The 115,343-nt window shown below is 40.3% G+C and carries 97 protein-coding genes, 2 tRNA genes, 1 rRNA gene and 2 pseudogenes (1 of these 102 running past the window's edge); 28 read left to right on the plus strand and 74 right to left on the minus strand.

The window, feature by feature from the left end:
- Both MTN96_RS21915 and MTN96_RS21920 read right to left on the minus strand, forming a co-directional pair.
- Window positions 1-349 (minus strand): 16S ribosomal RNA (locus MTN96_RS21915); the annotation flags it as partial.
- A gap of 594 nt (window positions 350-943) precedes the next feature.
- The gene (locus MTN96_RS21920) at window positions 944-1,801 is read right to left on the minus strand and encodes a tetratricopeptide repeat protein (protein ID WP_036979855.1); all 858 of its coding nucleotides are present in this window, start codon (window positions 1,799-1,801) and stop codon (window positions 944-946) included.
- 109 nt (window positions 1,802-1,910) lie between these two features.
- Here MTN96_RS21920 and MTN96_RS21925 point away from each other — a divergent pair, with 109 nt between their 5' ends.
- A complete protein-coding gene (locus MTN96_RS21925) occupies window positions 1,911-3,221 on the plus strand; it encodes a M20 family metallopeptidase (protein WP_138626145.1) in 1,311 nt (436 codons plus the stop codon).
- 33 nt (window positions 3,222-3,254) lie between these two features.
- Here MTN96_RS21925 and MTN96_RS21930 read toward each other — a convergent pair whose 3' ends face one another.
- The 4 genes from MTN96_RS21930 to pomA all read right to left on the minus strand — a co-directional run bounded on the left by MTN96_RS21930 (window position 3,255) and on the right by pomA (window position 7,587).
- Window positions 3,255-5,189 (minus strand): DNA topoisomerase III, encoded by a 1,935-nt coding sequence (locus MTN96_RS21930; RefSeq protein WP_248532754.1) that lies wholly within the window; start codon window positions 5,187-5,189, stop codon window positions 3,255-3,257.
- A gap of 71 nt (window positions 5,190-5,260) precedes the next feature.
- A complete protein-coding gene (locus MTN96_RS21935; RefSeq protein ID WP_036979862.1) occupies window positions 5,261-5,749 on the minus strand; it encodes a hypothetical protein in 489 nt (162 codons plus the stop codon).
- A 147-nt stretch (window positions 5,750-5,896) separates the two neighbouring features.
- A complete protein-coding gene (locus MTN96_RS21940; RefSeq protein WP_028834921.1) occupies window positions 5,897-6,817 on the minus strand; it encodes a flagellar motor protein MotB in 921 nt (306 codons plus the stop codon).
- Window positions 6,818-6,819: 2 nt separating this feature from the next.
- On the minus strand, window positions 6,820-7,587 hold the full coding sequence (gene pomA / locus MTN96_RS21945) for a flagellar motor protein PomA (protein ID WP_248532755.1): 768 nt from the start codon (window positions 7,585-7,587) through the stop codon (window positions 6,820-6,822).
- Window positions 7,588-7,890: 303 nt separating this feature from the next.
- Between pomA and xseB the strand changes: the two genes are divergently transcribed.
- From xseB to dxs, 3 genes are all read left to right on the plus strand, one after another.
- On the plus strand, window positions 7,891-8,133 hold the full coding sequence (gene xseB, locus MTN96_RS21950; RefSeq protein WP_010390946.1) for an exodeoxyribonuclease VII small subunit: 243 nt from the start codon (window positions 7,891-7,893) through the stop codon (window positions 8,131-8,133).
- Window positions 8,134-8,135: 2 nt separating this feature from the next.
- Complete coding sequence (gene ispA, locus MTN96_RS21955) at window positions 8,136-9,023, plus strand: (2E,6E)-farnesyl diphosphate synthase (RefSeq protein WP_248532756.1); 888 nt, start codon at window positions 8,136-8,138, stop codon at window positions 9,021-9,023.
- Between the two features lie 115 nt (window positions 9,024-9,138).
- Complete coding sequence (gene dxs, locus MTN96_RS21960; RefSeq protein WP_036979872.1) at window positions 9,139-11,001, plus strand: 1-deoxy-D-xylulose-5-phosphate synthase; 1,863 nt, start codon at window positions 9,139-9,141, stop codon at window positions 10,999-11,001.
- Window positions 11,002-11,063: 62 nt separating this feature from the next.
- On the opposite strand, the gene MTN96_RS21965 is transcribed toward dxs, so the two are convergent.
- From MTN96_RS21965 to MTN96_RS22030, 14 genes are all read right to left on the minus strand, one after another.
- Window positions 11,064-14,150: a ligand-binding sensor domain-containing diguanylate cyclase gene (locus MTN96_RS21965; protein WP_069439219.1), complete on the minus strand. Its 3,087-nt coding sequence runs from the start codon at window positions 14,148-14,150 to the stop codon at window positions 11,064-11,066.
- 31 nt (window positions 14,151-14,181) lie between these two features.
- Window positions 14,182-14,667, minus strand: coding sequence for a phosphatidylglycerophosphatase A (locus MTN96_RS21970; RefSeq protein ID WP_008110211.1), 486 nt, complete (start codon window positions 14,665-14,667; stop codon window positions 14,182-14,184).
- Window positions 14,664-15,638, minus strand: a complete 975-nt coding sequence (thiL, locus tag MTN96_RS21975) for a thiamine-phosphate kinase (protein ID WP_036979878.1) — start codon at window positions 15,636-15,638, stop codon at window positions 14,664-14,666. The genes MTN96_RS21970 and thiL overlap by 4 nt, the downstream gene beginning before the upstream one ends.
- Before the next feature lie 84 nt (window positions 15,639-15,722).
- Window positions 15,723-16,136, minus strand: coding sequence for a transcription antitermination factor NusB (gene nusB, locus MTN96_RS21980; protein WP_008110215.1), 414 nt, complete (start codon window positions 16,134-16,136; stop codon window positions 15,723-15,725).
- A gap of 15 nt (window positions 16,137-16,151) precedes the next feature.
- On the minus strand, window positions 16,152-16,616 hold the full coding sequence (gene ribE / locus MTN96_RS21985; protein ID WP_008110216.1) for a 6,7-dimethyl-8-ribityllumazine synthase: 465 nt from the start codon (window positions 16,614-16,616) through the stop codon (window positions 16,152-16,154).
- Window positions 16,617-16,709: 93 nt separating this feature from the next.
- On the minus strand, window positions 16,710-17,822 hold the full coding sequence (ribBA, locus tag MTN96_RS21990) for a bifunctional 3,4-dihydroxy-2-butanone-4-phosphate synthase/GTP cyclohydrolase II (RefSeq protein WP_013464232.1): 1,113 nt from the start codon (window positions 17,820-17,822) through the stop codon (window positions 16,710-16,712).
- Window positions 17,823-17,850: 28 nt separating this feature from the next.
- Window positions 17,851-18,504, minus strand: coding sequence for a riboflavin synthase (locus MTN96_RS21995; RefSeq protein ID WP_036979881.1), 654 nt, complete (start codon window positions 18,502-18,504; stop codon window positions 17,851-17,853).
- A gap of 24 nt (window positions 18,505-18,528) precedes the next feature.
- Complete coding sequence (gene ribD / locus MTN96_RS22000; RefSeq protein WP_036979884.1) at window positions 18,529-19,656, minus strand: bifunctional diaminohydroxyphosphoribosylaminopyrimidine deaminase/5-amino-6-(5-phosphoribosylamino)uracil reductase RibD; 1,128 nt, start codon at window positions 19,654-19,656, stop codon at window positions 18,529-18,531.
- Between the two features lie 2 nt (window positions 19,657-19,658).
- Entirely contained in the window at window positions 19,659-20,108 is a 450-nt protein-coding gene (gene nrdR, locus MTN96_RS22005; protein WP_010390928.1) for a transcriptional regulator NrdR, read from the minus strand.
- A gap of 107 nt (window positions 20,109-20,215) precedes the next feature.
- Window positions 20,216-21,472: a serine hydroxymethyltransferase gene (gene glyA, locus MTN96_RS22010; protein ID WP_013464229.1), complete on the minus strand. Its 1,257-nt coding sequence runs from the start codon at window positions 21,470-21,472 to the stop codon at window positions 20,216-20,218.
- A 268-nt stretch (window positions 21,473-21,740) separates the two neighbouring features.
- Window positions 21,741-23,024 carry a threonine synthase gene (thrC, locus tag MTN96_RS22015; RefSeq protein WP_036979887.1) on the minus strand — a complete coding sequence of 428 codons (1,284 nt, stop codon included), beginning with the start codon at window positions 23,022-23,024 and terminating at the stop codon, window positions 21,741-21,743.
- A gap of 11 nt (window positions 23,025-23,035) precedes the next feature.
- The gene (thrB, locus tag MTN96_RS22020) at window positions 23,036-23,971 is read right to left on the minus strand and encodes a homoserine kinase (protein WP_069439221.1); all 936 of its coding nucleotides are present in this window, start codon (window positions 23,969-23,971) and stop codon (window positions 23,036-23,038) included.
- A 9-nt stretch (window positions 23,972-23,980) separates the two neighbouring features.
- On the minus strand, window positions 23,981-26,398 hold the full coding sequence (thrA, locus tag MTN96_RS22025) for a bifunctional aspartate kinase/homoserine dehydrogenase I (RefSeq protein WP_248532757.1): 2,418 nt from the start codon (window positions 26,396-26,398) through the stop codon (window positions 23,981-23,983).
- Between the two features lie 230 nt (window positions 26,399-26,628).
- Window positions 26,629-26,994, minus strand: a complete 366-nt coding sequence (locus MTN96_RS22030; protein ID WP_171034663.1) for a response regulator — start codon at window positions 26,992-26,994, stop codon at window positions 26,629-26,631.
- A 379-nt stretch (window positions 26,995-27,373) separates the two neighbouring features.
- Between MTN96_RS22030 and MTN96_RS22035 the strand changes: the two genes are divergently transcribed.
- Both MTN96_RS22035 and rdgC read left to right on the plus strand, forming a co-directional pair.
- Window positions 27,374-29,140 carry an ATP-binding protein gene (locus MTN96_RS22035; protein WP_069439223.1) on the plus strand — a complete coding sequence of 589 codons (1,767 nt, stop codon included), beginning with the start codon at window positions 27,374-27,376 and terminating at the stop codon, window positions 29,138-29,140.
- Between the two features lie 73 nt (window positions 29,141-29,213).
- Window positions 29,214-30,125 (plus strand): recombination-associated protein RdgC, encoded by a 912-nt coding sequence (gene rdgC, locus MTN96_RS22040; RefSeq protein ID WP_069439224.1) that lies wholly within the window; start codon window positions 29,214-29,216, stop codon window positions 30,123-30,125.
- 66 nt (window positions 30,126-30,191) lie between these two features.
- Here rdgC and MTN96_RS22045 read toward each other — a convergent pair whose 3' ends face one another.
- The gene (locus tag MTN96_RS22045; protein WP_069439225.1) at window positions 30,192-31,031 is read right to left on the minus strand and encodes an HDOD domain-containing protein; all 840 of its coding nucleotides are present in this window, start codon (window positions 31,029-31,031) and stop codon (window positions 30,192-30,194) included.
- A gap of 281 nt (window positions 31,032-31,312) precedes the next feature.
- Between MTN96_RS22045 and MTN96_RS22050 the strand changes: the two genes are divergently transcribed.
- On the plus strand, window positions 31,313-33,013 hold the full coding sequence (locus tag MTN96_RS22050; protein ID WP_248532758.1) for a Zn-dependent hydrolase: 1,701 nt from the start codon (window positions 31,313-31,315) through the stop codon (window positions 33,011-33,013).
- A 57-nt stretch (window positions 33,014-33,070) separates the two neighbouring features.
- Here the strand turns inward: MTN96_RS22050 and MTN96_RS22055 are convergent, their stop codons facing one another.
- A complete protein-coding gene (locus tag MTN96_RS22055; RefSeq protein WP_036979911.1) occupies window positions 33,071-33,601 on the minus strand; it encodes a hypothetical protein in 531 nt (176 codons plus the stop codon).
- 31 nt (window positions 33,602-33,632) lie between these two features.
- The gene (locus tag MTN96_RS22060; protein WP_064664261.1) at window positions 33,633-34,031 is read right to left on the minus strand and encodes an HIT domain-containing protein; all 399 of its coding nucleotides are present in this window, start codon (window positions 34,029-34,031) and stop codon (window positions 33,633-33,635) included.
- 107 nt (window positions 34,032-34,138) lie between these two features.
- On the opposite strand from MTN96_RS22060, the gene MTN96_RS22065 reads away from it, so the two are divergent.
- Together MTN96_RS22065 and MTN96_RS22070 are read left to right on the plus strand one after the other, a co-directional pair.
- Complete coding sequence (locus MTN96_RS22065; RefSeq protein WP_069439227.1) at window positions 34,139-36,364, plus strand: S9 family peptidase; 2,226 nt, start codon at window positions 34,139-34,141, stop codon at window positions 36,362-36,364.
- A 273-nt stretch (window positions 36,365-36,637) separates the two neighbouring features.
- Window positions 36,638-38,275, plus strand: coding sequence for a methyl-accepting chemotaxis protein (locus MTN96_RS22070; protein ID WP_036979920.1), 1,638 nt, complete (start codon window positions 36,638-36,640; stop codon window positions 38,273-38,275).
- Between the two features lie 80 nt (window positions 38,276-38,355).
- Here MTN96_RS22070 and MTN96_RS22075 read toward each other — a convergent pair whose 3' ends face one another.
- Both MTN96_RS22075 and dinB read right to left on the minus strand, forming a co-directional pair.
- On the minus strand, window positions 38,356-39,891 hold the full coding sequence (locus tag MTN96_RS22075; protein ID WP_036979922.1) for a leucyl aminopeptidase family protein: 1,536 nt from the start codon (window positions 39,889-39,891) through the stop codon (window positions 38,356-38,358).
- A gap of 110 nt (window positions 39,892-40,001) precedes the next feature.
- On the minus strand, window positions 40,002-41,057 hold the full coding sequence (gene dinB, locus MTN96_RS22080) for a DNA polymerase IV (RefSeq protein WP_033102619.1): 1,056 nt from the start codon (window positions 41,055-41,057) through the stop codon (window positions 40,002-40,004).
- 565 nt (window positions 41,058-41,622) lie between these two features.
- Here dinB and MTN96_RS22085 point away from each other — a divergent pair.
- The 3 genes from MTN96_RS22085 (at window position 41,623) to MTN96_RS22095 (ending at window position 44,175) form a co-directional block, all read left to right on the plus strand.
- Complete coding sequence (locus MTN96_RS22085; RefSeq protein ID WP_024601547.1) at window positions 41,623-42,054, plus strand: thioesterase family protein; 432 nt, start codon at window positions 41,623-41,625, stop codon at window positions 42,052-42,054.
- Window positions 42,055-42,066: 12 nt separating this feature from the next.
- Window positions 42,067-43,119 carry an aldo/keto reductase gene (locus MTN96_RS22090; protein WP_036979928.1) on the plus strand — a complete coding sequence of 351 codons (1,053 nt, stop codon included), beginning with the start codon at window positions 42,067-42,069 and terminating at the stop codon, window positions 43,117-43,119.
- A 123-nt stretch (window positions 43,120-43,242) separates the two neighbouring features.
- Entirely contained in the window at window positions 43,243-44,175 is a 933-nt protein-coding gene (locus MTN96_RS22095; protein WP_248532759.1) for an ABC transporter substrate-binding protein, read from the plus strand.
- Here the strand turns inward: MTN96_RS22095 and MTN96_RS22100 are convergent.
- From MTN96_RS22100 to MTN96_RS22135, 8 genes and pseudogenes are all read right to left on the minus strand, one after another.
- Complete coding sequence (locus MTN96_RS22100; RefSeq protein ID WP_248532760.1) at window positions 44,108-44,728, minus strand: fumarylacetoacetate hydrolase family protein; 621 nt, start codon at window positions 44,726-44,728, stop codon at window positions 44,108-44,110. The genes MTN96_RS22095 and MTN96_RS22100 overlap by 68 nt on opposite strands.
- Window positions 44,729-44,971: 243 nt before the next feature.
- Window positions 44,972-45,946 (minus strand): putative glycoside hydrolase, encoded by a 975-nt coding sequence (locus tag MTN96_RS22105; protein WP_248532798.1) that lies wholly within the window; start codon window positions 45,944-45,946, stop codon window positions 44,972-44,974.
- Between the two features lie 3 nt (window positions 45,947-45,949).
- A pseudogene (locus tag MTN96_RS22110) lies at window positions 45,950-47,109 on the minus strand (IS66 family transposase); the annotation flags it as partial.
- A gap of 243 nt (window positions 47,110-47,352) precedes the next feature.
- Complete coding sequence (locus tag MTN96_RS22115; protein ID WP_248532761.1) at window positions 47,353-49,314, minus strand: response regulator; 1,962 nt, start codon at window positions 49,312-49,314, stop codon at window positions 47,353-47,355.
- A 25-nt stretch (window positions 49,315-49,339) separates the two neighbouring features.
- Window positions 49,340-49,801 (minus strand): response regulator, encoded by a 462-nt coding sequence (locus MTN96_RS22120; RefSeq protein ID WP_069439234.1) that lies wholly within the window; start codon window positions 49,799-49,801, stop codon window positions 49,340-49,342.
- Between the two features lies 1 nt (window position 49,802).
- The gene (locus MTN96_RS22125) at window positions 49,803-51,287 is read right to left on the minus strand and encodes a CHASE3 domain-containing protein (protein ID WP_214552076.1); all 1,485 of its coding nucleotides are present in this window, start codon (window positions 51,285-51,287) and stop codon (window positions 49,803-49,805) included.
- Window positions 51,288-51,305: 18 nt separating this feature from the next.
- Entirely contained in the window at window positions 51,306-51,515 is a 210-nt protein-coding gene (locus MTN96_RS22130; protein WP_214552077.1) for a histidine kinase, read from the minus strand.
- A gap of 17 nt (window positions 51,516-51,532) precedes the next feature.
- On the minus strand, window positions 51,533-52,873 hold the full coding sequence (locus MTN96_RS22135) for a sigma-54 dependent transcriptional regulator (protein ID WP_248532763.1): 1,341 nt from the start codon (window positions 52,871-52,873) through the stop codon (window positions 51,533-51,535).
- 226 nt (window positions 52,874-53,099) lie between these two features.
- On the opposite strand from MTN96_RS22135, the gene MTN96_RS22140 reads away from it, so the two are divergent.
- The gene (locus MTN96_RS22140; protein WP_248532764.1) at window positions 53,100-53,615 is read left to right on the plus strand and encodes an NUDIX hydrolase; all 516 of its coding nucleotides are present in this window, start codon (window positions 53,100-53,102) and stop codon (window positions 53,613-53,615) included.
- Window positions 53,616-53,654: 39 nt separating this feature from the next.
- Here MTN96_RS22140 and MTN96_RS22145 read toward each other — a convergent pair whose 3' ends face one another.
- The 3 genes from MTN96_RS22145 to MTN96_RS22155 all read right to left on the minus strand — a co-directional run bounded on the left by MTN96_RS22145 (window position 53,655) and on the right by MTN96_RS22155 (window position 55,822).
- Window positions 53,655-54,152 carry a YgjV family protein gene (locus MTN96_RS22145; protein ID WP_248532765.1) on the minus strand — a complete coding sequence of 166 codons (498 nt, stop codon included), beginning with the start codon at window positions 54,150-54,152 and terminating at the stop codon, window positions 53,655-53,657.
- A gap of 62 nt (window positions 54,153-54,214) precedes the next feature.
- Window positions 54,215-54,781 carry a Crp/Fnr family transcriptional regulator gene (locus MTN96_RS22150; RefSeq protein WP_036979957.1) on the minus strand — a complete coding sequence of 189 codons (567 nt, stop codon included), beginning with the start codon at window positions 54,779-54,781 and terminating at the stop codon, window positions 54,215-54,217.
- Window positions 54,782-54,787: 6 nt separating this feature from the next.
- Window positions 54,788-55,822, minus strand: a complete 1,035-nt coding sequence (locus MTN96_RS22155; protein ID WP_248532767.1) for a nitronate monooxygenase family protein — start codon at window positions 55,820-55,822, stop codon at window positions 54,788-54,790.
- A gap of 200 nt (window positions 55,823-56,022) precedes the next feature.
- On the opposite strand from MTN96_RS22155, the gene MTN96_RS22160 reads away from it, so the two are divergent.
- Complete coding sequence (locus MTN96_RS22160; RefSeq protein ID WP_036979962.1) at window positions 56,023-57,399, plus strand: NAD-dependent succinate-semialdehyde dehydrogenase; 1,377 nt, start codon at window positions 56,023-56,025, stop codon at window positions 57,397-57,399.
- A 70-nt stretch (window positions 57,400-57,469) separates the two neighbouring features.
- Here the strand turns inward: MTN96_RS22160 and MTN96_RS22165 are convergent, their stop codons facing one another.
- The 4 genes from MTN96_RS22165 to MTN96_RS22180 form a co-directional block, all read right to left on the minus strand.
- Entirely contained in the window at window positions 57,470-58,006 is a 537-nt protein-coding gene (locus MTN96_RS22165; protein ID WP_248532769.1) for a DUF924 family protein, read from the minus strand.
- Window positions 58,007-58,139: 133 nt separating this feature from the next.
- Window positions 58,140-59,219, minus strand: coding sequence for an endonuclease/exonuclease/phosphatase family protein (locus tag MTN96_RS22170; RefSeq protein ID WP_069439240.1), 1,080 nt, complete (start codon window positions 59,217-59,219; stop codon window positions 58,140-58,142).
- Between the two features lie 9 nt (window positions 59,220-59,228).
- Complete coding sequence (locus tag MTN96_RS22175) at window positions 59,229-59,612, minus strand: hypothetical protein (RefSeq protein ID WP_248532771.1); 384 nt, start codon at window positions 59,610-59,612, stop codon at window positions 59,229-59,231.
- Between the two features lie 72 nt (window positions 59,613-59,684).
- Complete coding sequence (locus MTN96_RS22180) at window positions 59,685-59,933, minus strand: TIGR03643 family protein (RefSeq protein WP_069439242.1); 249 nt, start codon at window positions 59,931-59,933, stop codon at window positions 59,685-59,687.
- Between the two features lie 143 nt (window positions 59,934-60,076).
- On the opposite strand from MTN96_RS22180, the gene MTN96_RS22185 reads away from it, so the two are divergent.
- Together MTN96_RS22185 and MTN96_RS22190 are read left to right on the plus strand one after the other, a co-directional pair.
- Window positions 60,077-60,733 (plus strand): YoaK family protein, encoded by a 657-nt coding sequence (locus tag MTN96_RS22185; protein ID WP_036979974.1) that lies wholly within the window; start codon window positions 60,077-60,079, stop codon window positions 60,731-60,733.
- Between the two features lie 56 nt (window positions 60,734-60,789).
- On the plus strand, window positions 60,790-62,859 hold the full coding sequence (locus MTN96_RS22190; protein ID WP_248532773.1) for a TonB-dependent receptor: 2,070 nt from the start codon (window positions 60,790-60,792) through the stop codon (window positions 62,857-62,859).
- On the opposite strand, the gene MTN96_RS22195 is transcribed toward MTN96_RS22190, so the two are convergent.
- On the minus strand, window positions 62,847-63,641 hold the full coding sequence (locus tag MTN96_RS22195) for a helix-turn-helix domain-containing protein (protein ID WP_036979979.1): 795 nt from the start codon (window positions 63,639-63,641) through the stop codon (window positions 62,847-62,849). The two genes, MTN96_RS22190 and MTN96_RS22195, sit on opposite strands and share 13 nt — an antisense overlap.
- Window positions 63,642-63,755: 114 nt before the next feature.
- Between MTN96_RS22195 and MTN96_RS22200 the strand changes: the two genes are divergently transcribed.
- Entirely contained in the window at window positions 63,756-64,949 is a 1,194-nt protein-coding gene (locus MTN96_RS22200; RefSeq protein ID WP_214552084.1) for an MFS transporter, read from the plus strand.
- Window positions 64,950-64,997: 48 nt separating this feature from the next.
- Here MTN96_RS22200 and tyrS read toward each other — a convergent pair whose 3' ends face one another.
- From tyrS to MTN96_RS22220, 4 genes are all read right to left on the minus strand, one after another.
- On the minus strand, window positions 64,998-66,260 hold the full coding sequence (gene tyrS, locus MTN96_RS22205; RefSeq protein WP_248532774.1) for a tyrosine--tRNA ligase: 1,263 nt from the start codon (window positions 66,258-66,260) through the stop codon (window positions 64,998-65,000).
- 84 nt (window positions 66,261-66,344) lie between these two features.
- Window positions 66,345-67,151, minus strand: a complete 807-nt coding sequence (locus MTN96_RS22210) for a LuxR C-terminal-related transcriptional regulator (protein ID WP_248532776.1) — start codon at window positions 67,149-67,151, stop codon at window positions 66,345-66,347.
- 24 nt (window positions 67,152-67,175) lie between these two features.
- Window positions 67,176-68,165: a fatty acid desaturase gene (locus MTN96_RS22215; RefSeq protein ID WP_214552087.1), complete on the minus strand. Its 990-nt coding sequence runs from the start codon at window positions 68,163-68,165 to the stop codon at window positions 67,176-67,178.
- 319 nt (window positions 68,166-68,484) lie between these two features.
- Window positions 68,485-68,569 (minus strand) — tRNA-Leu (locus tag MTN96_RS22220).
- 271 nt (window positions 68,570-68,840) lie between these two features.
- On the opposite strand from MTN96_RS22220, the gene MTN96_RS22225 reads away from it, so the two are divergent.
- Window positions 68,841-69,338 (plus strand): RDD family protein, encoded by a 498-nt coding sequence (locus MTN96_RS22225; RefSeq protein ID WP_036979992.1) that lies wholly within the window; start codon window positions 68,841-68,843, stop codon window positions 69,336-69,338.
- Between the two features lie 113 nt (window positions 69,339-69,451).
- On the opposite strand, the gene lptG is transcribed toward MTN96_RS22225, so the two are convergent.
- Entirely contained in the window at window positions 69,452-70,519 is a 1,068-nt protein-coding gene (gene lptG, locus MTN96_RS22230) for an LPS export ABC transporter permease LptG (RefSeq protein ID WP_036979994.1), read from the minus strand.
- Window positions 70,516-71,628: an LPS export ABC transporter permease LptF gene (lptF, locus tag MTN96_RS22235; protein ID WP_036983304.1), complete on the minus strand. Its 1,113-nt coding sequence runs from the start codon at window positions 71,626-71,628 to the stop codon at window positions 70,516-70,518. The genes lptG and lptF overlap by 4 nt, the downstream gene beginning before the upstream one ends.
- Window positions 71,629-71,935: 307 nt before the next feature.
- Between lptF and pepA the strand changes: the two genes are divergently transcribed.
- The 3 genes from pepA to MTN96_RS22250 all read left to right on the plus strand — a co-directional run bounded on the left by pepA (window position 71,936) and on the right by MTN96_RS22250 (window position 76,977).
- A complete protein-coding gene (gene pepA / locus MTN96_RS22240; protein WP_036979996.1) occupies window positions 71,936-73,447 on the plus strand; it encodes a leucyl aminopeptidase in 1,512 nt (503 codons plus the stop codon).
- 172 nt (window positions 73,448-73,619) lie between these two features.
- A complete protein-coding gene (locus MTN96_RS22245; protein WP_248532778.1) occupies window positions 73,620-74,066 on the plus strand; it encodes a DNA polymerase III subunit chi in 447 nt (148 codons plus the stop codon).
- 58 nt (window positions 74,067-74,124) lie between these two features.
- On the plus strand, window positions 74,125-76,977 hold the full coding sequence (locus MTN96_RS22250; RefSeq protein WP_248532780.1) for a valine--tRNA ligase: 2,853 nt from the start codon (window positions 74,125-74,127) through the stop codon (window positions 76,975-76,977).
- 141 nt (window positions 76,978-77,118) lie between these two features.
- Here MTN96_RS22250 and MTN96_RS22255 read toward each other — a convergent pair whose 3' ends face one another.
- Window positions 77,119-78,420 (minus strand): outer membrane protein transport protein, encoded by a 1,302-nt coding sequence (locus MTN96_RS22255; RefSeq protein WP_248532781.1) that lies wholly within the window; start codon window positions 78,418-78,420, stop codon window positions 77,119-77,121.
- 282 nt (window positions 78,421-78,702) lie between these two features.
- On the opposite strand from MTN96_RS22255, the gene MTN96_RS22260 reads away from it, so the two are divergent.
- The gene (locus MTN96_RS22260; RefSeq protein WP_036980007.1) at window positions 78,703-79,026 is read left to right on the plus strand and encodes a hypothetical protein; all 324 of its coding nucleotides are present in this window, start codon (window positions 78,703-78,705) and stop codon (window positions 79,024-79,026) included.
- 991 nt (window positions 79,027-80,017) lie between these two features.
- Here the strand turns inward: MTN96_RS22260 and MTN96_RS22265 are convergent.
- The 8 genes from MTN96_RS22265 to MTN96_RS22300 form a co-directional block, all read right to left on the minus strand.
- Entirely contained in the window at window positions 80,018-80,965 is a 948-nt protein-coding gene (locus MTN96_RS22265) for an ornithine cyclodeaminase family protein (protein ID WP_248532782.1), read from the minus strand.
- A gap of 1 nt (window position 80,966) precedes the next feature.
- Entirely contained in the window at window positions 80,967-82,052 is a 1,086-nt protein-coding gene (locus tag MTN96_RS22270; protein WP_036980015.1) for a Xaa-Pro peptidase family protein, read from the minus strand.
- Window positions 82,049-83,095, minus strand: a complete 1,047-nt coding sequence (locus tag MTN96_RS22275) for a proline racemase family protein (protein ID WP_248532783.1) — start codon at window positions 83,093-83,095, stop codon at window positions 82,049-82,051. Before MTN96_RS22275 ends, MTN96_RS22270 begins: the two co-directional genes overlap by 4 nt.
- A gap of 165 nt (window positions 83,096-83,260) precedes the next feature.
- Window positions 83,261-86,254, minus strand: coding sequence for a TonB-dependent receptor domain-containing protein (locus MTN96_RS22280; protein WP_248532784.1), 2,994 nt, complete (start codon window positions 86,252-86,254; stop codon window positions 83,261-83,263).
- 315 nt (window positions 86,255-86,569) lie between these two features.
- On the minus strand, window positions 86,570-87,241 hold the full coding sequence (locus tag MTN96_RS22285) for a GntR family transcriptional regulator (RefSeq protein ID WP_055022350.1): 672 nt from the start codon (window positions 87,239-87,241) through the stop codon (window positions 86,570-86,572).
- A gap of 120 nt (window positions 87,242-87,361) precedes the next feature.
- Complete coding sequence (locus MTN96_RS22290) at window positions 87,362-88,858, minus strand: aldehyde dehydrogenase (NADP(+)) (protein WP_235404515.1); 1,497 nt, start codon at window positions 88,856-88,858, stop codon at window positions 87,362-87,364.
- Window positions 88,859-88,871: 13 nt separating this feature from the next.
- Complete coding sequence (locus tag MTN96_RS22295; protein ID WP_010557844.1) at window positions 88,872-89,873, minus strand: 4-hydroxyproline epimerase; 1,002 nt, start codon at window positions 89,871-89,873, stop codon at window positions 88,872-88,874.
- A gap of 3 nt (window positions 89,874-89,876) precedes the next feature.
- Complete coding sequence (locus MTN96_RS22300) at window positions 89,877-90,092, minus strand: hypothetical protein (RefSeq protein ID WP_036973850.1); 216 nt, start codon at window positions 90,090-90,092, stop codon at window positions 89,877-89,879.
- A 267-nt stretch (window positions 90,093-90,359) separates the two neighbouring features.
- Here MTN96_RS22300 and MTN96_RS22305 point away from each other — a divergent pair, with 267 nt between their 5' ends.
- Together MTN96_RS22305 and MTN96_RS22310 are read left to right on the plus strand one after the other, a co-directional pair.
- Window positions 90,360-91,607, plus strand: a complete 1,248-nt coding sequence (locus MTN96_RS22305; RefSeq protein WP_248532785.1) for an FAD-binding oxidoreductase — start codon at window positions 90,360-90,362, stop codon at window positions 91,605-91,607.
- 42 nt (window positions 91,608-91,649) lie between these two features.
- Window positions 91,650-92,864, plus strand: a complete 1,215-nt coding sequence (locus MTN96_RS22310; RefSeq protein WP_248532786.1) for a Xaa-Pro peptidase family protein — start codon at window positions 91,650-91,652, stop codon at window positions 92,862-92,864.
- A gap of 75 nt (window positions 92,865-92,939) precedes the next feature.
- Here the strand turns inward: MTN96_RS22310 and MTN96_RS22315 are convergent, their stop codons facing one another.
- The 3 genes from MTN96_RS22315 to MTN96_RS22325 form a co-directional block, all read right to left on the minus strand.
- Window positions 92,940-93,908: a dihydrodipicolinate synthase family protein gene (locus MTN96_RS22315; protein ID WP_248532799.1), complete on the minus strand. Its 969-nt coding sequence runs from the start codon at window positions 93,906-93,908 to the stop codon at window positions 92,940-92,942.
- 168 nt (window positions 93,909-94,076) lie between these two features.
- A complete protein-coding gene (ygjK, locus tag MTN96_RS22320) occupies window positions 94,077-96,446 on the minus strand; it encodes an alpha-glucosidase (RefSeq protein WP_248532787.1) in 2,370 nt (789 codons plus the stop codon).
- A gap of 4 nt (window positions 96,447-96,450) precedes the next feature.
- Window positions 96,451-98,199 carry an MFS transporter gene (locus tag MTN96_RS22325; protein ID WP_248532788.1) on the minus strand — a complete coding sequence of 583 codons (1,749 nt, stop codon included), beginning with the start codon at window positions 98,197-98,199 and terminating at the stop codon, window positions 96,451-96,453.
- A 65-nt stretch (window positions 98,200-98,264) separates the two neighbouring features.
- Here MTN96_RS22325 and MTN96_RS22330 point away from each other — a divergent pair, with 65 nt between their 5' ends.
- A complete protein-coding gene (locus MTN96_RS22330) occupies window positions 98,265-100,745 on the plus strand; it encodes a hypothetical protein (protein ID WP_248532789.1) in 2,481 nt (826 codons plus the stop codon).
- Window positions 100,746-101,129: 384 nt separating this feature from the next.
- Here the strand turns inward: MTN96_RS22330 and MTN96_RS22335 are convergent, their stop codons facing one another.
- On the minus strand, window positions 101,130-103,904 hold the full coding sequence (locus tag MTN96_RS22335; RefSeq protein ID WP_248532790.1) for a collagenase: 2,775 nt from the start codon (window positions 103,902-103,904) through the stop codon (window positions 101,130-101,132).
- A 399-nt stretch (window positions 103,905-104,303) separates the two neighbouring features.
- A tRNA-Arg gene (locus MTN96_RS22340) sits at window positions 104,304-104,378 on the minus strand.
- A 236-nt stretch (window positions 104,379-104,614) separates the two neighbouring features.
- Between MTN96_RS22340 and MTN96_RS22345 the strand changes: the two genes are divergently transcribed.
- Window positions 104,615-104,797, plus strand: coding sequence for a helix-turn-helix domain-containing protein (locus MTN96_RS22345; protein ID WP_248532791.1), 183 nt, complete (start codon window positions 104,615-104,617; stop codon window positions 104,795-104,797).
- On the opposite strand, the gene MTN96_RS22350 is transcribed toward MTN96_RS22345, so the two are convergent.
- From MTN96_RS22350 to MTN96_RS22360, 3 genes are read right to left on the minus strand one after another with little or no spacing between them, the layout of a single operon-like run.
- The gene (locus tag MTN96_RS22350; RefSeq protein WP_248532792.1) at window positions 104,794-105,597 is read right to left on the minus strand and encodes a phosphotransferase family protein; all 804 of its coding nucleotides are present in this window, start codon (window positions 105,595-105,597) and stop codon (window positions 104,794-104,796) included. The genes MTN96_RS22345 and MTN96_RS22350 overlap by 4 nt on opposite strands.
- Before the next feature lie 3 nt (window positions 105,598-105,600).
- Window positions 105,601-106,224 carry a nicotinamide riboside transporter PnuC gene (pnuC, locus tag MTN96_RS22355; protein WP_248532800.1) on the minus strand — a complete coding sequence of 208 codons (624 nt, stop codon included), beginning with the start codon at window positions 106,222-106,224 and terminating at the stop codon, window positions 105,601-105,603.
- A gap of 30 nt (window positions 106,225-106,254) precedes the next feature.
- Complete coding sequence (locus tag MTN96_RS22360; RefSeq protein ID WP_008110382.1) at window positions 106,255-106,506, minus strand: hypothetical protein; 252 nt, start codon at window positions 106,504-106,506, stop codon at window positions 106,255-106,257.
- Window positions 106,507-106,606: 100 nt separating this feature from the next.
- Here MTN96_RS22360 and MTN96_RS22365 point away from each other — a divergent pair, with 100 nt between their 5' ends.
- Window positions 106,607-106,846 (plus strand): DUF2960 domain-containing protein, encoded by a 240-nt coding sequence (locus MTN96_RS22365; RefSeq protein WP_004588463.1) that lies wholly within the window; start codon window positions 106,607-106,609, stop codon window positions 106,844-106,846.
- A gap of 70 nt (window positions 106,847-106,916) precedes the next feature.
- Here the strand turns inward: MTN96_RS22365 and alr are convergent, their stop codons facing one another.
- From alr to rpsF, 9 genes are all read right to left on the minus strand, one after another.
- Window positions 106,917-107,996, minus strand: coding sequence for an alanine racemase (gene alr / locus MTN96_RS22370; protein ID WP_036980054.1), 1,080 nt, complete (start codon window positions 107,994-107,996; stop codon window positions 106,917-106,919).
- Window positions 107,996-109,375 (minus strand): replicative DNA helicase, encoded by a 1,380-nt coding sequence (gene dnaB / locus MTN96_RS22375; protein ID WP_016900130.1) that lies wholly within the window; start codon window positions 109,373-109,375, stop codon window positions 107,996-107,998. Before dnaB ends, alr begins: the two co-directional genes overlap by 1 nt.
- A 112-nt stretch (window positions 109,376-109,487) precedes the next feature.
- Window positions 109,488-110,426, minus strand: coding sequence for a DUF4097 family beta strand repeat-containing protein (locus tag MTN96_RS22380; protein ID WP_248532793.1), 939 nt, complete (start codon window positions 110,424-110,426; stop codon window positions 109,488-109,490).
- A 9-nt stretch (window positions 110,427-110,435) separates the two neighbouring features.
- Window positions 110,436-110,915, minus strand: a complete 480-nt coding sequence (locus tag MTN96_RS22385; RefSeq protein WP_036980058.1) for a hypothetical protein — start codon at window positions 110,913-110,915, stop codon at window positions 110,436-110,438.
- Window positions 110,908-111,459: an RNA polymerase sigma factor gene (locus MTN96_RS22390; protein ID WP_016900127.1), complete on the minus strand. Its 552-nt coding sequence runs from the start codon at window positions 111,457-111,459 to the stop codon at window positions 110,908-110,910. Before MTN96_RS22390 ends, MTN96_RS22385 begins: the two co-directional genes overlap by 8 nt.
- Before the next feature lie 221 nt (window positions 111,460-111,680).
- Window positions 111,681-112,133 (minus strand): 50S ribosomal protein L9, encoded by a 453-nt coding sequence (gene rplI / locus MTN96_RS22395; RefSeq protein WP_008110407.1) that lies wholly within the window; start codon window positions 112,131-112,133, stop codon window positions 111,681-111,683.
- 36 nt (window positions 112,134-112,169) lie between these two features.
- Window positions 112,170-112,397, minus strand: coding sequence for a 30S ribosomal protein S18 (rpsR, locus tag MTN96_RS22400; protein ID WP_002962753.1), 228 nt, complete (start codon window positions 112,395-112,397; stop codon window positions 112,170-112,172).
- A gap of 12 nt (window positions 112,398-112,409) precedes the next feature.
- Window positions 112,410-112,727 carry a primosomal replication protein N gene (priB, locus tag MTN96_RS22405; RefSeq protein ID WP_008466122.1) on the minus strand — a complete coding sequence of 106 codons (318 nt, stop codon included), beginning with the start codon at window positions 112,725-112,727 and terminating at the stop codon, window positions 112,410-112,412.
- Window positions 112,728-112,770: 43 nt separating this feature from the next.
- The gene (gene rpsF, locus MTN96_RS22410) at window positions 112,771-113,112 is read right to left on the minus strand and encodes a 30S ribosomal protein S6 (RefSeq protein WP_036980061.1); all 342 of its coding nucleotides are present in this window, start codon (window positions 113,110-113,112) and stop codon (window positions 112,771-112,773) included.
- Between the two features lie 416 nt (window positions 113,113-113,528).
- Between rpsF and MTN96_RS37165 the strand changes: the two are divergent.
- A pseudogene (locus MTN96_RS37165) lies at window positions 113,529-114,717 on the plus strand (alpha/beta hydrolase).
- Between the two features lie 160 nt (window positions 114,718-114,877).
- Here the strand turns inward: MTN96_RS37165 and MTN96_RS22420 are convergent.
- Window positions 114,878-115,343, minus strand: partial view of an FAD-dependent monooxygenase gene (locus MTN96_RS22420; RefSeq protein ID WP_248532794.1) — the final stretch only. Its footprint extends 701 nt past the window's final position; the window shows 466 of its 1,167 coding nt (coding positions 702-1,167); its start codon lies beyond the right edge, outside the window; its stop codon occupies window positions 114,878-114,880.

The following is a 115,343-nucleotide window of genomic DNA, read 5'->3' on the forward strand; positions in this document are numbered from 1 at the left end:
GCTGCCTCCCGTAGGAGTCTGGGCCGTGTCTCAGTCCCAGTGTGGCTGATCATCCTCTCAAACCAGCTAGGGATCGTCGCCTTGGTGAGCCATTACCTCACCAACTAGCTAATCCCACTTGGGCCAATCTAAAGGCGAGAGCCGAAGCCCCCTTTGGTCCGTAGACATTATGCGGTATTAGCAGTCGTTTCCAACTGTTGTCCCCCACCTCAAGGCATGTTCCCAAGCATTACTCACCCGTCCGCCGCTCGTCAGCAAAGTAGCAAGCTACTTTCTGTTACCGCTCGACTTGCATGTGTTAGGCCTGCCGCCAGCGTTCAATCTGAGCCATGATCAAACTCTTCAATTAAAAAGTTTTATGTCTTTCGACAGCTCAATGAATTCTGAATTTATTTAATATCTTTCGATATTGAATTGACTGTGCTGCAATAAATAAATTTATTGCTGTTGGTCACTCAGTTTCAATTGAGACTCTAAATTTGTTTGCCTCACTACCTAAGTAGCTTGGCTGTTAGAACTCAATCTGTACGAGTGCCCACACAGATGATTGCTTTATATTGTTAAAGAACGTTGCGATTAAAGCGTTAAACTTTACCTCGCTAGGGCTGCGCATATTACGCTTTCCTATTTTTTTGTCAACACTTAATTTTGTTAAACTTGAAAGTTTTCGAAACTAAGTTTTACTCGACTCACTGAGTAGCTCGTGCCTCGCTATGCGTTGGCGTTCCCCGTCTCAGTGGGGTCGCATTATAGGGAGAATCGATTTTAACGCAAGCGTTTTTAAACGCTTTTTTGCATTTAATTGTTACCCCAAAGATACCCCACCTAGACACACACGTTACCCACAAAACCCTGTGGATAACCCTGCATTTATCCTCTTTTAAATGTAGAAAACAAAAAAGCATCTTTAGTTAGATGCTTTTATAAAGGTTCTAATTAGCCGTTAATATAAAATACTATAGAGCTTGCGGCGATATTTAGCGGCTAATGCATCGCCGTCAGGTAAAGAGGCGATTATTGCTAAGAAGTTTGGTTTGGCTTCATCATAGTTAAGATCTTTTTTAAGGATAGTAAAGAGTGCTTCTAATGCTTCTTCTTTCCTTCCTGCTTCATTGAGTAGGTTACTAAGTTCCATTTGTAATTCAAGCTCATTGGGATGCTTGGCTACTCTTTCTTGCAATGCTTTTATTTCAGGTGAATCGGTTGCCTCTAATGCGGCCTCACATTTTGCCTTAATATTATTAAAGTATGCATCTTGCTCTTTTACATCTATTGTTTCTATTAACGCAGCGGCTTCATCTAGTTTGTGAATCTGTATACATATATCTGCAAGCACTAATTTAATTCTCGCATTACGACTATCTAATTCATACGCTTGCTTAGCATGATTAAACGCGGCATTTAAATCACTATTAATAAGTGCTTGCTTGGCTTGCTCTAATAAAAGGTCTTGTTGCGCAGGTAAATGTTTAGATAATGCATCACGAACTTGGCTTTCTGTTTGAGCACCCGCTAATACATCAACTGGAGCTGAGTCTTTTAATAACACTAAAGTAGGTAAGGTTTGCAATCCAACTTGTTGGGCAAGTTGAGAGGCAAGTGCCTGCTCTGCATCGCAGTCTAAGTTTGCGACTACTATATAGTTGCTGTATTCAGCAGCTAACTTATCTAAGATAGCTGCTTGGCTAATACACTCTGGGCTTTGTGGAGAAAAAAAGTTAAGTAGTACTAACTTTTGTTGTGATGTTTCACCCAATACTTGCTGAAGGTTTTGTGCGTTAAGACTAACTATATTACTCATTGAATTATTGCCATGTTCATCTATTTAGGTTTTTATATGGTGATGAAGATAATAATTACAAGTCATCTGTTTAAATCATTTAAATACAATTGAAGGTAGTGAGGGAAATATGAAATTAGCGTATGTAAGTGCATTGTGTTTATTAGTCAGCCCATTATTGAATGCGCAAGCACTTAAGTTGAATCTTGATACCAGCATGCCGGCAATAGAAAAACTTTACTTAGACCTACATCAATCACCTGAATTGTCATATAAGGAAAAGCAAACAGGTAAAAAAATCGCTGAACGACTTCAGAAATTAGGGTTTGACGTAACCGATAATGTAGGTGGTTATGGTGTAGTCGGAATTTACAAAAATGGTCAAGGCCCTACCGTCATGATCAGAACTGATACTGATGGCCTGCCTATAACAGAGCAAACAGGCAAAACTTACGCATCAACTATTACCACAATTAATGATCAAGGTAGTGAAGTTGGCGTTATGCATGGCTGTGGTCATGATATTCATATGAGCTCTTTTATTGGCACTGCAGAGCAATTAATTATGCATAAAAATCAGTGGCAAGGTACTTTAATGATGGTTGCTCAACCCGCTGAAGAAGTAGGCGGTGGTGCAAAAGCAATGCTCAAGGAAGGATTATTTAGCAAATACGCTAAACCTGATCATATTATTGCTTTGCATGTAAGCGCTAATGTTGCTGCGGGTAAGGTGGCAATGAAAAATGAATACACCATGGCCAGTGTTGATTCTGTCGATATTAGTATAAAAGGAAAAGGTGGCCACGGTGCTTACCCGCATACAACTATTGACCCTGTGATCATCGCAGCTCGAACAATACTTGCACTACAAACAATTACTAGTCGAGAGCTTTCTCCACTTGAACCTTCAGTGATAACGGTGGGTTCCATTCATGGTGGCTCTAAACACAATGTTATTTCTGATGAAGTTAAGTTGCAACTTACGCTACGCAGCTACAATCCAGATATACGTAACGCACAAATAGCGGCAATTAAACGTATTACTGCAGGTATAGCACAAAGTGCAGGCCTTGAGGAATCTCTTTACCCTGTAGTGAAAGTTCATGAAGATGAATCAATTCCATCAACTTACAATAACCCAGTACAAACTAATCTTGTTCGAAACGCTATAAAAAGTGCGATAGGTGATGCAAACGTGCTCGAAACAGAAGCGGTAATGGCCGGTGAAGACTTTGGATTATACGGGCGCACCGACGAAAATATTCCTATCACCTTATTTTGGCTAGGTGGCGTTAACCAACAGCAGTACGCCAAGGCAATAAAAAATAACGAAACACTGCCCTCGTTACATTCAAGTAAATTTGCGCCTGATTATAAAGTAGCACTGCCTACAGGAATAAAGGCTATGAGTAACGCCGCTGTGGCACTATTCAATCAGTAACCTTCAACGCTATATGTAAGCCCTGCGATTAATTTACCGTAGGGCTTTTTTATAACTCGACTTTTTATACGGCGCTTTTTTTGTACGTTTGGCAAAGCGCTTTTTAGGTGACGTTTTAGGTAACAGTGCAAATGCCTGACTATTGCAGTTCGCCGCTTGGCTTACAAAATTAGTTAAATCGGCTAATAAAGGTTGTATAAACTGCTGATAACTCATTGCTTGCTGTGCAATATCACCTAAACTAGACTCCCATTTTGCAGTTAAGTCGGGGCTTGATAATCCCTCTGGTAATACACTAATTAATGCCAGACCTGTTTCAGTTGCTTTAATTGCTTTTCCCTCACGTTTTAAAAAGCGACGTTTAAATAACAGCTCAATAATGCCTGCACGCGTTGCTTCTGTACCGAGGCCATCTGTTTCTTTTAATATTTTTTTGATTTGCAGGTCTTTTACATAACGGCTAATTCCCGTCATAGCAGCAAGTAAGGTTGCATCGGTAAAATGAGCCGGAGGAGATGTATGCTTTTGCACCACTTCACCTTTAGTACAAGTAAGTGCCATGCCTTTTTCTAAATAAGGTAATGTAGCTTCTTCTTTGAGTTCCGACTTACCGATGAGCAATTTAAAACCTAAGCTTACATCTTGCTTTGCACTTGCTTTAAATAAACCACCGGCTATGGTTACCTCTACTTTGCTTTCGTTATATATGTAGTCGGGATAAAACTGAATTAAATAGTGTCGACTTATTAACTGATAAATTTTTGCTTCATCATTGGCTAAACTCACACTTTTTAACTGTTTAGCTGTCGGTACTATGGCGTGATGAGCGGCCACTTTTGAATCGTTAAAACATTTACTTCGTTGTTTTGCATTTGCCTCATTTACCAGCTCTACTGACTGCCCACCATTTACGGCTATCGCTTTTAAAATAGCAGGTGCATCTTGGTGATGCTCTCTCGGTAAGTAACGGTTATCTGAGCGTGGGTAGGTAATTAATTTATGACGTTCATATAAAACTTGGCAAATATCGAGTACTTTTTGTGCTGGCATCCCAAAAGCTTTAGCAGCATCTATTTGTAAAGCAGATAAGTTATAAGGAAGAGGCGCGGTTTGTTTTTTTTGCTTTTGCTCAAGCGCTGTTACATTTGCGGGCTGATTAGCAATGCGTGAAGTCACATTTTCGGCTAAGGCTCTATTAAGTACTCTGCCCTCTTCATCTTGATATGGTTCGCACGCTTTACTCGGTATCCACTTAGCAGTAAATGATTGCTGCTCAGGTGTAACAAGATGAGCAAGTACTTCATAAAATGGTTTGGATACAAAATTTGCGATTTCATTATCACGATTTACAACTAAACCTAAAATAGGTGTTTGTACTCGCCCAACCGACAACACATTACCAAAGCCCGCTTTTTGCCCAGCTAGCGTATAAGCTCGCGTTAAATTCATACCAAACAACCAATCAGCACGAGACCGTGCTAAAGCAGATACACTTAAAGGGATAAAATCACGGTTAGCACGCATACTATTTATTGACTTTTTAACTGCCGTTAAGTTTAAGTCACTGATCAATAAACGCTGAATATTTTGTTTTTTTGCTTGGCTGATTTTTGCTTGTTCTATAACTTCATCAACTAATAATTGGCCTTCACGGTCAGGATCGCCAGCATGTACAAGTGTTGTTGCTCTTTTGATTAGCTTTTTTAAAATAGTGAGTTGTTTACGAGTTTTAGGCTTTGCTTTAAGTTGCCAATGCTCAGGCACAATAGGTAAATGTTCAAACTGCCACTTTTTAAAACGCTCATCATAATCATCGGGTTCTGCTTGCTCGAGCAAATGACCTATGCACCAAGATACGCAATCACCATTTGCCACTTCAATATAGCCATCATGCTTTTTATGCGGTTTAGGAAGTGCGTCTGCAATAGCGCGACCCAAAGAGGGTTTTTCAGCAATATAAAGTTTCATAACATAGCTCTAACACTGTTCATATAAACAGTAGTCTAGCACATCATTTTAAACGAGGGGTATTTTTGTCGTTATAAGCTTAAAGCTTTATTTCGCTTATTAACAAAAATATATAAAAGCGGTAGATAACATATAACAACAGTAGCGATATTTATTAAGGGCATAAATGTTTGATACATAACAGTACTATACGATAAATCCCAAAGATGGCGATCTACTAAACGAAACAATTGCAGAATAGGGGCAGCAATAACCACAAGTTGGCCAAGTACACATTGCCACAAATGCACTTTATCTTTAAGACCCCAATAAGCAATAAGGGCCATCCAAGTAATATCTGTTAATGCCCATACAAGGTAACGGTATATATAAATACCATCATCAAACGCCATTAAACTTGAGTAGGTCACAGTGCCAAATAAGAAAAAAGCGGCGGTAATAACAACGAACCTAAGAGCTAAATAATCTTTGAGGATAAAGAATATAAAAATAGCCGGACTCAAAATAAGAACCCAGCTTTTACTTAATATACTTACAAAATACAAAAACCATTCAGGCAAACTAAATAACCTTACTTAACTTTTGTATCTTCATCAGTTCCATCGCCGTTACCAGGCATACTACAATACTTAGTCAACATATTCGCCCCATTACATTTGTTAATAATGTTGCACTCTACGCTAAAAAAGGTACATAGCCAAGTCATTCTATCTTACATCAATTGGCGCTGACTCTTTTGCCTTACCTTGTAAAATAGATATTTCTACACGGCGATTGCGTCTGCGATCTTCGCGGGAATCATTAGGTACTAAAGGTCGTGTTTCTGCACGCCCTACCACCATCATTCTGGTTTTATCAAAACCTGGAACTTTTTGTAATTCACTCGCTACCGCAACTGCGCGTTTAGAGGATAAATCCCAGTTATTAATGTAAAGCTCGTTGGATACCTGAAAATCATCCGTATGACCAGACACCGTAATTTCACCGGGTACATCTTTAAGTAATCGGCCAATATCTTGAATGATAGGTTTAAATTGTGGTTGTAAAAATGCACTCCCCGATGGAAACGAGCCATTTTCTCTAATACGAATTATGATTTGCTGCCCTAAAGATTCAAGCTCAATAGCCCCATCAATAATTTGTTTTTCAAGCTGTTGCGCAATTTTTTTAACTAAGTCATTTATTTGCTCTTGATCAGCAGCAGACACTGCCGTAGCTGCAGCAACTTCCTCTGAGGTACTGCTTGATTCACCACCTCGCTTTTCACCACGTTGCTCTTGACGTCCACCTGCGGAGCTTTCATCTCCCGCCTGAAACTCAAGCATTTGTTGAGTCATTTCAACCGTTTGTTGCTGAATGGTTTCTATAGGAGTTGGCTCAGGTTTACCCGGCGTAAACTCCATAGCAATAACAGATGTCCCTTTTGGAATGTCTTTTACCTCTATTTTATTTTGTACACCAAAAGCAAACTTCATTGAGCCCGCAATTTGTTTAAATTTAAGTACATCCATTTCAGAAAATGCGAGTAAAAGTACAAAAAAGCACATTAATAGCGACATTAAATCGGCAAATGTCCCCATCCATGCAGGTAACCCTGGAGGTGGGCATTTGCACTCTTCATCTGACATAATTATTCCTCAGTATTGACTGCGCGTTTTGATTCAGCTAGATAATTTTTCAAAATCCCTTCAATTACTTTAGGGTTTTGGCCATCTTGGATGCCTAATACCGCATCTAAAATTAAGCGCTGATTCATGGCCTCTTCGTCTTTACGCAGTTCAAGTTTTACCTGAATAGGAATGGCGACAACATTCGCCAAAAATGCCCCATACAACGTTGTTAACAAGGCTACCGCCATTGCAGGTCCGATTGCTTTTGGATCATCCATGTTCGAGAGCATAGCCACTAAGCCTATCAACGTACCGATCATCCCCATTGCGGGAGCAATATCACCTAGCGACTTAAATAAGCTTGCGCCCATTTCATGACGAGTCGTCGTCAGGGAAATATCTTTTTGTAATGTTGCACGCACTACATCCGCATCATGCCCATCCACGAGCATATCAACGCCTTTGCGCATGAATGGATTTGGAATTTCAGCTTCTTCTAAGGCTAAAAACCCGCCTTTTCGGGCAGAATCTGCTAGCTCAACCGCCTTTTCAATTAACGCTTCAGGAGACTCAATTTTAAACATAAACGCTTTTGCACATACTTTACCAATGCCAAGAAATTGCGACATGGTAAAATTAGATAAAACGATAAAAAGGGAACCACCAAATACGATAACCACAGAAGGGGTATTGTAAAACATAGCGACTTCACCGCTACTACTCATAAACATGGACATGACAATTAAGCCAATTGCGCCAAGGATCCCAATAATGGTTGCTAAATCCACATTCCCTCCAAAGGTTTTATATTTTTTCTTCGCAAGCGTTGTTATTAATTGTTTATCGGCAAGATACTGAAATACTTAAGTGATTTTTATGATAAACGGTAAAATTACGATTAGTCCTATTTTAGATCAACATAGGTAATCAACCTAATTAATCAAAATTAATAATTTTAAAAAATAACGTTGAAACGCAATAAAACCCAATCAACAGCATTTATCTATCAAAAAACAATATCATTCTTTGACCTAGTTTAGCATTCCCCCTAAAATTGGCGTCTAAATTTATTATGTAAGTTGAAAATAAAGATGGCGACTAAAAAACCTGAAAATTTAAGTTTCGAACAAGCACTAGAAGAGCTAACAACAATTGTCAGTGAAATGGAACAAGGTGATTTATCGCTTGAACAGTCTTTAAAGCAATTTGAGCGAGGTATTGCACTTGCGAGCGCATCTTCAGGTAAACTTCAACAAGCTGAGCAAAAGGTGTCGATATTAATGGGTAATGACGAAAAAGCACCGCTTACTCAGTTTGATAACGATTTGGAATAATTGTGAGCATAAAAGAACAAATAAAGCTCGCTCAAGATGATGTAGTCAATACACTCAACATTTATTTCGAACAACCACTTGAAAGCGACAACACCATAAAAGAAGCCACACATTACAGTCTAATGAATGGCGGGAAGAGATTACGCCCTTTTTTGGTTTATACCACAGGCAAAATGCTCGGTGCTGAAAAACGTGATTTAGATGTGCTGGCAGCAGCCATTGAATGCATTCATAGTTATTCATTAGTGCATGACGATTTACCTGCGATGGATGATGACGACTTACGCCGTGGTCGCCCTACTTGCCATATTGTATACGGTGAAGCACAAGCGATTTTAGCTGGAGATGCACTGCAAACTTTAGCATTTGAACTTATTGCCAAGCATAAATTTACATGCTCGACTGAAGCACAATTAAAAATGATCGCAGCATTAGCGCATGCTTCGGGGTTACAAGGTATGGTTGCCGGACAAGGCCGTGATATTGCAGCAACCGATAAGGTTATTACTGTTGATGAGTTAGAACGTATTCATAAACTTAAAACCGGTGCGCTAATAAATTGTGCGATTACTCTTGGTGCACTGTGTGCTCCTAATACGAGCCAACAAACTTTAGATAACTTATCAACTTTTGGATACGCTATAGGGCTTGCATTTCAGGTTCATGACGATATTTTAGATGTTGAGGGCGATACGCTTACTTTAGGCAAGCCACAAGGGTCAGATATTGCAGCGAATAAAGCGACATACCCCGCTTTATTAGGTATGCTAGGCGCTAAGCAAAAAGCACAAAATTTAATACAACAAGCCCATGAGGCATTAGCTAACATTGACGCAGACACAACAGATTTAGCGGCATTGGCAAACTATTTAATTGAACGTGACCATTAAACATGGCTAAACCGTATTAAATCTTAGAACAAAATTATTACTGAATATTAAGTCGCCTTTTAAACCTCGTTTGTTTTGAGGAGGGTTAATATTAGCGAAGGATATATAAAAAACCATGACACTTGATAGCAGCAAGTATCCATTACTTGATTTGGTGAACGAACCAGCCCACTTGCGAGAGTTAGCACAAGATAAGCTTCCTGCATTTAGCCATGAATTGCGTGACTATTTAGTCAATTCGGTATCGCAAAGTAGCGGTCATTTAGCGTCTGGTTTAGGAACCGTAGAACTTACCGTTGCATTACATTATGTATACAACACACCCGATGACCGTTTGGTCTGGGATGTGGGCCATCAAGCTTATCCGCATAAAATACTGACTGGCCGCCGTGACCAAATGCATACCATTCGCCAAAAAGACGGATTGCACCCTTTCCCTTTTAGAGATGAAAGTGAATACGATACCTTTAGTGTTGGCCATTCAAGTACCTCAATTTCTGCGGCGCTGGGTATGTCCATTGCTGCGCAAAAAGAAGGCAAAGGGCGTAAAACAGTCGCGGTAATCGGCGATGGCGCAATTACTGCGGGTATGGCCTTTGAAGCAATGAACCACCTTGGCGATGTTAAATCAGACATGCTGATCATTTTGAACGATAACGAAATGTCGATATCTGAAAACGTCGGTGCGTTAACCAATCATTTTGCGCGTATTTTATCAGGTAGCTTTTATACCAACATCCGCGAAGGCAGTAAAAAGCTGCTCTCTGGTGTACCGCCGGTAAAAGAGCTTGCCAGCCGTATGGAAGAACATATTAAAGGGATGATGATCCCGGGTACTTTTTTTGAAGAATTAGGTCTAAATTACATTGGCCCAATTGATGGACATGATGTGAATATGTTGGTTGATACGCTGCGCAATATGCGTAACTTAAAAGGCCCACAGCTTTTACATATAAAAACCCAAAAAGGCAAAGGTTATAAGCCTGCCGAAGCCGATCCGATTGGTTATCATGGCGTACCAAAATTTGATCCTGCAACATCAAGCTTACCAAAATCTAAGCCAGGTGCGGCGACTTTCTCAAATGTGTTTGGTGATTGGCTTTGTGACATGGCCGAGCAAGACAGTAAACTCATGGCAATCACGCCAGCTATGCGTGAAGGTTCAGGTATGGTACGTTTTTCTAAAGTGTATCCAGAACAATACTTTGACGTAGCGATAGCAGAACAACACGCCGTTACTCTTGCTGCAGGTTTTGCCTGTGAGGGCTTAAAGCCCGTTGTGGCTATCTATTCTAGCTTTTTACAACGCGCGTACGATCAACTAATTCACGACGTTGCACTGCAAAACCTACCGGTATTATTTGCTATAGACCGCGCCGGTATTGTTGGAGCCGATGGTGAAACCCATCAAGGCGCCTACGACTTAAGCTTTATGCGCTGTATACCTAACATGGTCATTATGGCCCCAAGTGATACTAACGAATGCCGTCATATGCTTTATACAGGCTATCAAGCTAATTGTCCTGTTGCTGTTCGTTACCCGCGTGGTAGTGCAGGCTCAGCAGACATTCAAAGTACTATGCAAAAGCTAGAAATTGGTAAAGCGAATGTAATTAAAAAAGGTACTAAAGTGGCTATATTGTCATTTGGTACCTTGCTTGAAAACGCACAACTTGCCACTAATGAGCTCAATGCTACATTAGTAAACATGCGATTTATTAAGCCACTTGATACGGCATTAATTGATGAGCTGATTAATGATAACGATATTATTGTAACCCTTGAAGATAACGCGATTGCGGGCGGTGCAGGCTCTGCAGTTAATGAATATTTAGCGAGCATTAAAGCCGATGTAAAAGTGCTTAACTTAGGTATTCCTGATGAATTCATTAAACATGGCACACAACAGCAAATGCACGATGAAATGGGGTTAGGTGAACATGGTATTTTAACTTCAATTAAAGCATTTATGAGCTAATACTTATAGTGTTTAATAAAAAAGGAGCCATTGGCTCCTTTTTTATTGCTCATCTATAATCTCTAGCGCATCCACACCTTAATGTCGGCTAGACCATTGCTTTGTAACAAACCAATTTGCTGTTCAACATTGGGGTTTTGCTCAAACTCAAATGCATCTAATTGCTCGTCAAAGGTAATATTAGCGACGCCATCGCCGCCGCGTTTTTTAACTTGATGTAATGCTATGTCAGCTAGATTAATTGATGTTTCCCAGCTAATAACTTGCCCACCTAAAAGAGGTAAAGGATAGAACGACCACCCGACTGACGCTGTTATATTGGTTGTTTCACCGTTAGGAAGCTGAAACGAATAATCAGCAATTGCTTGGCATAATTCAGATACATAGCTGTCGATTAAATTACATTTAAAATCGCGCAATAACAGTAAAAACTCATCACCACTCCAACGGGCAACATAATCAGAACCTTGGGTACGCGAGTTAAGTAATGCCGCTACTTGTTGTAAACAGCTATCTCCGGCAATAGGGCCATAGGCATCGTTAATGCGGCTAAAGTTATCTAAATTAATAATTAACAATACCAACGATTTACCTTGAGCCTGCAATGACTGCGAGTTACGCTGAAAATGCTCAATATCTTTTGGTAGTTGATCAAACAAAAAACGGCGACTTCTCAGCCCTGTTAGCTCATCAGAGTGACTAACAAGCTTAAGCTGAGAGTTTACTTGGTTTAATTTATCGTTTGCTTGGCGAAGCTCAAGGGTTCGCTCAGTAATAAGCCCCTCAAGAACTTGCTGCTTACGTCGCTCTTGAACTTTAAATACCCAAAACACCAAATAAAAGAGCAACACAAAACCACTGGTGATCAGTAATCTAAAATATATAGTTTCACCAAATCGTTCAGGCACCACAAAAGCGTATTCGGCCGATTGCGCTTTACCCCAATCTTCACCTTGACGTTTTGTCTCTAATTCAAATAAAAACATACCTGCTGGTAAGTTAGTGTAAATTGCTTCTCGGCGGGTATTTGCATAGCGCCAATCATTATCAAGCCCATTGAGTTTATACCTAAACTCTATACTTGCAGGTGCATAGTAATCGATGGCGGTATAGGTAAGCGTTACATCACGCTCGTCAGTTTTAAGTACTGGCTTTTTACCTAACGCAGCCGCAGTAAGTTTTCGTGATGGCGTGGTTAAAGTTTCTATAGTTGGTTTAAGTGAACGCAGTCCAAATAATTCTACGTCTTTAGGAATTTCTACAACACCTTGCAAGCTGGGATACCAAATTGAATTATCCATATCAACCACCGCATCATGGCCTAAACCATTACAGCATTGACTTGCTTTACCATCGAGCTGTCGATCAAATGAAGAGATCACTTCCTCCACTTTTAGGCTTTCAATGTTGGCTTTGAATTGCTCAACCGGCATGCGATAAACCCCTTTCATGGTGCTTACCCAAATACGTTTTGTAGTATCATCGTATTCAAGACTAAATATAGAACCGTATGGCAGCCCATTGGCGGCATCTAATTGCTGCCACTGCCCTTGTCCACTGCGATAAAACAAGCCATCGTTAAGCGAGCCAATTAAAATCCCCACACCTTTAATGTGTAAAATGCTAGTCACGTACGCACTTTCCAAAGTGGTTTGGTCGCCTATTTTTTCTATCCCGCGTTCAGTAAAGTAATACGCCCCTTTACTGGTACCAATCACGCCAAAATTTGGTTTATCTAAAACATAGGTTACAAACTTACTGCCTAAAAAAGCATTGTACGCAAAAGGGTTTAAGCCATTGTAATTTAAACGATATAAGCCTCGCCCAGTGCCCACCCAAAAGCCGCCTTTAGTCGACGTACTAATAGCAAATACAGGATTATCACTCAACGCACGGGCAGGAAAACTATATAAGGTATTCGACTCGTAGAAAAACAAACCTCTACCAGTGGCAACATAAAGACGATTGCCGTCAAACTGTAAGTCATGTACTGAGGCGTTACCATACTTGGTACTGTTAATGACATTGATAAACGTTTTATCGGCATCGAAATAGCCTACGCCGCTTTTGTTGGCAATCCATAACTTACCATCTGGTGATTTACTAATGGCCATAACCGCTTCGGTCATTTTAGAAATGGCTGAATGGCGCTCTATTCGCCCTTCGTGAGCAAGCCAAAGTCCCTCACTAAAACTCGCTAACCATATATTATTTTCATCATCTCTAAATATATCGGCAAACCAAATACTTTGATCTAATTGACTGGGCTCAACCCATTGCCAATCATCCGATTTCCCTCTGAACAATAAGCGCCCATAAGTCGATACCCACAGGCCACCATTGCCATCACTCATAAACTTATAAACGGCTGAGTTGTTAGCGTTAGGCAGCGGAAATGGGCGTAGCTCATCATCTAAATCTAAAAAGTAAGCGCCTAGCTCAGAAGCAAGATATAAATTGCCATTTAAAAAGGATAAGTCGTGAACAATGGTTTGCGCTAAACGATCAGGCAGAGCCACTTTAGCGGTTAGTTCTAAGCGTAATTTAGAAAAGTCAGACGAGCTTTGCGTTAAACGTAATAAATTACGGTCGTTAACCAGCCAAATTCCCTCAGGTGAAAGCGCCATTTTACTGACCGATCCCACAATTTGGGTGATAGCTGTGGCATTTACGATAGGGCTCGGATTGTTTAGCTGGTCGCGCAGCTCTATCTGGCCTCTGTCTATGTAATAAAGCCCATTAGCTGCTATCCAAATACTGCCTTTAGAGTCTTCAAGAATATCTCTAACAGGGCCTTTAATATTAAACTCTTGTGCGGTTAGCTTTTCTGGGTCTATAACAACGAGGCCGTTTTTCGTGCCTATCCATAATAGTCCTTGGCCATCAATCAGTAATTTATTGATGCCATTGCTGGGTAAAAACAGACTATTTTGAGTGTTGTAATTAGTAAAAGTGTTACCATCAAATCGGCTTAATCCGAATTGCGTACCAAGCCACATGTAGCCTTGGTTATCTTGCACCACACTTTTGAGGGATTGTGAGGGAAGTCCGTCTTTAATGTTCCATTGTTTAACTACGTAATCAGTAATTGAAGCCGTACTTGGCATGGCACACATCAAGAGTACACAAACCAATAAAAATCGCATCATAGTGCTGCCACCTAGTTAAACAAATAATAAATTAAAAGGGTAGTAAACCTACTTTTATCAATGCTTGCAAACAAATAAGCGAAAAAATACCTGCAAGTACATCATCGGCCATAATACCAAACCCACCATGGGCACGTTTATCGAGTATGCGAATAGGCCCTGGCTTTGCTATATCAAAAAAGCGAAACAGTAAAAAGCCAACCAGTAATGTTTGCCAGTTAAGTGCTGCGCCAATCATAGTAATATAGTAACCAGCAACTTCGTCCCAAACAATTGCAGGATGATCATGTACTTGAAGGTCATCGGCTGTTTTTCCACATGCCCAAATACCAAAGATACTTATGACTACTGCAAATACAATTTGTAACCATAGCGGAAAATGCATGGTAATAAAAATAAACGGTAATGCTGCCAATGTGCCAAATGTACCAGGTGCTTTTGGTGCAAGCCCAGTACCAAAACCCAAACCAAAAAATTGATGTGGGCGTTTTAAATTAAATAATCGGTTTTTATTCAAACCTGCTCCTTGGAAAAGTGCTCAAAGCCTTTGTGCTCAAAAACAAACTTTTCACCTTGGTGTAATAATTCTATATTCCCGTCACCACTTTTGATTTGGCCGATACAGGTTGCTTCTACACCGTATTGGCGCAACTTAATATCGAGCATACTCTTATTACTGTCTGGGACAGTGTAAAGTAGTTCATAGTCATCGCCATAGTTGAGTATAAAAGGAAGCTGTTGCTCAAAATCAAGACTCGCTTGCATCGCATCAGAAGTAGGTACATTTTCAATATTGATTGTTGCACTGACCTGTGACAAATCCAAAATGTGCCCTAAGTCAGCAAGTAAACCGTCTGAAATATCAATCGCTGATGACGCTAAGCCACGCAAAGCTTGTCCGGCGGCCACGCGTGGCGTTGGAAAGTTTAAACATTTATTAATATGCTTTAAATGTTCAGGTGCAACTGGCAAACCTTGTTTTTTTGACTCAATTGCCAAACCAGCATCACCTAGCGGTCCGGTTACAAAAATCCAGTCGCCCACTTTTGCGCCACTTCGACACAGTGCTTTACCTTCAGGAACCGTGCCTTTTGCACAAATAGTAATACTGAGTGGGCCTTGAGTCGTATCGCCACCAATAATTTGTACATTAAAGTACTCAGCAATTTCATGCATGCCGTCAGTCAGCTCTGCAATCCATTGTGGATCGATACTTGGCAACGTGAGTGCAACCGATACCCATGTAGGCTCTGCACCCATGGCAGCTAAATCACTTAAATTTACTGCCAGAGCTCGATGCCCTAATGCGCGAGGAGAGATATCATGAAAAAAATGCACCCCAGCAACTAAGGTATCTGTTGTTATAGCAAGCTGGCAGTTTGCTGGTACTGTGACAAGCGCACAGTCATCTCCAATCCCTAAATTAACATCGCGACGAGTGATACCGCGACCTTTAAAGTAGTGATTAATTAATTCAAATTCCTTCATACACAAAAAAGCCGACCTATGCCGGCTCTCCTTTTTAACGGTTATTTATAACAACTCACTGAAATTAATATGCAGCTTAAGTTGTTATGACTTGCGTAACTGTTTTACAGCTTTATCAAGTACACCGTTTACAAATTTATGGCTATCTTCAGCGCCAAACATTTTCGCTAATTCAATGCTTTCATTGATAGCCACTTTGTAAGGAACATCTTCACGAAATTTAAGCTCGTAGCTGCTTAAACGTAAGATTGCACGTTCAACTTCGTCTAATTCATCAAATGGACGAGTTAAATGAGGCGATACAGCTTCGTCTAGTTGCTTATGATTTACGGCAACTCCACGCGCTAAATCTTTAAAATATTCAACATCAATTTTAGTCACATCGTTTTCGATCAACATTTGTTGTTCGATATCGGCAATCGCATTGCCGCTTAATTGCCATGAATACACGGCTTGAAGTGCTAAGATACGTGCTTTACGTCTTGCTGCTGGTTTCACAAAAATTCCTTAAACTTAAATTTTATCTAACACATTAACCATTTCAAGCGCACCTAAAGCAGCTTCGCCGCCTTTGTTACCCATTTTGGTACCTGCGCGCTCAATTGCTTGCTCAATGCTTTCAGTGGTTAATACGCCAAATGCAACCGGGATATCATACTCAAGCGATACTTGTGCAAGCCCTTTATTTGACTCGCCAGCGACGAGATCAAAGTGAGGCGTGCCCCCTCTGATCACTACACCTAAGGCGATAATTGCATCATATTCTTTTTTTGCTGCAACGCGTTTCGCTGCCAAAGGTAATTCAACCGCACCGGGTACGTAAATCACGGTAATATCGTCTTCTGATACTCCACCAGTACGTTTTAGCTCATCAACAGCACCTGCAAGCAAGCTACTACCAATAAAGTCATTAAAACGAGAAATGACAATGGCAAACTTTTTGCCTGGAGCGTATTTATTACCTTCAATAATTTTCATTTGATAACCCTAAAAATAAGTTTAAGCGATTTCGGTTGCGCAAAAATTGATGCGCATTATACCACATAAATAAAATAATAACCTAGCGCGTAATTATTGTGGCTCTACGTAGTCAACCACTTCTAAATGGAACCCTGATAATGCATGGTATTTTTTAGGTAAACTCATCAAACGCATTTTTTGAATACCTAAATCAGCCAGAATTTGCGAACCCACACCTACGGTGCGCGAAGTACCTTGAAATTTACGTGGCGTCACATTTTCACCCGCATCAGCTGCGGCAAACGCTTTTACTGTGGCTTCTAACTCTTCAGTGCTTTCTTGCTTACCTAAAATAACTAAGGCGCCATTATGCTCAGCAATATAAGCCATTGCTTGCGATAAACCCCAACTACGGTCAGCATTGCGATCAGAGAGTAAAATATCGTTAAAAGTACTTTGTAAATGCACACGTACTAAGGTCGGTTCTTGTTGTTTTATTTCACCTTTAAGCAATGCATAGTGTAACTGCCCATCAATGGTGTCTTTGTAAGTCACTAAGTCAAACTCACCATGTTCAGTTGGCAATTTACATTTTGCAACTTGCTCAATTGTGGTTTCGTTTAGGTTGCGGTACTCGATTAAATCAGCAATGGTGCCAATTTTAATATCATGTTGCTTAGCAAATACTTCTAAATCAGGACGACGCGCCATGGTGCCATCTTCATTTAGGATTTCTACAATCACTGATGATGGCTCAAGCCCTGCTAAACGCGCTAAGTCACACCCCGCTTCTGTATGCCCTGCACGTGTTAACACGCCGCCTGGTTGCGCCATAATAGGAAAAATATGACCTGGTTGTACAATATCGCTTGGCACAGCGCCTTTCGCAATGGCAGCTTGAACAGTGCGAGCACGATCCGCTGCAGAAATACCTGTGGTGACCCCTTTTGATGCTTCAATTGACATGGTGAAATTAGTTGAGAATGCGGCACCATTATTTTTTACCATTAATGGTAAATCAAGCTGCGAGCAACGCTCTTGAGTCATCGTTAAACAAATTAGTCCACGGCCATGAGTCGCCATAAAGTTAATCGCTTCTGCACTAATGTGTTCAGCAGCAATAATTAAATCGCCTTCATTTTCTCTGTCTTCATCATCCATTAAAATAACCATTTTACCGGCTTTAATGTCATCAATTATTTCTTGTGCGCTGTTTAAATTCATAAGTTGCTCGTATAAGTTGTCAATATCGTTATTTTATAAAGCCCGCTTTAGCGAGTAAGCTCATCGAAATATCTGAACCCGAAGGTTGGTCAGCCCCTCTAACTAGGCGCTCTAAATAACGTGCTATTTGGTCGACCTCTAAATTAACCTGGGTGCCAACTTTAAAGTCAGCTATGGTCGTTTGCTCGCTGGTGTGGGGCACAATCGTCAGTTTAAATTTATTACCTTCAACCGCATTAACCGTCAGGCTAATACCATCAATACAAACCGACCCTTTGTAAGGAATGTATTTCATTAAATTTTCATCGGTGGCTAACCAATATTCTGTTGCTCGCGCATTGGCATTAATCGCTGTGATAGTAGCAATACCATCTACATGGCCAGATACTAAATGACCACCGAGGCGCGAAACAGGTTGCATCGCCTTTTCTAGATTAACGGTTTGCCCTAATGCGTAATGTGCAAATCCCGTTAAGCTAATCGTTTCATTTGATAAGTCAGCACTAAAGCCATCAATATGCTTATCAACAACCGTCAGGCAGACACCATTAGTTGCAATACTGTCACCTAACTTAACATCACTCATATCAAGGTTTTTACTTTGGATACGAATAGCTAAATCACCTTGTTTTTTTTGTAATAACGCAATTTTACCTGTCGCTTCAACTATTCCAGTAAACATAGTACTACTCTTTATATAAAATGATTAATGAGCTTTTTTTAGTGCTGTGATACGTAAATCATCACCAATTGACACACACTCATTAAAAGTTAAATTAATGGTATTTTGCATACTCATTAACTCTGGGAAATTCAGTAAACTTTTAGCATCGCAGCCCATTAATTTAGGGGCAATGTAAAAAACAAACTCATCAATTAAATCAAGTTCTGTCATTTTGCCAGCCAGTGTTGCTCCGGCCTCTAGCCACACATTATTAAACTGCAATTGGGCTAGCGTATTTAACACGGCCAGTAAATCTACTTTATTATTATTTTCAGGTACTTCAATCTGTTTAACAAAATGAGGCCACTGATGCGATTTATCAACCTTGGTGGTAAATATTATCACCTCACTTTGAATTGAAAATAAGGCAAGATCAGGGGTAAGCCTATTTTGTGAGTCAATAACAACGCGAACCGGTTGGCGCAGTGGTAAATCAGTTGGTAAAGAATACGGTAACTCTTCTGGGCGCACATTTAATTTTGCATCATCCATTAATACCGTATCGGCACCGGTTAAAATTGCACAGCTTTGTGCTCGGTATAGTTGCACATCTTGGCGCGCTGCGGGGCCAGTGATCCATTTACTTTGCCCGTTTTTAAGCGCCGTTTTACCATCTATACTTGCGGCCATTTTGCAAGTCACAAAGGGTAATCCCTGCTCCATGCGCTTAAAAAACCCAAGGTTTAATGCGCGAGCTTGCGCTTCAAGTAACCCGTAAGCGACTTCTATACCAGCATCCGCTAAAATTTTCAGACCTTTGCCTGCAACTTGCGGGTTGCTGTCAACCATAGCAGCGATCACTTTTTTAACACCTGCTGCTTTTAGCCCTTCAGCACATGGCGGTGTTCGACCATAATGACTGCAAGGCTCAAGTGTTACATAAGCGGTTGCGCCTTTTGCATTTTCACCAGCCATAGCCAGAGCGTTTACCTCTGCGTGACCTTGACCCGCTAACTGATGAAACCCTTCACCTATTACTTTATTATTTTTTACGAGTACGCAGCCAACATTAGGATTAGGAGTGGTGGTAAAGCGCCCTTTTTTTGCCAGTTCAATAGCGCGAGCCATGTAGCGTTTATCATCCTCTGAAAACGAACTTTGCATGCTCATTACTATTCTCCTAAGCGGGCTATTTCTTCACCAAATTCGCGTATATCTTCAAACGAGCGATATACAGAGGCAAATCTTACATAGGCCACTTTATCTAACTTTTTAAGCGCTTCCATAATGCACTCACCCACCAAATGGCTAGACACTTCGCGTTCGCCAGTGGCACGTAACTGCGACTTAATAATATTAACCACTTCGTCAACTTGCTCAGTGCTTACGGGGCGTTTTTCGAGGGCGCGAGTTAAGCCATTTAGTAACTTATCTTCATTAAACGGTTCGCGGCTGCCATCTTGCTTTATGACCCGTGGCATCACTAATTCAGCCCCTTCAAAGGTGGTAAATCGTTCGTGGCATTCATTACATTCACGACGTCTACGTACTTGGTGTCCTCCACCTACAAGGCGAGAATCAATAACTTTAGTATCTTTGGCGGTGCAAAAAGGGCAATGCATAACTGTGTGTTTCCGTTTTAAAAACAAAAAATGGCCGCTATCATAGCGGCCATTATCATAACAAAAATGTGTGCAGTTGTGATCTAAATTACTATTTTACTCTTGGATTAAGCGTAAACAGGTAATTTTGCACAAATTGCTTTCACTTTTTCTTTTACTTGCGCTTGTACTGACTCATCTTCGATGTTGTCTAGTACATCACAGATCCAGCCCGCTAACTCTTTTGATTCAGCTTCTTTAAAGCCACGACGAGTGATTGCTGGTGAACCAATACGCAGACCAGAGGTAACAAATGGTGAACGTGGATCGTTCGGTACTGAGTTTTTGTTAACCGTGATATTCGCATTACCTAGGGCAGCATCTGCATCTTTACCTGTGATATCTTTGTCGATTAAGTCAAGTAAGAATAAGTGGTTATCAGTTTTACCCGATACTACTTTGTAGCCGCGCTCTTGTAATACCGCAACCATTGCTTGTGCATTTTTAACAACTTGTGCTTGGTATGTTTTAAACTCAGGTTGAAGTGCTTCTTTAAATGCAACCGCTTTAGCAGCAATAACATGACATAAAGGACCACCTTGGCCACCTGGGAAAACAGCGCTGTTTAGCTTTTTGTAAATTTCTTCATCGCCACACGCAGAGATGATTAAACCACCGCGAGGACCCGCTAATGTTTTGTGTGTTGTGGTTGTTACAACGTGAGCAAATGGCACTGGGCTTGGGTAAACACCCGCAGCAATTAAACCTGCAACGTGCGCCATATCAACAAATAAGTAAGCACCTACTTTGTCTGCAATTTCACGGAACTTAGCCCAATCAACAATACCTGAGTATGCAGAAAAACCAGCAATGATCATTTTTGGTTTGTGCTCAAGTGCTAACGCTTCAACTTGTGCGTAATCAATTTCGCCAGTTTCTTCGTTAAGGCCATACTGAATTGCGTTGTATGTTTTACCAGAGAAGTTTACGTGTGAGCCATGTGTTAAGTGACCACCGTGCGCTAGGCTCATGCCTAATACAGTGTCAAGTGGACTTAAAAGAGCTTGGAAAACAGCAGCATTCGCTTGTGAACCGGCATGAGGCTGTACGTTTGCGTAATCTGTACCAAATAATTCATTTGCGCGGTCAATAGCAAGTTGCTCAACCACGTCTACGTGCTCACAGCCACCGTAGTAACGTTTGCCCGGGTAACCTTCAGCGTATTTGTTAGTCAGCTGAGAACCCTGCGCTTCAAGTACGCGTGGGCTACAGTAGTTTTCAGATGCAATTAACTCAATATGTTCTTCCTGACGTGATGTTTCTTTGCTCATCGCGTCAAATAACTCTGGATCAAAGTCCGAAATATTCATGCTACGTTCTAACATTGGGGTCTCCTGGGCAACGTGTATGGGTATTTTTTAGAGGCTTTATTGTACGCTTAAAACGACGTTTTGCCTACGCTCTTAAGTTGAGGATATTTAAACAGGGATTGAAACTATTTCACAGCATTTTGATGATGATATTTTTTTATAAACTAATAACAATTTTAAATGAATTTTATTTACTACATTTATATAGCTTATGCGTTATGTCTAAAGCGATGCACAAACAAACAAAAAAAGCGGCCTAAGCCGCTTTTATTATTTGCCTTTTTTAGGCTAGCTTTTTAAACAATTCTGTACGCAAAATACCATAATCGTTGTGCATATCCGTGGCTAAACACGGTTTTGCTAATGCATCAGCTAACGGCTTTGGCATATCTAATTCAACATTAAGGATATCCTCAACGCTGTCTTTAAATTTGGCCGGATGCGCAGTCGCTAAAAAAATCCCCACAGCATCTGCCGCCTTATTTTCTACAAGACCTTGGTAAGCAATTGCGGTGTGAGGCTCTGCAATATAGCCAAGCTGTTGAATTTTTTTCATCACTGTTTGTGTTTGCTGCTCATCAACACTCACCGAATAAAAGTTATCATAACTAAACCAGTTATTATCTAACATTGATTGCACACGTGGCCAGTTATTAGGTTTACTCACATCCATTGCATTTGAAAGCGATTCAATTGTCGCATTAGGCGTCCAATTTTTATCAAGCATAAAGCGCGGTACTGTGTCGTTTTGGTTTGTAGTCGCGCTTAGTTTACCTACAGGCATACCAATAACCGCGCCAATCATAGCCGCACACACATTACCAAAGTTACCACTCGGTACTGAAATATGCGCTGTAGCACGCTTTTCTTTTGGCAGCTGTGCAATGGCTTCAAAGTAATAACACACCTGCGCGACTAAACGGCTAATGTTAATTGAATTTGCTGAGTTTAAACCTAACTTCGATTTTAGCTCTTCATCTAAAAATGATTTTTTAACCAATTCTTGGCAATCATCAAAACTACCCTCAATCGCATAACAATGAATGTTGTCACCAAGCGTTGTAAATAACTTTTGCTGCGCTAATGAAATTTTACCTTTAGGGTATAAAATAACGACATCAATATTTGGTTTGTTATAAAAAGCATGCGCTACGGCAGCCCCAGTATCACCCGATGTTGCAGTTAAAATAGTGACTTTTTCACCTTGATTAAATTGCGCCAAGCACTCGGCCATAAAACGGCCACCAAAATCTTTAAATGCCAGTGTTGGGCCGTGAAATAACTCTAAGCAATAGGTATTATCTTCAACTTCCACCAGCTTAACCGGAAAGTTAAACGCATTCTTAACCATCTGAGCAACAGTATCACTTGGTAGCTCGTCACCAATAAGGTGCGATAAAATTTTGCCGCTGCGAGTAACAAAGTCCATATCTAGTAATGCATCAACATCACTTAATGGCGCTAACGACTCTGGAAAAAACACACCTTGATTACGCCCTAGTCCTGTTTTTACAGCTTCAACAAACGACACTTTTTGTGAATATTCTTTTAAATTATGTAATTGCATGACTCTTTATCCTATAAAACATTTAATTGACGCGTGCCGTCGTTATCTAATTTACAAATATGGCAAAAGCCTTGCTCGTTGATGTAATTTTCCTCTAGCCACTGCGCGCATTGCTCTGCCGCTTCAAGCGTTTTACATACACTAAACAAGGTTGGCCCTGCGCCTGAAATACTCACAACTTCAGCACCCAGTGCTGGTAAGCTTGCTTTGGCATCACTAAAGCCGCTTATAAGTGGCGCACGGTATGGCTCTGCTATTTCGTCTTTCATAATGCTTAATGCATCATCAAAACGCCCTGTTAACAGTAAGCTACTAAACGCCGATAAACGCTGTGCAAACTCAACCCCGGCATGCATACTGAGCTCTTTTGGTAAAACAGAGCGCGCTTTTGCGGTATTGAGCGAAAAGCCCGGAAATGCGGCGACGTAATACCAGTTTTCATCAACAGGTAAAGCAATAGATTTATCAGGAATTAAATCACCGGTTAGCTGTAAGCCGCCTAAATAACACGGTGTGATGTTATCGTAATGGCGCCCCCCACTTACAATGGCTTCAAAATCTGCCATAAGCTCAATGAGCTCTACTTGGCTTAAATTAGTTTTGGCAAATTTATCCAGTGCTGCAAATGTCGCCACCACAGAGCAGGCACTTGAGCCTAATCCCGAACCAATCGGCAAATTTTTCCTAAGTTCGAGCTTTACCGCAGGCATATCAGGCGCAACATGCGCTCTAAAGTGCACTAAACACTGATACGCTAAATTTTCTTGCGCATCACTAGGTAGCTTATGTGCGTAGTCGCCTGTACAAATAAATTCATCACTCGATGCGGCACTAACAATCGCCACATCACCTAATAAACCGCCATCAATGGGCGCAAGTGCGGCGCCCAGCGCATCAAAGCCAACGGCAAAATTACCAATAGACGCCGGAGCATATACTTCAATCATGACTGACTCCTAGCGAGATAATGTTTTTAAGATGTCTGCAAATACACCCGCAGCCGTTACTGCAGAGCCTGCCCCATAACCACGAATTACAAACGGACGCGGTTGGTAGTATTGGCTTAAAATAGCCAGCGCATTTTCACCATCACGAATAACATTCAATGCATGTGATGAATCCACAGCTTCGATTCCGACTTTACAGTGACCATTTTTAATTGTGCCTACGTAGCGAAGTACTTTACCTTCACTTGCTGCACTTTGAACACGGTCGTTAAAACCAGCATCTAAACTAGGTAATTTCGCCATAAACTGCTCAACATTGTCATCTTGGGCAAAACCCGGCGGTAAAACCGACTCCACTTCAATATCGCTAAGCTCCAATTTCATACCGGCTTCGCGTGCAATGATAAGTAGTTTACGTGCTACGTCAGTTCCCGATAAGTCATCGCGTGGGTCGGGCTCTGTAAACCCGCTTTCTTTGGCTTTAATTGTTGCCTCAGAAAGTGATAAACCATCTTCTAGTGCACCAAACATGTATGAAAGCGAGCCTGATAAAATACCACTAAACTCAAGTAACTCATCACCTGCACCAAACAACGATTGCAAGTTATCGATTACAGGTAAACCTGCACCTACGTTAGTTTCGTATAAAAACTTACGATTATTTTTATGTGTTGCTGCAATTAAATCTTGGTAATACGTATATGAGCTCGTGGTGGCTTTTTTATTGGCAGCCACAACATGAAAACCTGCATTTAAAAAATCTACATATTGTGCAGCTAAGGCATCTGATGAAGTACAGTCAACTAGCACTGGATTAACTAAATGATTTTGCTTAACAAACTGCTCGACCAGTTTTAAATCAAACGCTTGCTCTGACTGCGCCAGTTTTTGCTGCCAATCATCAAACGCAATCCCCTCACCATCAAGGTGTAATTGACGAGAGTTGGCAACACCATATAGGTTTAATTTAATATTACGCTTTTCAAGCCATGCTTGTTGACGCTCAAGCTGGTTAATTAGCTCTTGGCCGACTAAGCCACAGCCCAATAAAAACACATCAATTGAAGGTACATGAGTAAAGAAGTTTTCATGGCAAATTTTAACCGCGTCATTACATAATTCACCGTCAATAACAGCTGAAATAGCACTTTCTGTTGAATCTTGCGCTATGGCAACAATGTTTACTTGCGCTTGTGCAAGCGATGCAAAAAACTTAGCCGCCAACCCTTTATGGGCACGCATGTTATCACCAACTAACGTTACTATTGCTAAATTACGTTGCACATTTACCGGCTCAATGAGCCCCGCTTTTGACTCTAAGTCAAAGGCTACTTGCAACGCACTTAACGCTAGATTTAAATCGCTTTCATGCACACAAAAGCTAATGCTAAATTCACATGATGACTGGGTAATGAGTACAATTGACACGTTATCATGCGCTAATGCATTAAATACTTTCGATGCCATGCCCACTTTGCCCTTCATACCTGGGCCTGAAACGGTCAACATAGCTAAGTTTTGCAAGCTTGAGAGTGCTTTTACTGGTTCATCAGATACCGTATCGTTACTAATTAGTGAGCCCTGTGCGTCTGGATTATGCGTGTTTTTAATTTCGCATGGCACCCCTGCTTTTGCACACGGTAGGATAGTTTTAGGGTGCAATACTTTAGCGCCAAAATAAGAAAGCTCCATCGCTTCTTTATAAGACAGGAAATCAACCTTAGTGGCTTTTTTGATATAGCGCGGATCGGCGCTGTAGACACCATCAACGTCAGTCCAAATTTGACACACTTGTGCTTCTAAACACGCTGCAGCAATCGCTGCCGAGTAGTCAGACCCATTACGACCAAGCGTTGTGAGCTCCCCTTCATCATTATTTGCGGTAAAGCCCGGCATAATATAAACCGTCGCAGGGGATTCTTTTAACACGGCTTGAAAGCGTGCCTTACTGGCCACTAAATCCGCTTCTGCGTCTATGTATCCGCCGGTTGAAACAATACAATCTGTTGCTTGTAAATAATGCGCGTTATGATCGGCTAATAGGCTTTGCATTAGCGATACGCTAACACGCTCACCAAAGCTAATAATGAATGCTCTGACCTTATCAGGGCAGCACTTTATCAGTGCAATACCATCAAGCTTATTTTTAAGTTCGTTAAAGTCAGGCCAGTTTTGAACTGCTCCTTGCTTTTCCTCTACCGCCGCTTTAAGCGTATTGCATCGGCTAGTCAGTGAATGCCATTGTTCACTAAAGTCATGCCCCTGCTCTGCAGTACTAGCTAAATTAACTAACGAGTCCGTCATGCCACCTGGGGCTGACAGTACCAGTAACATTTCATCTTTTAATTGTGCCTTAGCGAGTGCAGCAACTTGCTCTAAACAGGCAAAATCAGCGAGCGATGAGCCACCAAATTTTAATACGCGCATTTTTTATGTTTCCTCATTCCATAAAACGAAAAAAGGCCTGTGTTCTAAGTGAACACAGGCCTTTAAATTTGTTGCACCGACCTATGCCACTATCCAGTAAGAATGGTGGTTGTAATAATAATGGTCGTTACAAGACTAAATGTTTTCATAAGCTTAAGACTGCCTTAACACAGGCTATTCTGTCAACCCTAAATTAGCAGATAAAACAGTCTTTTTCATCATGAATTTTATTAATAAATGCCAAACTTATGCAAAACTGCACTCAGTTGCGTTTTATTAATTGGTTTATGAATAAAATCAATTGCGCCCAGTTGTGCGACACGTGCTTGCATTTTTTGTTGGATATCAGCAGAGATCACTAATACATAAGACTCTATTTTAGAAATTTTGATTTGCTCAAGTACTTCAATACCGTCAACTTCAGGCATGGTTAAATCAAGACACAAAAGATCGAAATGCCTTTGACGCAATTGCTCCAAAGCGTCTTTACCGTTAGTTGCTTGCTGAATATCGGCATCAATACACTCTTTTAAACAGCGTATTACCTGTTTGCGAGCAACGGTGGAATCATCACAGACTAAAATAGAAAAACGCATTATAATGACTCATTAATTAAACTTATACAAAACACCTAAACCCACAGTAAAATTAGTTGGTTGCCCAATCCGCAACAGTCAAAATTATAACCAAATTAGCAACGAGCAGATTATTTATTGTAACTTCTATTAAAGTTATCAATAAAATGCTTAATTGCACAATACAAATTAGTAAATTAACTATTTCCAAGTAAAAAACAGCCTATCCAAACCAACGGTTCTCAAACAGAAACCCCATGCATATAAAACAGAATGATTGCTTATTTAACAACGCTAAATAGCAATATTATAAAATATATGTTTATTTTTAATCATTTATTAACTAATGTTTATAAGCGTACATTAACAGTTGAATAATTTAAGGAAATATAAGCCTCCCATGCCGCAAAAAAGTCTTTCAACAAAGTTACTCACTCGGGTTTTATCAGTTTATTTTATACTGACCTTTGTGGTGACCTGCGGGCAAATTTTCGCAGAGTACGTCAATACTAAAGATTACATACGCGATGAACTTGGCACATTACAAAAGACCTTTGGTAGAAGTTTAACCAGAGCAATTTGGGAGCTAAATATAAAGCAAACCATCACAACCGCCGAAGGATTACTCGATATACCTATGGTTGAGGGGGTTATTATTCGTGACGATAATGGCGCTATTATTTCTCAATTAGGCCGCGCGCTAAATATTCACAATCTTTACAGTCAGCAACTTGTGCAAGAAGATGTCATGGTAGAGGACACCAAAGCCGGTTTATTTGGCTATACATTCCCACTTATTTTTGAGTTTTCAGGACGAGCAACGCAAGTAGGCGATGTTACTTTATTTTCTAGTCGCGATGTAATTTTTAGTCGCATTATGCTCTCTATCTACTTTTTGATTGGTAATGCCATGATTAAAACAACCTTTTTAATCATCTTATTTTTAATTGCATTTAGAAAGTTACTCACCGAGCCTCTTACTCAATTAACCGAGCAAATTGAATACCTTGAGTTAGAAGAGCTTGATGGTCAACAGGTTAAAATAGTCACCGATGAAAATAACGAGCTTAAAGTAATGGAACGCTCTTTTAACAATCTGATTTCGAAGGTTGTTGAGTATAAAAAAGAGTTAAAACAAACTCAGCATGACCTAATTGAAAGCAATCAAAAACTGGATCAACAAAACTTACAACTTGAACAAGATGTTGCGCGTAAAACATCAAATTTAAGCCAAGCAATGATCGATCTGCAACAACAAAAATATGAACTAGAGCGACAAAAAGCAGTTTTAACAGAAGAAGTCGATTTACGAAAGCAAACCGAACAAGAACTGTTAAGCAAACAAACTCAGCTACAAAGCTCGCTCGATGAATTAAGCTTTGCGCAAGAGCAACTGGTTGGCTCAGAAAAAATGGCGGTATTAGGCGGCTTAGTGGCGGGGATCACTCATGAAATTAATACCCCTATTGGCATTGGCGTTACTGCCACCTCTTTTCTACAAGAGCGATTAACCGAAATAGAAACTGCGTATAAAAATAAATCATTATCGTCTGCGTCGTTAGAAGGCTTTATTAATGATGCAGCGCAAAGCGCTCAACTGCTCTCTCACAACTTAGAACGTGCCTCAGATTTAATAACCAGCTTTAAACAAATTGCGGTAGATCAGGCCAGTGAAGCCCTAAGAACAATTAACTTTAAAGACTACATCAACGAAGTTATACGCTCTTTGCACCCACAAATTAAAAAAACATCTCACAGCATTCGCCTACATTGCCCAGATGATTTAATTATTAACTTACCTGCGGGAGTCATTAGCCAAATATTTACGAACCTAATTATGAACTCATTAATGCATGGTTTTGAAAATATAAACAGCGGCCAAATCACCATAGATGTGAATACTGATGAAAACGACCTCATCATTAATTATCAAGATAACGGTTTAGGTTTAAAACCGGCTCAACTAAAGCGTTTATTTGACCCATTTTTTACCACCAAGCGTGATGAGGGTGGCAGCGGCTTAGGTGCCCATATTATTTTTAATCTAGTAAAACAAGCGCTCAATGGTAAAATTGAAGTAAGTAGTGAGCCTGGGCAAGGGTTACACTACCGTATTTCGTTCCCTAAAAACATGTCATCTCCCCTGCCACTTTTTAAACTCGATTAAGCTAAATCAGCCGTTTCTAGAGGCGGCTTTTATTGCTATGATTGCACAAATTTTTTAAATGGATCATTCCCCTATGTGGTTTAGTAACCTTATATGCTATCGCTTTAAACAAGACGTTTCATACACACAAGAAGACTTTGATAAGGCATTAGAGCAAGATCTATTTCGTCCTTGTACTGGCCAAGAGTTGGCAACATTTGGTTGGACAAAAGCATTTGGTAAACATGGTGAAACTCTTTCTCATTTCTCACAAAAAAGTATTTTAGTGTGCGCTAAGCGTGAAGAAAAAGTATTACCAGCCTCGGTAATAAATGAGCTGGTAGCAGAAAAAGTTGATCAGATTGAAGCCGAAGAAAATCGCCCAGTAAAGAAAAAAGAAAAAGATGAATTAAAAGAAAACATCTTACACACCTTATTGCCACAAGCATTTAAAAAATCGAGCTTGCAGTTTGCTTTTATAGACCAAGAAAATGGGTGGGTGGTAGTTAATAGTGCAAGCTTTAATAAAGCAGAGGAACTACTTGCTCTATTACGTAAATCATTAGGGACATTACCCGTTGTTCCTGCGTTTGCTAATTATGATTTAGACGTATTTTTAACTGACTGGCTTACTAACTTTAGTACTCCAGAGGGCTTTGCAATTGGATCAGACGCTGAACTTGAAGAAGCTGATGACAGTGGCGCCCAGGTAAAGCTTAAAGGCCATGACCTATCGTGTGACGAAGTGAAGTCGCACCTTGAAAGTGGTAAGCGCGTTACTAAGCTTGCCCTTAATTGGCAAGAGCGCGTTAAATTTATGCTACAAAACGATGGCTCAATTAAACGTTTAAGCTATTCAGAAACACTTAAAGAAGAAAATGCCGATATTCCTAAAGAAGATATGGCGGTTAAACTAGATGCTGATTTTATTCTTGCATCTGAAGAAATTAAGCAATTGCTAGAAGAGCTTACACAGGGCTTAGGTGATGCTGAAGATTTAGCGTAAAAGCTTTATAAAATAGTATTACAACTAAAAAGCACGATTAAATCGTGCTTTTTATTGCTCAAAAATTTAGCTAAACATTTTTTTTACGTCTTCAACCATATGCCAGTATTCCTCACTCTCTAACATTTCTAATGAAGGAAAAATGCCTTTATCAATATAGGTTTGTAGCGCCGCAGATTTATCTGATACTTGTAGGGTTCCCTCAAGGATTGCACCAATGCGAATAAAGTCGATATAACTCACTTCAGCAGTACGATGATTCACATCTGCCCAGTGCTGTGCAACCTCTACAAACACATCAGGGAATTCCCATGCTTTCATTATTGAGCCACCAATTTTACCGCTTAAACGTTGAATTGCATGCGCCAAAAAACTCGGATTGGCAAACACTTCTGGGTGTCGCTCAGCCTCAGTTAAAATCGGTAACACCCCAATATTATAAACCAATGAAGCTAGTGTAATGGCATCACGGTTAAGCGAAGTGTGAGTATTTCTTTTTAAGTAAAACTCCATTAATGAAATAGAGTGCGAGGCCACATGTAGCGTTTTATGCCACGCCTTTCCCATGTAACCTTTTATTAACTCGTTGTTAGATACAAATAACTGCTCCATTGCAATGGCTGTAGCAATATTTTTTATTTGCCTAAGCCCAATGCGTGTAACAGCTTGGTGCAAGTTAGACACCTTTACAGCTCGGCCCATAATTGCACTATTTGCGACTTTGATCATCCGCGCTGACAATGCAGGATCATGTGCTATCACATCTGACATTTGCATCAAATTAACATCGGGGTTATCTGCGGCTTGGCGAACCTTAATCACTACCTCAGGTAACGTAGGCAACACCAGTGTGTCGTTGTTAATTCTGTCAACTAAAATAGTGAGTAAGGCATTTTCTGTAGACATAAAATATCCCTTTGCTTAATGACCTACACTTTACAGCAAGTCTTATATTATTAATTATTTCAAAGCTTAGTAGTATTAAACATATACCTAAAATAAAAAGAATTGTAGATAATTATTGATTATTTACCAGCGCCCCCTCATGAGTGCACTCTAACGCCTAATACTTGCTATTTGCTAGTATGTTTTGCTTTAATGCAAACATGCTAAGGCACACTAATACTTATTCAGTACCTTAACTTATAGTATACAAGTTATAAAATAGACTTTTTAAAGGCAATATAATGATCTTAAATAAAATTAGCCAAGCAATACTGCTCTCTGGCATCGTTTTTCTTAGTGCCTGCTCTGAGCAAGCACCGTCTTCAAACAATACGCCGCAAAGCTCAGCGCCAACGGCTTCTCAAGCGCCTTCAGGGCCAACACTCGTTAATATTGACCGTCAACGCTTAGACATATACACAGACTTTAGCTTACAAAGCGATTTGTCACACTTATCTGATAACCAAAAAGCCATGGTTGCCAAGCTTATTGATGCTTCAAAAATTATGGACGATTTATTTTGGAAACAAGCATTTGGTGAAGATAAACAAAGCTTTTTAGCACAATTAGATGATGAAAAAGTACGTCAGTTTGCAGATATAAACTACGGCCCATGGGATCGCTTAAATGGCGATGAAGTATTTTTATCTGGCTATAAAGAAAAGCCGCTTGGGGCAGGTTTTTATCCGGCCGACATTACCAAAGAAGAGCTTAATAACGCTGATGTAAAAGATAAAACAGGGCTTTACTCACTTATTAAACGCGATGAACTAGGTAATTTATACAGCACGCCTTATTCAGAAGAATATGCCGTAGAACTTGCCCAAGCAGCTGAGTTACTTAGAGACGCTAGCAAATTAGCTGACGACAAAGAATTTGCCAACTACCTAAACTTACGAGCTGACGCAATACAAAGCGATGACTTCCAAGCCTCTGACTTTGCTTGGATGGATATGAAAAATAATCCTATCGATGTTGTTATTGGCCCAATTGAAAACTACGAAGACCAATTATTTGGTTACCGTGCTGCCTATGAATCGTATGTACTAATTAAAGATTTAAAATGGAGCGAGCGCCTGGCTAAATTTGCTGCCTTTTTACCTGAGCTGCAAAAAGGCTTACCTGTTGATAGCAAGTACAAGCAAGAAGTACCTGGCTCAGATGCTGACTTAAATGCCTACGATGTTGTTTATTATGCTGGGCACTCAAATGCCGGCAGTAAAACCATTGCAATTAACTTACCCAATGATGAGCAAGTGCAGCTAGAAAAAGGCACACGTCGCTTACAGCTTAAAAATGCAATGCGAGCGAAGTTTGATAAAATTTTAGTCCCTATCGCAGAGCAGTTAATTGTGCCAGAGCAACGTAAACACATTACCTTTGATGCATTTTTTGCTAACACTATGTTCCATGAAGTAGCTCACGGTTTAGGAATTAAAAACACCATAACGGATAAAGGTACTGTTCGCCAATCACTTCAAGAGCACGCTAGCGCCTTGGAAGAAGGTAAAGCCGATATTCTTGGTTTATACATGGTTGAACAGTTACTTAAAAAAGGTGAAATCACCGAAGGTACATTAGAAGATTACTACACCACTTTTATGGCGGGTATTTTCCGCTCAGTGCGCTTTGGTGCTTCAAGTGCACATGGTAAAGCAAATATGATCCGCTTTAACTTTTTTGCTCAAGAAGGTGCCTTCTCTAAAAATGAAGACGGCTTGTATAGCATCAACATGGATAAAATGGGCGACGCTATGGCTAAATTATCGCGCCTTATTTTAACCCTACAAGGTGACGGTGATTACGAAAAAGTTGATCAACTGATTGCAACTCATGGCGATATTAAAGCGGAACTAGCTAAAGATTTAGAAAAGTTAAGCAAAGCGAACATCCCTGTAGATGTAACCTTCAAACAAGGTAAAGAGGTACTTGGCCTTAATTAATAAAAACCAACTACATAAAAAAAGCGTTACACTGTAACGCTTTTTTTATTATTTGAATTATTTATCACTCATCACTTTACGAACAACCGGCTCAAGGCTTGCCATTCCCCACTGCTTACCGGTTTCAATCGCAGACTCTATATCAGCACCTTGTTGATGGGCTGAAATAGCCATTAGCGCACCAACACGATTACTGCTCGCACAATGAACAACCACTGACTCACCTTTAAGTTCTTCTAAAAGGCTAGCTAATCGTTTTGCATTGTCGATGTTTACATCTTGTGCACCTGCAATCTCAATTGCGTGATAGCTCATTCCTAAAGAATTGACTAATGCCCCTTCATCCCAGTCTTGCTCATCTGCTGCACGTAAATTAATAACATGCTTAACATTAGCTTGCGACAATTGCTTAAACTGTGCATCACTGGGCTGGGCTGCTGAAAAAACCAAGTTGTTATGTGCTGCAAAGTTTTTAATATTAGCGTTATTTACCACATCTATAACTACAGGTTGCTCACTGGCTATCACTGTTGATACTGCAACTGCAGCAATAAATACACTCGTACAAAGTTGTTTGATTAATTTCATACTACCCCCTCAAAGTAACTCATTTTGATTTTTAAAAATGCGCTTTTAATTGCTCTATCTGCTCATGAGTATAAGGCACACTCGGAAACTTGCCCCATACCGGCGCAGGCCATGCAATATCTGTTTTGAAGCGCGCTATATGATGAATGTGTAATTGCGGCACCATATTACCCAATGCGGCTACATTTAACTTATCAGGATTAAACACCTCCATTAACAAATGACTGAGTTTCGCTGACTCGTGTAAATAAGTAATTTGTTGCTGCTCGGTTAAATCAATAATCTCTTTTAAGCCCGCTATTCTGGGGACCAATACAAACCAAGGATATTGGCTGTCGTTTAATAGCAACACCTTACAAAGTGGCCAATCAGCCAGTTCAATACAATCTCTTTTCAGTTCAGGTGCTAAGGTAAATGATGTTTTGCTCATGTTAAAGTCCTTAGATTATTTTACCGCATACTTTATAGCATTTAGTTGCAGTTGCACACGCTTGTGCTTTACCATCGAGATAATTTTATGTAAGTAAAGGCAATCCTGTGTTAAAAAAACTAAAACATCTCTCACTGGCAATTCCCCTACTCGCGGGCGCATTAAGCGCAGAAGCTGAGCCGCTAACGCTTGAGCGTATATTTGATGATCCGAGCTTAGCAGGCAAATCTCCGGTACAACTTAAGTTTTCGCCTGATGGTAGCCGGGTTACCTACTTACAAGGTAAAACCGATGACTATAACCGCTACGATTTATGGGAATATAATTTAAAAGATAATACCAACCGGTTGTTAGTTGATTCGGCGCAGTTATTTTCAGGCCCAGAAAATCTCTCCGATGAAGAAAAAGCACGCCGCGAACGCCAACGTATTTTTGGAAAAGGTATCCTTGAATATAAATGGTCAAAAGATGGGAAAGCACTGTTATTCCCTCTTAATGGCGATCTTTATTACTATGACTTAGATGCTAAAAATAGTAAAAAGCTGACTAACACAGACGCATTTGAAACCGATGCGCGTTTCTCTCCAAAAGGAAATTTCGTATCCTTTATCCGAGAGCAAAACCTATATGCACTAGAGCTGGCTTCAGGTAAAGAAATTCAGTTAAGTAAAGATGGCGGTGGCGTAATTAAAAACGGCATGGCCGAATTTGTGGCGCAAGAAGAAATGAGCCGTATGACCGGTTATTGGTGGGCAAATGATGAATCTAAAATCGCCTTTACTCGCGTTGATGAAAGCCCTGTTCAAGAAGCGATTCGTAACGAAATTTATGCTGATGAAGTAAAACTATTTAACCAGCGTTATCCATTTACTGGCACCAATAATGTTGACATTCAACTTGGGGTGGTAAAGCTTAATGATCAAGCAGTTGACTGGATTGACTTAGGCGACGATAAAGATATTTATATTGCCCGCGCTAAGTGGCTAAACGACAGCAATACGCTCTCTTATCAATGGCAAAACCGCTCGCAACATAGCTTAGAATTACGTTTTTACAACACTAAAACAAAACAGCAAACCGTTGCTTTAACTGAAAAAAGTGATACCTGGATCAACTTGCATTTTGACCTTGAATTTTTAAAAGATAAAAAGCATTTTGTATGGGCCTCAGAGCGCGATGGATTTAAGCACCTTTATTTATATCGTAATAACGGCCAACTTATCCGCCAGATTACCGCAGGTGATTGGGTCGTAGATAGCCTAAAAGGGATAGATGAAAAAAATGGCGTTGTTTACTTTGCTGCACGTAAAGATACCCCGCTAGAGAGCCATTTATACAGTGCGCCTTTATTTAAAAAAGGGGCTATGAAGCGCATTACTGAAAAAGGCCAATACCATAATGTCGTTCTAGCGAAAGATAATAAAACTTTCATTGATAATAGCTCATCGGTTAATAAGCCAAATTCAGCTGCACTGCGCAAAATTAATGGTGAGTTTATTACGTGGCTTGAAGAGAATAAGCTTGATGACTCTCACCCACTTACCCCGTATCTAACTGATTTAGCCCAGCCCGAATACGGAACAATTACCGCTGAAGACGGCCAAATTATGCATTATCGTTTATTTAAACCAGCAAATATGGCAAAGGGTAAAAAGCATCCGGTTATTGTCAACGTTTACGGTGGTCCTCATGCTCAGCGAGTAACTAATAGCTGGCGCAGTAAAAATTTATATTTTCAATACATGGCGCAACAAGGTTATGTAATTTTTCAACTTGATAACCGAGGCTCTTACAATCGCGGTAAGAAGTTTGAAGATGCGATTTATAAGCACTTAGGCGTTGTAGAGGTGGCGGATCAAATCAAAGGCGTTGAGTTTTTACGTACTCTTGATTACGTAGACCCTGCTCGCATAGGTATATACGGCCACAGCTACGGTGGTTATATGGCGCTAATGACCATGTTTAAAGCAGGCGATTACTTCAGCGCGGGTGTATCTGGTGCTCCGGTTACCGACTGGGCTCTATACGACACCCATTATACCGAGCGCTATTTGGGTCACCCTGATACTAATGCCCAAGGCTATATCGACAGTGCGGTGTTCCCATACGCTGAAGGCTTAAAAGGCCCATTAATGATTTACCATGGTATGGCCGATGACAACGTATTATTTACCCATGCCACTAAATTGTTTAAACAGCTGCAAGATAACAATCAACAGTTTGAAATGATGACTTACCCGGGCTCAAAACATAGCCTTCGCGGTAAACAAGTTCAAACTCATTTACATCAAACTATAACAAACTTCTTTAACCGTAATTTTAATACAAAGTAACTAAAACTGGGTTAATTATTCGACTAAAGGCTGATATAAATATCAGCCTTTTTTTATGCAGATAAGCTATATTGAAACGTCAACAAACAATAATTAAATTCATTATAAGCACCCGTTAAATAAAAGTTCGGCCTATCCTTTTTATTGTATTTACGCAAACTAGTTAACAAAGAGAGTATTAAAAATACAATATAAGGAAAATAAAACCGTATTAGCCTATATTTTAACTATGCTTATTTAAGAGAAATAATGCTCTAATACGGGAACATGCATATGCCAAACCTCCGTCGTTTTACTATATTTCAACGTTTAGCCATTTTAGTAGGGATTGTAATTTTTGGTTTAATTGTATTGAGTATTTCGAGTTTAAGTAATCAATATAAATCGCTTAAAAATGAGCAATATTTAAAAACTAAAAATGTGGTGGAAACTGCTTATAGCATCATTACACACTACGCAGCGCTTGAACAAAGTCAAACACTCACTCGTGCACAAGCACAATCTCAAGCGATGGCCTCAATACGCTCATTGCGTTACGATGATACTAACTATTTTTGGATCAACAATTATCAGCCAACCATGGTAATGCACCCAATTAAACCAGCCCTTGAAGGGAAAGATTTAACGAATAATAAAGACCCTGATGGCACCCCTTTATTTGTTGAAATGGTTGATGTTGTTAAAAAATCCGGCGAAGGCTATGTGCCTTACAAGTGGCCAAAACCCGGCAGCGACAAACCCGTAGATAAAATTGCGTATGTAAAAGGCTTTAATCAATGGCAATGGATCATCGGCTCGGGCGTTTACCTCGATACTATAGACAGTGCCTTTTCGCAGCAACGTACTATTATCGTTATCAATGTAATGATTATGATCGTCGTTGTCGTACTTTTTAGCTACTTTATTGGTCACAGTATTTTAACGCCGACCCGTTTAGCAGCAGAAATGATGAAAGATATCTCTCAAGGTGAGGGGGATTTAACTCGTACTCTTAACGAAAATGGCAATGATGAAATATCTCAACTGTCGAGATCATTTAATTTATTTGTCTCTAAAATTAGGGAGTCTTTGGTGCTGGTTGCCAAAAGCGCAAACGATGTAAACGAGCATGCCCATGCTGTAGATGATTCTAGCAAAACCAGCCAGTCGTTTATTGAGCTTCAAAACGACAGTAGCACCCAAGTAGCCGCGGCAATGGAGCAAATGACTCATCAAATTCATGATGTTAGCCGTAATGCCGAAGCTGCTGAGCAAGCCGCAAATGATGCTGCTAGTAATGCATCAACGGGTAAAAATGTAGTGTCGAAAACCATTACCGCCATTGAAACCCTCTCTAGTAATATAGAAACTGTCAGCAAAGTGACCGCCGAACTTGCTCAAGAGAGTAATAATATTGGCTCGGTACTTGATGTTATTAGAAGCATTGCTGAACAAACCAATCTGTTAGCGCTAAACGCAGCTATTGAAGCTGCAAGAGCAGGTGAACATGGAAGAGGCTTTGCAGTTGTAGCCGACGAAGTAAGAACACTTGCCAGCCGGACAGGTAAAAGCACGGATGAAATTCAAGCTATGATAGCTAAGCTGCAAGAAGGGGCTAAAGCTGCAGTTGAAGCGGTAAAATCTAGCCAAGAGATTTCTATTTCTACGGTTGAACAAGCCTCTTCTGCTAATGCATCACTTGATGAAATAGACAGGCTGGTATCGGTGATCACCGATATGAACGGCCAAATTGCTCGCGCCACAGAGCAGCAAACATCAGCCGCAGACGAGGTGAATTTAAGAATTAATGATTTATCACAGTCTACAAAGCAATCATTGGGTAACACTAAAGATTTAACTCGCGCTAGCGACAAACTCAAACAAAGCAGTGTTGAGTTATCAAGCGTGGTATCGCGCTTTAAGCTTAGTTAACCTTAACTCCGGATAATAAATATCTTTGACCAATTAAAAAGCCCTGATTTTCAGGGCTTTTTAGGATTATTTATAGAAAATTATAAACAATAGCGGGCAAATAAACTGCTAACTGACGCTGCAGTTGGTTTACCATGTTGCCAGTCGCCGCCTTCAACGCCACTACCAGCAATATCCATATGTACATAAGGAAGTGGTAAAGTAGATTCATTACCATGCTTATCTAATCCACCTACCACAGCTAAAAATGCCATAGGGAATTGATGGCCGCGCGCTGTGACAGCAGAAGCCGCATTATTACTAGAAAGCACATCGTCAGCTAAAGTGCGTGGTTTTATAAAATCATAATCTTCACGGCGTGAACGCGACACTTCAGCACCGTCAGCCCATAAATCACCACAATCGGCCAATTGGCGTGAAATATTAGCACTACGCGCTGGTCCATTCTCAACATATGCGCCATATGGTCCCATCGCGCGCGCAGCATGCCCTGTTAAAGTAGCCACTGTAAACAACGTTGGATTTATTTCGTTTTTAGCTAAATCTTTCATTTCGCTAAGTAAATCACCCATAGCTAAACGCCCTTCGGCATCGGTATTACCAATACGTACTCGCACACCTTCACGGCTAGTAATTATTTCATCAGGGACAAAACAATCTGAACCAATGGAGTTGCGTACAACCGCTAAAAAGGCAATCACTTTAACGCCTTTAGGCTGATAATCTGCTACTGCTTTCATAAATCCAGCAACCGAGGCCGCACCGCCTTTATCGCGGCTCATGCCCGCCATAAAACCACCGACTTTTAAATCTGCACCGCCCGTGTCATAGACTAAACCTTTACCAACAAACATCAGTGTTCGGGTTACTTCACCCTCAGGCACGTATTCAAGTTTAACAACGCGTGGATGATGGCGCTCTACCGCATACGACGCACGAGCAACGGTACTTAGCATGGGGTAATGCTTATCAATGGCAGCTAAATCATCAATCACATCAACGCTCACCGCACTATTTTCAAATAACTCACTACAGTAATCGGCAAAACGTGGGGGGGCCATGCGCTCAGGCTCGGTGCCACATAAATCACGTGCGGCATATTGCCCGGCAGCTAACGCATTGACTGCTTTAATTGTTTGCTCATTGGCATCAATTAAGCCTATTTGAGTAATAGGCTCAATACCTTGACCATGAAATTCACGCGCTTCTAGGGGTTGCCATAATGCTTGGCATGCGCCTAAGTAAGCCACTTCAAGAGCGTGTTGATAACGGCCATCTGTATTTAAAGCGGGTAAATAAATAGCAGGGTTAACACTACCTGATGCTTTTGCCTCATTAATGGCTAATTTGGCTGCATCAAAATAACGACGAACGTCATCATAATCTCTATTTAAAGGGCCTGTTGGCGCTAACACGACACGTTTACCGGCAATCACTAACAAGGTGACTTGGTTGCCGATGCGAGAGTCTACTTGGGCTTGGTCTAAAATTGCATCACGCAGTGGCGTATTTGGTAAATGAGAAAAGTCGTTGCTGATAATAATAAGTGCATCATGCGATGTACAATCTAGGCTTGCACTTACCGGCTTTGCCAGTACTGCTTTTGGATATGCCATAAAAAAGGATCCTGTTAGAAAACGTAGTCCCTATTATTATTTATTTAGCAATTTATAACCAGTGTACTGCGATAACCTGCTTACTTACTGGCAACTTGGAGTTACGCGTTTTACACATCTAAAATACTAAGCTGTAAATTATGCTCTGGTTGGTTTTTAATACCCACGCCAATTCCTAATAAGCGCACCGGTTGTTGTAATCCACGTTGATAGGCTTTGGCGAGTAACTCTTTAAAAATAGCCGTGTTTAATTGATGCGCAGCTTGATCTGCTGAGGTCACTACAAAATTAGCAAATTTAACTTTAACACTTAATTTATTAATTTTATGTTGTAGTTGCTGTTTATTTAATCGAACCACGAGTTCATCTAACAGTTGCGGTAATTGTTCAAGGCATTCATCTAGGCTGTTTTTGTTGTATTCATAAGTATGTTCCACACTCAATGACTTACGTACCCGCTCAGTTGAAACTCGCCCTATATGTTCACCCATGCACTTTTGATATAACGACACACCAAAATTACCCACATGCTGTTGCATCCAATTAGCCCCTTTTTCGCGCACATCTTGCCCCGTGTATAACCCTTTTAAATTAAGCTTTTCTAGAGTTACTTTACCCACTCCTGGAATTTTACCTAATGGCAATTGGGCTAAAAACGAGTCAACCTGCTCAGGCAATACCACAAATTGCCCATTAGGCTTATTTTCATCACTGGCTATTTTGGCAATAAACTTTATTGGGGCAATACCTGCAGATGCAGTCAGTCCTGTGGTATTAAAAATATCGGTACGAATTTGCTCTGCAATTAACGTTGCACTGCCCTTAAAAGCAGTACTGTGGCTCACATCTAAATATGCTTCATCAAGCGAAAGAGGTTCTACTAGGTCAGTATAGCGGTTAAAAATGGCGCGGATCTGTGTTGATACTTGTTTATAAACAGCCATTCTGCCAGGCACAATAACTAAGTCAGGGCAAAGCTGTTTGGCATGATAGTTAGACATAGCAGAGCGCACCCCATACTCTCTGGCAATATAGTTAGCGGTAGAGAGCACTCCACGGCGACTATTTCCGCCAATTGCCAGTGGTACGCTGGCAAGCTTAGGATTGTCGCGCATTTCTACGGCCGCATAAAAGCAGTCCATATCTATATGAATAAACTTTTTCATCACACAATAACAACTGTTTATTTATACAGCCATTATTGTGGAATCACTTTTAATTAGCAAGCATGTTATTGCTTAAAAAGAGCGTTTACTTTTCTTTGGCTTATTAAAACAATACATCCAAAATAAAATTTCTAAAGAAAAGCCTAATAAAATCAAAACAATTGCCCCAGCCTCATTACCCATAGCGTAACAAGTAAACGACGCTATAAAAACGGTGCATGCCAATAACCAATTAATTATATCCTGCATAGTTATCTCCTTGTGTGTTAATAGTTACTATAGCCATGAATTTAAAGAGGTACAATTTTTACTCAAGGGTTTTTATTTAGCACTGTTGTTCTTTTAAGGTTAAGGTTTGTTCAATCTGAGGCAGTTTACTCACGGCGCAAGGTTTATAGCCTAATGGTTTAAATAAAAAAGGCGCAAAGCTTCCATGTCCTGCTTACGTCCCTTATTTACATCCATGAGGGCAATACAGAGTAGCTCCTCCCCTAGTTATAATTCCCTTGAGCTCATCCGACCATATTGCTAATCTAAATGCTTTAAAACTAAGAGCAATAAATACATGGAAACGTTTAAACAACAACACCCTATTCATACCGATATCACTGTGGCATGGGGCGATATGGATGCCCTACAGCATGTTAATAACTGTGTTTATCTTCGTTATTTTGAAATAGCCAGAATCGACTTTTTAAATAAATTAAATTTATTTGATACTATCAATGCTAAAGCCACAGGCCCTGTGATCAGTGAAAATAATATTCGTTATAAGCGTCCCGTTACCTTTCCCGACACATTAAGCGTAGGTATTACCATTAGTGATATTAAATCTGACCGCTTTGTAATGAACTACAGTGTGTTTAGTCATGCGCAAAACGCGATAACAACCACCGGCATGTCAAAAGTGGTGATGTTTGACTTTAAAACAGGCCAAAAAGCCACGATCACTGAGCCATTGTTATCGGCTTTAAAAGCAAACTCTCAAACCGAATAATTAGGATTAGCAATGCAATATAGTCAATTAGGCAGCAGTGGGGTTAGCGTTTCAAGAGTGTGTTTAGGTAGCATGACCTGGGGAGTACAAAACACCCAATATGATGCCGACCAACAGATAGCCTATGCGCTTGAGCAGGGTGTGAACTTTATTGACACAGCAGAAATGTATGCTGTTCCTCCCTCTCCCGATACCTACGGTAAAACAGAAGAAATTATAGGCAATTGGATAGCACGTAATTCACAAAAACGAAAAGACATTGTTATTGCAACTAAAATTGCCGGTAATGGGCTTTCATGGATCCGTGATGGCGGCAATATTACCCGCCAAGCTGTTATTGATGCGGTTGATCATTCTCTAAAACGCCTACAAACCGACTATATTGATTTATACCAGCTACACTGGCCAAATCGCCGTACCCCTCACTTTGCTAGGCAATGGCCTGGTATGCTTAAATTTACCGAGGTAGATGCAAAACAACACACCGCTGATATGCTTGATATTTTAGAGGGGTTAGATGCGTGTGTTAAAGCAGGAAAAATTAAACATTGTGGGCTTTCTGATGATACGCCTTGGGGAATTAGCCAATTTTTAAATTTATCAAAAGAGCATAACTTGCCAAAAATGGTGTCTATCCAAAACGAGTTTAGCCTAGTACATGCCAAAGATTGGCCTTATTTAATAGAACAATGTGTACATGAAGATATTGCTTATTTACCTTGGTCACCATTGGCCGCAGGGCTATTAACCGGTAAATACCTAAATGGATCGCGCCCTGAAGGCTCTCGCTGGACATTTATGCAGCGTAACGGTATTTTTCGTGATACGCCACAATCACAAAAGGCGACCAAAGAGTATGTTGAACTTGCCCATGCACACGCTATCACCCCAGCTCAATTAGCGCTGGCTTGGTGTAATCAAGTTGATGGAGTGACATCATCTATTATTGGTGCCACTACTATGGCGCAATTAAAGGAAGACATTGATGCGTTTGACCTAACACTGAGCGATGACGTGTTATCAGCGATTGATATCATATTTAGAAATAATCCAATGCCTTACTAATGAAATCAAGCAAAGGGTAAATGTTATTCAATAATGTTGATTCTTTGCTATTTTTTATGTTTATTTTTTAAACGCCAAGGTATAATTAAATACAGTCATTTAATAAAGAATTATCAGCTTTTTATGGATACAGCTCGTTATTTCTGCCTGCTATTTTTAATATTCTCGAGTAACAGTATTAGCCAATCTAAAAATCAGCTCACTGAAATTTTATGGCTACAAAGCAACACACCGCCTTTTCACTTAAACTCAGAGAATACTAAAATGGGCTTGTGTGACAATTTAACTAAGCAACTAATCAGTAGTATAAAGGATGTAAAACATACTCGATTATTTGTTCCACAAAAACGAATTAATAAATATATCAAAGAAGGCAAAAATGTCTGCTTTCCATGCGTAATCCATAAAAAGAGCACCAACGAAGTCTATACATACTCACGTCCTACCTCTATCTACCCTGAGTTTAGTATTATTACAACTAACCAAAAAGCAGAAACACTTACTAAAGCACATGGTAATCCTATAAATTTAATTAGTTTACTTAGCGATGAACGCTTTACCTATGGACAAGCCGCAGCACGACGTTTTTCACCACACATAAATATGATTATTGAAAACTCTTTGAGCCATCATAACGTGTCCTTAAGCTTAAGTAGTGATAATGAGAGTGGTGTTGTGATCGATAGGTTGAGGCATGGCTTTTTAGACTACTCGCTCGATTACCCTTTTATGGCCAGTTACTTTAACCAGCAACAACACCCTATAAAAATCGTTAGTATACCCATAGCTCAAAATACACGCTCATTAATCAAAGGAGCTGTAGGCTGTGCGACTAATGCGCCTAATGATTTTGCTAATCAGGCAATTAAGAAAATTAATGCGGCATTAGAAAGTACCATACTAGAATCGGCTGCTCATCAACTAAGCCAGCGACACTGGCTAAGTGAACATATCGATAATTTTGATAAACAATATTATCAACACATAATTAACTTTGACTCACAGACCAATGATGCTCCAATAAACACTGCTGACCAGAATAAAGAGCAACGTTAAACTCTCGTCCAGTACTAACCACCCCTACGCCAGCAGGCGTGCCAGTCATAATAATGTCGCCTTCTTCGAGGCTCATAAACTGACTAACCTCAGCCAATATTTGTGCAGGTTGGTGCAACATAAGTTGGCTATCACCATGTTGAACCGGCTTGCCATCAATATGTAATTCAAATATAAACGATGTCATCTCTGGCGTTAATTCAATAAACTCACTAAATAAAACTGAACCGTCAAATGCTTTAGCACGCTCCCACGGCAGGCCTTTTTCTTTTAAGCTGCTTTGCAAAGCGCGTTTAGTCAAATCAAGTCCAATGCCCACGCCCACAAGTTGTTTATTTTTAACCGCAAAGCATAACTCTGTTTCGTAGTGCAATGTATCGCCAAGATGAGTAGCGAGTAAGGTATCAGTGATCGCGCTATTAGGCTTATTAAAAACCACCATTTGCTCTGGGTGTTCGTTGTTTAATTCAGCAATATGCGCACTGTAATTACGCCCCACACAGACTATTTTTGAAGGTTGTATGCTCTGCGAAGCCAGCTTTATTTGATTCATTCTATCACCTGTTAATTACACAACGCGTTTAATATTTTGGCATACTCTCAAATTATTAACGCAAAAGCGAATACAGTTTTATCACGCTTTTATGACTACTACTGAGCTAAATATAATCAATGATACAGACTGAAATAAAAAGTAGACGTGTATAATTTAGTAGGTTTTTGTATACGCGGTTTTAAAGCAATAAGCAGGTACATTTAGCACCTGCTTATTGATAGATTATTAATAGGTTATTGACTACTTACAAGTAACACTACTTTGCTCGGCAGCATTTGCTGTAATAGCCAGCTTAGCAATAGATACATGCCAATCACCTTGCGTGCTTAACTGCCAAGGGGTGAACACTTGTGCTAAATCAACACCTTGCTCTGCAAAACAACTTAAGTTGATGTTTAATGTTTGCCATTGACCTGATTGCTCAAGGTTATCAGTAATATCAAACTTAAACTGACAACTCTCACCACACCCCATACCAACCCATAACGGACTAGCCGCGGCTTTATCTACTTTAATTTGCATTTGCAGTTGGCCATTACTCTCAACGTATGAGCGTAAGTCAGATGGGAATGCCGCGGCTAAATTAACCCCAGCCATTGCTTGGCCATTAAAACGAATAGCGCGCGCATCTTCTTGCACCTCTTTATCAAATGTTTGGATGCTCACCGCACCTAATGACTCGCGACTGCTCGCCACCGTTTTTTGTTGCTCACCACTTTTTAAAACCAGTGACCACGGTGCTTTAATTGCACGCTCAAACAATACTAAATCATCCAGTTTTTCAGTCTGTTGAGTTTGCTCCACCAGGTCATCTTTTAAGACATTACTATCGTTGTAAGTTAAACCAAAACCATAAGGAAGTAATGGACTGTAACCTCCGTCGTTACGGTTTTCATTATCGATTGGATTATTAGGCCAGGAAAACGATAGCTTGCTTTTAAAGTCATGATTAATTGAACCGTCTGCATTTTTAAACAAGACATCACTAATTGCATCGCCTTCACTACCTAGAAGCCAAATAGCAACGAACGCATCACTGGCGTTAAGCTCAGCATTAACCCACATAGGGCGACCGCTTATAAATAATGAAATAACAGGGGTTCCCGCATCTTTAAACTTACGCAGTAGCGCTAAGTCGCTTTTATTGCCGCGCTGGTATTCGAGGTTATCAACATCACCATTAACTTCTGCGTATGGTAAACGTCCGGTGATCATCACCTAGATATTGACATTCCAAGGCAATAATTGTTCTATGTCTGGCTCAGGCTGACAAAGCTCATCGAGGCAATGCATGATGTAATCAAATGGCGTTAAGCCGTTGGATCTTGCAGTTTCGATGATGCTGTATAGGTGAACGCTTGCTATTGCGCCGCGTGAGGTTTGGCTAAACATCCAGTTCTTACGGCCAATAACAAATTGTTTGATAGCTTGCTCGGCGCGGTTATTGTCGATATTAAGCTGACCATTTTCAAGGTAAACTATAAGCTTATGCCATTGATTAGCGAGATAGGTTGCTGCCTCTGCTAACTTGGTTTTCCCGACTAAACGTGGCTGATTTTGCTCTAGCCATTTATGCAGTTTATCGATAATAGGTTTCGCTTGCTCTTGCCTTATTTCATGCTTTTGTGCTGGTGTTTTATCGTTGAGTTTTGATTCAATGCCGTACAGTTTTTGAATGAGACTCAAGACTACGTCGGCTTTGCCTGTCTTGTTTTTACCCTGCACGTGTTTTGCTTCTATAAATTTACGACGTGCATGGGCCTAGCAACCAACGAGTGTTGATTGCGTTTGTGCATACGCTTGATAACCATCATCCTGTAAATAGCCCGAATAGCCATCCAGATAATTAACCACACAGGAAGCTGCCCAACTGGTTTGATAGTCGTAAAGCACAATGTTTGGTATTGGGTTGTGTTTATTTATAGCCAATGGCGAATCCGTGCCGGTACAATATAGCCACATGTAACTTTTTACTTTGTCGGCGTTGAGCACATTGACCGTCGTTTCATTGGCATGTATCGCAGGCTGTTTAAGTAACGCGTGTTTCAGTCGTTGTATCAGCGGTTCAAACAAGGTAGTGGATGCAGTGGCAGTGCATATTGATATTGGCTGGTGATGATTTGACTTAACAAACTGGACGTGGCCATGCCTTTGTTGATGGCCATGTTTGGCATCTTGGCTTGTTTAATACTGTTATTCGACCCTGACTTATCACATTCACGACACGCGTACTTTGGGCGAATATGCTCAATGACTTTTATCTTTGCGGGGACGAAGCCGAGCTTTTCGCTGACGTTTTCACCCATTTTATGCAACTCATTACCACAGCAGTTACACACCTTGTCTTCTTCGGCAATGTCATGAATCACTTGCTCACGGGTGAACTACCCGCACAACTTTCAATAATAGGCTACGATAACATGTTCTTTACCCGCCACGTATACCCCCCTTTAAGCACTATAAATATGAAATGGGTAAAGTAGTTGCACAGTGGGTACTGAGCCATGTGTATCAAAAAGCGTACAGCCTATTCAAACTTTATTTCAGCCCGAATTAGTCATACGCCAATCGGTCGTTAATATTACCTAGCTAATTATTATATAAATTGGCAAATAGTGGCGTTAAACAAGTTTACTTAATAGCGCCAAGTTTATTGGTTTAAGCAAAACTTGCTCTATTTCTAGCTGCCTAATGTGTACGGCATCAGGCTCCATTCCACTAATAATAACTCGTTGAATATCGGGATAGTGTTCTTTAATAAACCCAGCAAGCTCTAAACCTGAACCATCGGGTAAATGCATATCGAGTAATACTTTGTCGTAATTACTGTCTTGTTTAAGCGCTGTACAACACGCCTCTATACTAGTTGCAATAGTGGTTTCTACATCCAAGCTTTCTAATAAAAGCTGAGTTATTTGTGCGGCATCAGCATCGTCTTCCACTAATAAAAAACGCTTTATGCTAGTATTATGTTTTGGCGTTGGTTGTATCGATGAAACACGCTGTGTTTTTTTCTCCAGCGCTGACTCTAAGCATTGGTAAAGTAAGTTGGAATCCACAGGTTTAGCAATCATATCATCAAACCCTAGCGCGGTTAGTTCGTTATGAATACCTTTCATGGTGGCCGCGGTTAAAGCAATAATCGCCCCTTTAAACCCTAACTTTCTAAGTTCAATGGCAGCTTCTTTTCCACCCATCACCGGCATATGAATATCTAAAAATATAATATCGTAAGCGGCGCGCCCCTCTGCGAGTTGCTTTTTAACCTTATCAAGCGCTTGTTTGCCATTATCAGCATAATCTACATCAGCACCCGCTGAGCCAATTAAATGGCCAACCAACACGCGTAAATCGCGTAAGTCATCCACCACCAACACTTTACCACTTACTTCGCATGGCGCTACTTTTTGCTGCATGTTGGGGGTTAAATCAAGTTTTAATAAATTGCGCTCTACCTGTCTGATATCACCAGGGTATAAGGAAATGGTAAACGTTGAGCCCTCACCTACATAAGAATCTAATGAAATAGTACCCTGCATACGACTAAGTAGCTCAGAACAAATAGCTAATCCCAAGCCCGCACCACCTACTGAGCGCGACTCTACATCTGCAATTTGCTCAAAAGGCTTAAAGATGAGTGCTTGTTTTTCTGGAGCAATACCCAAGCCTGAATCTTTAATGCTAAAAAAGAGCATTTCACGATCAGCCACCATCTCTGTCCATGCGTTAACGATAATTTCGCCTTGCTCGGTAAATTTTATCGCATTATTGATCAGGTTAATGAGAATTTGTCGAACCCGAGTAGCATCTACACGAATAACTAATGGCAAAGGCTCCAGTGATTCAAATTTTAATGATAAACCTTTATCTAGGGCTGATACACGCATTAGCGTAAACACGTCGGCCATTAGGCTATCAAGATTAACATCCCCCAAGCTTAGCTCAAGCTTATCGACTGCAATTTTAGATAAATCTAAAACATCATTCAGTAAGCTCAATAAGTGCTTGCCATTACGATAAATAACACCCAACTCATTTTCAGCTTGCTTGCTAAAATCACTGAGCATAAGTAGTTCGGTATAGCCTAAAATAGACGACAAGGGAGTTCGTAGTTCGTGGCTTAAATGCGCTAAAAAGCGGTCTTTTGAACGGTTTTCAGCCTCCGCTTTTAAACGTTCAACTCGCTCATCTTCTACATCGCGGCGCGCTAAAGCATAACGAATAGAACGGGCAAACCGGCTACCACTCATTTCACTTTTAACTAAGTAATCAACCGCACCAGCATCAAGCGCAGCCGAATCTAGCGCATCGTTAGATTGCCCCGTTAACATGATAATAGGCCCACAAAAGCCATTCTTAATCGCTTGCTTTAAAACACTTAAGCCATCTGAGGTACCTAAGCGATAGTCAAGCAGGCAAATATCATGCTCATTTTTACTTAGTACATGTATTGCCTGCTCAGGAGAGCTTATCCACTCTATGTTAAACACATGGGAACTGAGCTGCTCTAAATAGTCACGAGTAAGAATATAATCATCTTCATCATCTTCAACCAATAGCAGTTTCGTTGCCTTTGCTAACATAGCGTCTCCTATTTTAATTATATGCTTAATCGTTAAACGTGCTTGGTAGCTCTACAAATTCAACCCAGTATTTACCTAACGTTTTCATCAACTCAACTAAACCATCAAAAGTTACTGGCTTGGTAATATATGACGCCGCACCTAAATCGTAACCTTTAACCATATCCTCTTCTTGCTTTGAAGTAGTTAAAATAACAACGGGAATACCTTTTAAATTAGGGTTGGCTTTAATCGCTTGAAGTGCTTCACGTCCATCCATTCTCGGCATGTTTAAGTCGAGTAAAATCAAGCCAGGTCTTGGTGACAGGGTTTTGTCTTCAAACTTGCCTGTACGCTCTAAATACTCTAAAAGCTCTACACCGTCTTCAACAAAGTGTAATTCATTTAAAACGCGACTTTCAGCGAGAGCATCTTGGGTTAATAAACGATCATCTTCATCATCGTCTGCCATTAAAATGGTAATGGGTTTTACGTTTGTTAATGGCATATTATGCCTCTCCTTGTAATGTGAATAACTCTGCATCCACAGGTAGTTTAATAATGAAGGTTGCGCCTTCGTTAGGGGTGCTTATTGCTGTAATAGTTCCTCCATGTCGCTCTACAATTCTGCGACATACAGATAATCCAACGCCGGTTCCTTTATATTGAGAACGCCCATGTAAACGCTGAAATGGCACAAATATTTTATCTGCATACTCAGCTGAAAAGCCGATACCATTATCTTTTACAGTAATAACATGCCAACTTACTTTACTATTATGGTCTTCACTAAACTCGCTAATTCGTTCAAAGCTAATATCAATAACAGGGTTTACGTTAGGCGCTCTAAACTTAACAGCATTTGAAATTAAGTTTAAAAACAGCTGATGCATTTGACTCGGATCAGCCTGAATGATTGGCATATCAACCGTTATCACTTGCGCATTAGACTCGTTAATGGCTATTTCTAAATCGCTTAAAACATCATTAAGTATGCTATTTAGATTGGTGTCGGTAAAATCTTTACCTCGAGTTGTTACTCGAGAGAACTCTAATAAATCATTAATTAAATTAGACATGCGCTGCGCAGCATTTTTCATTCGAGCAATGTAGTCAGTTCCTTTTTCACCTAACTCGTCTTTAAACATGCTTTCAAGACGATCGCTAAATGCTTGAATTTTTCTCAGCGGCTCTTGCAAGTCATGACTGGCAACAAAAGCAAACTCTTCTAACTCACGGTTACTGCGACTTAACTCATCAGAATATAACGTAAGTTCTTGGGTACGTTCGGTCACTTTACTGGCTAAGGTTTCGTTTTGCATTTCGAGCTCAGCTCGATATACCGCCGCATTTTTTAAGTTAAGCCGCGCAAGTAAAAACATACCACCAATAAGTAAAGCACTCGTGATGGCTGTAATTGCAAAAGTGATTTTTGCCTCGTTTTTTATTTGCGCTAATTTAGAAAAGTGACTGACTTTAAATAACAGCTCTCGATCTTGAATATCATTAACAAGTACACGAATCTCTCGGTATAGGTCACGCCCTTTATGAGAGTTGAGTATGAGCATTGCACGTTCTTCTTTGTCATTTAATGCTAATTGAACTGTGCTTTTAAGCTCAGCAATTTTACTATCAACTAATAAAATTAACGTTGCAATACGCTCAGCTTGCCCCTCAATTTCAGAGTTTAAAGAGCGAACATAATCGGTTTGCGATTCAATTTGTGCAACCGCATCGTAATATGGAGCTAAGTAATCATCGTCCTGCGTTAATAAATACCCGCGCTGCCCTGATTCAGCCTGCACTACAGAGAGATGCATTTGCTCAATGGCTGTACTTAGCATATTAGTGTTATCTAAACTTTGCTGAGTACGCGTTAAGCCTTGTATGGTATTAATCGCTAAAAATGCATTACCTACAATAATGCATAGTATTATGGAGATAAATAACGCCCATATAACATTTGCTTTGCCTTGCTGTTTGCGTTTAATCATTTATCGTCCTGGTTTTTATTATTTTGAGTTTGAAATAAGCTGTAAACTGTCACTACATGCTTGGCAATTAACAATTATTTTATCGAGTGCCTCGAGTGCTTTTTCGACGGGCATATCGTTTTCAAGTACTAGCTTGATAAGTTCAGCATTCATTGAAATACGATTTAACGGTGCTCGCGCATCATGTACTAGTTCGTTTAAAGGCTTTATTTGTTTAGTTAATGCCATACTATCCTCATGTTATTTTATTTATATTCGCCAATGCCACCATATGCGTTAAGGCGGTTATAAAGCGTTTTAGTACTTATACCTAACATTTGTGCAGCCAATGTTTTATTACCTTGTACTTTATCGAGTGTTGCATGAATAAGCTCTTTTTCAACTTCTTCAATGGTTTGCCCTGCAGAAACCTGATTTTCCTGAGCTTGATTATTTACTCGTGAAAAAGGTGACTCTAGGTTATTTGGCAGTGCCACATCGCTTGTTTGTGGATCGCTCATAATAAAAGCGCGGTGAATAGCGTGACGAAGTTCGCGTACATTACCTGGCCAGTCGTACGTTTGTAGCTCTTTAAGTTGTTCGTTCGTCCAGCTAAAAGCAGTGCCATTTTCGTCATTTAACTGCTCTAAAAAGACTTTTGCCAATAATGGAATATCGTCTTTTCGTTCACGTAATGGCGGTATATCAATAGGAAATACGGCAAGCCTAAAGTAAATATCTTCACGTAAAATATTATTTTGAGCTAAATCGATTAAAGAACGGTTGGTCGCAGAAATAACGCGGCAGTTAGTTGGAATTTCTCGGTTGCCACCTACCCTTGTTACTTTTTTTGTTTCTAATACGCGCAATAAATTAGGCTGCATGCCAATGGGCATTTCAGTGACTTCATCTAAAAATAAGGTGCCATTATTTGCCTGTTCAAACACGCCCTCTTTGCGGGCTATCGCCCCTGTAAAGGCACCTTTTTCATGACCAAATAATTCACTGCCAATAAGCTCTTTTGAAAGGGCGCCACAGTTGCTAGCAACTAAAGGTCCTTCGCATTGACTGGCATTATGAATCGCTTGTGCAACCACTTCTTTACCGGCACCACTTTCACCTACTAACATTACGTTAGCCTGTGTTTTAGCAACACGTTCTATCATAGTATAGAGCTTTTGCATTGCCTCAGATTCACCAATTAAGGTATCAAAATGATGGGTGATAGCGTTTTTCTTAGCTTTTTTAACAGTTTTTTTAGGACCATTTAAAACCAGTTCTAAATCTTCTCGCTGCAGCGGCTTTAATAAATGCGTTACATTGGGCTCACACATATCGGCTAAAATCCCCTTAACCGATGGGTGCCCTGAAATAAGCGTGACTTTAGGAGATTGACCAATCATTTTCAAATGATCTAATAAGTGCAAGCCGCTACCATCGGGTAACATGAAATCCAGTAATATATGATCAAAGGAATTATTCTCAAACCACTGATGCGCTTCTTCTAAACTGGTTGCAGTTTGAATATTATGCCCAAGAAACTCAACAATGTGACAAATAACATCACTAAATTCGATGTCGTCATCAACTAAAAGTATATTTAACATGATTAATCCCTATGCTTTTTTATTATTCTACTCACCCCTTTCAACAAATGAAAGATATACAGAGCATGGTCAAAACAATGACATTTTATTTTTTATAATTCGCTATTATAACTAAAGATATATGTATAAGCGCTGAAATTAACAAGCTTTGCAGCTAATTACTTTTTAACAATGAAGTAATTAATATAACCAGCTGATATAATTTACCTTTATTGCTGGAGTCGTTATGCGCTTATTAAAAACCACTATTCACCCCACTATTAATATTACTCATGGTTCTCAGTTTACTCGCCCTACTGCTCGCGCAATTGTATTTAAACAACAGCATATTTTATTAATGTACACTCAGCGCTATGACGATTTCAGTTTACCCGGTGGTGGCATAGACTCAAATGAAAGCATTAAACAAGGACTTATCAGAGAGCTTAATGAAGAAACTGGCGCGCAAAATATAAAAATTTGCAGTGAGTTTGGCCTCTATGAAGAATATCGTCCTTGGTACAAAGATGACTTTGATATTATTCATATAAAGTCATACTGTTATGTATGCGAAATTAACGAACAACTCGGCCAAGCACAGCTTGAGCACTATGAGCAACAAAATGGTATGCAAGCTAAATGGGTAAATATTTTTGAGGCGATAGCTCACAACGAACGCACATTAGCTAATAGCGATAAACAAGGATTGTCGATTATTCGAGAAACCTTTTTATTAAAAGAAATTGCCAAACAGTTCTTTTAATAAGTTTACATTACTGCATTTTACGTTCCTATTTGAGGTTCAGCAAGACTTTTTTTTACTAATATAAAATCGATATAAACCAAATAAGTTACTACTTAAAAATAGGCTTTCCATAATTATTGCCACAGGGGAGCCAGCAAAAATATTATGCGTTATCCAAAAAGAGGTTCCCACCACCATACATAACCTTAAGTGCAAGTCTCTATTTTGAAATGAAGCAATGGTTTGTATTAATGTCGCCACCAGCGCAAAGCCACTAAACCAATCGTGCCATGTTAAATAAACGGCTAAACAACTCACTGCCATAAATCCAAACATGACCCAAGTATGCTTAAAGTATATGCAGTAAAAATAACGTAACGCGGCAATAAGCATTAAGCAGGCGGCACTGTTATAACCCAAAATAAAAAAGTGGACTGAGGTTAATAACACAGAGGTAAATAAACAACATAAGATAATGCGTCGGGACTTAAACTGAAATGAAGCTAAGTCGAGTAAAGTCGCGACGGCAACCAATGATTGGGCAATTAAAAACATAACACTCCAAGGCACTTAAGGCATAAAAATGAGGAGTGTATAGTGCTTTATATAAACAGCACTTAACTTAAGTTAAGTCGCTTACGAATTCGTGATAACGAAATGGCCGAAATACCTATATACATAGCCACTTGGCTTAAGCTTAACTGCGCCAACCAATGCGGTTTATGTTTAAGCAAGTAACAGTATCGCTGCTCGGGGCTGTTGAGTAATAAAAATGCTTCTTTGGCTTCTTTAAATATTAGTTGCTGCGCAATGAGCTGCTGCTTAATGAGTTGGTACTGTGCTTGCTCAAATAGTGTTAGCGGTACTTTAATTACACTTGCCTCATTAATTACTTTTAATTGATAAAAAGCGGGGCTTGAGGTCATCCAATTGGCAAACAGCAATGCAAACTCATTTTTAAAATAAAACTCTTTGCATTTTTGCCCGCCATCAATATCATCATGAATAGCACCTAAAACCCCCTCCATAATTAAATAGCCATAACGCTGTACATCGCCTTGGGGCAATAACACGGTATTGCGCGCGACAAGCTGTTGAGGGTAAATACCTGCCAATTGTGATTTAAGCTTATTTATAAGCACTTCGTAACTATCGCCAAGCGATAAAAGTGGGTTGTCAGACATTAAACATTACCATTTTTCCATTAAAATATGCGTAATATCCGCAGCTGATACCCCCACCCGAGGCACATACTTCTGACCACACCATAAAGGCGAAAAATCACTTTGGCCTGCTTTTTCAGCGCATGTTCTTAATGCTGTTATTGCGCTACTAGCATGAGGAAACGAAGGCACGCCCTCAGGCATAGTACCTAACTCGAGCATGACGCGGTTTTGAATACCCCGCGCGGCTCGACCAGAGAACAAAGTAGTAAGCGCGGTGCTACCTTGAGCCTGCTCTAAAATAGCTTGCTGATGTAAAGCAGATGTTTTTGCCTCTTTACATAATAAATAAGCGCTACCAACTTGAACTCCACTTACCCCCAGCGCTTTCATATGCTTTACATCATCTGGCATTGCAATACCTCCTGCAGCAATAATCGGTAATGATAAATGCTCAACACAACGCTTAACTAACTGCTCAGTGGTTTGTTGCAAGCTTAAATCCATTGATAAAAAATGCCCTCGATGCCCACCAGCTTCTATACCTTGAGCAATAACAGCATCAGCGCCATTTTCACTGAGCCAAATAGCTTCATCTAAAGTGGTCGCCGTTGAAATTACTTTAGCGCCCCAGTTTTTTATTTGCGCCACAATAGCGTGCTCAGGTAAACCAAAATGAAAACTCACAACTGCAGGTTTATAGGGAGCAATAATATCTACAACGGCTTGGTTTATAGGCTGACGGGATGCCTCTGCGGTTAAACTTTGCGGGTCAATTTCATACTCTGCAAAATAAGGGGTCAGCATATTATGCCATTGCTGCTTTTGTTGGCTGGTGTAATCTGTAACCGTGTGACAAAAAAAGTTTAGATTAAATGGTTTATCTGTTTTTTGAGTAAGCAAGTCGAGCTGTTCAACTAACTGTGCTGGCGATAACATAGCGCAAGGCAACGACCCTAACCCGCCAGCTTCACAAACGCTTGCAGCCAACTCAACGCTTTGTACGCCCGCCATGGGCGCTTGAATAAGAGGTAAATCGATATTAAACAATGACTGTATCATCTAACTACTCCCTGTAACTTTTTCAACAACTTGCAGTATTTACAGAACCATAGCAAAAACAACGAACAAACAAAATCTAGATTTTTGTATGAAGTAATATAAAAACCATTATTAACAAAAAGTTATGAATTATTATAAACTATCGCCCAACTGGCTTTGGTTTTGCACCTACCCTATTACATAATTTGTTAGGAGGTAAAATGAGTAACACAGTAGATACGATCAATCCAGCAACTGAGCAAGTCATCAATAGCTATACGCTGCTTTCTCAAGCTCAAGCAGAACAAGTGATCGAAAAGTCTCATGAAACATACTTAACATGGCGATTAACCTCGTTTACTGAGCGCGCTAAATACCTGAATAAGCTAGCCTCTTTATTTGAAGAGCAAAAAGAAACGCTTGCTAAACTGATGACCGAAGAAATGGGTAAAGTGTACGAACAAGGCTTTCAAGAAGTGCAGCTTTGTGCTGACATTTGCCGTTATACCGCAGAACATGGCGCCGATATGCTGAGCGACGAAGAACGCGATATGCAAGGCGGTCGTGCAATTATAAGTTATCGCCCCACTGGCGTGTTGCTAGGTATTCAGCCATGGAACTTCCCACTTTATCAAGTTATTAGATACAGCGCCGCAAATATTATGGCGGGTAATACCACGGTATTAAAACACGCGGGCAATGTGTTTGGTATGGCTGAAAAAATAGATACCTTATTTAAACAAGCTGGGTTCCCTGAGCATTGCTTTAGTAACTTACTAATTGACGGAAAAACAGCCAGCGCACTTATCTCTCATAAACACATTAGTGGCGTTACCTTCACAGGAAGTGATGGCACAGGCAAAAAAGTAGCTGAGCAGGCCGGTAAGCACGTTAAAAAAACCGTACTAGAACTGGGTAGTAATGACGCTTATGTTGTACTTGATGATGCTGACCTCGCACTGGCAGTTAAAACCTGTTTGCAGGGCCGCATTATTAACAATGGCCAAACCTGTGTGGCTGCCAAGCGTTTTGTGGTAGTTGACTCATTATACAATGACTTTAAAGAAGCACTGAGCCAGCAATTTAAAGCAATTAAAATGGGCGACCCTATGGATAAAGATACTGAACTGGGCCCTATGGCACGAGAAGATTTACGCGACAAAATTCATCAGCAAGTGCAAGACTCGGTAAATGCAGGCGCAAAAGTAATTGTAGGCGGCGAAATTCCGAAGCAAACAGGCTATTACTACCCACCTACAGTACTAGAAAATTTATCACCAGGGATGCCTGCATATGATGACGAATTATTTGGCCCTGTGGCATCTTTGATTAAAGCCAAAGATAATGACGACGCTATGCGTATTGCCAACGACTCCCGTTATGGACTAGGCGGCGGTATCTTTTCAAAAGATGAGAAAAAAGCCATTGAGCTGGCTAAAAAGCATTTTGATACCGGTATGATCAACATAAACGGTTACGGACTGGCACAACCGAACCTACCATTTGGCGGTGTTAAAGACAGTGGCTATGGCAGAGAACATGGCGGCTTTGGTATTCGCGAGTTTGTGAATGTTAAAAGCATCATGATTAATAGCTAATATCAGGTATCTGGTTAATAAAACTAAACACCGCGCTTGTAATAAGCGCGGTGTTTTTTGCCTGATAAATCTAAAAACCTGAATTGGGCTGTTTTAAAAACTCGCGTTCTTCTTCTGTAGACACCCGCCCCAGTATTTTATTACGATGCGGGTAACGATTAAATCTATCGATAATCGCTTTATGTTGATACTCAAAGTCTAAGTTATTTTGAATACCTAACGCCTTAAATAACCGGACTGCTTCCTTATGAATTAACTGCGATTCGCTGTGCATAAAAGGCATATACAAAAATACTCGCTGCTCATCCGTCAACTTCTTATCAAACCCTTTTGTAATGGCCGATTGTGCTAACGCTAAAGCCATTGAATCACAGGCGAATGATGCTGGCTTGTCACGATAAATATTTCGCGAGAACTGATCAAGCACGATAATTTCAGCTAGGCTGCCTAATGCACTCTCACGCCATTGAAATAACTCACTCGCACTCGCTTGCTGGTGTAATTGGCCAAAACGAGCCTGAATCATCAAATCAAACGCCTCGTCTTTTTGCCACCACTGCTTTGGCTCAAGCTCTGTAAACCAAAAGTTGATAATTTTATTAAACATAATGAATCTCTTTGTTAATTAACACTCAACTAAATAGCTCGCTATATAAAATCCCGCAAATTTAAAAAGCACGACCCTAATGTATTAATTTTGCCTTTCGCCTAAAGCCTTTAACCTAACACCTGTACTTAATCTAGCCTTTTTCAAACCTAGGCACTTTACGTTTATCGGCTTTGCTCATAGCAAGCTCTTGTATGTCTTGCTGTTTAAGCTCGCTGGGCTTTGTTTCGAGTGATTGCTGATTAGCATCTTCATAAACAAGTTCGGTAAGCAGAGCAAAGTGATCGGAGCCATATTTAGCAACACGTTTGATACGCTTTACAGTAAAACCTGTAGAGTGAAATAAGTGATCGAGCGGCCAGCGCATAAAAAAGTAACCAGCATGAAAAGTGTTATAAAAGCCCCGTCCTTTACGTGGGTCTAAAAAGCCACTGATTTGCATAAATAAACGGGTGCTGCGTGACCAAGCTACATCATTTAAATCGCCGGCGACTATCGTTGGGCGACTTGGATTTTTAAGCGCTTTAGCCACCATTATTAGTTCGCTATCGCGCGGACGCGATGAATCTTTTTCTGTTGGGCTTGGTGGCGCGGGATGAATAAAATGCCCCTGCATTTTTAGCCCTTGATGGTTTTCAAATAAAATATGAATAGAGGGAATATTATCTTCTATGAGTTCACAAATTTGTGCATCGAGTATGTTAAATTTACTAAATACATGCATGCCGTAACGATTATCTTTTGGGCACTGTACTTGATAAGGGTAGTTTTTTTTAAGCACAGATAACTTATCTTGCCACCAGCTATCGCTTTCTAAGGTGATAAGTAAATCGGGCTGATATTTATCGACTAAGTTAATTAACTGCTCACTATGTCGATTCGACATCAGTACATTAGCGCATAAGATTCTGATGCTATGATCACTACTTTTTGGCGCTGTTAATACTTCTTTTTTAGCAAACCAAGTGTAGGGATAAATCCACTTAGCTTGCAAAACTAAAATAACAAAAGCGACCACCGCTACGAGTGAGTAAGCAATTAAGCCGCTTTGCCACATACCTATTAGTGCAACGATAATTACAGCGCTTGCTAGGTAGCACACCTGCAAGCGCACAAAGTCGCAACTACGTATCAAGTAATGCTGACTGTATGACAGGGGTAATAAGGTTATTAATAACAACAAGCCAGTAACTATGACCAATACAGTGAGCATTTATAAATCCTAATAGCGCTGTAAAATAGAGAGTATTTCACGAGTGTCGTGCACTAGGTGAATAATAGTGCGATCAATTTCAACTCGCACTGTGTCTCTTTCTCGGTCTATTACTCTAGCACGCTTATAAATGTCATGCCCAAGGATATCACCTTGATAATAAGATCTGTGCCACCCTGGTGGAGTCCACCCTTGACGAATTAACTGCTTGGCTTGTTTCTTAGAAAGCCATTTTTTATTATGGTATTGGTTATTTTTTTGCTTTTTCCAGTGATGCTTGTTTGCGTGTTTATTCGCATGCTTACCTGCATGTTTGTCTTTGTGTGGTACAGCAAATGCGTTTGTTGCCGTTAGCGCAAAAACCATTAATAAAATACTGATTAATGTTTTCATGGCTGTTCTCCAGTGTGGTTATTACTGAAGATTATTAACGCTTAAGCCTGAACAACACATGAAACCCTAAAGTTAGCGCTGTTTGTACTGTGTTTTACAATGACTGCGTATAATCGCGGGGTCGCGTAACTTTAGGTGTTTAGTTTTACGCCCGGCATGGCGTTTACGCCACACTTTAAATGAGCCACTAGATATGTGGTCACGCATAAAATTAACTAATTGAGAGTAATTTAGCCCATACAGATTTTCAATGGCTTCAAATGGCGTTCTGTCTTCCCATGCCATTTCTATAATGCGTGATTGCTGTTCTTGGTTAAACATATTAATTCCAAATTTGGTTAATACGCAAAAGTTAAATTTAGCGATCATCACTTGCTTGTGATGTTAAAAATATAACCTCTTTTCATTTATTAACTTTAATTAAGTGTATGATTAATCTACACACTGAAACCGGAGCTAAAAGGATGTTTACAAAACTACCTAAGTGGGTCGAATATGGTGCGTTTACCCTCGCTTTTATTGCCGGTATGGTAAACGCAGTAGGTTTATTAGGGTTTGAACAGCAAGCAATTTCTCATGTTTCGGGGTCGGTGACTTCATTAGCTATTGAACTTACTACCAACATCAATGCAGCGTTATTTTTAATTGCGATTGTACTGAGCTTTATATTTGGCTCGGCATTAACAGGCTTAATGCTCTCAGGCGGGTCACTTAAGTTAGGACGCCATTACGATACGCTCTTATTTATTGAGGGTATTTTACTACTGGTAAGCGCACAGCTACTTCAACATTCATATCCTTACGCACTTACACTCGCCTCTGCCGCCTGCGGCTTACAAAATGCTTTAGCCACTAACTACAGCGGTGCTGTAGTGCGTACCACTCATTTAACCGGTATTTTTACCGATTTGGGTTTGATGTTTGGTAAAGCCCTAAAAGGAGAAGCTTTTGACAATAGAAAATGCTTGGTCTTTACATTAATTGTTGCCGGTTTTTTAACCGGTGGAGTGGTAGGCGTATTGCTATTTAAACATTACTCAGTGCTCACTTTAGTTTTTCCGGGTATTTTTTGTATTGTTTTATCGATTACTTATCGGGTTTATAGGTTGAGTGTGCTTTAACCAATTCACAAACTCCCCTACCCTAAACTTATCAACTTGCCGATGTGCTGGAATTTATGAAATATTACTATTTACCCTCTTTATTGTTATGCAGTCAGTTAAGTTTAATTAATAGTGCGTGTGCTGAAGATACCGCGCAATCAATTGAACGTATCACCACCACAGCATCACGTAGTGAAGCGCTCTCCACCCCATTACCTTTGGTGATCAGTGTATTAAGCGAATCACAACTTGAGCTTATAGCCCCTACCCATGTAGAAGAAGCACTGCAACGCGTTGCAGGTGCCAATATACAACGTGGTAATGGTCAAGAATATTTACCCGCCCTGCGCTCCCAGGTGCTTTCTGGTACGGGGGCTTGTGGAGGGATTTTAACTGCTGAAGATGGTATTGCACTTCGTGCCGCTGGGTTTTGCAATATTAATGAGCTGTTTGAAGCACATAGCGAAATGGCACAGCGTATTGAGGTATTAAAAGGCCCAGGCTCTGCACTGTATGGCTCAAATGCAGTGCATGGCGTAATTAACGTCATTACACCAGACACGACCCAAGGTGGTGGTTTACTAGGCTTTGATTATGGCTCTTACGGTTATGCTCGCTATAAATTGCGTGCAGGCCATGCTATGGATAATTCAGGGTTCGGTATTAATGCCAGCTTTACCGATGATGGCGGTTACCGAGATGATGAAAGCGTTAAACAACAAAAAATAAATGTGCGACATCGGTACGCTAACAACAACTTAAGTTTAATATCGGGGTTGACCTATACCGACTTAGACCAACAAACCGCAGGGTATATTAGTGGCTTTCAAAGCTATAAAGATGAAGATATTGCACAGCAAAATTTTGATCCTGACGCCTTTAGAAAAGCCCGTTCGCTTAGGGCTTGGAGTAAAGCAAGCTGGCAATTAGGTGAGAACACACTGGTTGTTACTCCTTATATTCGTGACCAAAGCATGGACTTTTTCAAACACTTTTTACCCGGTACTCCGCTCGAAAAAAACAGTCAAACGGGGTTTGGCCTACAATCGCTTTATCAACATTATGTGAACGACAATACGAACTTAAAGCTTGGCTTTGATGGTGAGTTTACCCAAGCCGATTTTTTACAAGCCCAAGATAACCCCACCCAAGGCTCTGCGTTTTTAGTGGCCACTGTGCCGCAAGGTAAACATTACGATTACCAAGTCGATGCAACCTTATACGCTCCATTTGCCGCTATTGATTGGCAGCTTAATGACTGGCTTATTACCGCTGGGCTGCGTTATGAGCACATGCAATATGACTATCAAAATAATATGCTTGCAGGGCGTACAAAAGAGGATGGCAACGAATGTGGTTTTGGTGGCTGTCGTTATAGCCGCCCCAAAAGCACTAAAAACAGCTTTAGTAATCTTTCGCCAAAACTCGGGGTGAGCTATCAGCTTAATACTAACAATACATTATACGCTAATTTTTCAAGAGGCTATCGAGCCCCCCAAGCGGCTGAACTCTATCAATTACAACGCGAGCAAAGTACTGCCGACTTAGACGCAGAAATAGCAAATAATGCTGAGGTGGGTATTAAAGGGATGTACAACAATACTCGCTATGGCTTATCGATGTATGCGATGAGCAAGCACAATACCATCTACCGCGACAGTGACTTTTTTACTGTTAATGACGGCCAAACTCGGCATCGCGGTATTGAGCTTGAATTAGCGCATAGCTTTAATCAGCATTTATCTGTTAATTTTGCAGGCACCTATGCCAAGCATACGTACTCGAATGAGCAAATTATTGGCAGCATTAATATTAAAGGTAACGATATTGATACCGCACCTCGAAAGGTTGCTAATATCGATTTTAACTGGCAAGCCAACGAGAGTATTAGTCTTGCGTTGCAATGGCACTATGTGGGCCGCTACTTTACCGACCCTGAAAACTTACATGAATATCAAGGCCACGATATTTTAAGCTTGCGCGGCCAGTGGCAAATTAGCCCACATTTATTACTCAGTGCGCGAATAATAAATCTAACAGACACTGCTTACGCTGAGCGCGCCGATTACACCAGTTTTACTGGCGAGCGTTACTTCCCAGGAAAACCGCGTAATGCCATGATTTCGGCAACTTATAATTGGTAGGCAACTAGTTCGCTCATGTAACGCATGGGCGATTTTTTCATTACCTTTTTGAACATAGTAATAAACGCACTCACCGATTCATAACCTAATAACTCTGATACCTGTTGTACACTTTGCTGATTAGATAACGCCTGCAGTGCAATTATAATATGCAATTGAGTACGCCATTTACCAAAGGTCATGCCTGTTTCTTTTTTTATCAATCGCGCTAAAGTACGCTCAGTTAAAGCAAATTGCTGTGCCCATTGTGGTAATGTTTTGCGGCTATTAGGCTGACTAATAAGCTGATCACTCATATTTTTAATCACACTATTTTTTGATAGTACAAAATCTAAAGGTTGAATTGGCATATCCACTAATTGATCAAATAATACTTGTGCAAGCCGCGCGGTTTTACCTATTAAGCTATAGTTTTGCTGGTTACCTGCCAAACTAAGCATTAATTCTTTTACAAGAGGACTGATAGTTAATGTACAGGCTGTAGCTGGCATTCCTTGTAAGTTTACATCAATAAATAAATGGCATAAATGCGCATTATCAGATGCCCTATTACTGTGCTCTACATTTGCTGGGATCCAAATAGCACTGTGGGTAGGTACCATCCACATTTTTGTTGCTACTTCACAAGTAACATAGCCATATAGAGCTAAAATTAACTGCCCTTTTGGGTGTGTATGCAGTGGAATTTCACGGCTAAGCTGGGCATATTCTATTTTTGCAATAATCGGCTGCGGCATGATTTCAAAGTTTATTATTTCATTCCAATCTTGGGAAAGCTGCATTTTGTCCGTTTTTAGTTATTTAATGTCTCTTTTACTAAATTATAGTGATGATTAAGCCTTTATACTAGGCTCAATTGCCTCTTGCTAAATAACTAACCTGCTAGGACATTTACCTTGTTAATCCAACAACCTCAATCTCGTTTATCTTTCGCATTATTAATACTGGGTATTTTACTTATTGCTAGTAACTTACGTGCGCCGGTGACTGGTTTAGCGCCTGTATTAGACCAAATAATTCTTAGTTTTAATTTAAGCGCATCACAAGCCGGTATGCTTACCACCTTACCTTTAATTGCATTTGCTGTAGCAAGCCCATTAGCAACTAGTATAGCTAAAAGACAAGGTTTAGAAGTATCGCTATTCATTGCTCTTATTTTGATTGGCCTAGGCTTAGCATCACGCATGATAGATTCTGTGCCGATACTCTATTTAGGCACCGTTGTCATCGGGGTAGGCATTGCAATAGGTAATGTACTGTTACCGAGTTTAATTAAGCGCGACTTTGCACATAAAGTAGCAGTAATGACCTCGGCGTATGTACTTGCTATGGGTATTTTTGGTGGTAGTTACTCAGCGTTAATTATTCCACTTGCAGAATATAAACAAATGGGTTGGCAAATCGCTTTGGCCAGTTATGCGTTAATTACTTTACTAAGTTTATTTATTTGGTTACCGCAATTAAAGCTACGCACCAAACCAACTAAAGATCTAGTTGAAAATACCGATGAGGTTAAAGTGTGGCACCAAGCGCTTGCGTGGCAAATTACCTTGCTACTTGGCTGTAATTCGTTATTTACTTATATAATTATTGGCTGGTTACCAAGTATATTAATTGACAGTGGCTTCAATGCACAGCAAGCGGGTGCATTACAAGGCTCATTTCAGGTGGCTTCGGCATTGCCTGGTATTATCTTAATTCCTTTATTAGCAAAACTGAAAGATCAGCGTGTACTCACCTTTGCCTTAGGAGTATTGGCAAGCCTATCTTCAATAGGACTACTGTATATGCCAGTACATGCGTTTGTGTGGTCAATTACTATGGGGTTTTGCTCGGGAGCATGCTTTATATTGGGCTTGTCGTTTATAAGTTTACGTACTCACGACTCACATCAAGCTGCTGCCCTTTCAGGTATGGCGCAGTGTATTGGTTATTTACTTGCCGCTACGGGGCCTATTATTGCAGGTGCACTACATAGTTATTTTGGTAACTGGACATCTACTTTGTGGTTTTGCGCGAGTGCGAGTGCACTAAGCGCTATGTTTGGCTATTTAGGCGGACGGAATATTACTATGCGCAACAAGGCCTAAGTGTAAATTAAAGGTGGGCCGTGCAATCATAAGCCCACTGTTTATACTTTAAACTAGTTTAATAAGCCTGAATTGCTTTTTGCCACGCTGAATTATCCAAAAGCGTTCAAACAACGAAATATCAAGCTGCGCATGCTCGTCAGTAACGACCATACTGTTAATTTTAATCGCATTAGCTGTTATTAATTCACGCGCCTGTCGCTTTGAGCTGGCCAGTTTACTTTTAACTAATAACTCAGCAATACTTATTTGCGTGTCGCTAATAGTGTTCACGGTTAGCCCATCTTGCTCTAACTGTTCAAGCTCTGCCAAGGTGAGTGTTTGCACCTGACCATTAAATAACAACTCAGTGATACGCTGCGCACTTGCCAAGCCTTCTTCAGCATGAACAAAACGTGTTAATTGCTCAGCTAAAATGCGCTGTGCTTGAGGCTTTTGGCCGCTTATCTTATCGTTTGCTTCTATGGCCTCAATTTCTTTAACTGACAAAAAAGTATAAAAACGCAAAAAGTTATACACATCAGCATCTTCACAATTTAACCAAAACTGATAAAAGCGATACGGTGAGGTTTTTTTAGGCTCGAGCCAAATAGCACCGCCCTCAGTTTTTCCAAATTTTGTGCCATCTGACTTAGTAATAAGTGGCAGTGTTAAACCAAACACTGTTTGCTGGTTTAAACGGCGGGTTAAATCAATTCCACTGACAATATTACCCCACTGATCGTTACCACCTATCTGCAAAGTACAATTTAACTCACTATTGAGCTTAGCAAAGTCATACGACTGCAATAAGGAGTAACTAAATTCAGTAAACGACAACCCTTGGTCTGGACGTTGCAAACGTTGTTTTACTGACTCGCGGTTGAACATGGTGTTAATTGAAAAGTGTTTACCTACATCACGAAAAAAGTCTAATACATCAATACAGCTAAACCAGTCAGCGTTATTTTTTATTTGCAGTGGCTGGTTTAAATGCGGACCAAGTACACTTTCAACTTGGTTTGCAAGCGCTGTCACCCATTGTGACACCGTTTGCTTGGTGTTTAGATTGCGCTCAGTGGCTTTAAAACTCGGGTCACCAATCAACCCTGTAGCACCCCCAATTAATGCCACACCTTGATGCCCTGCATCCATAAAACGCTTTAGCATTATTAATGGTACTAAGTGCCCTATGTGTAAGCTACCTGCGGTAGGATCGAAGCCACAGTAAACCACCTGTGGAGTTTTAAGCTTATGGGTTAATTGCTCAATATTACTCACTTGAGAGACTAAACCACGCTGCGTAATGTCATTAAGTAAATGTGCTGTCATCGTATTTCTCAAAATTATCTATAAGAAAAATACTAATTAAACTCAGCGATGGGCACTATATCCCTAAAGGGACATAATCGCGTTTTATTTTGCGTGCATTAAATGATTTAAAAACAATCGAAAAAATTCACTCAGTGAAGCAACGTTTAACTGCGAATATATACGTTTGCGATGGTTTTTAACTGTACCTAGGGCAATCCCAAGCTGAGCAGCAATATCTGCGGAGTCGCAACCTTGCACAATTAAACAAGCCACTTGATGCTCTCGTTGAGTAAGTTGTAGGTTAGCAAATGATGTGAGGGCATTTTCTATAAGCTGCCCAGTAACTGAATTATTAAATTGATTTAATAGTAATTTTTGGCTACCCCAATGTTGGCTACACAGTGCTTTTATTAAATTAAAATGTGCTATTAATTGCTGCTTTTGCAACGCAATAAAGCGTTGGTTATTGGATAATAAACCAAGGTAAATAACAATCGAGCGACCGTTACCTATATTAGTACAAATACTGAGCTCATCAGTCCAGCCAGTGTGAGTATAAAACTGCTGTTGATATGCCTTAAAGGTCAGTTCATCTTGATAACGAGCTATATCAGCGAGCCGAAATACTCCTTCCTCAGCTTTACTAACCAGTTCAGTATAAAAAGGGTCGTTTACAAACGAGTTAGTAAGGTAGCGCTGAAATAAAAGTTCACGCTGTTTCTCGATAGAATCGAATAAATAAATGGGATGCTTATTTACTCTGCAAGCCAATACAACCGCACAATCAAACTCAACAATAAGGGCAATGTAATTAACCAGCTTTTGCGCAAAACTGGTCCCCTTTATAGCTTGTACACATTGCGCTAACGCATCTTGCTGAGTTAATTGCTGCTGCGAGTCCGACTGCATTATGATGCCATTTTACACTGAGTATTACTGATACAAGTTTGCTTGCTTAATACTGGCAAAATCATTAAAACGCACGCCGTGTTGGCGCATCACTTCAAGGATTTTTTTACTGATCATTTGTCGTAAATAAAACGGCTGATTCGGCACAAAATGATGAATAGTATGAGTATGCCCAAAGTTAAAGCAAAATAAATTAAATGGCATAAACAAACGGCTGGTGATGACGTGAGTTTGTTCAAGCATATTATTAACACCGCCGTAATAATGCATACTTGAAGTAACAAAATTAAGTGAGCTCGAACGCACAATATTAGGCACAATCAGCACCACCATTAGAAATTCAAACACATTCATTACATCAAGCAGCAATACAGGTGAATTAGCAGCCAGTGGAGTGAACAAATTAACTAAGTGAAACACAATTACGCTATATAAAATGGCGAAATACGCAGTGGTAATTGGAAAACCTGCATTAAACACTTTAAAGAAGCTAAACCCATTAATTTCTTTACTAAAACGTTTTGCATTAATTAATAAACCGAGTAATCCATCAACAATTACCAAAGCACGTAAAAACGGATTTTTAATACCATTACCTACCAAACGTTCTTCTAAGTCTTGCTCAGTACCCGACGTTTTATGATGATGTAAATGCATCTTGCGACGGTACCATGGGCTTATGGTATTAGGACGCATCAGCCACACGGTTAACATCATAAAATTATGCAAAAATGGTTGGTTGCTAAAATACTGTTTGTGGATTAAGTCATGCTCAAGCTCATGGGAAATTGAGGTAGCAATCGCCGCTAAAATAATGCATAGCCAAGCGGGAATAATAGCAAAATAATACAGCGTGCCAATTCCGATTAATGCACTCAAAGAAAGTAATAAAATAGTCATTCCTAAGGTATTTTGATGCATTAATAGCGGGTGTTTTTTACGCAGTAATGCTTCTTCAGCCTTAATCGCTTTTACAATGGCTTGAATATTCTGTTTTGCGGTTAGTTGAGTCATGGTGTTTTATTCGCAACAAGAGGTTGAGGTATATAATACCCGAGTCAAAACACATTGCATAACTTGTCATACCCGTATCAATGAAAAATACGATTAAAGTAGGCACGTGTTTACTATATAACCATAGTTCTGGATAAGAAACCTATCTCAAGCAGAGCTTAAGGTTAGGTAAACCAAAACGTTTACTGGGCAAGTTTAGATCAAAACCTACTGCTTATAAAAGTAGCAATGTTGGACACATTTTTTGTAATTAAAATCCGTAAACTCAAATCTTAGGCATAAAAAAACCCCTGCTAAATCTAGCAGGGGCTATAAAAAGTGGTACCAGCGGCCGGACTTGAACCGGCACGCCTTGCGGCAGGGGATTTTGAATCCCCCATGTATACCAATTTCATCACGCTGGCATCATTTTTCTTTAACCTTCTAAACACGAGAAGATAAAGAAAAACCACTTAAGAGTGAAAGATTATGTACCCTCTTCCATCTCATTGCCTAGCATTATACAAACAATGAGCAAAGCGGCAAGCGTTTTATGTATTAAGCGTGATCGACCGCTTAACATTTAGGCAACCATTAACATTTGAGCCAATATCGAGTTAAGCACGTAGCGTAATAGGTAGTATTTAATGGCTTATTTGCTAAACTATCGCGCACATTAACAGTGAGAGTATATTTATGTCGGCTGAGTTTCCACGAGCAGGGTTTTGGCGTCGTTTTGCATCATTGGTGTACGACACATTAGCTATTATCGCTTTTGCGATGCTAGCGGTGGTATTGTATTTATTTGCTATCCAAGGACTTATTTCCCTTGATGTTATTGCCCTCAATGGCGCTGAAGATGTATCTGCACGAATTCAGGATTCACTATTACTTTCTGGTATTCGCAGCTCGCTGCTGGTGCTTGTTGGCTTGGTCTTTTTTGGCTATTTTTGGACAAAAAGCGGGCAAACAATTGGTATGCGCGCATGGCGCTTAAAAGTGCAAACCAGCCAAGGAAGTTTAATTAGCTGGCCACAAGCTATTATCCGCAGTATCAGCGCATTACTTGGTTTAGGGAATTTAATGGTATTAGTCGACTTTAAAAATAAAAAAGCACTGCAAGATTACTTATCAAAAACCGAAGTAGTTACGCTCACCAAAGAAGAAAATAAACGCGTGTATCGCGAACTATGATATCAATCCGCAATAATACTTAATTAAGCTAATTGGTATAACCTCAAGCTAAAGCATAAAAAACGCGGCACTTTTAAAAAAGGCCGCGTTTTTTAATAAAGCTACAAATTAAATTAAACCCGCTTATTCATCAAATAAGCTGCAAACCCAGTAAATAAAATGCTCGGCAGAACGGCGCCTACAATGGCTGGAATTTGATATACCATTACCACTGGGCCAAATATCTCATTGGTTAAGTGGAACACTATCCCCGTTACCACTCCCATAATAATTCGTGCCCCCATAGTTACAGTTCGTAGCGGACCAAATATAAACGATAAGGCAACCAACAACATCACAGCAATAGACACGGGCTGCATTAACTTACGCCATAACGCTAAATCATAGGTACTGGTGTCTTGTTCATTTTGCTGTAAATAAGCTAAATATGACCACAATCCGGAAAACGACAAAGACTCTGGTTTTACTGAAACCACGCCAAGTTTTTCCCCGGTAAGCTGCGACGGATAAAACTCTTCAGTAACTTGCTCCGTGGTAATAAGCTCTTCACTGATCAATACTTTATTCACATCGCGCAGTAACCAGCCATTATCACGCCCTACCGCTTCTTTTGCTTTAGTAATTTGTGTAAGTAGTAACGACTTATCAAAGTGGTACATATTTACGCCGCGGAGCATGCCGTTTTGGTCGACGTCTTCAATATTAATAAAGTTACTGCCATCTTTAGCCCACACGCCTTTTTGCGCATTAAATACATCCCCACCATGAATAGCTTGGTTACGCATTTCCTTAGCGTGCAATTGAGCTGCGGGCGCCCCCCACTCACCTAATGCCATTACGCACAGCGCCATAAAAATTGCGGTTTTCATTACCGAGCCAATAATTTGTAAACGCGACATACCCGCTGCTTGCATCACTACCAGCTCACTATTAGAGGCCAAAGCACCTAGCCCTGTTAAGCCACCGATAAGTGCTGCCATTGGGAAAAACACCACTAAATCGCCGGGCATACTATAAATGGTATATAGCAAGGCGGTCATAATATCGTAACTACCACGGCCAACCGATTTAAGCTGCTCTATAAATTTTATTAAAGTACTGATCCCTACCAATACCATTAGTGCAAATCCAGTCGTTTGCATAATGCTACGGCCTAAATACCAATCAAGCGTTTTCATCATATGTGTTGCTCCCGTTTAGTCACGACAGCTTTTAGCCAAACACCTAATGGGCGGCCTTTAATAATTAATAAACTACCTATAAATAATGCACTTAGGTGAATCCACCATAGGCCAATAGAGGGCGGAATTTTCCCATCTTCTACCGCAAATTTAGCCGCATTGAGTAAAATGAAATACCCTAAATATAAGCTCAAAGCAGGCACTAATTTAGCAAATTTACCTTGGCGTGGATTAACAACGCTAAGGGGTACTGCTAGTAAAGTTAATAATGGAATAGATAACGGAATAGCTAAACGCCATTGCCACTGTGCAATTGCTTCGGGAGTATTAATTGACATAAGTTCACGAGTTGGCACAGCTTCTAACTTACGCCGCTGATGTTCTATTTCTTGTTCGCGAATCTGTACGCTGTAGCCATCAAACTCAGTTAAGTTAAGTGAAGGCGCTTCACCGTCAGTTTCGTAGCGTTTACCATCAGTAAGTACTAACTGCTGCTCACCATTTTGTGCTTCAATTACAACGCCTTGCTCAGCGTATACTAAACGCGCTAAATCGCCTTTTTCACTATCTGGCAACTGTGCAACAAATACTTTATTAAGTTCTTTGCCGCCATTTTCAATATTATGAATAAATACCACGGCTTTTTCATTACCGGTTTGTTGAAAACGCCCAGCTCTAAGCGCCGATAATCCAGCATCCGCCTTTGCTTGCTCTTTTAATTGATATTCTTGCTCGCTAGCCCAAGGTGCAACATACAAGGTAAGTACCGCGGCGAGTAACGCTAAGATGACACTAGAAATAAGCGTAATGCGCACCACATACCACTCACTCACGCCACAAGCTTTAAGTACTGTCATTTCACTGTCAGCGTAAATACGGCTATAAGCTAAAATAATTCCTAGAAATAAGCTCAGAGGTAAAATTAATGATGCTAACTGTGGCAACTTAAGCGCAATCATGGCAAACACAAGCTTTGCTGGGATGCTCCCCTCTGAGGCATCACCAAGAATAACAACAAACTTTTGCGACAAAAATATGGTCATTAAAGTTAAAAATACGGCGACCTGCGATTTTAAAACCTCAGTGGTCAAATAACGGAAAATTAGCAACATTCGCCCCTGTTAAACATGGAATTTCAATATAATAATAAAAAACGATGAGTGAACTAGTTAATTCACTCATTTTAAATGAGTATTAAGCACATATTATAAGCCATCAATATTAATTATCCTACCTAACATCACGATATAATGTTGCATTAGTAACCCTTAAGCATATAAAGTTCAAATACACAGTAAGAGTCGAGTAAAATCTACTAATATTAGCGCTAGACCTAAAAATTTAGGTAAAAAGACTAGAAAACACATTTTTAGTCCCAATTTAGCTTCTATAGATGACTCAAAATCAGGAGTGACAATGGAATTCAACGTAAAAAGTGGTAGCCCAGAAAAACAACGCAGTGCGTGTATTGTTGTGGGTGTATATGAACCACGCAGGTTATCCCCCATTGGTGAACAACTTGATAAAATCAGCGATGGTTATATCTCAAATTTATTACGTCGTGGCGACTTAGAAGGTAAGCCAGGGCAAGTATTACTATTACACCATGTACCTAATATTTTAAGCGAACGTATTCTACTCGTTGGCTGCGGTAAAGAACGCGAACTAGACGATAAACAATATAAACAAATTATTTCAAAAACTATCAACACCTTAAATGAAACAGGCTCGATGGAAGCAGTGTGCTTTTTAACTGAGCAACACGTTAAAGGCCGTGATACCTATTGGAAAGTGCGTCAAGCGGTAGAAACAACCCAAGACTGTTTATACACCTTCAATCAGCTAAAAAGTAAGAAAGTAGACCCTCGTCGTCCACTGCGTAAAATGGTATTTAACGTTCCTACGCGCCGCGAACTGACTATAGGTGAAAGTGCCATTGAGCATGGCCTAGCGATTGCTGCTGGCAGCAAGTTGTGCAAAGACGTTGCCAATATGCCGCCTAATATTTGTAATCCAGCGTACCTTGGCGAGCAAGCCAAAGAACTGGAAGCTAATTTTGACAACATCACTGTTGAGCTAATTGGCGAAGATAAAATGGCCGAACTAGGAATGAACTCATACCTAGCAGTTGGTCGTGGTAGTGATAACGAATCAGTTATGTCAGTAATTAACTACAAAGGCGCAGGCGATGACCAAGCGCCTATCGTATTAGTTGGTAAAGGCTTAACCTTTGACTCAGGCGGTATTTCATTAAAACCAGGCGAAAGCATGGATGAAATGAAATACGACATGGGGGGCGCAGCTGGTGTTATTGGCGCTATGCGCTCGCTTGCACAAATGCAGCTACCGATAAACGTAATTGGTGTTTTAGCCGGCTGTGAAAACATGCCAAGCTCAAACGCCTATCGCCCAGGTGATATTTTAACCACTATGTCTGGACAAACGGTTGAAGTACTTAATACTGATGCCGAAGGCCGTTTAGTGTTATGTGACGCGCTGACCTATGTTGAGCGTTTTGAACCAGAAACCGTGATTGATGTGGCTACATTAACCGGTGCGTGTATTGTTGCTTTAGGTGCCCACGCTACGGGTTTATTAGCAAACCATAATCCACTGGCGCATGATTTATTAAAAGCGTCGGAGCAAAGTGGCGATCGTGCATGGCAACTGCCATTATGGGATGATTATCAAGATCAACTAGAAAGCCCGTTTGCCGACTTTACTAACTTAGGTGGCCGAGCTGCAGGCACTATTACCGCGGCCTGTTTCTTATCTAAATTTACTAAAAAGTATAATTGGGCTCATTTAGATATTGCCGGTACGGCATGGCGCAGCGGCGCTAAAAAAGGCGCAACAGGTCGTCCTGTTCCTATGCTGACTCAGTATTTATTAAACCGAGCTGGTATTAGCGAAGCAACTCACGACTAACAAACCAACACAGGGCTTCACAGCTCAATGTAGAGTAATAAATAAGGCGCTTTTAAAGCGCCTTATTTATTGGGTATTAATTGAAGCAACCCCCGTTATATGGCAAAATCCACTTCTTAATTTGTGTGTATTTAATAACAGCACAATCAATGTCATGGGAAATCCCGATACAATGAACATGAATGCCCAGTTTTTCATTTTAAAGCAACAAGATGAGTCATTAGCTAAAGCCGATGATCACTTTACTTTAGCAGCTCAAATAGCTGGGCAACAGTATCGGCTTGGTCAACGCGTATTTATTTTTGTAGATAGCGAAGAAACCGCCAACAGCATTGACGAAATTATTTGGACATTTGATGCCGACAGTTTTGTACCTCACAATTTACAAGGCGAAGGCCCAAAAGGCGGCGCACCTGTAGAAATAGGCACAACACCACCCGTTGGTAATCGTAAAGTATTAATTAACTTGGCCAATCACTTACCGGATTTTATTCGTCGGTTTAACCAAGTTTTTGATTTTGTACCCGTAGAGTCCGTAGCCAAACAAGCCGCTCGTGAGCGCTTTAAAAAACTACGCCAACTCGGTGCCAATATCACCACGCAAGATATTAATCGCTAACGCTCACTGCGTACAAAGCTAACTAACTCATTTAAGTACTTATTTAAGGTTCTGTGTAATGGATAAAACCTACAATCCGCAAGATATTGAACAGTCTCTCTATCAAGACTGGGAACAAAAAGGCTACTTTAAGCCATCTGGCCAAGGCACCCCATATTCAATTATGATCCCGCCGCCAAATGTCACGGGTAGCTTACACATGGGCCACGCTTTCCAAGATACCATCATGGATACCTTAACGCGCTTTAAACGTATGCAAGGTAACAATACGTTGTGGCAAGTAGGTACTGACCACGCAGGTATTGCCACACAAATGCTAGTAGAGCGTAAGCTTGCGGCAGAAGAAGGTAAAACACGCCATGATTTGGGCCGTGATGCATTCATCGAAAAAATTTGGGAATGGAAAAACGAGTCTGGTGGCACAATCACTAAACAACTTCGCCGCTTAGGTGCTTCTGTTGATTGGGACCGTGAACGTTTTACTATGGACGATGGCCTATCAGAAGCTGTTAAAGAAGTATTTGTACGCCTTCATAAAGAAAACCTAATTTACCGTGGTAAACGCCTAGTAAACTGGGATCCAAAATTACACACGGCGATTTCTGATCTTGAAGTTGAAAATAAAGACAAACAAGGCCACATGTGGAACTTACGCTACCCACTGGCTGATGGTGTAAAAACACAAGACGGTAAAGACTACATTGTTGTAGCCACTACGCGCCCAGAAACAATGCTGGGTGACTCTGGTGTGGCCGTAAACCCAGATGACGAGCGCTACCAAGACCTAATCGGTAAAGAGATTTTACTACCGATTGTTAATCGTCGTATTAAAATTGTTGCCGATGAACATGCCGATAAAGACAAAGGCACGGGTTGTGTAAAAATCACGCCAGCGCACGACTTTAACGATAACGAAGTAGGTAAACGTCATCAACTGCCGATGATTAATATCTTCGATAAAGACGCGGCTATTTTAACTAAAGGTGAAACCTACACCTTTGATGGTAAAGAACTTGAATTTGACGCGCCAATTCCTGAGCGCTTACATGGCCTTGACCGTTTTGACGCACGTAAAGCGATTGTGGCTGAATTTGAAGAGCTAGGCCTACTTGAAAAAATTGAAGACCATGGCCTAACTGTTCCTTACGGTGATCGCTCTGGTGTTGTTATTGAACCACTACTTACTGACCAATGGTATGTACGTGTTGCACCACTTGCTGAACCTGCAAAAGACGCAGTTAAAAACGGCGACATTCAGTTTGTACCTAAGCAATACGAAAACATGTACTTTTCGTGGATGAACGACATACAAGATTGGTGTATTTCACGCCAGCTTTGGTGGGGTCACCGTATTCCAGCTTGGTACGATAGCGAAGGCAACGTATACGTTGGTCGTGATGAAGCGGAAGTACGCCGCGATAACAATATTGCAGATAGCGTAGCGCTTAGCCAAGATGAAGACGTTCTTGATACTTGGTTTTCATCAGCACTGTGGACCTTCTCAACCCAAGGTTGGCCAGAAAATACTGATGACTTAAAAACCTTCCACCCGTCTGACGTGTTGGTAACCGGTTTTGATATCATTTTCTTCTGGGTTGCACGTATGATCATGATGACGCTGCACTTTATAAAAGATGAAAATGGCAAACCACAAGTTCCATTTAAAACCGTGTATGTAACTGGCTTAATACGTGACGATAACGGCGATAAAATGTCGAAGTCAAAAGGTAACGTACTTGACCCACTTGATATGATTGACGGCATTGGCCTTGAAGACTTAGTACAAAAACGTACTGGTAATATGATGCAGCCTAAACTTGCCGCTAAAATTGAAAAAGATACCCGCAAAGTATTTACAAACGGTATTGAAGCACATGGTACCGACGCACTGCGCTTTACCTTAGCAGCCATGGCTTCAACTGGTCGTGATATAAACTGGGATATGAACCGCCTTGAAGGCTACCGTAACTTCTGTAACAAGTTATGGAACGCAAGCCGTTACGTATTAATGAACACAGAAGAGCAAGACTGTGGTTTTAACGAGAGCGAAAAGCAGTACTCGTTAGCTGATCGCTGGATTTTAGGCCAATATGAAGCCACGGTTAAAACCTACACTGAGCACCTTGATAACTACCGTTTTGATTTAGCGGCGAACACATTATATGAATTCACCTGGAATCAGTTCTGTGATTGGTACTTAGAACTAACTAAGCCGGTACTATTTAAAGGCAATGAAGCTCAGCAACGTGGTACACGTCATACACTTATTACCGTACTTGAAAGCTTACTGCGTTTAATGCACCCAATGATGCCTTACATTACAGAAACAATTTGGCAACGTGTAGCACCACTTGCAGGGCTTGAAACAACAGGCACTAGCATTATGGTTCAAGGGTTTCCTGTTTATAACCAAGCCAATGTTGATTCACAAGCGATGGATGACTTAGAGTGGGTTAAGCAATTCATTTTAGCGATTCGTAATATTCGTGGTGAAATGGATATCAGCCCAAGCAAGCCGTTATCAGTGCTACTAGCCAATGCATCGAGCGACGATGTGCGCCGTATTAACGAAAATGAATCGTTTTTAGCGTCACTCGCTAAGCTTGAAGCATTTACTCTGCTTGAAAACAAAGACGATGCCCCTGCGTGTGCAACCTCTTATGTTGGCAACCTTGAGATTATGATCCCAATGGCGGGCTTAATTGATGTGGAAGCTGAGCTTGCACGTATCAACAAGCAACTTGAAAAAGCAGAGAAAGGCCTAGCGCAAGTGCAAAATAAACTGGCTAACGAAAAGTTTGTTAACAATGCACCTGAAGCGGTACTTGCTAAAGAAAATGCTAAGCTAGCTGAATTTACCGATGCTAAAACTAAGCTACTAGAGCAAAAAGTTAAAATAGAAAGCTTATAATTAAACCGTTACGGATGGCTTATGCTATTCGTAAACAGTTAATTTATAAGTATAAAAAAGCCGCTTACTTCATTTGAAGTAAGCGGCTTTTTATATCTAGGCTCTAGGCTCTAGGCTCTAGGCTCTAGGCTCTAGGCAGAATTAGAACGTGTAGTTATACTGAGCACCAATAAGTACGGCGTGACCTTTTGATTCAAAAGACCATTGCTGAGGTAGCGTTTCGCTTTCTACTTTTTCAGTGAACTTTTGCGTTTTACCACGTAATACACTCACACCCAAATCAACATTTGAGTTTTGATCGATCGCGTAGTTACCACCAAACGAGAACCAAAAACGGTCTGTATCAGGAATAGAAATTGATAAATGCTGTTGTGACACTGGCGACTCATCAAACGCAAAGCCGGCACGTAGCATTAAGTTTTCGCTGTACTGGTAATCAGCACCGATTGAGTAGCGCATTGCATCAGAGAAATCTTCTGTTTTTTCGAAGGCACTGAACTTATCGCCTGTAGGCGCAGTAACTTGCGCTTCTAATGAGTCAAAGCTGCTCCAACCTGTCCATAATACGCTGTAGTGAACGCCTAGTTTCTCGTCTAACTGATGAGAGCCTGAGAACTCAGCAATTGCTGGTAATGTAATTTCAACAGAGCCCGGTAATTCAAGCTGTCCGTTTAATCCACCAGGAATAGATGAAGGTAGTTCATTCGAGTATTCACCTTCAAAAGTAATATCTGTTTCTGTGCGGTAATTAAAACCAAAGCGGCTATTTTCATCTAGCTGATACATTAAGCCAACGTTTAAGCCGTAACCCATATCATCACCTTCAAGGTTAACCGCATCAGCACTTGCAGGAATAGAAGCAATAGCAGGGTTTACAGGAGGTACGAAACCAAACTTACGGATAATCTTCGCTTCTGCATAAATTGCATTCAAACCAATACCAAAGCTAAACTGCTCTGATACTTTATAAGCAACACTTGCGTTCATGTTTACAGTAACAATTTCAGTTTCACCGGCAATTTGGCCAGCTGCGTAATCATCGTTAAACTCAGTGGCAAGGCCAAAGTTAGAAAAAGCACCAAACCCAACCGATACTTTATCGTTTACTGGCATAGTGAAATAACCTGCAGGAATAATCGCGCTTGGTGCGATGCTGTCATCATTTAATACGCTGTTATCTAAACCGTAGGCATTACCTGTGCCTGTTAGGCTCACATCAGGAATGACAGCAATTGCTGCAACGCTAAGTTGCTTCTCTTTAAACAACGTCATTAACGCTGGGTTACGTGCTACTACAGACGCATCATCTGCTACAGATGCCTCACCTGCGTATGCACGACCTAAACCAGATACATTTTGCTCAGCAAGTTGAAAAGCCGCTGCAAAGGTATCTGCTGAAACAAATGCCAGCGATGCAGCAATAAGAGTTTTAGTAAATTTCATTGTTGTGTCCTTAGCCAAACTTACTGTTTGGATAGCTATGTGTGTTGTTATTAGAGTTTCAAACCCGCGTACACTACCTTAATTTTTTATAAAAAACCCTACTAAAACGTTAAAAAAGGCCAAAAAACACGTTTTTTAACGACAATTTAACAACTATTTAAAACTCATCGGAGCAGAAGTATGGTATTAGAGTATATACTCTAATGATATTAATTCTCATTTGCATTGACTTGAAATACTTTGCAATTTACACTGCCAATAAAATCACCAAGGGAGAAAACAGTGATCATTTTACTTATTGTTACAGCGCTTACTTTTTGTGGCTTAAGTGTTTATTTCTTTTATAAAGCAAATTATTGCGCGTGTACGCAGGCAGGTAAATGTGACAACCCAGTTAATCTCTATTGGTTAGCAGCCATTAGCATGGCAATTATTTCTTTGGTTTTTTGCTGCTTAGCGCTGCATGTAGAATTAGGCACATTACTGTGGATAACGTTAATGGGTAATTGCTTTTTAGGTGGGTATATTTCTGCTAAAACAAACAGAAAAAGACGATGCAAAAATACTAAAGCAGTAAATGCTCTTTTAAAAGTCGAGGTAAGTTAATTTTATAATCAGCGGGGGATCTCTCAAGTAACATAGCGCTAAATTCTCAAAAAGGTGTTTGGCTTAGCAGCAGAGAAGCGATGAAGCACCTTAAAATATCAGGCTGTGAGCTAATGCAACTCCTTAGCTAGATGTAAAAATGTGCTAGTTAGAGTATTAGATTAACACTTTTAAAAATTAATGGTGCTTTTAAGTCAACGTTTTTAACTTGGTCACACTCAGGTCACCATTTACTTGGATGTTAGTATTTACTATCAATAAAAGATAACGGAGCAAATCGTGCTCTCGGCAGGGATCGAACCTGCAACTTAGCCTTCGTAAAAACCTATACCCTGATAATCGATTATAGGAATAAAATATGTCTAACCTTTAAATTATTAATTACAGGTATACCCTAAATATTTAATACTTATGAGTCCCTTTTATTTGCATCACCGCTTTGAGAAAAACTATAGTCAGCTAATATTTAAAAGAGAAAAAAGCTTTCCAGTTGTCGTAAGCCATTTTAACTTTTACAAAATAAGATACATTTTTTAAAAAGCTAAACTACACACTTTAAGCAAACACCTTAACCAGCTCTCTTATTTACCCAATTCAGATGTGGATTAAGAAACTTAAAGCTATAAGAGTAATGCCCGAAAAAAACCAAACTCCACAGTATTTCACCCAGTAATTACTATTAAGATAAGTGACATTAGGATTGTTAGAGTCAATTAAAATTGTACAATCAATCCCATTTTTAAACTGGGCTATAAGCTGCTGATCAAAAGCAACAAAAACACTATAAAAATTACCTTTAAATTTATAGCTGACTAATATCCTCTTGTAGTGCAAAAGCTCTAAATTGCGCACGTTATTATCAATTACATTGTTAATGTTTACAATTTTGCAAACTCGCCAATGGTGCTTATCATAACGAATCCTGAGCCATCTTATAAATGTTAGTAAGCCCAACATAACGAAACAAAGCCCTAATAATAAAAGTAATAAGCTACTCATTTTTTAATGACTTATAAATATAATGTGCAGTTATAAGATCACTTAACGCTGTGCCAACAGACTTAAATACTGTTATATCGGATTCACATTTTCTCTCATAGTTATTTTTTTTAGCTAGCTCCGCAAGCTCGCCGGATATATTAGCTTCATCAAAAACTCCCTCAGAAATAGGAATCAACAATTCACCAGCTTCAGCAAGAACATTCTCCTTGCTATCTACATATACCTTACTTTGTGCGATAGTAATACTGTCACATTCGCGCGAGTCGCAGCGATGATTACCAATCAAATCAACATGCGTACCAGGCTTTAACCAACCACCTTTAAATAATGGCGTTGGTGAACCTGTTGCGCAGCTGATCACATCGGCACTTTTAATAACTTTTTCACAACTTTGTCCGATAACAAACTCAATATCAGTAAATGCACGCTGTAAGCTATTGTGTAAAACAGCAACTTTATCTTGATTACGCCCAATTAACGTTACACATTTAAAATCGCGCACACTCAAGTGTGCTCGAACCATATACTCAGCTAAATTGCCGCTGCCAAAAAACACTAAATGCTGGCTATCTTTTCGCGATAAATAGTAGCTTGCCAAAGCAGATACTACAGCTGTGCGCCAAAGTGTTACACTTGTACCATCAACCAGAGCAAGAGGTTCACCATGAGCGCGAGAGAACAGCATTATTTTTGAATAAAGTGACGCATACTCACTATCAGTATTACTTGGAAAGTAGGTAAATGCCTTTACTCCAATAACCTGTTCATTCCATGCTGGTAATACGGCAAATGCGTCATGGTTTGTGTCTGCTTTATCTAACTCATACACATGACGCTTGGGCATAGTAAACTGCTGAGCAAACCCTTTTTGTAAAGCAATGCGAAGCGAGTCAAAATCTAGGACAGCATCAATTTGCGTTTGATCTATTACTTTCATCCTACCCCTCCAATTCGAACGGCTTAGGGGCGTGGGTTAATACTTCATAACCATTTTGAGTTATTAAAATATCGTCTTCTATTCGCACACCACCAAAATTCGGAATGTAAATACCAGGTTCAATCGTGATCACATTACCTGCCTCTAATACATGACGGCAATTTTTATTAATAAAGGGCAACTCATGTAAAAACAAGCCAACTCCATGGCCCAACCCTTGCCCTGCCCATTTACCAAAACCAGAGTCATCGAGTACTTGCTGTGAGATGTTTTGTAAGTCTAGACAGTCAACACCTGCTTTGAGTAGGTTGATCGCTGCTTGCTGAGCATTGCTTACGCTTTGATAGATTGCTGATTGTTTCTTTGAAGCTTTACCAAGTACATAACTGCGAGTCATATCAGAGCGGTAACCATTGACCACTGCGCCAAAATCAAGAGTAATAAAATCACCTTTAGATAGAGTACGTTCACTCGGGCTGCCATGAGGCAGTGCACAACGCTCTCCAAACATTAAAATAGTGGCAAACGACATTCCTTCAGAGCCTAGTTTTTGCATTCTGAATTCAAGTTCCAGCGCTAGGTCTCGCTCTGTTACACCTTCTTTAAAATAGGGTAATGTTTGTCTAAGCGCTTCGTCAGCAATGGCCGCAGCCGCTTTTATTTGCTCGACTTCCCAATCATTTTTAACCATGCGTAAACGTTCAACCATACCGGTAACTTGTGTAACTGTATGACTAGTTAACTCACTTGCCACTTGCTGCCAAAGTGCAACATCAATAAAAGCGGCATCAAAACCTAATTGACTATTAGTCGTTAAAAAACGATTTATGCACTGACCTAATGTTTCACTATCACGATCACGGCTGACAACCTCAAAGCCAATAGACTCTTCTTGAGCTCGGCCAAAATAGCGATAATCGGTTATTAGTACACTTTCCTCCGCAGTTATTAACGCGTAAGCAGCATTACCGCTAAAGCCACTTAAGTAACGAATATTTTCATGGCCTAATACGAGTAGCGCTGTTAACCCATTTTTTTTTAATGCCTGCTTTAGTAATTGTTGGCGAGAGGTAAATTGATTTTTCATCGAAATATAAATCCTTGCTTTAGGGGATCATTTGGATCAATTAAAAAAGTATGTTTGCCAGTGACAAAGGCTTCACCGCTCACTCTAGGTATTACTGCATGGGTATCAGCTAACATGCATTGCGCTTTTAGCTCAACTGAAAATATAGAGCCTAAAATACTCTCTATTTTTATTTGCTGTCCTAATTTAAGCCTGCCTTTTGCAAACTCTAATGCAGCTCTGGCACTCACGCCGGTACCCGTAGGGCTGCGATCTAATTCGCCCTCAGCAAAAATGCAGACATGGCGGCTAAATACAGAATGACTTTTTTGTGAATTTGAATAGAAAATCACCCCATATAAAAAGCTTAATGTATCATCGGTCGGGTGTTTTGGTTGGTACTGGCTATTAACATGCTGTTTAATGATTTTTCCTAAGCTAATAATTTGTTCATGATTGTTGGGCGCCAAACTTACATCCAAAGTATCAGCATCTACAAAAGCATAATAAGCGCCACCATAAGCAATATCACAATTGACGACACCAAACAGAGGTATTTCTATTGGCATATCAAGTTTTTCTGCATAACTTGCAACATTATCAAAACAAACACTTATTAGTTGGTTATTTCGAAGAGTAATATACGCCTTGATAAGCCCTGCTGGTGTATCTATACGTAACTCATTAACGCCTTCAATAAAGTTGCAAATGCTGCTATCTTTAGCTGCTGTGGCAAGCGCTATGATAGCGTGACCACACATTGTGCTATAGCCTTCATTATGTAAAAACAGTACGCCAAAATGGCTATCTTTACGTTCAGGTTTTGTGATCAACGCGCCGTACATATCAGCATGACCTCGGGGTTCGAACATCAGTGCTTTACGTAGGTGATCGAATCTTGTTAGGCAATCAGCTCGCTTTTCAATCATGGTTTGCCCTTGTAGTTCAGCAAACCCATCAATGATTATGCGTAAAGGTTCACCGCCGGTATGCATATCAAGAGTATCCACTTGCAGCCAACCATCTTTAGGCTGTTGCCAATGAGAATATAAACTGTTCGTCATAGTTAACCTTAAAATTTATACGAAAAATGCCAAGCAGTTTCCTGCTCAGCATTAAGGCTGTATGGCTCAAATGAGCATGTGCTTAAACATCAAAACAACACACTAATATTACCCTCAGATAAATAGCTTAGTAGGTTGTTTTCAAACAGCTGTTTCACCAGGGAGTTAAAACTCTATACGTGCAACTAAAGACACATAACGCGCGCCTTGACGCCCCGTCACGAGTCCATAGTCTGGATTCAGTTCTAAGCCATTATCACCGTACTGCGCACGCTCTTCATTGATTGACATAGCACTATCACCATCAAATAAGTTATAGACGGTGCCTTTTAAAGTCATATCGGTACCAAAAAAGTCCGTGTTATAAGTCAATGACATATCGACATTCGTTAACCAAGGTAGGTTTCCTTTGCTACCACGAGGAGCTGGATTACCATTTTCATCGTAATGTGATGCTTGATCATAGTATTGGCTAATACACGCATCCCAAGGATTCCCCTCTGCACAGCTATCTACGCCCGCTGGATGAACTGAGAAGTAACTTTTTGGACGGCCTGATGTAGTGCGGGCAACAAGGCCTATGGTCAGAGCTTCGGTGATGTTATATGCACCACTGAATTTAAATGCATGGCGGTGGTCGTTAGGTAAATTACCGTAGCCGTGATCCATCAAATCGCCATAGTCATAAGAGGTTGTCCAGCCTGGGTCGGCTTGATCATTATCTGTTTTCACAAGCCCTTCGGTGTTACCATAACTATGTGACCAGGTATACGAGGTGTTAATACGTAAATCATCTGTCACATTACCATCTAGAGTAAACTCAAGTGCTAAGTACTTACGATGCGCCTCTGGTAAAGCAAGTTCATCAGCACTTAAATTAACCTCATCAACCTGACCATCACCGTCAAAATCATATGACATTTGAATAGCTTCACCTGGGTTATTCAGCACATAATAAGAGCCTTGACCCACGTTATCGGTAATACCCATTTCAGCCAGTTTTTTAGCTAATACCGGGCCGACATCAGTGTCTTCAACACTGCGTCCAAGATCACGATAAATAGCGCGTACACCCGCTGACATAGTATCGAACACTTCTTGCTGGTAGCCGATAGTAAATTCATCACTGTACATTGGTTTTAATGAAGATGAAGCAATTAACCCTGGTTCAGTAATACCACGCTGGCGCCAACGCCTATCTCGTAGCATGTCCCCTCTGCTTGGCGAACCATCAGTCATTAAACTTGGTGCACCGTTTGCGTCTAGTTCATCTAACTCAAAGTACTCAAACCATTCAATCGAAGCAGATCCTTGGGTAATATTCATGTTCGCAGAGACTGGTTGGAAATAACGCCCATATGTAGCAAAGATCTTAGCACTGCCATCACCCGACACATCATAAATAGCTTGCAAACGCGGTGCTATTTGATTGTCAATATCAACGAAGGCACGACCATCTGATACCGTGTTTTCAAACTGGCTATAGCGTAGCCCCATGTTAAGCACTAAACTATCGGTTGCTTGCCATGAATCATTAATATAAAAAGCGAGTGAAGTTGTATCTGAATCGACTTCGCGACTTCGAACTCGTCTTTCTATAAAGTCACTCCCCAAAGAAGCACCAGATACATCATTTTCACCGGCAGTTTTAACTGTCCACCATCCCTCAGCATCACCAATACCGTTTTGACCTTCAAAGTAATCAACTTTTACATTAGTGTAATCAATACCAAACTGGATTGAATGCATGTCTAGATCCCAATTGAAATCAATCCTTGCTTGGTCGCGCGTAAACTCTTGTTCAGTCACAGACGAGTTTGTATGTTGACTCAAAGTGACAAAGCCATCACGTTCATCCCAAACACCTGGCTTTGGTGATGCAACCACATTTTCAACGTTTTCAGTCACTCGCCCAACAACTGCTGAAACAGAAAAAGTATCAGTTAGGTAGCCATTATAATTTAAGCTATATACTTTACCGCCATCTTCCCCTGGTGCATCCACACCTTGTTGCTCACCAATCACATTCTCTTGCCAGCTGTATGCAAAGGTTTTATCGGTCCAAGTGCGCTTATTGTTCATTGCTGAAAAACCCACTGAGTGATCTTCATTTATAAACCAATCTACTTTTGTAAACCAGCGGTCTTCATCGCGCTCAAAATCAGAATAAGTTGTTTGTCCTGCGCCAGTTGACTCTTCACGGCGCGGTGCAAACAAACCATAAAAAAACAAGGTATCTTCGATGATTGCACCACTAGCCCATAACTGAAGCTCTTTAAAATCGTAACTACTTTGCTTCGTATTAGTGCTAATAGTCCCATTTTCTTGATAAATAGAGTCGTGCTGGCTAAGTAAACCATCAGGATCCCAACGTACTTCTGCACCGAAGTTAAAGTCATTATCACCAGACTTAGACACCGCATTAACAATACCGCCAAGTGCTCCACCAAACTCAGGGCTAACACCACCCGTTTTCACTTGCGTTTGTGAAATAGCTTCCCATGGCAAGCGAATTGAGCCTAAACCTGTACGGATACTGGTTACGTTTAAGCCATTAAAGTAATAACCATTTTCAGCTGCTGATGAACCACCAAAGCTTGAAGCACCATTAAAACTTGCGCCACCCGGTGCCGCTGTACCTGGAGCTAATAACGCAATACTTTCAAAACCAGTGTTTACTGGCATAGCTTTTAATTCAGCATCACTGAATGTTAGACCTGAAGTAGACGAAGCCATATCTACACGGCGAATGGCGGATCCCGTAACAGCAATTCGCTCAATATCACTACCGGCTTTATATAATTGTGCATCGAGAATAATTGATTGACCAATCGTCACTGCAACATTTTCTTCAACTAACGGCTCAAAGCCTTCTTTACTTATAGTGACATCATATGTACCAACTGGCACATTGCGCAGTAAATAGTCACCATCATTATTACTAGTAATGGTATACACTAAGCCTTTACTTTTATGTTTTAAAGTTATTGTAGCCCCGGTTAAATCGTTGCCAGCTTGTGCCACTACATGACCTTTAACAATGCTACTACCATCAACTGCTTTTGCTGTAGGAGTCATTATTAATGCAGCCGTTACCGCCGTTGCTAACAGCGATTTAATGCCTATTCCCCGAGTTTGCTTTTTATTATTTGTAAACATGTGAATGTTCCCTTGTTCCTGTTGGTTTTATTGCCTATTTAACTTAGACGACAAAAAATATACACTCATTACATATTGTATACAATATTAAATATACACATAATTCATATTCATCTTTAAGCAACTGATCTTATTAGTGAAAAATTCTTATGAACTTTCGACCCAACAGAAAGGATCTATTTATGGTGCTAATGGGAATAATAAAAAGGGGGGGGGAAGGCATCACTTCTGTATTATTGCTGCTGGAAAGCTAAAGCGATGCCTAAAGTTATAAATTAGGGTTTAATAGCAGGTACTAGTTGCTAGGTATATTTTTTAATTACTTTTTTCACTTTCTAATTTTATCAGTAATTGTTTTATATCGTTTTTAGCTTTAACAATATGATTTTTTAGAAATTCACAGGCATTTTGACAGTCTTTTTTTCTGCATAACTCGAGTAAAGTACGGTGCTCTTCAGGAGCTTTTGTTAAACCGCCTGCCAATAAAATATGCATACGTACATAGCGCTCTGAGTTTTTGCTGTACATATCAACCAACTCACGGGTTTGTGGGCGCGCGGCGCGGCTGTATAATTTAGCATGAAACTGGCTGTTTAAATCGCCAGTGGCAAGGTGGGTATCGCCGGCATCCATGGCTCTTTCAAGCTCAGTTAAAATAAGCTCGGCTTCAATAAAGTCTTGATCAGTTAAGCTTTGTATTGAATGTTTTAATAGCTCGGCTTCAAGAAGTGCTCTGAGGTCAAAAATTTCGTCAATTTGCGACGCCGAAAGCTGTGTGGCAGTGGCTCCTTTATGAGCTTCAAAGTAAACCAGCCCTTCGGCTTCAAGTTGTAGCAAAGCTTCACGCACCGGAATTCGACTCACGTTTAGCTCTGTGGCTAATGCAGCTTGGCGTAGCGGATCACCCGCTTTTATTTCACCTGAAAGAATTTTTTCACGAATAGCTTCTGCTACAAGCTGAGTTCGAGTTTTATGTTCTATGGCCATAGTAATTTCTATAAATTGCATTTGATATACATTATACCTATAAAAACACGCATGCCAAGTTAGAATCCTTCACAATAAAGAGATAGCGGGAAATGCAATTTCCACTCCCGCTACAATTAACTAAGACTGATAGCAAATTGGTCGCAAAAATCTCAACATTGCATTTAACCCAACGGAAGTGCTACGTACATCTGTGGAGCTTGGAAATGGTCCACCATGGTTCATTGAGCCACATACTTCTACGCCGGTTGGCATTTGATTGTGTATTAAACGCCCTACTTTGTATTTCAGCTCTTCTATAACGTGTTCAGCTTTAGCTAAATCATCAGCGCTGTCATGCACACTTGCCGTAAGCTGCCCTTCAAGCGCTGCTACTAGTAAACTTAACTGCTCCATGCTTTCATAGCGAACCAATAAAGCGGCTGGGCCAAATACTTCTTCACGTAATGCAGGGGTTGCTAAATAGGTATCAACATTACAGGCAAATACATGGGCATTACCATGAAAGTCTTCTGTAAGTGCGCCTTTTGCAATAAGCTCTACGTTTTCGAGCTCACTGCGCTGGCTAACTTGCTTTTTAAAGGTCTTCACAATACCTGGGGTTAATAAAGTATCTGAGGCGGCTGCACTAATGCAGTTGGCTACCTCGGCTTCTAATTCATCACAGCCCGTTGGTACCAGCCATAAGCCAGGACTGGTACAAAATTGGCCATTACCCATTAGCATTGATTGGCATAGCGCTTCAGCCATAGCTTTACCTTCATTTTGAGCTTTTTTTGGTAAAACTATTTGTGGATTTATACTGCCGAGCTCGCCATAAAACGGAATAGGCTCTGAACGCTTGGCAATTGTTTCTTGTAGTAAACGTGCGACATTAAATGACCCCGTAAAACCAACAGCTTTAATAGCTGGCGCCGCGACTAATTGATGCGAAATATCGTAAACATCACTTTGCAGCACTGAAAATACACCTAGCGGCATATCACATTCTTTAATCGCAGCAAGCGCTGCACGAGCCATTAGCTCCCCTGTGCCTGGATGCGCAGTATGATTTTTAACAACCACTGGGCAGCCTGCTGCAAGTGCGGCGGCGGTATCCCCCCCGAGTGTTGAAAATGCATACGGAAAATTAGACGCACCAAATACAGCTACAGGCCCAAGCGGTAAGTAATTAAGCTCTGTACGAGGTTTAGGTAGTGGCGAGCGATTACTATCAGCTTCATCAATCAGCTTTAAACCTAGTGGTGAATCTGGGTTTTCACGCAGTGCACTGGCAAATGCTTTTAACTGATTAACCGTGCGCATTCGCTCACCTTGTAAGCGTGCCATAGGTAAATTGGTTTCTTGCGCTGTTTGCGTTAGTAAATCATCGCCAAGTGCTAAAATTTGCTCTGCAATACACTCTAAAAAATCTGCACGCTGACTAAAACTCGTTTTTCTGTACTCGATAAAAGCATTATCAGCAGCATCAACTGCCGTATTTAACTGAGTACTCGTTACATTAAAGTAGCGTGTCGATAATGGTTGATTTTTAGCCGGTGAAAAGGCTTGAAATTCACCTTGCTCAGCGCGACCTTGCCATTGTCCGGCAATTAGGCTTTGTCCTGTTAATGTCATGCTTTTCTCCTCGTTAAATTACTTGAAACCCATAGGCATATGGGTCGTCGTCATCTACTGTAATGGTGCTCGTTCCGGTTACCCGAGACCAGCCACGAATGCTAGGTAAAATAGCAGTTTGACCTGCCACTTCAGACACCTGCTCTATACAGCCAATAAACTGGCTGCCAATATAACTTTCATGAATAAATGCATCGCCTTGCTGCAATAAGCCTTTACTAAACAACTGAGCCATGCGGGCGCTAGTGCCTGTTCCGCATGGTGAGCGGTCAATGGCTTTATCTCCATAAAAAACCGCATTAGCCGCATCTGAGTTGGAATTTTTGGGTGAGCCAGTCCATAACACATGGCTAGCACCTTGAACGGTAGAGTCGAGCGGATGGATACATTGTATTTTGGTATTAATAGCATCACGCACTAATGGGCTGTATTTGAGTAATTGCCCTGCACTAAAATGTTCAATACCTTTAAAGTTGCCCTGTGGTTCAACAATAATATAAAAGTTACCACCAAAGGCGATATCAACCTTTAATTCGCCCAACTCTGGAATATTGATACATATAGACTGATGCGCTAAATAAGCAGGCACATTGTAAATTTTAACCCACTGCACTTTACCACCAGTCATTTCATAATTGACCTGAACTCGTCCTGCTGGCGTATCCAGTTTTAAAGTACCGGGGGTTTTAGCATGTAGCAAACCATGCTCTAAGGCGAAGGTAACAATACCCATTGTACCGTGACCACACATAGGTAAGCAGCCGGAAGTTTCTACAAATAAAATGGCTGCATCACCATCTTCGCTAGTAGGTGGGTATAAAAAACCGCCCGACATCATATCGTGACCTCTGGGCTCAAACATGAGCGCTTGACGGATCCAGTCATGGTTAGCTAAAAAGTCCTGGCGCTTTTCGCTCATGGTATTTCCCTGTAACAGAGGGTGGCCACTTGTTATAAGCCGCACAGGGTTACCGCAAGTATGGCCATCTATACAAAAAAATGTTCCTTTGCGCATCACTTAATCCAATTTAGGTTTATTTACATCAACACAATACGCTTTCGCAGTATCGTTAAGCGTTGATGAAGAAGTTTTTTCATTTACAACCAGTAGTTTAAAATCTGCTATAGCTTTTACTATAGCGCTGCCAACTAGTTGCCATGTAGAGTTAACTAACTCATCACTATTAAACTGAGCGGCTATTGCTGGGTTTACACCATGCCAATTGGTTTTCATTTGCCTATTCCGAACTGAATTTATGCTTGATATGATAAGTATATTGTATACAATAATCAATATCCTATTTTAATATTAAATTTATAGGTACACACCCTTAAAAGATTACAAATAACTAATTACACATAACTAATTGAAATTTATAACTAAAAATGAGTTGGAAAGAGCTTGTAGAGCTTTTTCTTACTACTTGTCAGTAAATACAATATCGATTTATTTTTTAAAAAACGTATAGCGTTTTACTTTTATCATCAGGGGAAGGTAATTTTGACCAATACAAGAACTCAAAGAGTCGCCGTGATCGGTGCCGGTGTAATTGGTATTTGCACAGCTTTACAGTTACAACAAGCTGGCTTTGCAGTGACGCTATACGATGAAAATGGCCTAGCGCAAGGCTGTTCAAAAGGTAATGCTGGGCACTTTGCCACCGAACAGGTATTTCCTCTAGCGCAGGTAGCATTATTAAAAAAATTACCTGCTATGCTTTTTAACCCATTAGGACCATTGCGCATTGATTGGCGCTATGCAATAAAAGCTCTCCCTTGGTTTTGGCAGTTTATTAAAAATATGCCTACTGCCAGATTTATTGCACATACACACGCTCTCAAAGCCTTAAATGAACATGCAATTCATGCTTATGAAAGATTATTAGCAAACTATCAACTGGGCCACCTGCTTACTAAACAAGGGAGTTTACTTACCTTTGAAAAAACCCCATTGGTTGATGTGCAGCGCACCTTGGCTATGTATCAAGCGCAAGGAATTAAAGTAAAGCTACTTGATACAAAGCAAGTACATGCTCTAGAGCCCAGTTTATCCGACAAAATAAAACACGCTTTATTATTTGAAGACGTTGCTCATAGTATTGAACCACATTTATTTTGTATCCAATTAGCGCAAAAGTTCAGTTTATTAAAAGGGCAATTTCGTCAACAGAAAGTAGTTGCTATCACGCCTAAAAGTGAAAGTTTTATGGTGAGTGATGAACAAGATAGTCTCAATTTCGATAAAGTCGTGATCGCAGCGGGTGCTTGGAGTGCCTCTCTCATCGAGCCGCTTGGATACACAGCACCTTTAGATACCGAGCGTGGTTACCACTGTATGGTTAATATTAACCATGGCCTAACACGGCCCGTAGCTTCTGCTGAACGGAGTCTTATCATGACCCCGATGAGTCAAGGGTTAAGAGTGGCAGGCACAGTGGAGTTTGCGGGTATAAATAGAAAGGCTAATAATAAACGTGCATTAGCTTTACTGCCCCATGCACAAGCGTTATTAGCTAGCCAGCCTCTTAGTGCCACGACTACATGGATGGGCTGTAGGCCATCATTGCCTGACTCATTACCTATAATAGGCCAAGCCCCCAATCACAATAACCTGTACTTTGCCTTTGGTCATCAGCATTTAGGGTTGACACAAGGAGCCATAACTTCCGAGTTAATTACAGATTTGTGTCTCAATAAAGCCCCCTCCATAAATTTAGAGCCATATTCTATAAACCGGTTTATGCGCTAATTCTTTAAAAATTATAATTAAACAAATACATAGGAGAACCTAATGATGACCAAAGGTATTGGTACTCAAACGAAAGAACAAGCACTTGCTAGTCTTTCCAATATGACTCGCGATTTAATTCCCATTCAAGCTGATGAGCATCTAGCCCGTATTGCCCGTGCTCAAGAGTATATGCAAGCCAATAATATTGATGCAATTTACTTAAATGCAGGGACTAACCTTACTTACTTTACGGGTATGCGCTGGTACGCAAGTGAGCGCATGGTCGGTGCTATTTTACCCGCGAAGGGCGAAGTACAATATATAGCCCCTGATTTTGAAATTGGCTCTCTCAATGGCTTTAAAGTTATAGAAGGCCCAATTCGCGGCTGGCTTGAACACGAAAGTCCTTATGCATTATTTGTCAAAGTGCTCACCGAAATGGGCATTGCTGAGAACGGCACTGTAGGGATTGACGAAAGCGCGCAGTTTTTCATTTTCGATGGCATAAATAAAGCGCAAACAGGCTTAAACCTCGTTAATGCACAGCCTGTTACAGCTCATTGCCGCATGCATAAGTCAGCCAATGAACTAATGCTAATACAGCGTGCGATGGATATGACCTTAAAAGTTCATCAGGCCACAGCCAGCATGCTATATGAGGGTATAAGCACAACTGAGGTAGAAGAATTTATTAAACAAGCGCACAAAAAAGTTGGCGCGCCTGGTAACTACTTTTGCATCGTTTTGTTTGGCCTCGCGACATCATTTCCTCATGGTGTCAAAGAGCCACAAATTCTTAAAAAAGGAGATATGGTTTTAATTGATACTGGCTGTAAAGTACACGACTACTTATCAGATATAACTCGCACTTACGTATTTGGTGAAGCTACAGACCGCCAACGCCAATTTTGGAATTATGAAAAAGCCGCACAAATGGCCGCTTTTGATGCAGCTCAAATAGGTCAAAGTTGTGAGAGTGTCGACAACGCTGCCCGCTCTTACTTAGCAGAGCAAGGCCTTGGCCCTGAGTATCAAACACCTGGCTGCCCACACCGTACCGGTCATGGTATAGGCTTAGACATCCATGAATGGCCTTATTTGGTCGGCGGTGACAAAACATCTCTAGCCGCTGGTATGTGCTTTAGTAATGAGCCAATGCTCGTTGTACCTGGTGAATTTGGTGTGCGTTTAGAGGATCACTTTTATATGACTGAGAATGGTCCAAAGTGGTTCACTGAACCCGCTCATAGCCTCGAAAACCCATTTGGGTTATAAGATAAATATACTCATTGCTGCACGGCGAATACTTACCGTGCAGCTAATTAGTACTTGAAAGAACTAGACAACGAATTAGCCTAACAAGTCCAAAGCTTTAAGCCTCTCTCGTGCTAAAAGATATCTTGCACGAACGTCATCAATTTGCTGTTGAGTTAATTTATTACCGAAAGTACGAAGTCCACCATCCTTATCGTCATGATGAATTCCAAATGCGCACTTAAGGTACTCCATAAGTAGCGGTTGAGCATCCAAGTAAGAGATGGAATTCATAGCCTGAGAAATTTTGTTAGCCTCAGCCCATTTCCCTTTATTTACATACTCCTGCATCGTCACACTCGCTTTTGGAAAGATACAACCTACACCTGTGATCCCGCCACATGCTCCTGCTAGTCCGGCATGCACAGTGACAGTGTCTACACCTGCCAAAATTTTTGCATCTTTGTTTTCTAGCATTATCGTCTCAATGATTGAAACATCTGACGTCGATATTTTTAACGCAGTTACTTCAGGAAGCGCAGCAAGTTTTTTAAGAAGCTCGGTTGAGAGCGCATGGTAGCCAGCTGCATCTGGGTTGTTATAAGGCATAATTGTAATGCCAGCCTCTTTAGCGGCTGTTGCACAAAGCGCATAATATGCATACATATCTTCATCACTAGGTGCTTCTTTGGTTTTTGGTGGCATAACCATGACAGTATCTACGCCAACAGATGCAAGTTGCTTTACAATTTCAGCTATTTCTTCTTTCGTTTCTGCCGCAGCACCACTGATCAGTGGCACACCGTATTCTTTTGCAACATCAGAAAGAGCTTCAAGTAAAGAAAGACGCTGATCAACACTTAGATAACTATTTTCACCTAATGTGCCTGAGCCAACAAGCCCCCCCATTCTACTACCGCCTTTCCCTTGTACTTTTAAAATTTCTGCAGCGTATTTCTTTGTTGTATCAAAGTCTATTTCAAATGATCCAGATTCAGACTCTTTTAGCCATGTGAATACGGCCGGCATAACTGAAAAGCGCCAATCTGTGTTCGTTGTTTTCATCATATTTCCTGTGCTTAAAGGTAACTCCTATAAATATTAACACAAATAGAATATTGTATACAATATTCTATTTGTGTTAATTCTCTTGTAATTTGTGAAGCTTAAGCAGTGGTGATTAATTTATGCCATAGTGTGATTAGTCTGGTGAACTGAATTAAACAGTGCCAATTATTGGCACCATTTACCTTGCTTTTGAGCAATTAGTAATAAGTGTGCTGCGCTCCATGAAAAGTTAGGCGCTCCTTGTTGCTCACCATTAAGCGGATTATAGTTCTCACGTATTGGTGCATTAGAAAGCAAACCATTGGCATGATTTAATAGCTTTTCACTTAGTTGCTGAGCTTGTTTGCAATAACCGTAATGACTCATACCTACTAACCCAAAGTAAGCTTGATCAAGCCATACACGTCCACGCCAATAAATATCCGCACCGAAAGCCGGGTTAGTCAGCGCAGCACTGCCAAGCGGAACGTAAGTATTAAACTCATTGTTATCAAGCATTGTTTTTACCACATCACTGGCCTGTTCCATACTCGCTACTTGATTAAACAACGGTGACCACCCTTCAGGACCTTTGCCTCTTTTTACTAAAGCCCTCCCAGCGCAACCATTCGCTAAGGGGGTATCTGCTATTTCAATGTCGTAGTAGAAGCCTGTATTTTTATCAAACATGCACCGATTGATATAATCCCTTAACTGAGCGGCTTGCCTTAAAAAGTAACTTGCTTGGTGCGGTAATTTAAGCTGCTTCGCTATTTTACTTAAATAACGGTTATCAGCAGCCATATAAGAGGCTTGATCCACAGATTCTTGCAATAATGAATACCCAACTAATGTACCTGTATCATTACGATTTTCTGCAAAACCAACGTGCCAGTCACCACGAATCCCGCCGTTTTTTATATAACGATTTAACTGTTGATTATTTATAAAACCAAACACAGCAGCATCATCACGACCAGATTCCCAAGATGCGGCTGTTTGTGCCGGAACTTTAATTTCTAAGGTTGCTTCATCGCTTAGGTAAGTCCTATAGTTTTTTAAGCCACTTTTTGTTCGCCAACCTGCCGAGGTTTTTACTTTAAACAATAACTTACCGTCACGAGTATTATGAGCTTTATCAACAGTGGCACCATACTCAGGCACACCGTTTTTGTTATGATCACGGTTGCGTAACCACCATTCACGATAAGCAACTAGTTTAGGATACATGAGTCTGAGCCACTGAGTATCGCCTGTATTTTCAAATACCTGCCACACAGCCCAAGCTGCCAAGCTTGGCTTAGTATTACGCTCATTCCAATTTGTGCCGTCCCCACCGCGTTTTGCACTAAAATTATAGGCCACTAAGTCAGGTATAAATCCAGCATCCCATGGCCTGACAGCATCGTTTGGCGTTATTTGATGCTCAAACACAGCATTCAAATTTTGTTTTGCAAGCTCTGGATTAAATGTTACCAGTGCATATGCCTGCTTGTAACTATCCCAAGGCCAAGTTTGATTACCTGAAAACCAGCGACCGGTAACGGCAGGACTAACGGTATCAAAACCTACGGCACCAGCTTTACTGCGCCAATTTCCAATTAACGTTTCAACACTTTTTACCGCAAGTTTTTGTAGAGCTGGTTGCTTGTTACTAATTGGCTGTGTAGCTTTATTTATATACTCTTGCCAACGTAATTTACTACGTGATAAATAGTGTTCGGGTTGCTTTAAAATTTCATCAATAATCTCTCTTTCACGTACCGCTTCTTGATTATTTAATAAATATGAATAGCTTGTGTAGAATGTACGATTGTTTTTTATGTGCGTTGTGCTTGAGTAACTTAGGTCGTCATGACGTGTTCTAACCGCTAACGTTTTTTTAAGCAATAACTGTGAGCTCCCCGAAGTGAGTATGTGTCCATGCGCCCTTACTTTGCCAAAACTAATCGCAATACTATTGTTGGTGACTTGCCATTGGGGATTTAATTCCGGATAAACCACAAATGGCGAACGCCCCTCTCTTTCAGTGCCATTGTTAGCACGTAAATGGTTTATAAGCTTTCCTGTGAAATGTAATGTAATAGGCTCTGTGGTTTTGATCTGTGTTTTAACTAATGAAGTGCGATTTGTCACAAAGCGCAAAGTAAGTATTATGTTTACCCCGTCACCGCTTAGCTCTTGCACTAACGCGCCGGGTAAGCTGTAAGCCCGCATTGCTAGCTTCACTTTATTGGCCTCATCGACTTTCAGGCCTTTATAAACAGTCAGCTTTTCTAGATAAGGCGCTATAAAATTTAAATACTCCTCAGTAACAATAGCAGGCCCGGTGAACGCGCCGGCGTTTTCATCTGTTGGTAGCAAATGTCCATGCCATGCGCCTAGATCAAAAAGAGGGCTAAAACGTTGATGATCGCCTTGCTCAAATTCCTGCATATAATATGGGCTGCCGGTTCTATTTATTAAGTTCTTATAATTAACCACCTCACTAGCAGCAGCCTTACAATGACTGATTAAAAGCAGGGTGATTAAAATAAACAGATTTTTAAAAATCATTTATTTAGCCCTTTTTGTATCGCGCTAATAAATAAAAACCAAATCCGGTAACTAGTGCAATGCCTGCAAATAATAGCCACATGATTTCGGGGGATTTTATCTCTTTGACTAGGTAACCATAACTCCACCCAGACAAAAATCCAGCAAATAAAAAGCCTAATGCCATAGACACAAAGTAATAACCCATAAACATAGCAGCACTGCCTTTTGGAGCTATGCTGGCTACATACTCTTGGCTTTTTGGAGAGGTGAGCATTTCACCAAAAGCAATTAATAATATAACCGTTACCACTACTAAACCTCCCAATTGGCTTAGTAATACCCCCGCGCTCATTAATAACAACACTAAAAAAGCACCTGCAGTGACAATTAAACCGCTTATTAAGACAGATATAACTTTAAAATGCTGACATTTAACACTTACTATTATTTGTAACAGAACAATAGCTGCAAAATCTAAATTAATCAGGTATTCAGGGTTTACCTGTCGGTATTTAAGCCACTGCTGCGCCACTTGCATACTTTGCTCAGCCGAAAAGCTAGAAGCACTAGCTTGTTTAAAAAATAACGCTATTTCAGCAACAGGAACATTGACTTTTAAGTGGACTAACTCTAGACGCACTGCCTCTAAATTTATCTCTTTGACTGGTGTTAGACTTTGAGTAGCAGCCAGTGTTTGCAGTTTGTTACTTAAAGCTTGAATATCAACATAAGCAAAAAAATCCACTGCTGATTGACCAAAGTAACTCAAGAGTGCAACTAAATCTTGAGTATCAATATAGTCACGTATAAACAGAGGTAGAGTATAAAAAAGTTGGTTATATACCGTCCAAAACCCCGTTAATATTGCTAAATATAGTGCAAAACTACGATTGCTAACCCTCACCGGTTGTAGATACCATTTAGACGCTTTTTGCACGCTTACGCACTTATCCCATAACCAGTTCGCAGCTAACCAAATCGTAATTAGCGAAAAAGCTTGAGTATATGTTAACCAGCTAACTCCCCCCGTCATTAAAATAATTACACTGGTAAACAGTAATAATGCGAAACGGCTGTTACCCAAAACATGTTGAGCTTGCTGTAAAACCGCTGCCGCCCCTATGCTGCTACGTAGTTTGCTGCTTGACTCACGGTAAAAGAGCAATGGAATAAAATTAACAACTATCCAAGATGCCGACATAATAAATACCGCATCCCAACTAATAGTCCGTAAATACCCAGCCACTAACGGGCCTATGAAGCCCCCCAAATTAACCATAGTGTAAAAAATACCAAAGCCTAAACCCCGGTTACTGTCGTTAGTGTTTTGACTTATAGTGCCAACTACCACAGGCTTAAAGCAGGATGCACCAAAAGCGACTAACATTAAAATCATAAAGAACGAATTAAAGTCTGTCACTTGACCCAAAAAGTAATAACTCGGCGCCATCACAATAAATGAGCATGTAAACATTTTTTTATAGCCATAGCGATCGGCAAAAGCCCCAGTGATCACAGGTAATAAATATAAAAAAAACGGAATTATCCCCTGTACTGCACCTCGCTCTGCATCACTAAATCCGACCCCCCCTTGTTCAACGGGTGTGGTCATATATACCGATGATACAGCAAAGAAACCATACCAGGCTAAACGCTCAAAAATTTCCATGGTATTAGCCAAATAGAAACCTAACCCAAAGCTACGCCAAGTTTGTTTATTTTTATCGATTCCCTGCTGTGCTGCTGATTGTAATTGTTGGTTATTATTCATAGTTTACTTTTTCAATTAAACACAGTATTTTATATTGCATACAATATACACTTAAAGCAAATAAAATGACAAAAATTATATCTCTCACATTATTAACTTTACTACTCACTGCCTGTCAGCCCACGCCTAATACTAGTGCGAATAATAATAAGCCTAGTATTGGCAATATAAAAAGCAGCCCAAGTAAAATGCAAGCAAACATTACCGTGCAGGGCTATACCAGCACATTCAATAATATCGATATAGAGTTTTTAGGAAAAAAAATTCCATATACATATAGCGATGGCAAAATAGGAAATAGTCGGGGCTACAACTGGTGGGTAAGTAAGCACTTTGCGCTAAAAAGTGATCTACCTAAAGAAAAAGTCACGCTATACTTAGAGTTACTTGAAATGGCATATCCACATTATGTTGCTTTATTTGGTATGGCTCCCCCCAATATTGAGCGCCAACGCATTGCAGTTGTTTATGGTAGTAGTCGATCACGTGTACGAGAGGCCATGCTTGATGATGGTTTTTTACGTGGGGTACATAAAACGGCCGGTGGTGAAACCATGTTTTATAACCGTGCCGGATATAATTTCCCCAGCCACCGTGAGCACCACCAGCGCTATATAGTTATTCACGAAACCATGCATGCTTTTCATATGGCATTAAACGGCCATTCAACGTGGGCACCTAATTGGATCACCGAAGGTTTAGCTGATTCGATTGCTCACCATGTTTATGATCCTAAGCAAAAACAACTCACCGTCATGGTATTTGATCGCGCCCCAATGAATTACATTGAAACCGGTTTAAAACAATATTACAGCGCAAATAAACCTACAATTGAAGAAATAAATGACGATCCTGCACTAAAGCGTGGACTTAATTTTTTTATTATTCATTACCTTTTAAACTCTCCTGAACGGGCACAGTACTTTGCTCACTTTATTGAAGAGCTAAGACTAGCGAACCCACACAGCGAAGCCACACTTTCAACAGCTAACTCACTGCTTAAAAGTACTTTTAAAAATTGGTCGGAAATAGAACAAGGTTTTGCTGATTTTGTAGAAAATATCCAGCCTAGCTTCCATATTGTATCAGGACCTTGGGAGCAAGACGGTAACGCTTACTGGCTACGTAATACTCAATCAACGGCGTTATCACGATTAGATATTAATCTCCCCTCAACTGCCAACCACCCAGTCATGGACTTTCCAGCGCCAAAGCCGAGTTCGCTCATTGATGTGGTAAATAAAAACCAAGTGGCCGCGTTAATCGAATTTGAAGCTGCTCAATTACATCGAGGAAACATTGGCATAGCATTACAAGGTAAGCGTAGCCAAAAAAACCAAAAATATCGCCGCACTTTTATTGGTGAAGAGCAAGCAAGTGATGATCAATTACTGATGCTGCTTATTGAAGATGGCAGTCACTTAATTATAAATGCACAAAGCTACGATAACTTTAAAGCAAAGCAAATAGCCCTGACACCTGAGATAAAAAGTGCATTAATCGCAGATAAGAAACTTGCAATAAACCTAACGCTCGAGCAAGCACAATTAAGCATTAACTTACACGCTCAAAGTGACAGTAAAAAAGTAACCCAACAATTTTCTATTCCCCTGAATAAGCAAATGATTTCAACACTTAACAGCGAAAAGATCAGCTTATTAGGTCAAAATAACAACCATAAAATCACCCCGTACTTATTTAACCCTACCCCCACTCGCTTGGTGTCTGTCACAGCAGAGAATGCGCTTACAAACCCTTGGCTTTTTAAAAATTATGCTCTATTAAACCGAATGTTTAAAACCTGCCTGCAACACGAGAGATTTATACCACAATGCGATCTTGAATTGAGTAATATTTTGGCAAAACTCCCCTCTATAGAGCTGCACGATGAAGCCAGTTCTGAACTAGAGTTCTTGGAAAATCAATATATAGCCACATTAAATAATACTGGTTTTAGTACTCTATCCGGGGTTAAATCTGATATTTATTATCACCAAAAAAGGCCTTTTTTAAGAGTGGTCAATCCAACTGGTTCCCCTTTAGAAATTACTGCACAAGTGACACTCACAAATAGCGCTGATAAGCCAAGCAAAACTCATCAGCTAAAACGCAGCTTGAGCTCAGGAACACATAATATCTCACTGCCAACAGAAATAAATGCTGAAAAGATTACTATTGCGCAAACTCTCAAATGGAAGTCGTTAACGCACCAAACTACGCTCTCCAAACGAGTAACCCCGTTTAATGGCGTTGAGTTAAATATAGTAAAATCGAAAGAGCATGAAGACCATTGGTTAGTAGAGCTTAATTTATCTGGGCCTTATTCTGGAGATACAATTGGTGACATTATTCTAACCTCGACATCATTCGAGCAAGCCACTCCCGCAAAATCTCAACAGAAAAGTGTTGATTTAGCACCTTATGAACAAAAAACATACATCTTCAAAGTAACAAAAACTGACAAACCACAACAGATTTCTGTAAAGGCCATTTTAAATGTTGATGGTGAGCCTATTCGTCTTATTCAAGAGCTAACTTTGTCCTAAGCTTAACAATAGGACAAACGCCACTTTCGAAAGAAAGTGGCTTTAAGCTTCTCTTTAGATAACCATTATTTAGTCCAGCGTTAACTGAGTTGCTTCCTTTCTCTTCATACTCAGCCACCTATGCCCTAATTTAATTACCTTTCAATGTACTCATCAATATTGAAGTTGTCAGCTTTATCGACACTTTTGCAACGTAAGAACAATTAAATGTTTATTTATCAACTTTACATCCAAGTAGTTCAATTTATAAAAAAGATAAAGGGGTGTTTTGACTTTGAAGAAATGAGCCTTTGCATTTGTTTCTTTATAAAAAAAGAGCCACCAGAAAACTGATGACTCCATTATATAAAATACGTGAGATCACGCTTTAAGTTTATATATTAACTAACGACACCCTTGACTGTTAAAGTCGACGACTAAGCTTGCACCAGTGCTATTACCAGCTACTTTTAGGTAGCCCCAATATTCACTCTGGCCTGAAATATAAATACACTCTCCATTTCCGCTATTATTTGACTCAGCCACTTCGTTGTTACCATTTGGCCAACCACTTGCAGCGTAGCTTAGACTTAAATCACCACTACCATTAGCGGTGGTGATCGCAATACCATTTTGGCCTTGAACATCTGCAATGCTAAACCACATAGGATCGCTATTACCTAGACAAATTACTTCGCCATCATTTAAGCGGCCACTGCTTCGGCTGCCTTGACTAGCACACACATCTGGCACGTTAGAAGTCACTTGGGTAAATGATGCTGTTAACTGAACGTTATCAAATGCATTATAACCTCTAACCATCACATGGTATCGGCCTACTTGTGCAGGGTTTATAGCACACGACTCTTCGTTACCACCAATGTAAGGGCGACAATCATATATAGCTTCACTCGGTGCTGCTTCAAAACTTACATATAAATCCGCATCACCTGTACCACCAGTTAAATTAAACATAAGGTCGCTGGCGCCTGAAGGAACATCAAAAGTGAAATATAAAAATTCATCTTGAGCGCCACTGATGTTAATTGGCTGGCTATTCAATAGCACACCATCATCAACACTACTGTCAGCTTCGATAGTTGCTACTGTAGTGACAGTTTGGCTTGCACCTTCATTATCAACCACAGTTAATGTTATGGTGTATTCTCCTGCACTTGTGTAACTATGAGTAGGATTTGCCAGATTTGAACTGCTACCATCGCCAAAGTTCCATTGATAACTGGCGATACTACCATCGCTATCATTACTACCATTACTCGTGAAGCTAATATTGTTATTTTGCATGCCAGAATATGGGCCATTAATTTGTGCTATTGGTGGGGTATTAGTGCTCGTACCTGCCACTAAGTCATCGCACCACTGTACAAATTCATTCTCATAGTTATTGGCCCACTCTACAGTTTTTGATTTATAGGCACTCCAATTACCAGTGCGGGTATGAGCCAACATGGCATCAAGTTCGTTGTTGTGACGTTCAAACATAAAGCGAACAGCTAAGTAACCCCAGCGATAAATTCGATCTTGATCAAATCCATCATAGGTGGTGTCAAAAATTTGCGCTAGTGTATAGCGCGAGCCATCACTAATAGTGGCTTTTGCAGCATCGTTGTTATTTAAATTAGCAACATACTCTGCAACCCCCTCTGACCACCAGACAATATCTTCTGTGGGTGCGTTAAAGTCACCATATAAGTCGAAACGGCCATCTAAATAGTGAACATACTCGTGCTCTAAGTTCCATACATAGTGCTCTGCATTGGCATAACTTGCTTCATAAGCTATAAAATTAGCTTGGTTGCCAGCTACAGATGGGTCACCTTCTAAATACATACCGCCATTGTTCGTATCTATACCAAAGATAGCACCTGCGTACTTGCTATAATCGTCACTACTGTCAAAAATATTTACTTGTAAAAAGTTATTGTTGTCATCAGCAACAGGGGTGTTATTTGTGGCTAGCTTATTATGAAAAAGCCCTTCTTCAGCGCCCATAGCATCACATGCTGCTGCATGTTGAATAGCCGTCATATTTTGCGAGCGAATTTTTATAGTACTACTACAGCTATAACTTTGTGACAACACTTGTTGAGTTAGTTCATCAACAAAGCCACAAATACCGTAGTCATTACAATCTGTGTAATAACTTACAGAATCAGCTGCTGCAAGCCATACTGCATCACCATAACCAAAACTGTTATAGGTGCTAAAAATAGCTTTCAAACCAGTATCAACACTTGCTTGTATTGGCGTGCCTGAATATTGTTTTAAACGAGCTAGTTCACTGGCAGCGTTAACAATTAAGTATTGTGCATCTGAGTCTATCATCCACTGCTTTTGAGTAAATGCGCTTAGCTTAGCAACTAAGTCAGTATCAGTGCCGATAGCGGTTACAAATGCATCATTCCACTGGCCACGATAAAGTAGCGTGAAAATACCATTAACAGCACTACGCATATTCCATTTTGCAGCATAACTCTCATTGAAGCGCGTTAACCACTGCTTTACCACGTTTAAGTAACGATGCTGCTGCTCAGCACTATCCATAGTTATGATAACTTCAGCAAGTGTTTTACCGTGTCCATCATTATCATCATAAAAGTGGCTATTGTTTACAAATGCATCTATAGCATCAACTACTGCAGGTTGTACCCAAGAACTAAAATTCACGTCACCGTTGTAAAACTCAACATAAAAACCCGCACGCAAATATAAAAACAGCGCTTCTAAATCAACATCTCCACCACCAGCATAAGTCTGTGAGAGTGACTTAGCATGATTTGCAACGGCATACATGTTATCTGAACTATAAACTTGACTCTGAAGAGAGGATGGCGCACTAAAAAGTTCATTAATACAACTAGTACCTTGGCTTTTAAGTTCAGTGATAATTGTACTAGTGCTTGCACTTGCCATCGCAGCTAAATCACAACTGACAACGGCGGCTTGGCTGCGCATCATAAATTGATTAAGTTGTTGCGGCTGCTTTTGCAACTCAGCTATAGGTGCTTTTTCATTATGTTGGTGATCTACACCATGATGATGTGTGCGCTCAACTTCTGCATTTTTTGGTGTAAACAAGCGCTCTTGCAGGTTAGCTGATTGAGCTAAAGAGCTTGCTCCAAGTATAGGTAGCGCCAGAATTAATGTCTTAATTTTCATAATTTACCTTTGATAATTATTGTTTTCTCTATCCAACTCGAAAAGAGAAACACTTTTGTAACATTAAACTATCATTGTATACAATATATTTTATATTTAAATAACAGAGTAAGTAGCTCCTGTTGATGGTTTGACGAAAGAAATAAGGTCTGAAGTTAATCTATATTTCAACTAAGAAAACAAAGTCATTAAATATTTAGGATGAGAAGTATGGCTAGAAAGGACAAAGCTGTAGATATGCGTAAATGTAAATACACCCTAAACTAAAGATAAACTTGTATAATGTAAAAGTAACGAAATTGTCGGCTCTTAAAATTAAAATAGTTTTAAGTTGGCCACACTCAGGTCATCATTTGTTTAGATATTAGTAGACACTATCAATAAAGGAAAGGGACCAAATGGCGCTCTCGGTAGGGATCGAACCTACAACTTAGCCTCCGGAGGGCCACGTGATATCCATTTCACCACGAGAGCACATTTGTTGCCTCCACATCAACTCGCGATATCAATGCTTTAGCATGCGCAATAATAAAGGCATCTTTGTATAAATACCAGCATGATTCGTTTACATGTCTATAATTTGAGCTAACTGCTTAACAAAAGGTAAAAAAAGCGCTATTTATTTATATCCTATAAAAAACAGTAACGCATTAGACACATATTATCTATTATTGTCACTGGACGGAAAGATTAAATACGAGGAAGTAATTATGAAGTTAATGTCAACAGAACAAGTTGCTGATTTTTTAGGAGTTAAAGTCGAGCGAGTTAAACGCCTTGCTCGAGAAAGCCTATTAATCGCTGAATCAGAAGATGATAACGGCGAAATGCAATTTGACGCTGATGAAGTAGCAAAATACAAAGAGCTTGCGGAACGCTTTGGCGGACTTTAACCCTCCATTAAAGCAATAAGCTCATCCAGTTGCGCGCGCAATACAACAACCTGATTGTTTATAGCGCGTTGCTCATACCAACCTATACATAACAGTAAATAAACTAACTGATAGCAATTGAATTTGTGCATAGATAAATAAAATTGTTCTGATAGGGTGTGCGTTTTGTAATTGTTAAGCAGAGCCTGCTTGCCTGAAGCATCTAATTTAAAACTAACCGCTAACGCAGCAAGATCAAAATACACATCATTTGTTTGAGCATACTCAAAATCGATTAAATAAACACCTTGCGGGTTTACCACGATATTTTCTTTGACTAAGTCGTTATGGCAAAAGCCGCTATCTACGGGCATGTTGGCTATGCTTTTTAATGTCTTGTTTATGAGCTTTTCATACTGTTTAAACACTAATAAATGCTGATAGGCTTGCAATTCCAAAGCTATATTCATTGCCTCATTATTAGTTGTATACGCATGAAGCTTAACAAGTTTAGTCAGTAGCGGCATCGCCAAATAAGACTCTGCAACCTCTCCCTCTATATAGTTAAAAGCTGCGCGCTTATTTTGCTTATCGAGCCATATGGGAGCAGAGCAAACTTGTTGTTTACTGAGCTCATACTGAGCATGTAACCCTACTTGTGGCCAATACGATTTATAACACTTTAATAAATAAGCTTGGCTGTCAGTACGGATCAAAAAGTTATCGTTGCTTAGACCGTTAACCAAATACTCTGTTTCGGTTATTGTGCTCGGTACTAAAAACGCGCTACAAATATTAACTAACTGAGAATGCTGATTCATAGATTAAAGGTGCGCCATGGGCTTGGCTTGGCTTTGCTCGTATTCTTCGTACCACGTTTTAAACCCCCATGCTGCCATAACGGTATAAAATACAAATAAAACAAGGGTTGGGTAATAGCCTTTTTCATAGTACAAATACATAGAGGCCGCATCAATGACTATCCAATAGAGCCAATTTTCTAGTACTTTTTTAGCTACCAGATACGTAGTAACCACAGCAAAGCAAGTTGTGAAACTATCAAGATAGGCAAAATCTGCATGCGTATAGTTTTGCATTACATAGCCAATTGCTAATGACACTAATGTAGTGAGTACAATTAAAATAATATGTCGGTTTACCGGCCAGGATGTAATTAGCCGCTGCGCTTGATTAGCCTTGCCTTTGCGCCACACGACCCAACCAAACACCGCCATATACATATAATAAAAGTTTAGTAACGACTCCATTAGCAGCGCGCCATTCCAATACATAATGGTATAAATAAGCGTACTAAAAAAAGCCGCAGGCCAGCACCATAAGTTCTCTTTAATGGCCAGTAATAAATACGCCATCGACAAAGCAACCGCAATATATTCCCAATGCGACATAGCAGTAAAACCACTGAGTATTTGCGTTACAAAATCCATCATTATAAAACGACCGTGTTTGTTAAGAGGTTATTCGGGAGATAAATCGCCCGAAATAAATTTACACACAAATATAGCTTTACCAAATTGCTCATATGAATGTTTAATTTCTGTGCTGATCACTTGCATAACTAGATCATAATCACCAAATATTTGGGTTGACATCGTATTCGTGATCACTTTGAGTTCTTCGTAAGCATTAACTCTGTCGATAAAGCCTTTAATAAAAGGAATGTAATCTTGGTGGAGCGGGTATTTACTGATCTCTACTGATAATTTCATTTCAAACTCACCTTTTTAATTATTTGATTTCAACTAATCATTCAACGCAACTTAAATACAGTGTAAAATTACACTAACACTCAATTTAAATGAGCTCATTATGGCACGCAGAATTACCTACACTTTTAAAAATCAACCGCGCGAAATTAACTTCGCCAAAGATAAATACCACGATATGTATCAGGCTATTGCGGCTGCCGAAGGTATCGATTTAACTAACTACTTAAACATGGTACGCCAAATTGAAATGACCTCTAAAGGGTCATCGGCTGTGCGTAACTTTCGTGATCAAGAATTTGCTCGCATGGGCTTTAGCGATATTTACTTTATAAAAGAGTAACGATACCGATTAAGTGAGCATCACGATCATTCTAGCAATGTAAACTTAATGGGTATTTTTAAAATAAATATTAGCGCTGGTACTCATAACTTACGCGCGGTGTAATATTACACAATAACTCGTAAGATATAGTATCAGCACATTGTGCAATTTCTTCTACCGGTAACTCGGGGCCCCACATCACCACCTCATCGCCTACTTTGATGCTATCAGCATTTTCACCAATATCAACACTGATCATATCCATAGAGATGTTGCCAGCAATACCATAACGTTTGCCAGCAATCACTACAGGGGTACCATGTTTAGCATGACGCGGATAGCCATCACCATAGCCCATAGCAACAACGGCAAGCTTAGTCGGCTGAGCACTTTGCCATCTACCACCATAACCAACACCTTGCGCAGCATCAACATCGCGAATTGCAATAACCTTAGTGGTTAAGCGCATCACCGGCTTAAGCTGATGATCTTTTCCAGAAGTGTTAAGCATTGGTGATACACCATACATCATCAAGCCTGGACGCACCCACTCGCCATGACCGGCAGGCCAAGCAATAATACCGGCCGAATTTGCTAAACAATGTGCTTGTTGTTTGCCTTGCACTAATGAATCAAACAAAGCAATTTGCTCTGCTGTTTTGGGATCATTAACATCATCGGCACTGGAAAAGTGCGTCATTAAATTGATTGCATCTTTAGCGTTATTAGTCGCTTGCAAGCGCTGATAAAAATCATTCAATTGCGTTGGTGCAACCCCTAAACGATGCATACCCGTATTGATTTTTAACCAGCAACTGATTGGTGCATCGAGCTTTGCATTTTCAAGTGCTCTGAGCTGGTTTTCATCATGGATTATGGTTTGAAAGTTATTGGCTAATAAAATCGGCAACTCATCTTGATGGAAAAAACCTTCCAGCAACACAATAGGCTTGGTCAGCCCGCCAGCTCGCAGTGCGAGCGCTTCATCTATTCGTGCCACTGCAAATGCGTCGGCATCATTAAGGTGCTGCGCTATTTTTACTAAACCATGGCCATAAGCATTGGCTTTTAATACCGCCATAACTTTACTATTAGGCGCAAACTGTCGCACTTGCGCTAAATTATGAGCAAGTGCTTGTAAGTTAATTTCGGCAATAGCTAAGCGCATTAGTAATCATCATCTACAGCAGGCCCCGCGTAATTATCAAAGCGAGAGAATTGACCTTGGAAGGTTAGGCGCACTTTACCAATCGGACCGTTACGCTGTTTACCGATGATAATTTCTGCAACACCTTTATCAGTACTGTCTTCGTTGTATACTTCGTCACGATAAATAAACATGATTAAATCGGCATCTTGCTCAATAGAGCCCGACTCACGCAAATCTGAGTTAATTGGGCGTTTATCAGCACGTTGCTCTAGGGTACGGTTAAGCTGCGATAGTGCAACAACCGGACACTGTAATTCTTTTGCTAATGCTTTAAGTGAACGTGAAATTTCGGCAATTTCTAAGGTACGATTATCTGACAAGCTAGGTACGCGCATTAATTGTAGGTAATCGACCATGATCATACTTATCCCACCATGATCGCGGGCAATACGACGTGCACGTGAACGTACATCAGTGGGTGTTAAGCCTGAGGCGTCATCAACATACATTTTGCCTTTTTCCATGAGTAACCCCATGGTTGATGAAAGGCGCGCCCAGTCATCGTCATCTAGCTGACCAGTACGTACTTTGGTTTGGTTAATTCGGCCAAGGGACGCCAGCATCCTCATCATAATTTGTTCAGAGGGCATCTCTAGTGAGTAGATAAGTACAGGCTTGTCTTGGGTCATTGCTGCATGCTCAGCAAGGTTCATCGCAAAGGTAGTTTTACCCATCGATGGACGTGCTGCTACAATAATTAAATCAGAGGGCTGCAGACCAGTCGTCATTTTATCTAAATCAGCATAACCTGTGCTTACACCGGTAACACCATCTTGTGGTGACTGATAAAGCTCTTCTATTTTATCAACGGTTTTTTCAAGTATGTTGTGAATGCTTTGCGGGCCATCACTACTTTTTGTACGTTGCTCAGCAATTTTAAATACTTTGCTCTCAGCAAAGTCGAGTAAATCGTGACTTGTGCGCCCTTCTGGGTTAAAGCCTGCCTCAGCAATTTCATTGGCAACACCAATCATTTCACGCACAACTGCACGCTCGCGTACAATGCTAGCGTAAGCATCAATATTAGCAGCACTTGGGGTGTTTTTAGCTATTTCGGCTAAATACGCAAAGCCGCCAATCCCTGAAAGCTGATTATTTTTTTCTAAACTTTCAGAAATAGTAATTAAATCAATCGGATCACCAATTTCAGCCAGTGCTGTCATTGCCTCAAAAATAAGCTTATGGGTACGGGTATAAAAGTCCTGTGACACAACAAGTTCAGCTACGCGATCAAATGCTTGATTATCAAGCATTAAACCACCTAAAACAGATTGTTCAGCTTCTATTGAATGGGGAGGAACTTTAAGAGTGTCGACTTGCTTATCTGGTTTGGCCATAACTTCACAGTACTAAAATTGAATGGCTCTATTCTATCGACTTGGCAGGGCTGTGCAAATAGCAAAGCAGGAAATCTTTCCTGCTTTTTGTAACTTAAAATAAAATGGATGATTATTGGCGCTTAAGTCCAATCGTCCCACTTATGGTATTCATTTCTACACTGGCATCGGTGCCATTAGCATTAAACTTAATTCCACTAGCTGGGCCATACTTGGCTTTTTGCACTTGGTCGCTCGTTAGCTGGTTGTCAATTTTACCGCCGGCATGGGCTTGCACTTCAAATTGTGCCGATAAATCAGCTGGAAAGTAAAACTCAGCATTGCCACTTACAGATTCAAAACTTACATCAGCATCACTTAAAAGGCGATTAATACGCACTTCAACTTCGCCATTTACAGTGCTTATTTGTAACTCTTTGATTGCATCGAAGGTAAGATTGATATCACCGTTTACGTTTTCTAAGCGAATATCATTAGCAGTCGAGTTTGATTTTATATTCCCATTAACCGCATTAAAACGAACTTCTCCGTTAGATTGCTGGTCATCAATTGCGCCATTTACAGTTTCAAATTGCACTTTACCACTGAGGTTTTTTGCGTTGATGTCCCCGTTAACACTAGTAAGCTTAATATCGCCGTTAAGATCATTTACTGTAATGGCGCCATTGACTACATCAATTTCAGTGCCTCTTTTTAACTCTTTTGCAGTTACCGAAGCGTTAACCCCAACATACTCCAGCGCACTGCTTTGAGGCATGAAAATAGTTAGCGTTGAGCCATTATTGTTATTATCCCAATTTGAAAGATCAGGCATTTTTACAATAAACTGAGTTTTATTACCCTGTGCTTTAAGAGTGTAGCCTTGTGCTTTATCGTCAAGCTCGCCGCTCACTTTAAATTGATTTTTCTCCCAGCCCATAATATTTACATTGCCGCGCTGATTTTCTATATGAATAACGCCACCGTTTGGTACTTCAATTTGTTGTTCTATTTTTTCACCAGCAAATACAGCCATTGGTAATAAAGCTATTCCAAGTATTATTGCTTTCATTTATTTCTCCTAGATTTGTTGCCAACGCGGTGCATGCACCTTGTTAATTAAGTCGAGTTGTTGTTGATATACTTGCGCTAACATAGACAGTAGCGCCTTATTTTGTGGTTCATTTTCAAGTGTTTGCTTTATAGCCTGCTCAGCATCTTCAAGTTCTTTTAGCTGCACTTGCCAGTTATCTGTTAATGCCGCTTGGCTTTGGTATTGAACAAGTAAACTTTGTTTTTGCTTAGTAAAAAAATCACTCATCGCCACAGCGGTATTTGTCTCTGGAGATGTAAAAAACACCATAGTGCTAACCAAAGCAGCCACACAACATGCCGCAATAGCAGTTAGCTTCGGCCAAACTACACTCTTAACTGTACTTGCCTGCTTATTAGTCATTATGGCGCGCTCAATCCCATCCCAGAGCTCTTTATCGGGTGTTATATTTTTATTTAATTGTGTTAGCGACTCATTTAAGTAGTCATCAAAATTTGTTTTACTCATTTTCGTACCACTGTTTTAATAATTGCCTTGCACGATGATATTGCGCCTTACTAGAGCCTACAGCCATGCCTAGCAAGGTTGCTATTTCTTCATGCCTATAACCTTCAACGGCATACAGTACAAATACCATTCTTGCACGCTCAGGCAGCCTAACGATTAATTTATCTAAGCCATTTAAGCCATTGCAGTCATTTGCAGATTGCTCATCCATACCGCTTTGTTCAAAGCTAATAACTTTATTAAGCCAATGCTTTTGCTTACGCACATAGCTAATAGCAATATTACTGGTGACACTGTAAAGCCAGGTAGAAAATTGCGAACGCCCATCAAATTGCGCTATTTTGTGCCATACCTGTACAAATACTTCTTGAGTTGCATCTTGCGCATGCCCCTCATCGGCTATTAGTCTCAGGCATAAGCCATAAACTTTTGCTTTATGCATGTCATAGAGCGCTTTATAGGCTAACTGGTCGCCGTTTTTAACTTGATCAATAAGCATTTGCTGCACTTGATCAGTTATTGGCTGATTAGCGTCCATTAACATCGCAAATTTTTCCTGTTTATAATTATGTAATTGCAATTTAACTTATTAGACGCGAGGAGAAATAGAAAGGTTTAAATGAAATAAATTTTTTTGAAAATAAAGGTTTAACTTAGAAAAGTGTTTGATTTAATCCACAGCAAACAATTTATTGTTTTGAATTACAAATTTTAGATACAAAAAAACCGTGCAAAGCACGGTTTTTTTTAACTTAATTTTAAAAATTAAGCTTCAGCAATAACGATTACTTTAATAGTAGCTGTTACGTCTGAGTGTACTGCGATTGCAACGTCAAATTCGCCAGTCTCACGGATAGTACCTAGAGGTAAACGAACTTCTGATTTAGCAACTTCAACACCAACAGCTGAGATAGCGTCAGCGATGTCACGAGTACCGATTGAACCGAATAATTTACCTTCGTCACCAGCTTTAGATACTAATGTAACTTCTGCTAATGCTTCAAGTTTGTCAGCGCGTGCTTGTGCTGCAGTTAACTGTTCAGCGATTTTTGCTTCTAGTTCTGCGCGACGTGCGTCAAACGTTTCAATGTTTGCTTTAGTTGCAGGAACTGCCTTACCTTGTGGGAAAAGGAAGTTACGTGCGAAGCCAGATTTAACAACAACCTGGTCACCTAGGCCACCTAGGTTAGCGATCTTATCTAGTAGAATAACTTGCATGTTTCTACACCTTTTAAAAACGTGTTAATCCGCTGCTTACTTATGTAAGTCAGTGTATGGAAGAAGGGCTAAGTAGCGAGCACGCTTAATAGCAGTTGCTAGCTGGCGCTGGTATTTAGCGCTAGTACCTGTGATACGGCTAGGTACGATTTTGCCACTTTCTGTAACATAGTTTCTAAGAGTAGCTAGATCTTTGTAATCGATTTGTTGTACGCCTTCCGCTTTAAAGCGGCAGAACTTACGACGTCTGAAATAACGTGCCATGAGATTAATTCCTCAAATAATTCTTTCTATATGCTGAGCATGCAAAACCAATTGGCTAAGGCCGTTACGACCTTCGTGGCGATTTAAAAAACCACTCACTTGCAATGCCTGCCCAACGTGCAAATGTTGAGTCTGTTGTTGCATTTGCTTACCACTGGCAACCACCTGAAGCCTCACATAACTATTACGGTTAAGATCTGCTTCAACTTGCATTGATTTATGTTCTACAACAAAAATACAATGCGGTATACCCGCGGGACTTTGGCTAAACTTGGGTGTTTTACAAACAACCCCCGATATAACCAGCTGATTCGTATATGGGCTAACCATTATAGTAACTGCTGACTACGTGCCATGCTAGGACTCAAAACAATTAAGCAGCTGGTGCTTCTTTCTTCTCTTCTCTTACAAGAGGAGACGCTTCAGTTACAGCGTTTTTAGTACGCATAACTAAGTTACGAAGCACTGCATCGTTGTAGCGGAAAGTAGTTTCTAGCTCGCTGATTACTTCAGTTGGTGCTTCAACGTTCATAAGAACATAATGAGCTTTATGAAGCTTGTTGATTGGGTAAGCCAGTTGACGACGGCCCCAGTCTTCAAGACGGTGGATAGTACCACCTGCTTCAGTGATAGAACCAGTATAACGTTCGATCATACCAGCAACTTGCTCACTCTGATCAGGGTGAACCATGAATACGATTTCGTAATGACGCATGGATATTCCTTACGGTTAATAGAGCCTTCTACCGTTTCGGCCGGTCGGTTTAAGGCAAGGAATTAATAGTTTAAAAGCCGAAATGAGCGCGCATTTTACGCCTAGTAGGATAATTAAGCAAGCAGGTTTTTAAGCTTTGATAGATAAGCGTTAAAGACTTCGGGCTTCGGGCTTCGGGCTTCGGGCTTCGGGCTTCGGGCTTCGGGCTTCGGGAAGACATTATTAGATTCTCCCTTTATATCAATAAGTAAAATAAAGATAAGTGTTTAATATTTACTAGGTAGGCGTGAGCTTGCTCGCTTGAAAAGCGAAGCTTTTAATTACTTAAGCCCTACATTTTCCCCTAAAATATAAACATTTACTCAAATCTAAAGCCGTGCAATTATTAGACAACACATTATTTAATAAGGATATTTATGAAGCTCTTACTATCATTTGTGTTAATAGTTACTTTTAGTACACCTTTTTAAGCTATGCAGACACCGCTACAACCGACATAACCGTGGGTAAAAAGTCATTCTACAATCAAAAATACTTAACGAAGACAGACCTATCAGAATATTCATACCTGACAATGTAAAAGATGATCAGCCGCTCTATGTTATTTATTTACTTGATGGTGTTGAGCACTTTCATACGGCATCTGGCGTTATAAAATCCCTCATTGATTACGAGCAGGTACCTAATGCAATGCTTGTTGCTGTTGATACAACCAACCGCGTTCGTGATTACTTACTTAAAGTACAAGGTGAGCCTAAAACGGAGTTTCAAACCTTTGTTAAAAATAAGTGGCCTGACGCAGGGCAAACCGATAATTTTTTAAAGTTTGCGTCTGATGAACTCATGCCCTATATAAATAGCAACTACCCAACTAATGGTTACAGCACCTTAATTGGTCATTCTAATGCTGGCACATTAGCGATTTATACTTTAGTTAATCAACCGGCACTATTTAACAACTACATAGCTATAAGCCCAAATAGTTGCTGGAGTGATGAAGAGTTAAAAAGTAATATTATTAAATACACTAAAAACCCTAAAGGCGGTCAAGCGTTATTTATTAGTGTTGCAAGTGAAGGCGCACGCTTTTATACCGGCATATTAAATACTTTAGTAAATTTAGAGCAACAAATGCCCACGCAGCTAAAATGGAAATATAAGCATTATCCCACTTTTACTCATATGGGCACCATACTTCCAGCACTAGCGATAGCCTAATTCACTTATTTAGCGACCTAATATTTAAAGTGACTGACGAGCACGGAAAATTTGCAGATGCATCATTGATTACCGGTTACTACCAAGCACTTAGTGATAAGTACAGATTTGAGCTTAAAATTCCACACGATGTGTACGTAGAATTTGCCCACAGCTAGCAAGAGTTTGGTAACACTAAAAAAGCTACTTAAACACTTTACTAACAATTACCCTAATGCTGCTTACTCTCACATGCGATTATCGCAAGGCTACACTGCTAATAAATAGTTCAAAGAGGCATTCACTAGTATGAAACACGCACTAGAACTTGCTAAACAGAACTCGCGTGACCCGCTGTTAATCGATGCACTGCAAGATATGGTGAATGAATCACAAGAAAATTTGTAGCTCATTAATTTAAAAGCATTACGAGCTTTGCTCGTCGCGTCAGCAAGCTGTACGAATACACTAAAAAAAGCATTAGCCTATAAAAAAACCGATGCTTAAACTAAACATCGGTTTTTCTTTGGCTGAAAGCTGACAGCTAAAAACTGACCGCTTGTCTTTATCACTTCCCTATCGCTTCTTTAGCGAATAGGTGTTTGATTGGGCCCAAGTTATCAACGAGTGAAAGCCCTACTCCACGAATCAGCTTTTTAACAGGGTTTGCACCTTCAAATAGCTCTTTTAGCCCTTGCATCATGGCAATGTGTTTTTGTGCATCGAGTTTACGGGTGCGCTCGTAATCACGCAGTGTGCGCGTACTTGCAAATTCTTTGGTGTCTTGACTTAGTAGCTCGATTAAATAAGCCGCATCTTTTAGACCTAGGTTCATACCCAGCCCTGCCAATGGGTGAATGGTATGCGCTGCATCGCCCATTAGCACCACGTTGCCATTTACCCATTGCTGGGCATAACGCATTTTAAGTGGGAACGCGACGCGCTTACTTTGCACTTCACATAAACCGCATTGGCCATCTATTGCAGCCATAACTGCTTTATTAAAAGTGGTGTCGTCCATTGCTAACAATTCA

The organism is Pseudoalteromonas sp. 2CM28B, from assembly GCF_023161935.1.

Bases quoted from the DNA above. Each gene is read 5' to 3' on its own strand.
- MTN96_RS21920 (WP_036979855.1), bottom strand. From the start codon at position 1,801: ATGAGTAATATAGTTAGTCTTAACGCACAAAACCTTCAGCAAGTATTG.
- MTN96_RS21925 (WP_138626145.1), top strand. From the start codon at position 1,911: ATGAAATTAGCGTATGTAAGTGCATTGTGTTTATTAGTCAGCCCATTA.
- MTN96_RS21930 (WP_248532754.1), bottom strand. From the start codon at position 5,189: ATGAAACTTTATATTGCTGAAAAACCCTCTTTGGGTCGCGCTATTGCA.
- MTN96_RS21940 (WP_028834921.1), bottom strand. From the start codon at position 6,817: ATGTCAGATGAAGAGTGCAAATGCCCACCTCCAGGGTTACCTGCATGG.
- xseB (WP_010390946.1), top strand. From the start codon at position 7,891: ATGGCGACTAAAAAACCTGAAAATTTAAGTTTCGAACAAGCACTAGAA.
- dxs (WP_036979872.1), top strand. From the start codon at position 9,139: ATGACACTTGATAGCAGCAAGTATCCATTACTTGATTTGGTGAACGAA.
- MTN96_RS21965 (WP_069439219.1), bottom strand. From the start codon at position 14,150: ATGATGCGATTTTTATTGGTTTGTGTACTCTTGATGTGTGCCATGCCA.
- thiL (WP_036979878.1), bottom strand. From the start codon at position 15,638: ATGAAGGAATTTGAATTAATTAATCACTACTTTAAAGGTCGCGGTATC.
- ribE (WP_008110216.1), bottom strand. From the start codon at position 16,616: ATGAAAATTATTGAAGGTAATAAATACGCTCCAGGCAAAAAGTTTGCC.
- ribBA (WP_013464232.1), bottom strand. From the start codon at position 17,822: ATGAATTTAAACAGCGCACAAGAAATAATTGATGACATTAAAGCCGGT.
- MTN96_RS21995 (WP_036979881.1), bottom strand. From the start codon at position 18,504: ATGTTTACTGGAATAGTTGAAGCGACAGGTAAAATTGCGTTATTACAA.
- ribD (WP_036979884.1), bottom strand. From the start codon at position 19,656: ATGAGCATGCAAAGTTCGTTTTCAGAGGATGATAAACGCTACATGGCT.
- nrdR (WP_010390928.1), bottom strand. From the start codon at position 20,108: ATGCATTGCCCTTTTTGCACCGCCAAAGATACTAAAGTTATTGATTCT.
- glyA (WP_013464229.1), bottom strand. From the start codon at position 21,472: ATGTTAGAACGTAGCATGAATATTTCGGACTTTGATCCAGAGTTATTT.
- thrC (WP_036979887.1), bottom strand. From the start codon at position 23,024: ATGCAATTACATAATTTAAAAGAATATTCACAAAAAGTGTCGTTTGTT.
- thrB (WP_069439221.1), bottom strand. From the start codon at position 23,971: ATGATTGAAGTATATGCTCCGGCGTCTATTGGTAATTTTGCCGTTGGC.
- thrA (WP_248532757.1), bottom strand. From the start codon at position 26,398: ATGCGCGTATTAAAATTTGGTGGCTCATCGCTCGCTGATTTTGCCTGT.
- MTN96_RS22030 (WP_171034663.1), bottom strand. From the start codon at position 26,994: ATGCGTTTTTCTATTTTAGTCTGTGATGATTCCACCGTTGCTCGCAAA.
- MTN96_RS22035 (WP_069439223.1), top strand. From the start codon at position 27,374: ATGCCGCAAAAAAGTCTTTCAACAAAGTTACTCACTCGGGTTTTATCA.
- rdgC (WP_069439224.1), top strand. From the start codon at position 29,214: ATGTGGTTTAGTAACCTTATATGCTATCGCTTTAAACAAGACGTTTCA.
- MTN96_RS22045 (WP_069439225.1), bottom strand. From the start codon at position 31,031: ATGTCTACAGAAAATGCCTTACTCACTATTTTAGTTGACAGAATTAAC.
- MTN96_RS22050 (WP_248532758.1), top strand. From the start codon at position 31,313: ATGATCTTAAATAAAATTAGCCAAGCAATACTGCTCTCTGGCATCGTT.
- MTN96_RS22055 (WP_036979911.1), bottom strand. From the start codon at position 33,601: ATGAAATTAATCAAACAACTTTGTACGAGTGTATTTATTGCTGCAGTT.
- MTN96_RS22060 (WP_064664261.1), bottom strand. From the start codon at position 34,031: ATGAGCAAAACATCATTTACCTTAGCACCTGAACTGAAAAGAGATTGT.
- MTN96_RS22070 (WP_036979920.1), top strand. From the start codon at position 36,638: ATGCCAAACCTCCGTCGTTTTACTATATTTCAACGTTTAGCCATTTTA.
- MTN96_RS22075 (WP_036979922.1), bottom strand. From the start codon at position 39,891: ATGGCATATCCAAAAGCAGTACTGGCAAAGCCGGTAAGTGCAAGCCTA.
- dinB (WP_033102619.1), bottom strand. From the start codon at position 41,057: ATGAAAAAGTTTATTCATATAGATATGGACTGCTTTTATGCGGCCGTA.
- MTN96_RS22085 (WP_024601547.1), top strand. From the start codon at position 41,623: ATGGAAACGTTTAAACAACAACACCCTATTCATACCGATATCACTGTG.
- MTN96_RS22090 (WP_036979928.1), top strand. From the start codon at position 42,067: ATGCAATATAGTCAATTAGGCAGCAGTGGGGTTAGCGTTTCAAGAGTG.
- MTN96_RS22095 (WP_248532759.1), top strand. From the start codon at position 43,243: ATGGATACAGCTCGTTATTTCTGCCTGCTATTTTTAATATTCTCGAGT.
- MTN96_RS22100 (WP_248532760.1), bottom strand. From the start codon at position 44,728: ATGAATCAAATAAAGCTGGCTTCGCAGAGCATACAACCTTCAAAAATA.
- MTN96_RS22105 (WP_248532798.1), bottom strand. From the start codon at position 45,946: ATGATCACCGGACGTTTACCATACGCAGAAGTTAATGGTGATGTTGAT.
- MTN96_RS22115 (WP_248532761.1), bottom strand. From the start codon at position 49,314: ATGTTAGCAAAGGCAACGAAACTGCTATTGGTTGAAGATGATGAAGAT.
- MTN96_RS22120 (WP_069439234.1), bottom strand. From the start codon at position 49,801: ATGCCATTAACAAACGTAAAACCCATTACCATTTTAATGGCAGACGAT.
- MTN96_RS22125 (WP_214552076.1), bottom strand. From the start codon at position 51,287: ATGATTAAACGCAAACAGCAAGGCAAAGCAAATGTTATATGGGCGTTA.
- MTN96_RS22130 (WP_214552077.1), bottom strand. From the start codon at position 51,515: ATGGCATTAACTAAACAAATAAAGCCTTTAAACGAACTAGTACATGAT.
- MTN96_RS22135 (WP_248532763.1), bottom strand. From the start codon at position 52,873: ATGTTAAATATACTTTTAGTTGATGACGACATCGAATTTAGTGATGTT.
- MTN96_RS22140 (WP_248532764.1), top strand. From the start codon at position 53,100: ATGCGCTTATTAAAAACCACTATTCACCCCACTATTAATATTACTCAT.
- MTN96_RS22145 (WP_248532765.1), bottom strand. From the start codon at position 54,152: ATGTTTTTAATTGCCCAATCATTGGTTGCCGTCGCGACTTTACTCGAC.
- MTN96_RS22150 (WP_036979957.1), bottom strand. From the start codon at position 54,781: ATGTCTGACAACCCACTTTTATCGCTTGGCGATAGTTACGAAGTGCTT.
- MTN96_RS22155 (WP_248532767.1), bottom strand. From the start codon at position 55,822: ATGATACAGTCATTGTTTAATATCGATTTACCTCTTATTCAAGCGCCC.
- MTN96_RS22160 (WP_036979962.1), top strand. From the start codon at position 56,023: ATGAGTAACACAGTAGATACGATCAATCCAGCAACTGAGCAAGTCATC.
- MTN96_RS22165 (WP_248532769.1), bottom strand. From the start codon at position 58,006: ATGTTTAATAAAATTATCAACTTTTGGTTTACAGAGCTTGAGCCAAAG.
- MTN96_RS22170 (WP_069439240.1), bottom strand. From the start codon at position 59,219: ATGCTCACTGTATTGGTCATAGTTACTGGCTTGTTGTTATTAATAACC.
- MTN96_RS22175 (WP_248532771.1), bottom strand. From the start codon at position 59,612: ATGAAAACATTAATCAGTATTTTATTAATGGTTTTTGCGCTAACGGCA.
- MTN96_RS22180 (WP_069439242.1), bottom strand. From the start codon at position 59,933: ATGTTTAACCAAGAACAGCAATCACGCATTATAGAAATGGCATGGGAA.
- MTN96_RS22185 (WP_036979974.1), top strand. From the start codon at position 60,077: ATGTTTACAAAACTACCTAAGTGGGTCGAATATGGTGCGTTTACCCTC.
- MTN96_RS22190 (WP_248532773.1), top strand. From the start codon at position 60,790: ATGAAATATTACTATTTACCCTCTTTATTGTTATGCAGTCAGTTAAGT.
- MTN96_RS22195 (WP_036979979.1), bottom strand. From the start codon at position 63,641: ATGCAGCTTTCCCAAGATTGGAATGAAATAATAAACTTTGAAATCATG.
- tyrS (WP_248532774.1), bottom strand. From the start codon at position 66,260: ATGACAGCACATTTACTTAATGACATTACGCAGCGTGGTTTAGTCTCT.
- MTN96_RS22210 (WP_248532776.1), bottom strand. From the start codon at position 67,151: ATGCAGTCGGACTCGCAGCAGCAATTAACTCAGCAAGATGCGTTAGCG.
- MTN96_RS22215 (WP_214552087.1), bottom strand. From the start codon at position 68,165: ATGACTCAACTAACCGCAAAACAGAATATTCAAGCCATTGTAAAAGCG.
- MTN96_RS22225 (WP_036979992.1), top strand. From the start codon at position 68,841: ATGTCGGCTGAGTTTCCACGAGCAGGGTTTTGGCGTCGTTTTGCATCA.
- lptG (WP_036979994.1), bottom strand. From the start codon at position 70,519: ATGATGAAAACGCTTGATTGGTATTTAGGCCGTAGCATTATGCAAACG.
- pepA (WP_036979996.1), top strand. From the start codon at position 71,936: ATGGAATTCAACGTAAAAAGTGGTAGCCCAGAAAAACAACGCAGTGCG.
- MTN96_RS22245 (WP_248532778.1), top strand. From the start codon at position 73,620: ATGAACATGAATGCCCAGTTTTTCATTTTAAAGCAACAAGATGAGTCA.
- MTN96_RS22250 (WP_248532780.1), top strand. From the start codon at position 74,125: ATGGATAAAACCTACAATCCGCAAGATATTGAACAGTCTCTCTATCAA.
- MTN96_RS22255 (WP_248532781.1), bottom strand. From the start codon at position 78,420: ATGAAATTTACTAAAACTCTTATTGCTGCATCGCTGGCATTTGTTTCA.
- MTN96_RS22265 (WP_248532782.1), bottom strand. From the start codon at position 80,965: ATGAAAGTAATAGATCAAACGCAAATTGATGCTGTCCTAGATTTTGAC.
- MTN96_RS22270 (WP_036980015.1), bottom strand. From the start codon at position 82,052: ATGAAAAATCAATTTACCTCTCGCCAACAATTACTAAAGCAGGCATTA.
- MTN96_RS22275 (WP_248532783.1), bottom strand. From the start codon at position 83,095: ATGACGAACAGTTTATATTCTCATTGGCAACAGCCTAAAGATGGTTGG.
- MTN96_RS22280 (WP_248532784.1), bottom strand. From the start codon at position 86,254: ATGTTTACAAATAATAAAAAGCAAACTCGGGGAATAGGCATTAAATCG.
- MTN96_RS22285 (WP_055022350.1), bottom strand. From the start codon at position 87,241: ATGGCCATAGAACATAAAACTCGAACTCAGCTTGTAGCAGAAGCTATT.
- MTN96_RS22290 (WP_235404515.1), bottom strand. From the start codon at position 88,858: ATGACATTAACAGGACAAAGCCTAATTGCCGGACAATGGCAAGGTCGC.
- MTN96_RS22295 (WP_010557844.1), bottom strand. From the start codon at position 89,873: ATGCGCAAAGGAACATTTTTTTGTATAGATGGCCATACTTGCGGTAAC.
- MTN96_RS22300 (WP_036973850.1), bottom strand. From the start codon at position 90,092: ATGAAAACCAATTGGCATGGTGTAAACCCAGCAATAGCCGCTCAGTTT.
- MTN96_RS22310 (WP_248532786.1), top strand. From the start codon at position 91,650: ATGATGACCAAAGGTATTGGTACTCAAACGAAAGAACAAGCACTTGCT.
- MTN96_RS22315 (WP_248532799.1), bottom strand. From the start codon at position 93,908: ATGAAAACAACGAACACAGATTGGCGCTTTTCAGTTATGCCGGCCGTA.
- ygjK (WP_248532787.1), bottom strand. From the start codon at position 96,446: ATGATTTTTAAAAATCTGTTTATTTTAATCACCCTGCTTTTAATCAGT.
- MTN96_RS22325 (WP_248532788.1), bottom strand. From the start codon at position 98,199: ATGAATAATAACCAACAATTACAATCAGCAGCACAGCAGGGAATCGAT.
- MTN96_RS22330 (WP_248532789.1), top strand. From the start codon at position 98,265: ATGACAAAAATTATATCTCTCACATTATTAACTTTACTACTCACTGCC.
- MTN96_RS22335 (WP_248532790.1), bottom strand. From the start codon at position 103,904: ATGAAAATTAAGACATTAATTCTGGCGCTACCTATACTTGGAGCAAGC.
- MTN96_RS22345 (WP_248532791.1), top strand. From the start codon at position 104,615: ATGAAGTTAATGTCAACAGAACAAGTTGCTGATTTTTTAGGAGTTAAA.
- MTN96_RS22350 (WP_248532792.1), bottom strand. From the start codon at position 105,597: ATGAATCAGCATTCTCAGTTAGTTAATATTTGTAGCGCGTTTTTAGTA.
- pnuC (WP_248532800.1), bottom strand. From the start codon at position 106,224: ATGGATTTTGTAACGCAAATACTCAGTGGTTTTACTGCTATGTCGCAT.
- MTN96_RS22360 (WP_008110382.1), bottom strand. From the start codon at position 106,506: ATGAAATTATCAGTAGAGATCAGTAAATACCCGCTCCACCAAGATTAC.
- MTN96_RS22365 (WP_004588463.1), top strand. From the start codon at position 106,607: ATGGCACGCAGAATTACCTACACTTTTAAAAATCAACCGCGCGAAATT.
- alr (WP_036980054.1), bottom strand. From the start codon at position 107,996: ATGCGCTTAGCTATTGCCGAAATTAACTTACAAGCACTTGCTCATAAT.
- dnaB (WP_016900130.1), bottom strand. From the start codon at position 109,375: ATGGCCAAACCAGATAAGCAAGTCGACACTCTTAAAGTTCCTCCCCAT.
- MTN96_RS22380 (WP_248532793.1), bottom strand. From the start codon at position 110,426: ATGAAAGCAATAATACTTGGAATAGCTTTATTACCAATGGCTGTATTT.
- MTN96_RS22385 (WP_036980058.1), bottom strand. From the start codon at position 110,915: ATGAGTAAAACAAATTTTGATGACTACTTAAATGAGTCGCTAACACAA.
- MTN96_RS22390 (WP_016900127.1), bottom strand. From the start codon at position 111,459: ATGTTAATGGACGCTAATCAGCCAATAACTGATCAAGTGCAGCAAATG.
- rplI (WP_008110407.1), bottom strand. From the start codon at position 112,133: ATGCAAGTTATTCTACTAGATAAGATCGCTAACCTAGGTGGCCTAGGT.
- rpsR (WP_002962753.1), bottom strand. From the start codon at position 112,397: ATGGCACGTTATTTCAGACGTCGTAAGTTCTGCCGCTTTAAAGCGGAA.
- priB (WP_008466122.1), bottom strand. From the start codon at position 112,727: ATGGTTAGCCCATATACGAATCAGCTGGTTATATCGGGGGTTGTTTGT.
- rpsF (WP_036980061.1), bottom strand. From the start codon at position 113,112: ATGCGTCATTACGAAATCGTATTCATGGTTCACCCTGATCAGAGTGAG.